The organism is Companilactobacillus paralimentarius (assembly GCF_963227125.1).
Taxonomy (GTDB): Bacteria; Bacillota; Bacilli; order Lactobacillales; family Lactobacillaceae; genus Companilactobacillus; species Companilactobacillus paralimentarius.
Map to the genome: position 1 here is coordinate 461374 of NZ_OY724131.1, position 115343 is coordinate 576716.

General features: G+C 35.5%; 99 protein-coding genes, 5 tRNA genes, 3 pseudogenes and 1 riboswitch (2 of these 108 only partly in view). Of the genes and pseudogenes, 72 read left to right on the forward strand and 35 right to left on the reverse strand.

The features are described 5' to 3' along the window. The 4 genes from ACI6PB_RS02175 to ACI6PB_RS02190 all read left to right on the forward strand — a co-directional run. A protein-coding gene (locus ACI6PB_RS02175; protein ID WP_404280917.1) for an MFS transporter crosses the window boundary here: on the forward strand, positions 1–845 show its 3' portion. It extends 628 nt beyond the left edge of the window; only the last 845 of its 1473 coding nucleotides appear in the window; the start codon falls outside the window, past its left edge; its stop codon occupies positions 843–845. A gap of 55 nt (positions 846–900) precedes the next feature. After that, positions 901–1512, forward strand: coding sequence for a sugar O-acetyltransferase (locus ACI6PB_RS02180; RefSeq protein ID WP_025085871.1), 612 nt, complete (start codon positions 901–903; stop codon positions 1510–1512). A gap of 164 nt (positions 1513–1676) precedes the next feature. Beyond that, complete coding sequence (locus ACI6PB_RS02185) at positions 1677–2231, forward strand: TetR/AcrR family transcriptional regulator (protein WP_025085870.1); 555 nt, start codon at positions 1677–1679, stop codon at positions 2229–2231. Positions 2232–2461: 230 nt separating this feature from the next. Further along, positions 2462–2614, forward strand: a complete 153-nt coding sequence (locus ACI6PB_RS02190) for a hypothetical protein (protein ID WP_156407835.1) — start codon at positions 2462–2464, stop codon at positions 2612–2614. Positions 2615–2652: 38 nt separating this feature from the next. On the opposite strand, the gene ACI6PB_RS02195 is transcribed toward ACI6PB_RS02190, so the two are convergent. The 4 genes and pseudogenes from ACI6PB_RS02195 to ACI6PB_RS02210 form a co-directional block, all read right to left on the reverse strand. Beyond that, positions 2653–3342 (reverse strand): M57 family metalloprotease, encoded by a 690-nt coding sequence (locus ACI6PB_RS02195; RefSeq protein WP_025085869.1) that lies wholly within the window; start codon positions 3340–3342, stop codon positions 2653–2655. Positions 3343–3582: 240 nt separating this feature from the next. Continuing rightward, positions 3583–4907 (reverse strand): annotated as a pseudogene (locus ACI6PB_RS02200) (glycosyltransferase family 2 protein). Positions 4908–4916: 9 nt separating this feature from the next. Next, positions 4917–5423: a hypothetical protein gene (locus tag ACI6PB_RS02205; protein WP_404280920.1), complete on the reverse strand. Its 507-nt coding sequence runs from the start codon at positions 5421–5423 to the stop codon at positions 4917–4919. Beyond that, positions 5401–6234, reverse strand: a pseudogene (locus tag ACI6PB_RS02210) (EAL domain-containing protein). The gene ACI6PB_RS02205 and the pseudogene ACI6PB_RS02210 overlap by 23 nt, the downstream one beginning before the upstream one ends. 409 nt (positions 6235–6643) lie before the next feature. Between ACI6PB_RS02210 and ACI6PB_RS02215 the strand changes: the two are divergent. The 5 genes from ACI6PB_RS02215 (at position 6644) to ACI6PB_RS02235 (ending at position 13831) form a co-directional block, all read left to right on the forward strand. Then, the gene (locus ACI6PB_RS02215; protein WP_404327695.1) at positions 6644–8608 is read left to right on the forward strand and encodes a glucose PTS transporter subunit IIA; all 1965 of its coding nucleotides are present in this window, start codon (positions 6644–6646) and stop codon (positions 8606–8608) included. Positions 8609–8632: 24 nt separating this feature from the next. Continuing rightward, positions 8633–9457, forward strand: a complete 825-nt coding sequence (locus ACI6PB_RS02220) for an alpha/beta hydrolase (RefSeq protein ID WP_404327696.1) — start codon at positions 8633–8635, stop codon at positions 9455–9457. 214 nt (positions 9458–9671) lie between these two features. Then, positions 9672–11525: a PTS beta-glucoside transporter subunit IIBCA gene (locus tag ACI6PB_RS02225; RefSeq protein ID WP_404327698.1), complete on the forward strand. Its 1854-nt coding sequence runs from the start codon at positions 9672–9674 to the stop codon at positions 11523–11525. 2 nt (positions 11526–11527) lie between these two features. Further along, complete coding sequence (locus ACI6PB_RS02230; protein WP_025085339.1) at positions 11528–12979, forward strand: glycoside hydrolase family 1 protein; 1452 nt, start codon at positions 11528–11530, stop codon at positions 12977–12979. 21 nt (positions 12980–13000) lie between these two features. Beyond that, the gene (locus ACI6PB_RS02235) at positions 13001–13831 is read left to right on the forward strand and encodes a PRD domain-containing protein (protein WP_404327699.1); all 831 of its coding nucleotides are present in this window, start codon (positions 13001–13003) and stop codon (positions 13829–13831) included. A 37-nt stretch (positions 13832–13868) separates the two neighbouring features. Here the strand turns inward: ACI6PB_RS02235 and ACI6PB_RS02240 are convergent, their stop codons facing one another. Both ACI6PB_RS02240 and ACI6PB_RS02245 read right to left on the reverse strand, forming a co-directional pair. Continuing rightward, entirely contained in the window at positions 13869–16136 is a 2268-nt protein-coding gene (locus tag ACI6PB_RS02240; RefSeq protein ID WP_404327700.1) for an ATP-binding cassette domain-containing protein, read from the reverse strand. A gap of 344 nt (positions 16137–16480) precedes the next feature. Further along, positions 16481–17437: a LacI family DNA-binding transcriptional regulator gene (locus tag ACI6PB_RS02245; protein ID WP_309510461.1), complete on the reverse strand. Its 957-nt coding sequence runs from the start codon at positions 17435–17437 to the stop codon at positions 16481–16483. Between the two features lie 250 nt (positions 17438–17687). Here ACI6PB_RS02245 and ACI6PB_RS02250 point away from each other — a divergent pair, with 250 nt between their 5' ends. The 3 genes from ACI6PB_RS02250 to ACI6PB_RS02260 all read left to right on the forward strand — a co-directional run bounded on the left by ACI6PB_RS02250 (position 17688) and on the right by ACI6PB_RS02260 (position 20694). Continuing rightward, a complete protein-coding gene (locus ACI6PB_RS02250; RefSeq protein ID WP_056955893.1) occupies positions 17688–18638 on the forward strand; it encodes a DMT family transporter in 951 nt (316 codons plus the stop codon). Positions 18639–18776: 138 nt separating this feature from the next. Beyond that, positions 18777–19655 carry a DMT family transporter gene (locus ACI6PB_RS02255; protein WP_404327701.1) on the forward strand — a complete coding sequence of 293 codons (879 nt, stop codon included), beginning with the start codon at positions 18777–18779 and terminating at the stop codon, positions 19653–19655. Between the two features lie 163 nt (positions 19656–19818). Further along, positions 19819–20694, forward strand: a complete 876-nt coding sequence (locus tag ACI6PB_RS02260; protein WP_309510459.1) for a DMT family transporter — start codon at positions 19819–19821, stop codon at positions 20692–20694. A gap of 46 nt (positions 20695–20740) precedes the next feature. Here ACI6PB_RS02260 and ACI6PB_RS02265 read toward each other — a convergent pair whose 3' ends face one another. The 4 genes from ACI6PB_RS02265 to alsS all read right to left on the reverse strand — a co-directional run bounded on the left by ACI6PB_RS02265 (position 20741) and on the right by alsS (position 24153). Continuing rightward, the gene (locus ACI6PB_RS02265; protein WP_025085344.1) at positions 20741–21133 is read right to left on the reverse strand and encodes a type II toxin-antitoxin system HicB family antitoxin; all 393 of its coding nucleotides are present in this window, start codon (positions 21131–21133) and stop codon (positions 20741–20743) included. A gap of 2 nt (positions 21134–21135) precedes the next feature. Continuing rightward, positions 21136–21321, reverse strand: a complete 186-nt coding sequence (locus tag ACI6PB_RS02270) for a type II toxin-antitoxin system HicA family toxin (RefSeq protein WP_025085345.1) — start codon at positions 21319–21321, stop codon at positions 21136–21138. A gap of 429 nt (positions 21322–21750) precedes the next feature. Next, positions 21751–22458, reverse strand: a complete 708-nt coding sequence (gene budA / locus ACI6PB_RS02275; RefSeq protein WP_404280946.1) for an acetolactate decarboxylase — start codon at positions 22456–22458, stop codon at positions 21751–21753. Between the two features lie 18 nt (positions 22459–22476). After that, a complete protein-coding gene (gene alsS, locus ACI6PB_RS02280; RefSeq protein WP_309510457.1) occupies positions 22477–24153 on the reverse strand; it encodes an acetolactate synthase AlsS in 1677 nt (558 codons plus the stop codon). 111 nt (positions 24154–24264) lie between these two features. On the opposite strand from alsS, the gene ACI6PB_RS02285 reads away from it, so the two are divergent. Continuing rightward, complete coding sequence (locus ACI6PB_RS02285) at positions 24265–24693, forward strand: MarR family winged helix-turn-helix transcriptional regulator (protein WP_025085347.1); 429 nt, start codon at positions 24265–24267, stop codon at positions 24691–24693. Positions 24694–24702: 9 nt separating this feature from the next. On the opposite strand, the gene ACI6PB_RS02290 is transcribed toward ACI6PB_RS02285, so the two are convergent. Next, complete coding sequence (locus tag ACI6PB_RS02290; RefSeq protein ID WP_404327703.1) at positions 24703–25695, reverse strand: helix-turn-helix transcriptional regulator; 993 nt, start codon at positions 25693–25695, stop codon at positions 24703–24705. A 103-nt stretch (positions 25696–25798) separates the two neighbouring features. Here ACI6PB_RS02290 and ACI6PB_RS02295 point away from each other — a divergent pair, with 103 nt between their 5' ends. Next, complete coding sequence (locus ACI6PB_RS02295) at positions 25799–26050, forward strand: Mor transcription activator family protein (RefSeq protein ID WP_404327704.1); 252 nt, start codon at positions 25799–25801, stop codon at positions 26048–26050. Positions 26051–26091: 41 nt separating this feature from the next. Here ACI6PB_RS02295 and ACI6PB_RS02300 read toward each other — a convergent pair whose 3' ends face one another. Together ACI6PB_RS02300 and ACI6PB_RS02305 are read right to left on the reverse strand one after the other, a co-directional pair. Beyond that, the gene (locus tag ACI6PB_RS02300; RefSeq protein WP_404351095.1) at positions 26092–26763 is read right to left on the reverse strand and encodes a metal-dependent transcriptional regulator; all 672 of its coding nucleotides are present in this window, start codon (positions 26761–26763) and stop codon (positions 26092–26094) included. A 38-nt stretch (positions 26764–26801) separates the two neighbouring features. Next, positions 26802–26963: a hypothetical protein gene (locus tag ACI6PB_RS02305; RefSeq protein WP_156314125.1), complete on the reverse strand. Its 162-nt coding sequence runs from the start codon at positions 26961–26963 to the stop codon at positions 26802–26804. Positions 26964–27369: 406 nt separating this feature from the next. Here ACI6PB_RS02305 and ACI6PB_RS02310 point away from each other — a divergent pair, with 406 nt between their 5' ends. From ACI6PB_RS02310 to ACI6PB_RS02320, 3 genes are read left to right on the forward strand one after another with little or no spacing between them, the layout of a single operon-like run. Continuing rightward, positions 27370–27810, forward strand: a complete 441-nt coding sequence (locus tag ACI6PB_RS02310) for a universal stress protein (RefSeq protein ID WP_025085351.1) — start codon at positions 27370–27372, stop codon at positions 27808–27810. A gap of 30 nt (positions 27811–27840) precedes the next feature. Further along, positions 27841–29481 (forward strand): Nramp family divalent metal transporter, encoded by a 1641-nt coding sequence (locus ACI6PB_RS02315; protein WP_025085352.1) that lies wholly within the window; start codon positions 27841–27843, stop codon positions 29479–29481. Between the two features lie 43 nt (positions 29482–29524). After that, positions 29525–29815 (forward strand): hypothetical protein, encoded by a 291-nt coding sequence (locus tag ACI6PB_RS02320; RefSeq protein ID WP_025085353.1) that lies wholly within the window; start codon positions 29525–29527, stop codon positions 29813–29815. A 110-nt stretch (positions 29816–29925) separates the two neighbouring features. Here ACI6PB_RS02320 and ACI6PB_RS02325 read toward each other — a convergent pair whose 3' ends face one another. Next, a complete protein-coding gene (locus tag ACI6PB_RS02325) occupies positions 29926–30336 on the reverse strand; it encodes a peptide deformylase (RefSeq protein WP_404327706.1) in 411 nt (136 codons plus the stop codon). A gap of 112 nt (positions 30337–30448) precedes the next feature. Here ACI6PB_RS02325 and ACI6PB_RS02330 point away from each other — a divergent pair, with 112 nt between their 5' ends. The 4 genes from ACI6PB_RS02330 (at position 30449) to ACI6PB_RS02345 (ending at position 33835) form a co-directional block, all read left to right on the forward strand. Then, positions 30449–31261, forward strand: coding sequence for a glycosyltransferase family 8 protein (locus tag ACI6PB_RS02330; RefSeq protein ID WP_404327708.1), 813 nt, complete (start codon positions 30449–30451; stop codon positions 31259–31261). 74 nt (positions 31262–31335) lie between these two features. Continuing rightward, complete coding sequence (locus tag ACI6PB_RS02335; RefSeq protein WP_054643824.1) at positions 31336–31659, forward strand: hypothetical protein; 324 nt, start codon at positions 31336–31338, stop codon at positions 31657–31659. A gap of 18 nt (positions 31660–31677) precedes the next feature. Next, positions 31678–32496, forward strand: a complete 819-nt coding sequence (locus ACI6PB_RS02340; protein WP_404280953.1) for an SPFH domain-containing protein — start codon at positions 31678–31680, stop codon at positions 32494–32496. An 802-nt stretch (positions 32497–33298) separates the two neighbouring features. Continuing rightward, positions 33299–33835, forward strand: a complete 537-nt coding sequence (locus tag ACI6PB_RS02345) for a phenolic acid decarboxylase (protein WP_404327709.1) — start codon at positions 33299–33301, stop codon at positions 33833–33835. Between the two features lie 70 nt (positions 33836–33905). Here the strand turns inward: ACI6PB_RS02345 and ACI6PB_RS02350 are convergent, their stop codons facing one another. Then, a complete protein-coding gene (locus ACI6PB_RS02350; RefSeq protein ID WP_059075255.1) occupies positions 33906–34940 on the reverse strand; it encodes an IS30 family transposase in 1035 nt (344 codons plus the stop codon). Positions 34941–35088: 148 nt separating this feature from the next. Between ACI6PB_RS02350 and ACI6PB_RS02355 the strand changes: the two genes are divergently transcribed. From ACI6PB_RS02355 to ACI6PB_RS02390, 8 genes are all read left to right on the forward strand, one after another. Next, the gene (locus ACI6PB_RS02355) at positions 35089–36597 is read left to right on the forward strand and encodes an SLAP domain-containing protein (protein WP_404327711.1); all 1509 of its coding nucleotides are present in this window, start codon (positions 35089–35091) and stop codon (positions 36595–36597) included. A gap of 178 nt (positions 36598–36775) precedes the next feature. Further along, positions 36776–37705 carry a LacI family DNA-binding transcriptional regulator gene (locus ACI6PB_RS02360; protein ID WP_404280959.1) on the forward strand — a complete coding sequence of 310 codons (930 nt, stop codon included), beginning with the start codon at positions 36776–36778 and terminating at the stop codon, positions 37703–37705. A gap of 138 nt (positions 37706–37843) precedes the next feature. Beyond that, positions 37844–39772, forward strand: a complete 1929-nt coding sequence (locus tag ACI6PB_RS02365) for a BglG family transcription antiterminator (protein ID WP_404327712.1) — start codon at positions 37844–37846, stop codon at positions 39770–39772. Further along, positions 39765–40220, forward strand: a complete 456-nt coding sequence (locus ACI6PB_RS02370) for a PTS sugar transporter subunit IIA (protein WP_404280965.1) — start codon at positions 39765–39767, stop codon at positions 40218–40220. Before ACI6PB_RS02365 ends, ACI6PB_RS02370 begins: the two co-directional genes overlap by 8 nt. A 15-nt stretch (positions 40221–40235) precedes the next feature. Beyond that, positions 40236–40550, forward strand: a complete 315-nt coding sequence (locus ACI6PB_RS02375; protein ID WP_404280967.1) for a PTS fructose transporter subunit IIB — start codon at positions 40236–40238, stop codon at positions 40548–40550. Between the two features lie 27 nt (positions 40551–40577). Next, entirely contained in the window at positions 40578–41615 is a 1038-nt protein-coding gene (locus ACI6PB_RS02380) for a PTS fructose transporter subunit IIC (RefSeq protein ID WP_404280970.1), read from the forward strand. Next, positions 41615–44230 (forward strand): alpha-mannosidase, encoded by a 2616-nt coding sequence (locus tag ACI6PB_RS02385; RefSeq protein ID WP_404327714.1) that lies wholly within the window; start codon positions 41615–41617, stop codon positions 44228–44230. The genes ACI6PB_RS02380 and ACI6PB_RS02385 overlap by 1 nt, the downstream gene beginning before the upstream one ends. Before the next feature lie 258 nt (positions 44231–44488). After that, the gene (locus ACI6PB_RS02390; RefSeq protein ID WP_404327715.1) at positions 44489–45907 is read left to right on the forward strand and encodes an LCP family protein; all 1419 of its coding nucleotides are present in this window, start codon (positions 44489–44491) and stop codon (positions 45905–45907) included. Positions 45908–45993: 86 nt separating this feature from the next. Here the strand turns inward: ACI6PB_RS02390 and ACI6PB_RS02395 are convergent, their stop codons facing one another. From ACI6PB_RS02395 to ACI6PB_RS02405, 3 genes are all read right to left on the reverse strand, one after another. After that, complete coding sequence (locus tag ACI6PB_RS02395; protein WP_404280986.1) at positions 45994–46530, reverse strand: N-6 DNA methylase; 537 nt, start codon at positions 46528–46530, stop codon at positions 45994–45996. A 4-nt stretch (positions 46531–46534) separates the two neighbouring features. Continuing rightward, positions 46535–47749, reverse strand: a complete 1215-nt coding sequence (locus ACI6PB_RS02400) for an ATP/GTP-binding protein (RefSeq protein WP_404280989.1) — start codon at positions 47747–47749, stop codon at positions 46535–46537. Between the two features lie 190 nt (positions 47750–47939). After that, positions 47940–48299, reverse strand: coding sequence for a metalloregulator ArsR/SmtB family transcription factor (locus tag ACI6PB_RS02405; RefSeq protein WP_070447875.1), 360 nt, complete (start codon positions 48297–48299; stop codon positions 47940–47942). A 121-nt stretch (positions 48300–48420) separates the two neighbouring features. Here ACI6PB_RS02405 and ACI6PB_RS02410 point away from each other — a divergent pair, with 121 nt between their 5' ends. After that, positions 48421–50334 carry a heavy metal translocating P-type ATPase gene (locus ACI6PB_RS02410; RefSeq protein ID WP_193322513.1) on the forward strand — a complete coding sequence of 638 codons (1914 nt, stop codon included), beginning with the start codon at positions 48421–48423 and terminating at the stop codon, positions 50332–50334. A 39-nt stretch (positions 50335–50373) separates the two neighbouring features. Here ACI6PB_RS02410 and ACI6PB_RS02415 read toward each other — a convergent pair whose 3' ends face one another. The 3 genes from ACI6PB_RS02415 to ACI6PB_RS02425 form a co-directional block, all read right to left on the reverse strand. Continuing rightward, positions 50374–53556 (reverse strand): lectin-like domain-containing protein, encoded by a 3183-nt coding sequence (locus ACI6PB_RS02415; RefSeq protein ID WP_404327716.1) that lies wholly within the window; start codon positions 53554–53556, stop codon positions 50374–50376. A gap of 271 nt (positions 53557–53827) precedes the next feature. Continuing rightward, positions 53828–55168, reverse strand: a complete 1341-nt coding sequence (locus tag ACI6PB_RS02420) for an NCS2 family permease (protein ID WP_309510444.1) — start codon at positions 55166–55168, stop codon at positions 53828–53830. Positions 55169–55399: 231 nt separating this feature from the next. Next, positions 55400–56041 carry an SDR family oxidoreductase gene (locus tag ACI6PB_RS02425; RefSeq protein ID WP_309510443.1) on the reverse strand — a complete coding sequence of 214 codons (642 nt, stop codon included), beginning with the start codon at positions 56039–56041 and terminating at the stop codon, positions 55400–55402. Between the two features lie 113 nt (positions 56042–56154). Here ACI6PB_RS02425 and ACI6PB_RS02430 point away from each other — a divergent pair, with 113 nt between their 5' ends. Next, on the forward strand, positions 56155–56916 hold the full coding sequence (locus ACI6PB_RS02430; RefSeq protein ID WP_025085617.1) for a flavodoxin family protein: 762 nt from the start codon (positions 56155–56157) through the stop codon (positions 56914–56916). 126 nt (positions 56917–57042) lie between these two features. On the opposite strand, the gene tpx is transcribed toward ACI6PB_RS02430, so the two are convergent. Then, positions 57043–57537 carry a thiol peroxidase gene (gene tpx / locus ACI6PB_RS02435; protein WP_025085618.1) on the reverse strand — a complete coding sequence of 165 codons (495 nt, stop codon included), beginning with the start codon at positions 57535–57537 and terminating at the stop codon, positions 57043–57045. A gap of 94 nt (positions 57538–57631) precedes the next feature. On the opposite strand from tpx, the gene ACI6PB_RS02440 reads away from it, so the two are divergent. The 3 genes from ACI6PB_RS02440 to ACI6PB_RS02450 all read left to right on the forward strand — a co-directional run bounded on the left by ACI6PB_RS02440 (position 57632) and on the right by ACI6PB_RS02450 (position 60480). Further along, the gene (locus tag ACI6PB_RS02440) at positions 57632–58144 is read left to right on the forward strand and encodes a GNAT family N-acetyltransferase (RefSeq protein WP_025085619.1); all 513 of its coding nucleotides are present in this window, start codon (positions 57632–57634) and stop codon (positions 58142–58144) included. Between the two features lie 112 nt (positions 58145–58256). Next, entirely contained in the window at positions 58257–59420 is a 1164-nt protein-coding gene (locus tag ACI6PB_RS02445) for an RNA-guided endonuclease TnpB family protein (protein ID WP_404327717.1), read from the forward strand. Positions 59421–59466: 46 nt separating this feature from the next. Then, positions 59467–60480 (forward strand): hypothetical protein, encoded by a 1014-nt coding sequence (locus ACI6PB_RS02450; protein WP_404327718.1) that lies wholly within the window; start codon positions 59467–59469, stop codon positions 60478–60480. Positions 60481–60517: 37 nt separating this feature from the next. Here the strand turns inward: ACI6PB_RS02450 and ACI6PB_RS02455 are convergent, their stop codons facing one another. Further along, on the reverse strand, positions 60518–62032 hold the full coding sequence (locus tag ACI6PB_RS02455; protein WP_404327719.1) for a helix-turn-helix domain-containing protein: 1515 nt from the start codon (positions 62030–62032) through the stop codon (positions 60518–60520). A 100-nt stretch (positions 62033–62132) separates the two neighbouring features. Then, positions 62133–62335, forward strand: a riboswitch (Lysine riboswitch). A gap of 86 nt (positions 62336–62421) precedes the next feature. Here ACI6PB_RS02455 and ACI6PB_RS02460 point away from each other — a divergent pair. From ACI6PB_RS02460 to ACI6PB_RS02475, 4 genes are all read left to right on the forward strand, one after another. Continuing rightward, complete coding sequence (locus ACI6PB_RS02460; protein ID WP_404279482.1) at positions 62422–63870, forward strand: amino acid permease; 1449 nt, start codon at positions 62422–62424, stop codon at positions 63868–63870. A 498-nt stretch (positions 63871–64368) separates the two neighbouring features. Further along, positions 64369–65658 (forward strand): serine--tRNA ligase, encoded by a 1290-nt coding sequence (gene serS, locus ACI6PB_RS02465; RefSeq protein ID WP_404279484.1) that lies wholly within the window; start codon positions 64369–64371, stop codon positions 65656–65658. Positions 65659–65722: 64 nt separating this feature from the next. Then, positions 65723–65795 (forward strand) — tRNA-Asn (locus ACI6PB_RS02470). A 92-nt stretch (positions 65796–65887) separates the two neighbouring features. Next, positions 65888–65960: transfer RNA gene (locus ACI6PB_RS02475), tRNA-Thr, on the forward strand. 243 nt (positions 65961–66203) lie between these two features. Here ACI6PB_RS02475 and ACI6PB_RS02480 read toward each other — a convergent pair. The 4 genes from ACI6PB_RS02480 to ACI6PB_RS02495 form a co-directional block, all read right to left on the reverse strand. After that, positions 66204–66704: a hypothetical protein gene (locus ACI6PB_RS02480; RefSeq protein ID WP_404327720.1), complete on the reverse strand. Its 501-nt coding sequence runs from the start codon at positions 66702–66704 to the stop codon at positions 66204–66206. Between the two features lie 63 nt (positions 66705–66767). After that, a complete protein-coding gene (locus ACI6PB_RS02485) occupies positions 66768–67070 on the reverse strand; it encodes a hypothetical protein (RefSeq protein WP_404327721.1) in 303 nt (100 codons plus the stop codon). 24 nt (positions 67071–67094) lie between these two features. Next, positions 67095–67358 (reverse strand): hypothetical protein, encoded by a 264-nt coding sequence (locus ACI6PB_RS02490; protein ID WP_404327722.1) that lies wholly within the window; start codon positions 67356–67358, stop codon positions 67095–67097. A gap of 483 nt (positions 67359–67841) precedes the next feature. After that, positions 67842–69662 carry an FAD-binding protein gene (locus ACI6PB_RS02495; RefSeq protein ID WP_404327724.1) on the reverse strand — a complete coding sequence of 607 codons (1821 nt, stop codon included), beginning with the start codon at positions 69660–69662 and terminating at the stop codon, positions 67842–67844. Between the two features lie 99 nt (positions 69663–69761). On the opposite strand from ACI6PB_RS02495, the gene ACI6PB_RS02500 reads away from it, so the two are divergent. The 3 genes from ACI6PB_RS02500 (at position 69762) to ACI6PB_RS02510 (ending at position 72664) form a co-directional block, all read left to right on the forward strand. Continuing rightward, positions 69762–70691, forward strand: a complete 930-nt coding sequence (locus ACI6PB_RS02500) for an FAD:protein FMN transferase (protein ID WP_025085821.1) — start codon at positions 69762–69764, stop codon at positions 70689–70691. A gap of 99 nt (positions 70692–70790) precedes the next feature. Further along, positions 70791–71399 carry an NADPH-dependent FMN reductase gene (locus tag ACI6PB_RS02505; protein WP_025085822.1) on the forward strand — a complete coding sequence of 203 codons (609 nt, stop codon included), beginning with the start codon at positions 70791–70793 and terminating at the stop codon, positions 71397–71399. An 11-nt stretch (positions 71400–71410) separates the two neighbouring features. Further along, positions 71411–72664, forward strand: a complete 1254-nt coding sequence (locus ACI6PB_RS02510) for an NAD(P)H-dependent oxidoreductase (protein ID WP_309510435.1) — start codon at positions 71411–71413, stop codon at positions 72662–72664. A 110-nt stretch (positions 72665–72774) separates the two neighbouring features. On the opposite strand, the gene ACI6PB_RS02515 is transcribed toward ACI6PB_RS02510, so the two are convergent. From ACI6PB_RS02515 to ACI6PB_RS02530, 4 genes are all read right to left on the reverse strand, one after another. Beyond that, complete coding sequence (locus tag ACI6PB_RS02515) at positions 72775–73542, reverse strand: ABC transporter permease (RefSeq protein WP_404327725.1); 768 nt, start codon at positions 73540–73542, stop codon at positions 72775–72777. A gap of 148 nt (positions 73543–73690) precedes the next feature. Then, positions 73691–74725: an IS30 family transposase gene (locus ACI6PB_RS02520; protein WP_404327727.1), complete on the reverse strand. Its 1035-nt coding sequence runs from the start codon at positions 74723–74725 to the stop codon at positions 73691–73693. 102 nt (positions 74726–74827) lie between these two features. Further along, a complete protein-coding gene (locus ACI6PB_RS02525; RefSeq protein WP_404327728.1) occupies positions 74828–75520 on the reverse strand; it encodes an ABC transporter permease in 693 nt (230 codons plus the stop codon). Continuing rightward, entirely contained in the window at positions 75513–76388 is an 876-nt protein-coding gene (locus ACI6PB_RS02530) for an ABC transporter ATP-binding protein (protein WP_025085824.1), read from the reverse strand. Before ACI6PB_RS02530 ends, ACI6PB_RS02525 begins: the two co-directional genes overlap by 8 nt. 668 nt (positions 76389–77056) lie before the next feature. Between ACI6PB_RS02530 and ACI6PB_RS02535 the strand changes: the two genes are divergently transcribed. From ACI6PB_RS02535 to ACI6PB_RS02580, 10 genes are all read left to right on the forward strand, one after another. Beyond that, positions 77057–77242, forward strand: coding sequence for a hypothetical protein (locus ACI6PB_RS02535; RefSeq protein ID WP_025085825.1), 186 nt, complete (start codon positions 77057–77059; stop codon positions 77240–77242). Between the two features lie 959 nt (positions 77243–78201). Continuing rightward, positions 78202–79554, forward strand: a complete 1353-nt coding sequence (locus ACI6PB_RS02540) for an FAD-dependent oxidoreductase (RefSeq protein WP_404281010.1) — start codon at positions 78202–78204, stop codon at positions 79552–79554. A gap of 519 nt (positions 79555–80073) precedes the next feature. Further along, the gene (locus ACI6PB_RS02545) at positions 80074–82620 is read left to right on the forward strand and encodes a YfhO family protein (RefSeq protein ID WP_404327729.1); all 2547 of its coding nucleotides are present in this window, start codon (positions 80074–80076) and stop codon (positions 82618–82620) included. A 100-nt stretch (positions 82621–82720) separates the two neighbouring features. Continuing rightward, complete coding sequence (glpK, locus tag ACI6PB_RS02550; protein WP_025086004.1) at positions 82721–84229, forward strand: glycerol kinase GlpK; 1509 nt, start codon at positions 82721–82723, stop codon at positions 84227–84229. 40 nt (positions 84230–84269) lie between these two features. Then, complete coding sequence (gene glpK / locus ACI6PB_RS02555) at positions 84270–85772, forward strand: glycerol kinase GlpK (protein WP_056955650.1); 1503 nt, start codon at positions 84270–84272, stop codon at positions 85770–85772. 147 nt (positions 85773–85919) lie between these two features. After that, positions 85920–87395 carry a peptide MFS transporter gene (locus tag ACI6PB_RS02560; protein ID WP_025086002.1) on the forward strand — a complete coding sequence of 492 codons (1476 nt, stop codon included), beginning with the start codon at positions 85920–85922 and terminating at the stop codon, positions 87393–87395. A gap of 263 nt (positions 87396–87658) precedes the next feature. After that, positions 87659–87741 (forward strand) — tRNA-Tyr (locus tag ACI6PB_RS02565). A 5-nt stretch (positions 87742–87746) separates the two neighbouring features. Continuing rightward, positions 87747–87818 (forward strand) — tRNA-Gln (locus tag ACI6PB_RS02570). A 130-nt stretch (positions 87819–87948) separates the two neighbouring features. Beyond that, positions 87949–88650: a GntR family transcriptional regulator gene (locus ACI6PB_RS02575; RefSeq protein ID WP_309510431.1), complete on the forward strand. Its 702-nt coding sequence runs from the start codon at positions 87949–87951 to the stop codon at positions 88648–88650. 77 nt (positions 88651–88727) lie between these two features. After that, the gene (locus tag ACI6PB_RS02580; protein ID WP_025086385.1) at positions 88728–90122 is read left to right on the forward strand and encodes an O-antigen ligase family protein; all 1395 of its coding nucleotides are present in this window, start codon (positions 88728–88730) and stop codon (positions 90120–90122) included. A 32-nt stretch (positions 90123–90154) separates the two neighbouring features. On the opposite strand, the gene ACI6PB_RS02585 is transcribed toward ACI6PB_RS02580, so the two are convergent. Continuing rightward, entirely contained in the window at positions 90155–90880 is a 726-nt protein-coding gene (locus ACI6PB_RS02585; protein ID WP_404327730.1) for a WecB/TagA/CpsF family glycosyltransferase, read from the reverse strand. A 58-nt stretch (positions 90881–90938) separates the two neighbouring features. Between ACI6PB_RS02585 and ACI6PB_RS02590 the strand changes: the two genes are divergently transcribed. The 9 genes from ACI6PB_RS02590 (at position 90939) to ACI6PB_RS02630 (ending at position 99126) form a co-directional block, all read left to right on the forward strand. Beyond that, a complete protein-coding gene (locus ACI6PB_RS02590) occupies positions 90939–92015 on the forward strand; it encodes a glycosyltransferase (protein WP_404327731.1) in 1077 nt (358 codons plus the stop codon). Positions 92016–92057: 42 nt separating this feature from the next. After that, positions 92058–93530, forward strand: coding sequence for a nicotinate phosphoribosyltransferase (locus tag ACI6PB_RS02595; protein ID WP_034544354.1), 1473 nt, complete (start codon positions 92058–92060; stop codon positions 93528–93530). Between the two features lie 3 nt (positions 93531–93533). Next, positions 93534–94349 carry an ammonia-dependent NAD(+) synthetase gene (nadE, locus tag ACI6PB_RS02600; RefSeq protein WP_025085923.1) on the forward strand — a complete coding sequence of 272 codons (816 nt, stop codon included), beginning with the start codon at positions 93534–93536 and terminating at the stop codon, positions 94347–94349. Between the two features lie 127 nt (positions 94350–94476). Beyond that, entirely contained in the window at positions 94477–95685 is a 1209-nt protein-coding gene (locus tag ACI6PB_RS02605; protein WP_309510429.1) for an aminotransferase class I/II-fold pyridoxal phosphate-dependent enzyme, read from the forward strand. Further along, positions 95669–97117, forward strand: coding sequence for a hypothetical protein (locus ACI6PB_RS02610; RefSeq protein ID WP_056955986.1), 1449 nt, complete (start codon positions 95669–95671; stop codon positions 97115–97117). The genes ACI6PB_RS02605 and ACI6PB_RS02610 overlap by 17 nt, the downstream gene beginning before the upstream one ends. Further along, a complete protein-coding gene (locus ACI6PB_RS02615; RefSeq protein WP_025085921.1) occupies positions 97118–98098 on the forward strand; it encodes a glycosyltransferase family 2 protein in 981 nt (326 codons plus the stop codon). A gap of 5 nt (positions 98099–98103) precedes the next feature. Further along, positions 98104–98538 (forward strand): hypothetical protein, encoded by a 435-nt coding sequence (locus ACI6PB_RS02620; RefSeq protein WP_309510426.1) that lies wholly within the window; start codon positions 98104–98106, stop codon positions 98536–98538. 1 nt (position 98539) lies between these two features. Next, the gene (locus tag ACI6PB_RS02625; RefSeq protein WP_025085919.1) at positions 98540–98992 is read left to right on the forward strand and encodes a SprT family protein; all 453 of its coding nucleotides are present in this window, start codon (positions 98540–98542) and stop codon (positions 98990–98992) included. A gap of 48 nt (positions 98993–99040) precedes the next feature. After that, positions 99041–99126: transfer RNA gene (locus ACI6PB_RS02630), tRNA-Leu, on the forward strand. A gap of 105 nt (positions 99127–99231) precedes the next feature. Here the strand turns inward: ACI6PB_RS02630 and ACI6PB_RS02635 are convergent. Next, positions 99232–100224 carry a tRNA-dihydrouridine synthase family protein gene (locus tag ACI6PB_RS02635; RefSeq protein WP_056955987.1) on the reverse strand — a complete coding sequence of 331 codons (993 nt, stop codon included), beginning with the start codon at positions 100222–100224 and terminating at the stop codon, positions 99232–99234. Between the two features lie 284 nt (positions 100225–100508). On the opposite strand from ACI6PB_RS02635, the gene ACI6PB_RS02640 reads away from it, so the two are divergent. The 3 genes and pseudogenes from ACI6PB_RS02640 to ACI6PB_RS02650 all read left to right on the forward strand — a co-directional run. After that, positions 100509–101360, forward strand: a complete 852-nt coding sequence (locus ACI6PB_RS02640) for a helix-turn-helix domain-containing protein (RefSeq protein WP_081784578.1) — start codon at positions 100509–100511, stop codon at positions 101358–101360. Positions 101361–101484: 124 nt separating this feature from the next. Beyond that, positions 101485–101988, forward strand: a complete 504-nt coding sequence (locus ACI6PB_RS02645; protein WP_056955988.1) for an SLAP domain-containing protein — start codon at positions 101485–101487, stop codon at positions 101986–101988. Positions 101989–102427: 439 nt separating this feature from the next. After that, positions 102428–102601, forward strand: a pseudogene (locus ACI6PB_RS02650) (SLAP domain-containing protein); the annotation flags it as partial. A 7-nt stretch (positions 102602–102608) separates the two neighbouring features. Here ACI6PB_RS02650 and ACI6PB_RS02655 read toward each other — a convergent pair. Further along, a complete protein-coding gene (locus ACI6PB_RS02655; protein WP_056955655.1) occupies positions 102609–103607 on the reverse strand; it encodes an IS30 family transposase in 999 nt (332 codons plus the stop codon). A gap of 128 nt (positions 103608–103735) precedes the next feature. Between ACI6PB_RS02655 and ACI6PB_RS02660 the strand changes: the two genes are divergently transcribed. Both ACI6PB_RS02660 and ACI6PB_RS02665 read left to right on the forward strand, forming a co-directional pair. Further along, positions 103736–103957, forward strand: coding sequence for a hypothetical protein (locus ACI6PB_RS02660; protein WP_056955868.1), 222 nt, complete (start codon positions 103736–103738; stop codon positions 103955–103957). A 634-nt stretch (positions 103958–104591) separates the two neighbouring features. Further along, positions 104592–107519, forward strand: a complete 2928-nt coding sequence (locus ACI6PB_RS02665; protein ID WP_404351099.1) for an SLAP domain-containing protein — start codon at positions 104592–104594, stop codon at positions 107517–107519. A gap of 118 nt (positions 107520–107637) precedes the next feature. Here the strand turns inward: ACI6PB_RS02665 and ACI6PB_RS02670 are convergent, their stop codons facing one another. Beyond that, positions 107638–109038: a hypothetical protein gene (locus ACI6PB_RS02670; protein WP_404281023.1), complete on the reverse strand. Its 1401-nt coding sequence runs from the start codon at positions 109036–109038 to the stop codon at positions 107638–107640. A 128-nt stretch (positions 109039–109166) separates the two neighbouring features. On the opposite strand from ACI6PB_RS02670, the gene rbsK reads away from it, so the two are divergent. The 7 genes from rbsK to purB all read left to right on the forward strand — a co-directional run. Further along, positions 109167–110075, forward strand: a complete 909-nt coding sequence (gene rbsK / locus ACI6PB_RS02675) for a ribokinase (RefSeq protein WP_404327734.1) — start codon at positions 109167–109169, stop codon at positions 110073–110075. A 189-nt stretch (positions 110076–110264) separates the two neighbouring features. Further along, entirely contained in the window at positions 110265–110465 is a 201-nt protein-coding gene (locus ACI6PB_RS02680) for a cold-shock protein (RefSeq protein ID WP_010020786.1), read from the forward strand. A 147-nt stretch (positions 110466–110612) separates the two neighbouring features. Beyond that, positions 110613–111812, forward strand: a complete 1200-nt coding sequence (locus ACI6PB_RS02685) for an MFS transporter (RefSeq protein ID WP_404327735.1) — start codon at positions 110613–110615, stop codon at positions 111810–111812. A gap of 96 nt (positions 111813–111908) precedes the next feature. Next, positions 111909–112556, forward strand: coding sequence for a glycoside hydrolase family 73 protein (locus ACI6PB_RS02690; RefSeq protein ID WP_025084875.1), 648 nt, complete (start codon positions 111909–111911; stop codon positions 112554–112556). 51 nt (positions 112557–112607) lie between these two features. After that, positions 112608–113189 (forward strand): xanthine phosphoribosyltransferase, encoded by a 582-nt coding sequence (locus ACI6PB_RS02695; protein WP_025084874.1) that lies wholly within the window; start codon positions 112608–112610, stop codon positions 113187–113189. A gap of 19 nt (positions 113190–113208) precedes the next feature. After that, a complete protein-coding gene (locus ACI6PB_RS02700) occupies positions 113209–114339 on the forward strand; it encodes an ATP-grasp domain-containing protein (RefSeq protein WP_025084873.1) in 1131 nt (376 codons plus the stop codon). 3 nt (positions 114340–114342) lie between these two features. Next, positions 114343–115343 carry the 5' portion of an adenylosuccinate lyase gene (purB, locus tag ACI6PB_RS02705; RefSeq protein WP_404327736.1) on the forward strand. 295 nt of this gene lie beyond the right edge of the window, so 1001 of the gene's 1296 nt are visible here — the first part of the coding sequence; its start codon is at positions 114343–114345; its stop codon lies off the right edge, out of view.

The following is a 115343-nucleotide window of genomic DNA, read 5'->3' on the forward strand; positions in this document are numbered from 1 at the left end:
TGGTAGGAATTCAATTGTTAGGTGTCTCCTCGATCTTTGTCACATTAGGATTTATCATTGTGGGGCTACTACTGATATTGTGGATGTCACGAGTTGAGAATCGGGTTGATGATCCAATTGTACCTAACCGTTTATTTAAAAATGAGAAATTAGTAATCGATTTGATTCTGTTTGCTTTATTGTGGGGCTCATTCGTAGCCTTCAATATCTATATTCCTATGTGGGCACAAGGAATCATGGGCTTGAGCGCTTTAATAGGAGGTATGACGCAGATTCCCGGAGCAATCGCTAACTTCATTGGTTCCGAGTTAGAACCTCTGATTCAGCGAAAAATTAGTCGTTACTCGATCATAGGTATCGGGACAATTGCTTTCTTGATCTCGTTTGCTGGATTGTATTTTGCAAAACAAACCGCTAGTTATACTTTTCTGTTAATCATGGGTGTTTTTGAAGGATTTGGTGTTGGTATTTGTTTCAATGCCTTATTGATTGCCGTTCAGTTTGACGTTGAAGCACGAGATGTGCCGATCTCAACTTCATTTGCCTATTTAGTTAGAATCTTGAGTCAAACTTTTATGTCCTCAATCTACGGAGTTATTTTGAACATTGCTTTGATGCGTGGGGTTAGAGAGAGTCATGGAAGTATTACAATGGCAATGATGAACAAGCTAAGTAATGCTGCTGATGCAAAATACTTACCACAACATTTGATTCCTGAAATGAGACAAATCTTTTTCCAAGGGATTCATAGTATTATGTTGACGGCCATGATTTTGATTATTTTGGTTATTATCATTCTGCTATATCTTTTCAGACGTGAATACTTAAATCGTAAGGCTTCATAGAATATGAAGCTTTTTTGTTATAATTGCAGTAATCGCTTACAAGTGGAGAGACTAAATGACAAATATAGAACGTATGCAGCAAGAAAAAGTTTATAATCCAGATGAACCCAAATTGATGCAACAGCAAATAGCTGCTCAAGAGAAAAATGATGCTTACAATGCTTTAAAGAGAAGTGATTTCAAAGGTCGTACGCATTTATTAGAGGAAATGTTTGCTGAAATGGGAACAGATTGTATGATTGAAATCCCATTTTACGCCAACTGGGGTGGGCAACATGTTCACTTTGGTAATGGTATTTACGCTAATTTCAATCTGACTTTAGTTGATGATGGAGATATTTTTGTAGAGGATAATACAATGTTTGGTCCTAATGTGACGATTGCGACTGCAGGGCACCCAATTTATCCACCGTTGCGAGCAAATAAGCATTATCAATTCAATAAGTCGGTTCATATTGGCAAAAATGTTTGGCTAGGTGCTAATGTAACTGTTCTACCCGGTGTAACTATTGGCGATAATACAGTTGTTGGTGCGGGCAGTGTAGTTACAAAAGATTTGCCAGCAAATGTTGTAGCAGTAGGGACACCATGTAAAGTATTAAGGTCGATTGGATCGCATGATCACGATTATTTTTACAAAAATGAAAAACTTGATATCTGGAGTTAGGGAATATTTTTTCAATCTATTTAAATTTGCCATTGAAAAAACAGTGGTTATTAATTGTAGAATTTGTCAGAGCTAACTAGAATTAAATTTGATTATTAGATATATTATATTTACACAGCGTAATTATAATTTATACTTTATAAATTATAAGCAGGAGGCAAGTTTTGACTTCACGTACTTTGTCGAAAGAAAAAATTGTTGCAGCAGCGGTTCAAATTATAAATAATCAAGAATCCCTGACTTTTACTAGATTAAGTAAGTTGTTAGGGACACGTTCGCAGGCTATCTATAATTATTTTCCAGATGTAATGGCGATTAAAGGTGCTGTAGCGGCTGATTTTTATAATCAATTGTCACAAAGATTGCGAGTGGATCTCTTAGGAATGTCTGGTAAGGACGCAATAAAGGCCTTTGCAAATGTCAGTGTTCAATTTTCTTTGAGTCATTTTTTAGTAGTTCAAAAAATTTTAAGTATTCCTGCGAATGATGTTGACGATAAAATTTCAGATGATGGTTTTCCGGTTATTCTCGAAATTTTAAATAAATTATTGAATTCTCTCATTGAGGACCAAAAAGTACAACTAATAATTTCTAGAATGTTGCGAGATTTGATTGTTGGAGAAATTATTCACATAGGAAATAGTCAATTTGACAATAAGCTTGTAGCGGCGCGTGATAGCTTTGATAAGATGTTGGACATAACGTTACTTTCACTTTAAAAGCACAGTATATTGTGCATGTAGTCTTACATGTATAATGTATTTTTAGTGCTGTGCATTTTTTTGATATTTTAATGATGTTAGAAAAAACATCGTTATGGAGGGAGTGCAAATGCGCAGCAAATTAAATTATGATATGTTACATCCGACGTATAAAGCCTTATATGACATAGTTGGAGAAGATAACTTATTGAAGATATATGAGCTATTTAGGGGGGACGCAGTTACAGTTGCCTATGAAAATGTATGATCGAGTTGCTTTGAAAGAGGCTATTGGTGAAGGCAAATTAGATAATATGACGAACCAGGAAATATCTTTAGAATTCGGTTATTCGCCACGTTGGATCAAGAGTATCAGAGAAAAAAAAAGTAAGAAAATGTAAAAAATTCCACTAATTCAAAATGAGTTAGTGGAATTTTTTTATTGATTATAAATATTTTCTAAACCTTCGATGTCTCCTTTAGATAAAGTTGTGACACCTTGATCAATAGGATACATGATTGAATTGGTATCTGAACTATGAGCTAAACCTAAAGCATGACCTAATTCATGAAGTGCGACTGATTCTTTAACAGATAAATTAGGATAATCCAGATTCAAGCCGGCTTGACCGCTATTGATAGCATAGTGATTGATCACTAATGCTGAAGGGCCACCGTTTCCTAATTCAACAGTGTTAGAAGCAATATTTTCTATTTTTTTGTGATAAATGAAAAAGGTAATACTATTTTTATTAGTTTCAGCACTTCCGGGGATTAAACGAACAATACCAGTATCGTTATAAGTATTAACAGCGGTAGTAAATACATCACGAACTGATTGAGGAACATTCTTTTTAAAGTGAAAGTAGTAAGTATCAGAAGTTGTCACATTTTTTAAAGGACTTTCGATAGGAGTGGTAGTTTTGCCGACTTGTTTATTATCGGTGGTTTTGGTCTTGCCACTTAATTTACGATCGACAGATGCCTGTAAGGAATAAAGATAAGGTTGAAGTTTAATATTAGTTTCATGAACTTGTTCCTTAACTTGTGAGATCAGTTTAGGATTCTTAGTGATTACTAATACGACTGAGGCTAAGATCAATAGCCATATCCATGATTTCCGTTTCATATAAGTAATACTCCTTTAGAATCATTGAAATTTCCTAGTTATGATAAATGTTTCGTGACTAAAAGTCCAATATTGGCCCTTTTTAGACTTGTATAACTTTTATTTCAGATTAGAAAAATATTCTATTTATTACCTTCTTCCTAAATTTATAAAAAAATAGCAGCATCTATTAAGTAATACTCAAGTACATGACATATGTCTCGAATACTTAATGGAAGCTGTTATTTTGGTGTTAAAAAGTTACTTATTTTGTAAACTTTTCCTTTTGGGACTGACCCAAGTTCCAGAACCAAAGCCTAAGATAGTTTTCATGGCCGGAATGAAAGTCATAACGACTGTAATCGGATTGACCATCCAATAGAAAAGAATATATAGCGGAGCAAATAAAACGTACTTTAATTTTGCTGCATGATGATCGAGCAATAATGCAGTAATAAGTTGCAGTAGACCAGCGATTATTTCAAAACTGACGAAGATAAAAGAAATTGAGAAAGCATGGTAGATCCGTTCATAATTTCCATGAACAGCAAACCAGATCATTAAGAAAATGAAGGCAAATGAGGTTATTACAAAGAAGAATGACCAAATGATCGACAGAGTTGAGTCCAGAAACATCGACATTTGATAGCGCCTTTTAATAGGATGAAGAATAAACTTTTTTAAATTAGTTAACCAAACTTCTGTGCCACCTTGGGCCCACCGTTTACGCTGTTTGTAGAGATCATGGATTGTTTCAGGAACGTTCATGTGAAAAACTATATTGGGGGCAAATCTCGGTACAGCACCGATAGTTTGATGATCCCAGGCAATGCTGATATCTTCAGTGGCACGGTTTTGGCGAAAACCACCAACATCAATGAGAAAGTCCTTTTTGTATAGAGTATTGGCTCCACTGTATGCGTACATTGAATCATTAATAGAACTTTGGCTTCGTTTGATGACACCAACGATACTGGAAAATTCAACCGTCTGTGATTTACCCAAAAGAGATGTCCGATTTTGAACGTCCATATTGGCAGTAACCGCGGAAGTGTTCATATCTTGTGCATGAATAAAAAAGTTCATATATTTCATTAAAGCATCTGGTTCAGGAATTGTATCGGCATCATTACTTAAAATATATTCACCCTTGGCAAAGTGCATTCCAATGTTGAAAGCATGTGCTTTACCTTTATTTTTGATGATATTGATTGTGCGTAAACGAGAGTATTTTTCCTGAAGACGCTGAATTATTTCTGTGGTCTTATCGGTAGAGCCATCGTTCATAACTAAAATTTCGTAATTAGTGTAATTTAAATTTTCAAAAAGATAAGTAATTGTTTCTTCAATCATGACTTCCTCATTGTGAGCAGGAATCATTATAGTTATCATTGGTTGTTTATTAGGAGGAATAATTGTCCAGGTATTGTCTTCCTTATCTGTTTTGATGAAACGGTAAGAATTGCCCCAAAGAACCACAAGAATGAGCCAGTAATAGGGTAGAGACAAAGGATTAGAAGACAGATATTTAGAATCGTTCCTAAAGTTGTGGATTCAAACAAATGATCAATAAATATGTTGTACATGCTGTTCTCCTAATCTAAATCGTTAATATGATGTTCATCATATAACTTATGTATTTCATCGGTATCGAGATTCTGTTCAGGTTGGACGTTATATGTTCGTACGTTTTCACGGAATTCTTTGTCGCCGAAACGCTTGTCAATAAATGTATCAATTGTGTTTTCACGCTTTTTTTGATTAATAGGATTAAAGGTAGGCCATTGTTGAACCAGCCTTTGACGTTTTCGATTCTGGATAATAGTCATGCTGATTGAAAAGATTCCTGACATGACAAAAGCGAAAAGTAAAATAACACCGATAAATTTTATTTCTAAGATTCCTTCTGGATAGGACCAAATGTGAGGGATTTTAGGATTTAAACTAGCCCAGAAAGAAGTAACCGTTATAACGATTGGAATAATGACTGCTAACCATCCAATTAGACTCATTAAAGTTTGGCGAATTTTTAATAACCAATGGCCCTTTTCAAAGTATTCATCAGTATATAATTGTTGTTTATTTTTTTGTTTTTTGGACATCATTTTTTACTCGTATTTTCTTGGGGGTTTCAGGATGACCAAAGAGGTATCCTTGTCGGGTCTTGATTTTTAAGAGTTTTGCCAAATCTTCATCATCCTTATTTTCAATTCCCATTAAAATTAATTCGATATTGTTTTCTTTAGAGATCTTATTCCATGATTGTAAATTCAAATCTAACCATGCATTTGGATCTTCCTTTCGAAAATTACGCATGGAACATTTGATTGAATCGACAAAAGGTAACATCCATTCAATTTGTTTAAGACTTTTCATTTCGGAACCAACGTTATCGATACTAAATTCCATACCGTACTTTTTGGCGTTTTTAATTCTGCTTTCAAATAAATAATGATTGACATGCTTAGGACCATAAGCGGAAGTGTACTCAATGGAAAGTTGCATAGGTTCGATTTTAGAGATAGCTCAGCGAACGAAATATTGAAAATCTGAACTAATGATTTGATTGTATTCAAGATTAATTGAAAGACGAATTTTTTCAGTAGGTAAGGATTTAAAAGTATCTTCTAAAAGAAAAACGACTCGTTGTAAAGGTAATGAGTCAAGTTGTTCAGGCAGAGACCATGATCCATCAGTATGTTGTTGGCGTAAAAGACATTCATAGCCGATAATCTTTCCGTTAAAATCAACTTGCTTTTGAATGAAATACTTTAAATTAAAATTTTTATTTTCTAAATAGTTATTGCTGGTCTTTCTAGATTTCCAATAATAAATAACAATAGTGATAATAAAAATAACTAGAGTTATTAATGTGAGGCGTAATAAAATCATTTCTAAAAAAGCTAAGTTCACCTTGGCGCCTCCTCTTCTGTATTAAAGACACAAACTATGTAATTATATCTCGTTATGTAGGAGTTTTATATTTAAAATGACAGTAAAAAATGATTTTGATATTCAAAATTAAATTCGAAAAGTATATTATTGTTAATATTTATAAAAATAAATTATGAATAATGATATAGATTATGACATATTTTATATTGGAATATCTATATAAGATAGGCATACCACTATAAAATTATTATCAATACGGCTTCTCATATTGGTAAAACAAGCAAATTAACCAATGTATAGTAGTTGAAATATAAGTTCGTCATTACTCTACAAATTTATTCGCATAAATATTGACTATAAGAAAAGTACTCTATATAATGAAAGCGTACTCAAATAATGGAATTATTTTTAAGAAGGACTGAACGTTATGAATAATCAAATATTGATTTCATTAGCGGATCCTGTTGACGGGAAACTTATACAGCTTTCTCAGGTTAAAGACCCTGTCTTTTCTCAAGGACTAATGGGACAAGGATTTGCTATTGAACCGACAAATGGTGACATCGTTTCACCAGTTACGGGGACGGTAACACTCGTTTCAGAAACTAAACATGCCTTTGGTATCAAAACTCAAGATGGTGCGGATGTCTTGGTCCACTTGGGTATTGATACTGTTGAATTGAAAGGGGAACCTTTCACAGTTTTAATAAATCAGGGTGATCAGATCGAGGCTGGTCAACCGGTTGTTAAAATGGATTTAAAAATGATTGCGGATGCTGGTAAACAGAATACAGTCATTCTAGCAATTACTAACAGTAATGATATTTTAAAGCAATTGTTGACTAGCAATTTTGACCAGAATGTCAAGGCTGGGGCAACCGTAGCTGTTGCTTCTATCGATGAAATTGTCAAAAAGAAGACTAAAATTGGTAGTGGCAAGTATGATCAATTAGCAGCTGATATTGTAGAGAATGTTGGTGGAACTGAAAACATTAATAGTTTGATCCACTGTATTACTAGATTACGTTTTTATTTGAAGGATGATGCTAAAGCTAACGATCAAAAAATAGAAAATATGGATGGCGTCATTAGTGTTGCCAAAGCTGGTGGTCAATATCAAGTTGTTATTGGACAGGCTGTTACTGACGTTTATGACGCCGTTATAGCACAGATTGGTTCAGAATATGCGAACAATTCTGCTACAGCTGAGGCAGTTGCCCAAACTACTAAGGAAGCCAATCACTCTCAGGATATTTGGTCAAAGGTTAAGAGTGGTATCAGTAACTTTATTGGTGTTTTGACAGCTTCAATGATTCCCATCATTGGAATTCTAGCTGGTGCTGGTATTTTAAAGGGAATCTTAGCAGCTTTGACAGGCTTTAGAGTATTATCTACAACTAGTGGTACGTATGTTATTTTAAATGCAGTTGGGGACGCAACTTTTTACTTTTTACCAGTTGTTTTAGGTTTTACTGCAGCCAAAAAGTTGGGTTCAGATCCGATTGTTCTAGCTATTGTTGGTGGAATTATAATTTATCCAAGTCTTGTAACTATGGCAAGTAAAGCTAGTACTGCCAGCACGACCTTCTTAGGTATTCCCACAACGTTGGTTTCGTACACTTCATCAGTTTTTCCAATTATTGTGGCAGCTTGGTTAGGTAAGTATGTGGAAAAATTCTTGAAGAAGATTATTCCACTTTATCTTAGAAGCGTCTTTGTTCCAATCATTGAAGCATTAATTTTAAGTTTAGTAATTATTATTGGTGTCGGACCAATCATTACCGCTTTAAGTAAAGGTCTTTCAAATGGTCTTGTAGCTATTTACAGTTTTAGCCCAACACTTTCGGGATTGGTACTTGGTGGTGTTTATCAAACAATGGTTATCTTTGGACTTCACTGGGGGCTTATTCCTATTATTATCAACGATATTGCTACAAATGGTCACAGTTACATCAATGCTATTGTTTCAATTACAATGGTTGCTCAAGGTGGGGCTGTTCTAGCAGTCTTCTTAAAGACTAAGGATAAGAAACTCAAGGAAGTGTCTTTAGCCGCTGCAATATCAGCATTTTGCGGTGTAACTGAACCAGCTCTATACGGTGTCAATTTGAAATATAAACGAATCTTTGTAGTCGCAAGTATTGCCAGTGCTCTAGGTGGTGCTTTGACCGGATTCTTGAAAGTTAATAATTATGCCTTATCAGGTTCTTTAATTGGATTCCCAGCCTTTATCACGCCAGGTGTTGGTATCGGTAGTAATTTCTATGGATATTTGATTTCACATTATGGTACGCTTGTAATCTCAGTCGCATTAGTTTATCTATTTGGTTTTACCGACAAAATGTTGGCAAAGAAAGCCGATCCGATGAATTTAAATGTAAAAATGGCTTAATAAGTTAAGGAAGAACGTGAAGATATGGAGACGAAACAATATAATCTCACTATCTCTGATCACGATTTTAAGGTTAAAGGATATTGGCTTGATCAAGTCGATGACTTTGGTCAAGACGTTGATTATCCGATAGTGATTATTTGCCCAGGTGGTGGTTTTACCTTCCATTCACAAAGGGAAGAAGAACCAATAGCTTTAAGATTTAATTCGTATGGCATGCATGCGGTAGTTTTGGAATATCAATTAATTGGTAATGAACCAGTTTATCCAAGAGCCTTAGAAGAAATGTCTAAGACCATTGACTGGATTACTGAGCAAGCAGAAGCACGTCACACCGATAAAGACAAAATAATTCTAGCTGGATTTTCAGCAGGAGGAAATGTTGTGGCAGCTTATAACGGCGTTGCAACAAATTTCAAATTGCGTCAAAAGTATCACTTGGATCAGTATCAAGGACAACATGCAGCCGTTATTTTAGGTTACCCAGTCATTGATATGACGGTAAAAGGTAGTTTTCCCAATGATGATAAGGTACTCAATCAAATCACAGCAGATAAAAGTTTGTGGAAAGCTCAGGAACTAGTGAATTCACAATCCAAGCCGGCGTTTGTTTGGCAGACGCAGACTGATGAATTGGTAAAAGTTGTCAATACAATCAAGTATGTCGATCGATTGAATGAATTGAATATTCCTGTTGAATATCATCTTTTTGGTTCCGGAATTCATGGGTTGGCCTTTGGGACGTACGTGACTCAAAAACCAGGTAAAAAGAAATACTTGAACTCTTGGACAGCTAAATGGATTGAATTAGCCTTTAACTGGCTCCAGATGATGAAATTCCTAGGTTAAATATAAGTTAATATCATAACTGATATCAAGTAGTGTCGGTTATGATATTTTTTTAAAGTTTTTTTGACAATTTTTAAGAAAGGGCTTACATTAATAACCGTTAAGAAAATAATTAGACATGTAACTGGTAAAGCAGGCAGGATCTAAAAGAATCAGAGTAAAATCTGAATTTTTTAGGTGCTGTCTTTTTTCGTGTCTGAGAGGAGTGAACGTAATGGCTATACAAGATAGTGCGAGTCAAATCGTTAAATATGTTGGTGGAAAAGATAATATCAATACTTTGATCCACTGTTCCACAAGATTGAGATTTACCTTGAACGATTTTGATAAGGCAGATTTAGATAAAATTAAAAGTGTCCAAGGCGTGTTGGGAGCGGTTATCGCTGGTGGTCAATGTCAGGTTATCATTGGTAACGATGTTGTAGAGATGTTTGATGCTGTTCAAGATGTATTGGGAAAAGGTTTTAAGGGTAATGCTTCAGCAAACAAACCTAAACAGTCAATTGGACATGTTGTATTAGATTTCATTATTGGTGTGTTTCAACCATTGGTTCCAGCAATTGCTGGTGGTGGTATTTTAAAATCCCTACTTATGTTGATTTCAATGTTCGGGTGGATTAGCGATAAAAGTCAAACTTACCAAATATTGAATTTAATAGGTGGAGCACCACTTTATTTGTTGCCATTGTTAGTTGCTGTTACAGCGGCTCAAAAATTAAATGTTAATCCCTTAGTTGCTTTATCCATTGTTGGAGTATTGATTTTACCAGATATTACAACGATGTTAACTAAAGGTACAGAGCTATTTGGAATGCACGTTTTGAATGTTACTTATAGTTCACAAGTATTTCCTGCAATTTTAAGTGTTCTTCTATACGCAATTATGGAGAAATTCTTTACTAAGTATTCTCCAAAACCAATTAGAATTTTCTTCGTACCAATGATGGCAATGTTGATTACTGCTCCGATTACACTGCTCTTCTTAGGACCTTTGGGCTATGTTGTTGGTCAATATTTTGTAAATATTATTTTGTTTATTAATACACATCTTGGGTGGGTTGCCACAGCTCTATTGGCAGGCGTTCTTCCATTCATGGTTGCTACAGGAATGCATAAGCCAATGATTCCATACGTTGTTACGACTTTTAGTTCAGTCGGTAAAGAAGCACTTTATCTACCAGCTTCATTAGCACATAATATTTCTGAGAGCGGTACATGTTTTGCCGTTGCCTTGAGAACAAAAGATTCAACACTTAGATCTACAGCTATTTCGGCTGGTATATCAGCATTATTTGGTATTACAGAACCTGCTTTATATGGTGTTACTCTCCAACACAAACGTGCTTTAACTAGTGTAATTATCGGTAGTGTCGTTGGTGGTGCTTATGTTGGTATTGTTGGCCTAGCTGGATTTACTATTGTTGGACCTGGTCTAGCCAGCTTGCCAATGTTTGTCGATAAAAGTAATCCAATGAATATTGTTAATGCAATTATTGGATTTGGAATTTCCTTTGCAGTTTCATTTGTTGCTGGCTTATTCTTATGGAGGAATGAAGTATCAACTGATGAAAGTAACGAAAACACTAAATCTAACGAAAATGTTTCAGAAGAATTAGATGCTCCGGTTACTGGTAAAGTAGTAGCTTTGTCAGAAGTTCCAGATGATGTATTTTCACAAGGTTTGTTAGGTAAGGGAATTGCTGTTGTGCCAAGTGAAGGTAAACTCTATGCTCCTGCAGATGGTACTGTAGAAATGATTTTTGATACTAAACACGCATTAGGCATGAAGACTAATTCGGGTGCTGAAGTATTATTCCATATTGGTTTGGATACAGTTCAATTAAATGGTAAGTACTTTGATGTTAAAGTGGAGAAAGATCAGGAGATTAAAAAAGGCGATTTGCTGGAAACTTTTGATTTGGAGGCTATCAAGAAAGCGGGATTCAACCCAATTACAATGATGATTGTTACTAATCAAAATGACTATTCAGTCAACGCTGAAATTAAAAATCAAACTGAAGATGAAGAGATTCAACCAGTTATGAATATTGCTAAGTTAGGAGTTTAATAATGGGATTACGAAAAGATTTTTTGTGGGGTGGCGCTATTGCCGCTAATCAAGTTGAAGGTGCTTGGAATGTTGATGGGAAAGGCTTATCAGTTGCTGATGTTGCAATGTACAAGCCTAAAGTAGATGTGAAAGATTACAGTAAGCAAGTTGGTGTCACTTCAGAAAGTATTCAAGAGGCTATAAAGACTGACGATACAACATATTATCCTAAACGTCGTGGAATCGATTTTTATCATCGTTATCCTGAGGACATGAAATTATTCGGAGAATTGGGCTTTAAGACATTGAGAATTTCAATTGCTTGGACAAGAATTTTTCCAACTGGTGAGGAAACTGAACCTAATCAAGAAGGTTTAGATTACTACAAAGATGTCTTCAAAGAGATGCATAAGAATAATATTGAACCTTTAGTAACGTTGTCCCACTATGAGATGCCTTTGAATTTGGCTGTTAAATACAATGGTTGGGTCGATCGGCATGTTATTGATATGTTTAGAAGATTTTGTGACGCCTGCTTTAAGGAGTTTAAAGACGATGTTAAATATTGGCTAACTTTTAATGAAATTGACAGTGTCACACGTCATCCATTCACTTCAGCCGGCATTATTCCTGATAAATCAAATAACTTGTTGCAAGATGAATATCAAGCTTTCCATAATCAATTTGTTGCTTCAGCTCTAGTTACTAAAGATTGTCACGAAATTATTTCTGGAAGCCAAGTAGGGTGCATGTTGACTAAATTGACTGATTATCCTAATTCTTCAGATCCACGTGATGTTTTAGCATCATTTAACAAGAATACGATGAATTATTTCCCTGGGGACGTGCAGGTTTTCGGTGAATATCCAGCCTTAGTTTTGAATTTTTTAAAGAAACATCACATTAAAATTGCAATGGAACCAAACGACTTAGAAATTTTGAAAAATAATACAGTTGATTTTGTATCTTTTAGTTATTATATGTCGATGGTTTCATCTTACGATGAGAATAACCTCGAATTAACCGCTGGCAATACAATTGTCGGTGGTAAGAACCCCCATTTGGAAACGACTGATTGGGGTTGGACCGTTGATCCAGTTGGCTTGAGAATTTCACTTCTACAATTGTATGATAGATATCACAAGCCTCTGTTTATTGTTGAGAATGGTATGGGTGCTAAGGATGTTTTAACGGTTGATAAGAAAGTTCATGATCAGTATCGAATTGACTATTTTAAAGCTCATTTCCGTGAGATGATTAAAGCAGTGGATTCTGGAGTTGATTTGATGGGTTACACCAGTTGGGCCCCAATCGATTTAGTCAGCGCCTCGACTTCACAAATGTCGAAACGTTATGGTTTCATTTACGTAGATGAGGATGACTTAGGTAAGGGAACCTTGAACCGTTACAAGAAAGATTCCTTTAGCTGGTATCAACACGTTATTGCTACAAATGGACAAGATTTAGGTTAAAAACAAGGAGGCGGGATATGGATGAAAATTAAGAAAGTTTTGAATTCAAGCGTTGTTTTAGCTGTAAACGATCAGAACCAGGAATTTATTCTCTTAGGCAAGGGCATAGGTTATGGTAAAAAAGCTGGAACAACTCTGGAAAGTAATTCTTACAATCAAGTTTTCGTACCAGTCAGCAATGGCAACGTCGAACAACTTTTGACATCAATTGCTCAATCGTCTCCGAAATTAATTGAGATTGCCCAAAAAATCATTAATTATGCTACTGACAGTTTGAATACAAAATTAAGCGACGCACTCTACGTTTCCTTGCTAGATCATCTAAAATTTGCTTTGGAACGTGAAGAATATGGAATCGTTATAACGAATAAAGTCTATTGGGAAATTAAGACTTATTATTCTAAAGAATTTTCCGTGGGAACATATGCTGTGAAACTGCTGAATCAAGAAATGGGAACTAAGTTCTCAGATCAAGAGGCATCTAATATTGCCGCTCATATCATTAATGCAGAGAATGGTAGTGATGATCGTCGGGATGCATTGAAAGCTAGTCAAATTATTGGGCGAATTATTAATATTATTAAATATCAATTTCAAGGTGGAATTAACGATTCGGCACCCAATTTTCAGCGTTGCGTCGTACATATTAAATTTTTGGTAGAACGAATAATAGCTGATAATATGTTTGAAAACGCTGATCCAGCGATATTTGCTATCGTTAAAAGTAAGGATGAACAGGCATTTCAAATAGCTCAAAAAGTTTCAGATTACATAAAAATCAAATTTGGTGAACCGTTAACAGATGAAGAATTAATGTTGATGACGATGCAGATTCAGAGAATAGACAAGTAAAAAAGACTACTTCAAATGAAGTAGTCTTTTTGAGCTTTTAAGAAATTGTAGCTGCCAATGCTGCACCAGTTCGAGAGTTTTTGTCGTTTAAGCTAGCTTTAGGATGGCCTTCAAAACAAATTTGACCGCCGAATTTACCAGCATCGGGACCCATGTCGACTAACCAGTCTGCTTGTGAGATTAGTTTTAAATTGTGCTCGATCAAAATTAAAGTATTACCCTTGTCAACTAATCCTTCGAACAAATCAATCAAACGTTGAGTATCTTGTAGATGTAGTCCCGTAGTTGGTTCATCTAAGAAATAGATTCGCCCAGTGTGGTTCAATTCCATCGCCAACTTAACCCGTTGTACTTCACCACCAGATAAAGTGGTCATTGATTGACTAAGGTTTAAATAGCCAAGCCCAACTTGGTGGAGTAGACTAACTTTCTTGTAGATATCTGGTACATCCTTGAAAAAGTTGAGTGTGTCGTTGATAGAAAGATTGAGAACTTCAGAAATATCTTTGCCATGATAAGTGTATTGCAGTGCCTCTTGGCTGTAGCGTTTACCGTGACACAACTCGCATTCCTGAACGATTGGATCCATGAATGCCATCTCGGTAATCATTACACCTTTACCTTTACAACGAGGACAGGCTCCCTTACCGTTATAACTAAATAATTGTGTTGAAACGCCGTTATTGGCTTTACTAAAAAGTTTTCGTAGAGGATTTAAAATATTCAAGTAAGTCGCGGGTGTTGAACGAATATTCAAACCTACGGAATCCTGACTCAAATCAATATAGTCTTGATCAGAAACTTGTTGTTTGAAGGCTTGGACTAAAGTACTTTTTCCAGAACCTGCTGGTCCAGATATCACTGTCATTACACCTTGAGGGATTCTGGCAGATACGTCTTTTAAATTATGAGAAGTTACATGATTAACATTTAGCCAAGATTGAGGTTCACGAGGTTTCGGAAAAGTGATTTTTTCTCGCAACATTTTGCCCGTAATCGTATCTGACTGTAATAGTTCGTCGTAGGTACCAGTAAAAGTCACTTGACCACCGTTTTTGCCAGCCTGTGGTCCCATTTCGACGACATAATCTGCCGTCGAAATAATGGCAGGGTTGTGATCAACTAGGATAATTGTATTGCCATGTTCCTTGAGCTTTTTTAAGGATTGGGTAATTAATTTAATATCGTGAGGATGGAGTCCTACACTTGGTTCATCGAGTACATAAACTAAATCAGACAGGGAACTCGTCAAATATTTGGCAATTTTAATTCGTTGAGCTTCTCCACCAGATAAAGTATCAGTTCCACGGCCAAGGGAAAGATAGCCTAAACCGATGTCGACTAAAGCTTGAATTTTACTACGCAGTTCACGTACCATTGTTTTAGCTTTGGAATCCGAGATATTATCCAAAAATTTTAGGACACTTACTAAATCCATATCGCTGACTTCTGCAATATTTTTGCCAGCAATTTTACTAGTTAGAGCCTTTTTGTTCAGACGGGTTCCATGACAGACTGGACAAGGTTTACGAGTAACAATCTTTGATAAAGCAGCTTCATGATGACGACCAGAAGCACTGTGAATAACGGAACGAAGCATACGTGGAACCAGTCCTTCATATAATGCCGTACGTCCCCATTCAGCTGGTGGATTTTTTAACTTTTGTTGCGGAGCGTGCATGAATAAGTCATATTCTTCATCAGTGTAGTCTTTAATTTTTTTATCTAAATCGAATAGGCCACTATTACCATATTCTTTCCAACGCCAAGTTCCAGGTTGAAAGCCGGCAAAAGTCATTGCACCTTCATTGAGTGATTTATTAGGATCAATTAATTGCTTTTCATCTACGTCGTCAACAAAACCTAAACCCTGGCATTTTGGACACATTCCTTGAGGTAAGTTAAAGGAAAACCATTCGGAATAACCAACCCAAGGTTGTCCAATTCGAGAAAACATCAAACGTAAGACAGAATAGATGCCGGTGTAGGTTGCCAAAGTAGATCGAGAATTACGACCAATAGGCTTTTGTTCAACTACGATTGCTACTGGTAAATTGTCGATACGACTGACTTCAGGTTGACCATATTTAGGCAAATATTGTTGAGTGAAGCTAGGAAAAGTTTCGTTCAATTCTCGTCGAGAAACAGCTGCTAGTGTATCAAAAACTAGAGAAGATTTACCAGACCCAGAAAGACCAGCAAAAACAGTCGTTCTATGCTTAGGAATATCCAAACTAACATTCTTTAAATTATTTTCTTGAGCTCCATGGATAGAGATAGTCCCATCTGCAAATAAATCAGTCATAAAAACCTCCAACAGTAAATTTAATAATTCTATTATATAAAAATAGTCCATAAAATATTCAATAGACGATTTTAACTAAGAAAACTTCAACAAAAAATAATCAGGCATCAATGTATTGGCTGTATACATTAATGCCTGATTGTTTTTTATATATTAATGGATTTGATAGTTGCAGCCGGTATTAATTTACTTAGTAACTTTTTGAATTTTTAGAATAAAGGGGTATTTATTCTTATGGTTGTCTGCAACTATCGGAAGTCATGTTACAACGATGACCTCTTCCTTAGTACATTTATATATTACGATGTGGGATTGGTCCCAGGTCAAGTGTAAATTTGGAAAAATTAATAAGCATCGACCCAATGTGGATTTTGATTTTCATAAGGTAAACGATCAGGATTCAATTCGTTATATAAGTAAATAAAAGCGTTATGCGCTTGGTTTCTAAAACAAAGATCAATAGTAGGCATGTTCATCATATGAGCAATTTCACTGTTGTCACTTCCGACTACGAGACAGTCATCAGGAACTTTTTTGCCATTTTTTCGCAAAGTGGAGATAAATTCCGCAGCTACAAAATCAGCGTAAAACATAACAGAAGAAGGCCGGTTTTTAGTAGCCAACCATTTTTTTGCAGCATCTTCACCAGTCCCAGTTTGAGTATGGTAGAACAGCCGAAAATCTTGATTGCTATCAGGATGAGAAGTATTGAAATCATCAATGGCTCTTATTCGGGCTCGTGTATTAGCATTTCTCAAACTAGATAAGACATGTCCAATATTCTTATGACCATTCTTATAAAGGTGATCGATCACATGATAATAGATAGGATAGTGATCGATAAAGTTAGAATAAATATTAGGACGATTGACTCGATGCCAAGTCGATATGGGACCAAATTTTGCATAGGAGCTAATAGTATCCCATGAATTGATTCTAGTGAGAATGAAAACAGCATCTAAAGCGTGAGTTGTCAGTAATCTAAGAGTTTTTAACTCCTTATCTGCGGTTTGGGTGAAATAAACGTTGACGCTGTAGCCATGTTTTGCAGCAATTTTGGTAAATGAATTAAGAAAGTCTCCCACTAAAGGAAAATATTCCTTAGTAAGAAATCCAATCGTATTTGTTCGTTTTTTGCGTAAATTCTTGGCAACTTGATTAGGGATGTAATTCATTTCATGCATTGCATCAAGAATGATTTTGCGTTTAGTTTCACTTACGTAACCGTTGCCACTCACGACTCGAGAGATGGTTGATTTTGATATTCCAGTCTTTTTTGCTAGGTCATAAATAGTAGTCATTAAGTGTCACCTTTCTGTATCTATAAAGATATACTAATCGTTTTCCAGACATTCTGAAGTTAATTTTACCCTGGAAACGTTTACTACGCTAGGTTGGTTGTTTTATTATTTAGCGTTGTTATACTGAATTGTGTTAACCATAAGGAAGGTGAGTATTTATCGTTAGTTGACAGCAGTAATATTTCGGCTATTCGCGAGGGTAGCGTAGCAATGAATTCATAGGAAATCAAAGCGAAGGGAAATATTACTAATGAAGTCTAAAAGGGTTCTCGGATCCATGTTTTTAACCATTGCTTCAATTATTTGGGGAGCAATGTTTGTAGTTGTAAAAATTATTGTGAATGAGGTACATCCAATTCAACTAGTTTGGTTGGAATATCTAATCGCATTAGTATTCTTAATTGGATTTTCAATAATGAAAAAAGAGAAATGGCACATCAATTGGTCAGATTTGAAATTAATTTTTTGGATCGGAATCATTGGAAATACCATTTCGTTAGTTGCTCAAGAAATGGGTACAGGTTTATCAAATGCCCAAACAGGTTCGGTTATCACCTCAACCATTCCGGCATTTATGATTATCTTTGGATGGTTGATTCTCAAAGAAAAATTGGATAAAGTTAAGGTTCTTTCTGTAGTGATTGCTATTCTTGGAGTAGTAATGATTGTCGGTTTGAAGATGTCAGGAACTAATGTTATTTTAGGAGTTTTGCTCCTAGTTCTTGATTCAATCGCTTGGGCCTTGATGTCAGTCTTAGTTAAAAAAGTTAAAACTTACAGTTCTTTACAAATTACTATTATGTCAACCGTAGTAGCAGTCGTTGCTCTGACACCATTTATTTTGAGTGATATGTCATCACTTACAAGTATTAACTTTGCTGACCCAACAATTATTCTTAGTTTACTTTACATCGGTGCGGTTTCAACAGCTGTAGCCTATGTAATGTGGAATCGTGGCCTCCAAATCGTCAGTGCCGGTTCATCTGGTTTGTTCTACTTGATTCAACCAATTGTGGGTTCATTTTTAGGTTGGTTGTTGCTCGGTGAACAGATTTCAGTTGGCTTTATCATTGGTTCAGCCATGATTTTAGCTAGTGTTTGGATCTCAGTTAAATTTGATGGATCGTCATCGAATGAGACTCGTTTAGAGAGAACACGACCCGCAAAAATGAACGCAAAATTAAAATTGAATAATAATTAATAAGGTAAATCCAGAATGGATTTGCCTTTTTTAGTGATATAATGTTTGAATTGCAAAAAAGAAGGTGTAAAAATGATTTATTCACCATTAAATGAATGTGATGTTCCAGCTATCCGTTAATCAACGGAAGGAAATATTATGAATTCAAAAAAGATTTTAGGATCAATTTTACTTAGTTTATCTGCCTGTATCTGGGGTGGAATGTTTGTTGTGGTAAAGGATGTAGTTAGTGTTGTTCATCCATTACAATTAGTTTGGTTGAGGTATTTAGTAGCAATAATATTTTTAATATTATTTTCTATTTTAAAAAGAGAAAAATGGAGCATTCATAAAAAAGACATAGGATTAATCATTGCAATAGGATTGATTGGAAATGCTATCTCAATAGTTTCCCAAGAAACTGGTACTTGGTTATCCAGTGCTCAAACCGGAGCAGTAATTACTTCAGCGACTCCATCGTTTATGGTGATTTTTGCTTGGCTGATTTTTAAGGAAAAAATAACTCGTGTTAAAGTTGTATCTTTAGTGATGGCGACAATCGGTGTAGTCATGATTGTTGGAATTCATTTGGAAGGTAATAATATTTTACTGGGAGTATTATCATTAATTATTGCAGCCTTAACATGGGCCTTAATGTCAGTCCTGATACAAAAAGTTAATCATTACAGCTCACTGCAGATTACAATCATGTCAACAGTTGTCGCAATTATTTGCCTGACACCAGTAATATTTACGAATACTGCAAGTTTAGTAAACATTGATTTCTTAGAACCTAAAATAATTCTCAGTTTGTTGTATTTAGGAGTTATTTCGACAGCATTGGCTTTTGTTATGTGGAATAGAGGATTAACTTTGGTTAATTCAAGTTCCTCGGGATTATTTTTCTTATTGCAACCAATTGTTGGAACTTTGCTAGGTTGGTTATTTTTGAAAGAATCAGTTTCATTTGGATTCTTTCTTGGAACAATACTGATTGTTGGTAGCGTCTGGATTTCAGTTAAATTTGAGAGTAATTAATAATTAGAAGGGTAAATCCAAAATGGATTTGCCTTTTTTTATATTTTCAGTTTCAACAGAGTCTGAAAATGCTATAATTTTTTACAAAAATAAGATTTCAAAAGAATTTATTTAATTATAAATTTCGTTCCGGAGAGACCAATAGCTAAAAGGACTAAGCATTATGAATTCTAACAAAGTATTAGGTTCTATTCTTTTAGGAGTCGCTGCCAGCATTTGGGGTGGGACTTTCGTTGCAGTGAAAATGGTAGTGGGACAGATTCATCCACTCCAATTGGTTTGGCTAAGATATTTAGTCGCATTAATCTTTTTAGTCGGTTTCTCATTGATTAAGCGAGAAAAGTGGCATTTGAAAAGGAAAGATTTGAAATGGTTCATCTTGTCAGGTTTGACAGGGTACGCTCTTTCATTAGTGGCCCAAGAAACCGGAACGTGGTTTTCCAGCGCTCAAACAGGAGCCGTGGTAACTTCCTCGACCCCAACCTTTATGGTGATTTTCGCTTGGTTAATTTTAAAGGAAAAATTAGATCGCGTTAAAGTCATTTCTTTGGTGATGGCAACACTTGGGGTAGTGATGATCGTCGGTATCCATTTGACCGGAAAACATATTTTAATTGGCGTTTTATTCTTGGTATTAGCTGCATTAAGTTGGTCATTCATGTCCGTCATGATTAAATTGTTGTCGGACTATTCAGCTTTACAGATAACGATTGTCTCAACCATCGTCGCTATGATTTGTTTAACACCATTTGTGATGGGAGATTTGGCATCATTATCAAACGTTAATTTCTTCAACCCTAAAATCATAGCCTGTTTATTCTATGTTGGAGCGTTATCCACAGCCATGGCTTTTGTCATGTGGAATAAAGGTTTAACAATGGTCAGTCCCAGTGTTTCAGGATTGATTTACTTGTTACAACCAATCGTTGGGACCTTGTTAGGTTGGCTGATTTTAGGAGAAGGTCTAACTTGGGGCTTTGCCGCAGGTACAGCTTTGATTTTGACTAGCGTTTGGGTTTCAATAAGATTTGCAAAATGAGTATTAAAAAATCCTATTCCGTGTGAAATAGGATTTTTTTGACCACTTAAACATGTAATTCCTTCTTTAAAGCAGTTGTTAGTAATTCCGAAAAGTTAATGTTGTTCTCTTTTCCCAACTTGTTGAGATAATTTGGAATGGTCAGAGTTTTTTTGATAGTCTTGAAGTCATTTTTACGACGATATTCATCAATATCGACATCAACTAAGGTAACAACGTCGCTATTTTCTGCACTAGGAAGTGTGTAATTTGAATTTGGCACGTCTAAATTGTTATCTTGTTTATCGATAATATTCAAACCGATGTAATCACGAGCCATTTGAATAGCATCATCAATATCTTTGCCTTGAGTCATGCCTTCAATATCAGGAATGCTGACAAAGTAGGGAACTGTTTGATCACTTGTTTTTGAAATTATAATTGGATATACGATTTTCATTTTTAGTCTCCCTCATCATCCAAATGATGTTTTTTTATTATACTTTTTGCTAATAATTCATTGATTTCTCTATGTCTAGGAATCTGTTCTTTTTCAATACCATTTGTCCAAATGTCATGATTATTACCATGACGATATAAGTACCAACCTTTTTTACTTAAAAGCTTGAGCAATCTTTTTTGATTCATTTCAAATTCCTTCGTCTTTTATAATATACGTATTTAACACGTGTGTAAAATGTTATGACTGTTATTACTATATAAATAAAATTACGTAGGATTTGAGATGGTATAACCAAATTAAACACCAAATAGGAAAAAAAGGACGAGTCCATCTGGATTCGTCCTTTTGCTTTTAAAATATTTGATAGTGTAAACGAGCTACGTAAGCCAGATTCCTGTGCTTTGCCTGACTTCACGAACTGTCTGTTACACAACCAATTCGCAAAGTCCTGCAAATGCTCAGAATCTAAGCAGGCTTACTCCGCTCTCTGATTTAAACGAGCTCCACAGGCCAATTTCTTCCGGTTTGCTACAGTATCAAAATCACACGCAAAATACGCATGTAATTCTAATACTTAGGCAAATCCTCGGAAATTCCCGGGCCTGTTCCGCTCTCTATTCTGATTTATGTATATCGCCTAGAATATCTTCACCGGAAAAATCAAAATCCATGTAAGATTGATTTTTGACGGGCAAATGTTGTTCCAAGGTATCAAATTGTTGGAGTTTTACATTTCCGTTCGCTGTACCAAATGATAATAAGTGGCCACCGAAGTCGTGTTCATCAGATAAGAAGTGATGGTGAAAGCCACCGACAGCCGCTCCATCAAAGATTTCAGGTGAGTAGTAACTCAACAAAGTTCCTGTAACGGTATCTCTGTCAAAAATACTTTGGCTTTCAGCTGTTTTAGCTAAAGTATCATAAGGTTTGTGTGATTTCTTCACGGCACGAGTCTTCACATTTGTAAACTGACCGTGTAACTCAATTGAGAAGAAAGTATTGGCACTTGTTAAGGATAGGATCTTCTCTTCAAGTTCTTTTTGGCTGATACTATCAACACTTGTTAATGGCTGATAACTGCCAAAATGAATGTTAGCAAAGGGCAGAGTGAAATCATCTTTTACGATATTAACACTGCCGTTGCTGTCGACTTGATAAGGTGTGCCATCTAAAATGACCAATTCACCGTCAAGACCTTCACCAGTACCGATTCCTGTATCACCATGACTTAACAATTCTTTCATAGTGATAGTTCCATCAAGTAGTCCGGGGACTAATAAAGCTAATGTTCCGTGTTGATAAAGAGTATTTGTATTTGACATGAAATCCTTCTTTCTATCTTAGTTCAAGACGTCATCAACCAACTTGGATGCTAATTGAATGTTGTCTGAATAGTCAACGGGGATGTGCAAGATAACTGGTCCCTTGGTATCAAAAGCTTTGGCTAGCATTGGTTCGAGATCTTCGGTTCTCTCAACACGCATACCAGTAGCACCAAAACTTTCAGCATATTTAACGAAGTCAACTGGTCCTAATTTAACTCCGGCATCATGACCGTATTTGGCGATTTCTTGGAAACGAACCATGTCATAGTAACCATCGTCCCAAATCAATTGTACGATATTAAGATGTAAGCGGACAGCTGTTTCTAGCTCTTGACCAGAGAAGAGGAAGCCACCATCACCAGCAACTGAAACAACTGGCTTTTCAGGACGTTCCAAAGCGGCAGCGATCGCCCAAGGAAGAGCTACACCAAGCGTTTGCATACCATTACTGAATAGTAAGTGACGTGGTTTGTAACTTCTAAAGTGACGAGCCATCCAGATATAGAGACTACCAACATCAACTGTAACAGTCGTATCATCGTCGACTTGGTTCTGTAAAGCATGGATAATAGCTAGGGGATGAATCCCGTTCTTATCCGAGTGATTAGTGGGAATAGCATCTTTCTTAGTAAATTTCTCTTGTTGGTCAGCCAGATGTTTGTGCATATCGGAGCCTAAGTCGATACCAGCCGGTAAGTTAGAGCTGATTTCGTTAAGAGTCTTAGCAATATCAGCGTTCACAATCAAGTCAGGTTGATAATCATTAGTGATTTCTGGCTTGATACTGTCGAGATTAATTATTTCCCCCGAACGACCAATATTCCAATTACGGGCTTCATATTCGATTGGATCGTAACCGACTGCGATGATCAAGTCACTTTCCTTGAGGATAGTGTCACCGATTTGGTTACGGAACAAGCCGACACGGCCGTAATAATTTTTTTCCAAATCACGCGATATGACACCAGCACCCTGGAAGGTTTCCACAACTGGAATCGAGAACTTGTGCAAGAATTTGTGGATAGCGTCAGTAACTTCGTTGGTAGAGGAACGCATACCTGCTAAAATTACAGGTAACTTGGCCTTTTCAATCTTTTCGATAATTTTGTTAAGTGTTTCTGAATCAACGCCACCTTGTTCAACTTTGTGTAATAGCTTGATAACAGGGCGAGTCACGTCGTCATTCAAGACATCTTGAGGAATGGACATAAAAGTTGCTCCAGCCTTGGGTGAAACGGCATTTTGGTAAGCGTTTGCAAATGATTCCGACAAATTGTTAGCATCCTGTACTTCGACACTATCCTTAGTAGCAGCGGATAGAAGTTCCTTACTAGAGATACTTTGGTGAGTTAAACGGGCAATATCGTTTCGAGGAACTTGACCACCTAAAGCAATTACAGGGTCACCTTCAGAAGTGGCGGTAATTAGACCAGTAGCTAAATTGGAGACACCAGGACCTGATGTAGTAGCCACAATACCAGGCTTACCAGTTAGACGACCAATACCTGCAGCAATGAAAGCCGCGTTCTGTTCGTGACGAGTAATAATTAGTTTAGGAGTTTTTGGATCATCATTATGTTCAAGTGATTCAAAGAGTCGATCAATCTTAGCACCAGGGAGTCCGAAGACGTAATGAACGCCTTGATTAATCATCGATTGGATCAAAGCTTGAGCACCATTAGTTTTTGTCATTGTATCTAACCTCTTTTTTGTGTAGATTTGTTCTATAATTATTTATAGGAAAAAAATAAAGCATTTGTGTTGATTTGTCAACACGTAAGTCTTTTCATGGAGTGAAAGTTAATGAAAAACATTGGATACTTAGCACAAGATATTTCTATCTTACACCGTCAATATTACAAGGATACGAGGGAGGAATTCAATCAAATCAACTTGAATCCGACTGCAGCTTGTATTTTGTTGGCTGTAAGTGATTATGAAAACATTAGTCAGAATCAAGTGGCCCGTTCTTTAGTAATTGACAAGGGTTTAGCAACTCGCGAGATCAATAAAATGAATCAATTGAATTACTTAACCAAATCAGATGGAGCTGGTAAAACTAAAGTTCTTAATTTGACTGAAGAGGGTAAGAAAGTTGTAACAAAAGTCCAAAAGATTCGTAGTCAATGGTGGGAAGATCGGTTTGTAAAAGCTGGTATTCAAAAAGATAGTCCGCTAGTTTCTTCCATTGAAGCAGTTGTTTCGACTATTGTTGATCCAATTGAAAGATAAAAAGGAAGCTCATTCATACCGTTGCAGTATGGATTGAGCTTCCTTTTTGATATTGGTGACTAAACTTTCTGGTGCCAGAACTTTTACATTTTGTCCCTGACTCAAAAGCCACATCATAACACCACGTTCGCCAAAAGTATCGGCTTCAATAATGACGCCACCACCATTTTGTGATTGTTTGGAACTATGATCTGAAAGTAAATTTCCATTGGCATCACAATGTGCCACAACTTTAGCAGTTGGAATGCGGTCGAGTGCAGCTTCAACGATACCCCAGAATTGAAACTTTAAATGAATCAATTTACCGGGATACATGAATTGAATTTTCTGACGAAATTTGCCTTCTTCGAAACGGTCCTTATAGGCTAAATCAATCTTGCCAGTTACGTGATAGTCTTCGATCCGGTCAATTCGATAAAGCAAATTATCCTTATAGTCTGGATTGTAGGAAACTAGATAGAAATAGTATTCTGAGAAAATCAGAGCTTGTGGTAAAACGTCACGAATGACCATTTCCGAATGTTGGCGATGATACTTGATTTCGATAGCCTTTTTCTGGGTAATGTATTTGCTCAAAGTCCAAATTTTATCTAGTAAGTCTTGTTGATGATGCAGAGGAGTGTAATTGAAAATCTCATTTTGGATCAAAGGACGAACTTCATCGCGAATTTGACTATTTGCCAAGTTTAGAAGTCCATCGACTGTATTAGTCAATTCAAGCCGGTTAAGCGCCCGACTAGCCAATAAAATTTTGATCAAAACGAGAATTTCTTGAGTATTAAGAATGTGTTGATCACTGTGCATACGATAACCGAAATTGTTTCTTTCGTACTCAATTCTGTAGGGTAGACAGATGTCTTCGAAAGTTAAATTAATCTGACTGATATCTCGTTGAATGGCACGAGGAGTTACATTATATTCATGAGCTAAATCGTTCTTATTCAAGATTTGATTGTCAAGTAGTTTTATGTAAATAGCGAAGCGACGCTCAGATGTGTTCAAAATATATCCTCTTTCTGTAAAGGTGGACAGAATTAGTCTACCTATTATTATAAAGTAATTTTGAAAATAAAATTATTGTGTTAAGGAAAAATAGGTGATAATTATGGCCGAAAAGGTGGACTATGATATTTTAAATGAATCATATAAGGAGATAGCTGAACTTATTGGAGTGGAGGCAATGTTAAAAATTCGTGATAACTATTGTGGGATGCAACTACAACTGCCAATGCGACTCTATGATGCTAATAAATTACGTAAAAAACTCCAAACAATGGACGTGCAATCGAATCAAATTATGATGTTATCACGAAAATATGGCTATTCACCACGTTGGATCAAGGAAGCTAGCAAATAAAAAGAGCGTTTGACAACGCGTGATTTTACAATCATGCCTACTCAAACGCTTTTTTGTGTTTCTTTAACTTTTTCAATGTGAATCATCTTAGTGATGTTCTTGGGGAGAATCTGCTTCAAATTGTTACGTAGGTTCAAGATGACCATTGAGTGATCGTAATCGTTGATATTGAGAATTTTGATGGAGTCGGAAAGTTTTATATCAATGTTACTTAAAATTTTGAACAAATAGGAGTCTTCCGTAAAGTTGACTATTTTGAAAGTCGTCTCGGAAATATTCTGACTAGCCAATAAAGAATCAGCGGAATAAATGGGAATTGCGGAATTAATTGGGATGATATTGCCATGTGGACAAGTCTGTGGATACTCCAAGTGAATATTCAGTCGGTCGATCAATAATAAATCGGGATGATCTGACAAGGCTGTAGCCTTATCGTAAATGTCGCTCAGCGGGATGTCTAGTTTCTCGTAGAGCCAAGTTTCGATTAAACGATGTTGTTGAATCAAAGGGATGACATCGTTTAAACCTTTCTTAGTTAACTTGCTACCGTAATACTTTGTATATTTAACCAGACCTAACTTTGAAAGATGTTGGGTGCGGTCGGAAATAGAAGCTTTACTGACATTAGCTTTGATGGCTAGATCGATATTGTTAACGTTTTGAAAACTGCCACCGAGTTCGAAAATGAGTCTCAAAAAATTTAGGTCGTTCAAAGTCGTTCACCACTTTTTCTTAATAAGGTTCTTTCAACCTATTTTCTGCGATTCTTAAAAATCATGTCATCTAATAGTAGAGAATTAGTAAAAATTCTTGAATACATACCAACTAAAACTTCGGAAGTTAACCAATTGTTGGTTAAAAACTCCTCGTCATTGACCTCGTTAATTACTTCTTGATGTGTTTCTTTACGCATGATATTCCTCCATTAATAAGAATAAGAGTAATTTATTAGTTTAGACTAATAAAAATAGTTAAACATAAATATAAAGGTTATTGTATGGACATATTGTCAAATAATTATATTCATGAATCACTATAGCTCCGTCGTTAACGCCTTTAATATAACATAATTATTTTATTTGAAATAGTTAAGCTATGTTTAAGAATAATCCTTTATATCACATTAGGTAGCTTCGAAAGCCTTTATAATGGTCAAGTAATCGTTTTCTGAAATTTTTGAAGAAAAATTACTGTTTGTACTTTTTTATTAGGTAGACTTAAAAAATAGTTTACATAGATTTAAAAAGCGGTAGAATGGTCTTTGGAAAGGCGAGCAAGACTTACTTGTCTGGTAAAAATTAATTGGAGGAAAGAAACCAATGTCAAAGCAGAACAACACATTTGAACGTGTCTTGGTTGGTGTTGATGATTCAGCTGATGCTCAATTAGCATTTAGATATGCCATGCATCGTTGTATCAAAGACAATTCAACTTTGATTATCACTTCCATATTGGAAAGCGGAGATATGAATGTATATCAAGCCTTAACTAGAGATTACGTTCATGGTGAACGTAAAGATTTAGAAGAGCATATGCAAGAGTATCGTAAAGTTGCCTTGGATGCTGGAGTCCAAAAGGTCGAACTTATGATTGGTGAAGGAGATCCTGGCGAGACAATCGTGAAAGATATCATTCCTGCTGCCAAAGCCGATCTATTAGTAATCGGTTCGCTATCTAAGAAGGGGATTAGAAAGTATTTCGGTTCTCAAGCCGCATATATGGCGAAATATTCACCTATTTCAATTATGATTATTCGCTAAAACCAAATTCAAATATAAGGGGAGATTAATATGGCTGAAAAGCGTAAATTAATCCAATATGCCAATGGTCCTTCGCTAGAAGAAATCAATGGTACAGTCGATGTTCCAAAGGACAAAGGCTTTTTCAAAACTCTACTTGCATACTCAGGTCCAGGGGCTTTAGTTGCCGTTGGTTACATGGATCCAGGTAACTGGTCAACATCAATCACCGGTGGTCAAAATTTCCAATACCTATTAATGTCAGTTATTCTCTTGTCTAGTTTAATTGCCATGTTGTTACAATATATGGCTGCTAAACTAGGCATCGTGAGTAAGATGGATCTGGCACAAGCAATTCGTGCTAGAACAAGTAGATCATTAGGAATTGTTTTATGGATTTTAACTGAGTTCGCTATTATGGCGACAGATATTGCCGAAGTTATCGGTGGTGCGATTGCGTTATACCTATTATTCAATATTCCATTAGTAATCGCCGTATTTATCACCGTTGGTGATGTTTTAGTATTGTTATTATTAACTAAGATTGGTTTCAGAAAAATTGAAGCTATCGTTGTATGTTTAATTCTTGTTATTTTATTCGTATTCGTATATCAAGTTGCACTATCAGATCCTAACTGGGGTGCTGCCTTTGCTGGATTAGTTCCAACAGGTAAGACTTTTGCTACACATCCAACAATTGGTGGGCAATCACCATTGCAAGGTGCTCTAGGTATCATTGGTGCTACAGTTATGCCTCATAACTTGTATCTACATTCAGCTATTTCTCAAACAAGAAAAGTTGATCACGCTGATGAAAAATCAGTTGCACAAAACGTACGTTTCTCAGCTTGGGATTCAAATATCCAATTGACAGCTGCATTCTTCGTTAATGCCTTGCTATTGATCATGGGTGTTGCCGTCTTCAAGAGTGGCGCCGTTAAAGATCCATCATTCTTTGGTTTGTACCAAGCTTTATCAGATACATCAACATTAAGTAATGGTGTTTTGATTGCTGTTGCTAAATCAGGTATTCTTTCAACATTATTTGCTGTAGCCTTATTAGCTTCAGGTCAAAATTCAACAATTACAGGTACACTTTCAGGACAAGTTATCATGGAAGGTTTCGTTCACATGAAGATGCCTCTATGGTTACGTCGTTTAGTAACACGTTTGCTATCAGTTATTCCAGTTCTAATCTGTGTTATGTTAACAAGCGGTAAGAGTTCAATTGATGAACACGTGGCTTTGAATGATTTAATGAACAACTCACAAGTCTTCTTAGCCTTCGCTTTACCATTCTCAATGTTGCCATTACTATTAATGACAGATAGTGCTACTGAGATGGGTAAGAAATTTAAGAATGCAATTTGGATCAAAGGATTCGGTTGGTTCTCAGTTCTAGCCCTAACAGGATTAAACCTTTATGGATTGCCAGATCAAATCAAGGCTTTCTATGGAGATGGAATCACAGCAGCACAATCAACACAGGCCGACATTATCGCCTGGGTATTGATCGTAGCCGTAGTAGCCTTACTAGTATGGACATTGGTTGATATGCACAAAGGTAATGAAAGATTGAAGACAGAATTAGCAAGTGAACACGTATCATCAACATACGAACACTTAGCTAAACTATCAAGAGAAGCCGGTTCAGAAGCTGAATTCGATAAAGAAGCAGTCGCAGAAAGATAGAGAGCGAAGCAGGCCTGGGAATTTCCGAGGATTTGCCTAAGAATTGAAATTAGCCGCTGTATTTGCGGATGATTTCAGTTCTGTAGCAAACCGGAAGAAATTGGCCTGCGTAGCTCGTTTCAGAATAGAGAGTGAAACAAGCCGTTTAGATTCTGAGCATTTGCAGGACTTTGCGAATTGGCTGCGTAGCAGACGGTTCGTGAAATCAGGCAAAGCACAGGAATCTGGCTTGTGTAACTCGTTTCCACTATATTGCCAAGAACCATGGTTATTAAAGAAAAAAATCAAAATTATTTCTAAAACAAAACCAAAAAAACTAGAAAAATTCCAATAAGGGAAATTTTCTAGTTTTTTGTTGTTCGAATTAGAAATCAAGTACGATTCAAAACGTACTTAATAATTTCAAATAATCAATGATGAAATAAATCATACTTGATTATGTCTTTAAATCAAAATACCATCACAATGATCAACTTCATGTTGAATAATTTGAGCAATGAAGTCGGAGAACTTTTGTGTATGTTCTTTGAAATTAACATCCAAATACTTAACTGTAATATTCTTAAAACGTTTAGTAGGACGTTCACCTTCAAGAGAAAGACAACCTTCAGAAGTGTGATAGGGATTTTGCATACTTATAATAGAAGGATTTATCATAGGAACGTTCATTATTCCCATAGAAAAAGCGATGATACGCTTGTTAACGCCAATCATGTTGGCTGCCATACCGACACAGTTTTCGGAATGAGATTGTAGAGTGTCGAGCAAATCTTGAACGACTTGAGAATCATTTTTAGTAGCTAATTCGGATTTTTGACTGAGAAGTGCTTGGTCGTGATTTATTGGTTTAATCATAATTAAACTCCTAGAATAGAATGTTCTCATTATAAGCGATGAAAGATAGTAGATTCAAGCAACAAACGGCTATAATGAGGGTAGTTAATCAATTCAGAGGAGCGTGGAACCAATGAATCTATTATTTGCGATTGATGATCGTGTCGTCGATCAACTACTAACAGTCTTATACTCAATCAAACGTAATACCTCCGCAACCAGTTTTTCCGTATACGTGATTCAAGATAAGAAATTAACTCATACCCAAAGGATTATCCAAGTCTGCAAGAGACTCAAGATGACCTATCATCCAATCATCGTTTCCAATACCCATTTCGACAAGGCACCAGTGACTGACCGCTACCCGAAGACAATTTATTATCGTTTGTTGGCCTACGAATATTTGCCCAAGAATCTAAAGCGAGTACTCTACCTCGATACCGACGTCTTAGTGATCAATGATTTGAAAAAGTTATATAACATGGACTTCGATGGCTACTGGTACGCAGCTGCTAGCCACATCGCACTGGATGTAACTGATTCATTAAATAAGATCCGTTTAGGTAACTTTGATACCGATGGCTACTACAATTCTGGAGTAATTTTGATGAACTTGCCTGAAGAACGAGAACACGTCAAAGCTGAGGATATTTATGGCTATATCAGAATTAAAAACTTGGCACTGTTCTTACCAGATCAAGATATCTTGAATGGCCTCTATGGACAACATATCAAGAAGATTCCTGATGAAATATACAATTATGATGCCCGAATGAATCCACTCTATTACACCAAGAGTAATGGCGTTTGGGATATCGATTGGGTAATTGAACATACTTCGATCCTACATTTTTGTGGTCGCGATAAACCTTGGAAACCAGACTACAAAGAACGTTTCTCCGGATTGTACAAGCATTATGCCCATGTTGCCAAAAGCTTACATTAGTAGGCTTTTTTTATTTTGCCTAAATTTTATATCAAAGTGATATCACTTTGATATAAAGGTGCTATAATACAGATATGGCAGATAAGATGATTGCATTAAGACTAGATAAAGATTTGTACGACCGGATAGCAGAAGATGCAGGTCGTGAGAATCGTAGTGTTAATAATTATATTGTCACCAAATTGAGTGAAGCTGTACCTACAAATAACCTCGAACAGCGCCAAATTGTAGGGTCTATCGTCAGAGGGGATAAGATCAACATGGCAAACGACTTGGTCGAGGTTAAAGGCATCTACTATCGCTATGATTTACTGGCAAACGATTCAGTTAACACCCAACGTAATTATCAGGTTATTAAAGCAAATGGTAATATCCTGACAATCCAGGAATTAAAATAGAAAAGTAGGCGGGGAATAATGTTTGGATTTAAGGTAGTGCGTCAAAATCATGTAGGATTGGTTGAAACTTTGGGAAGATACAAGCGTGAAGTTAACGCTGGTTTGAGTTTTTACATTCCCATTTTTCAAAAAGTTAGAATAGTGGACCTTGCAATGATACCGTTGTCCTTAAAGGGATATTCCGTTATTACCAAAGATAACGCTGAAGTACAGACAAACGTTACATTAAATTATCATGTTACCGATGCACGTAAATTTGAATATGAAAACAGCAATTCAGTTGAATCAATGGTGCAATTAGTCCGTGGACACTTACGTGATATTATCGGTAAGATTGACTTGAACGAAGCACTAGGGTCAACCTCAAAGATCAACGCAGATTTAGCCGCAGCAATCGGGGATTTGACTAATACCTACGGAATCAAAGTAGACCGTGTAAATATCGATGAATTGAAACCATCAGCTTCCATCACTGAATCAATGGAGAAACAAATCAGAGCTGATCGTGAGAAGACAGCCGCAATTGCCAAAGCAAATGGTGAAGCCAGAAGTATTGAAATTGAAACAAAAGCTAGAAACGATGCGACCGTCTCAACAGCCAAAGCCGAAGCAGCTGCAACCATAGCTAGAGCCGATGCCAAAGCATACGAAATCAAGAAGTTAAACGACATGTTAGCATCAGCCGACAATAAATACTTCATAGATCAACAAATCCAAGCCTTCGCAGCTTTGGCAGAATCTTCAAGCAATACCGTTGTGATGAGTAAAGAAGATATCGGAAAGTTCTCTGAAATCCCCGTTACCGCACAAGTTATGAATCAGATTAGTAAAAAATAGAGAGAGAGCGGAGTGAGGGTGATCAGCCTCCGAGGATTTGCCTAAGTACTGAAATCGCACGCGTATTTTGCGGGCAATTCCAGTACTGTAGCAAACCGGAAGAGGTTACCCTCATGAAGCTCATTTCAATAGAGAGTGGAGTAAGCCCGCTTAGATTCTGAGCATTTGCAGGACTTTGCGAATTGACTGAGGAGCAGGCAGTTCGTGAAGTCAGGCAAAGCACAGGAATCTGGCTTACGCAGCTCGTTTCCACTATATTGCCAAGAACATTGGTTATCTAAATAAAGAACCATTCAAGATTGCAAAAAGAATAATCATCATTTATAACATTTTTGTAATCGAAAAGAGACCACAGGAATATGGCTCCCGTGATCTCAATCATGACTCGAAAAGTTTCGTTGGTTGGCTAACCCTAGTGGTTAGCTTTTTTTATTATCCAATAGGCCACTGCAAAGAATATGCAAGCGATACCTAGTTGAACAACGGATTCTACGAAAGCAAACACAGCCCAACGCACCTTATCCTTTCACTCATAGTTAACCCTCCATTCTCCAGTAATCGAGAAGGAGTTGTACTACATGTTTTTAAAGCCACTAAAGTCAATAAAGATTACGACTCTAGTTTGAGTATAACTAAGCAAATCAAATTTTTAAATTTTATTTGTGATAATTTAATATAAATATTTTGATATCCCTCAGTATGAGGGCTATTTTTTTATCTCCAAAAAACAAAGTTCTTGACTATATGTTTATATCGACATATACTATTAATTTTCTATAACGACATAAGGAGACAAACAACTATGACAAAAACATTTAAAACTTTAGAAGATTTTTTAGGAACACATTTTATTTACACATACGATAACGGTTGGGAATATGAATGGTACGCAAAAAATGACCACACAGTTGACTACCGTATTCACGGTGGTATGGTTGGTGGCCGTTGGGTAACTGATCAAAAAGCTGACATCGTTATGTTAACAGAAGGTATCTATAAGATTTCTTGGACAGAACCAACAGGTACAGACGTAGCCTTGGACTTCATGCCTAATGAAAAGAAATTACATGGAACAATCTTTTTCCCTAAGTGGGTTGAAGAACATCCAGAAATTACTGTGACATATCAAAATGAACATATTGATTTAATGGAAGAATCACGTGAAAAGTACGAAACATATCCAAAATTAGTTGTGCCTGAATCCGCTAATATTACATACATGGGGGATGCTGGTCAAGATAACGAAGATGTTATCAGTGAAGCACCTTATAAAGGGATGCCTGATGATATTAGAAATGGTAAATATTTCGATAAGAATTATAACCGAAAATTTCAATAACAAGTTAGCCACTTGGACAAAATAAATTGAATCCAAGTGATATCAGTATTTGAAGTTTATAAATATGTCTTTAAGCGCCACAGGAACTAGCAAAGAGTTCTTGTGGCGTTTTATAGTTCAATAACTTTCTAGGCATATTGTTGAGCTTAAATTCTATGTCTCTTATTACTTTTGGGCTGACTGTATCCAGTGACAGCCCTTTGGGCAAGTCACGACGTATCATTCGATTATGTACTTCATTTGTTCCACGTTCACAAGATGTATATGGGTGTGTGAAGTAAACATCCGCAACGCCAGCCATATCAGATGATAGATTAGAGAACTCAGGGCCATTGTCTGCAGTGATTGAATTGATAAGATCACCATAGTTCTTTATGATCTCTTTCATAGCATAATCTACAGAGTCGGCATCTCTACCGTCAATAAGTCTCATTATTTCAAAGCGTGTCTTACGCTCTATGAGCGTTAAGACGACACTCTCATGGCCATTTCTTTTGCCCACAATCGTGTCTATCTCAAAGTCCCCAAAGGATTCTCTGCTATCAACACTTTTAGGGCGTTTCTCAATACTACGACCAAGTAGACGCTTATGCTTTTTTGAAGTATGTTGCTTAGTCGGTCTAGTTGACTTTTCTACCAGATCAATATTCCGGATTTCAAGTCGTTGTTCATCAATATATTTGTAAAGTGTAGTAGTACAAACCATTTCATCTACTAAGAATAATTCTTCGTTCTTAGCTCGTCCAACGGCCGTATCAGGTGACCATCCATTATCTATGAACTGGCTTACAAAGAAGCCTAAAAAGGCTGTGACTTGGTCGAATTTAGAAGGACGATGGCAAAGCTTACGGTTCTTTACATACTTTTGATGTGCAGTGTCAGGAAAGTAGCAATTCAAGTGTTGAACTTTACCATTAACTTTCTTGATCTGCTCAACAGTACCTCTGTTAATTTCATTATTAATAGTCTGAGGTGAAACGCCGATAGCTTTAGCTATCTGGCGATTCGAGTAGCCAATTGAATGAAAGGAAGCAATCTTTCCACGTTCAATTTCAGTTAAATGATGTCCTTTAGGACGATTTATGATATTCTGTTCTAGCACCAAGACGAAAAACCTCTTTCATTGTTTGTGTGAGAACTCCAATGATACCTGATTTTTACGTCTTGGTGTTTTTATTTTGTCATTTTTCTAAAGTGGCTAACTTGATTATAAAATTCGCCGTTCGGAATTTTTCTTAAACGAGACAGTTTATTTGGCTGGCAGTAATCCTAATGTGACAGATGAGACTGATACGCCAATTGAAAATCTCGATGGTTTGCAAGTTTTGAAGTATCTACCAAAGAATACCCAAGTATTTTTCCAAGTTAAATTAGCTTCGGATCCTAAGGCTAACCTCGATTTGTCACCATTATATGGTGTTCCAATTTACAATTTTACTTTGGATGGTAATTACAGTGATGCTAAAGCTAAGGAAATTGATTTGAATCAATTGGTTAAATTGGATATTTCTAAAGCCACAAATGTTGAATTAACTGGTGATACTGCCGTTTCAGCTAATTCAGGAATTACGCAAGCACAATTGGAGAAGATTGCGCCATGGCTAGTCAAATATGCCAATAATGGTAAAACATACAATGACATTGTTTTGAATAATGGTTCGATTTCTGACTTTTCAGTCTTGAAAGGTATCAACCGAACAAATTCGGTAACTGTCTTCGTTAATCACAATAATGTAGCCAGCACTACACCTGTCTACGCTACCGCAAGTAAGGCAGGCTTGACTTTTACTGCTTTACCATTTAAAGGAATTGATGGTGAAGATTTGGCATCGACTTATCACTACACGACGACAGTCAAGACACCGGCTGACGATAATTTGATTCATGTTAAAGGTGACGTTTATAAAATTACTGATCCTGATACTTCGGCTAAGAAATTGACTTACGGAATTATTGGCGACTACATCAGCAGTAATGACGATTCAATGTTGCAGAAGAGCTACGGCAACTCAACTTTGGAATACTTCGGGATGTACTCACAACCATTGATTTGGAAGACTTCAACTAAACCTGTAATTAAGCCAACAACACCTGCACAATCTACAGAGATTGGTGGCTCAACTGGATCAAGTAGTGTTCCTGATACAACTGGAACAACCACAACCCCAGTGACACCAACATATGTCAATAAGAGTGGTGTTGTCAGAACTTTCAATAGCTATACAAAATTGACTGATATTGAAGGTAACACACTTGCAGTTGAGTTAGGACCTAATACCGGATGGACTTATGACAGAGTAGTTGAGATCAATGGTCAACAATATTACGAAGTGGGAACTAATGAATACTTGTTAGCCGATAGTGGGATCACTTATACACCAATTCAAACCAGAACAGTTTTGGCAGCAAGTTCAGCTGTACCTTTGTTCAGTTCAAAAGGTGTTAAATTGAGTACAACTTTGCCCGCACGTTCCAATTGGCTAACTGATAGTAGTGCCACTATTAATGGAATCAAAATGTATCGTGTTGCCAGTGACGAGTGGGTAGCCGCCGATACAGTGAATGTTTCTGGTAATAAGGTAGTTTCAACCACATTCCCCGAAGTTTTCACTGCTAAAGTTAAAACACCAGTTTATTCAGCTACTGGTAAGTTATTAGATTATCAATTAGTAACTGGCACTTCTTGGAAGGTCGATCGTAAAGTTGTCATTAATGGAATTTCCTATTATCGTATTGCTACAGATGAATTTGTTCGTGCATGAAAAATGATATAGATTTCTAAAAGGGCGCTTACTAGAACTATTAAGTTCTGGCAAGTCGCCTTTTTTAACGCAATTTAATTCGGAGAAAGTAAGATATATCAATACAGTAGTTGAAAGGCTAGAATTGAGATAACATATTTAGAACCATTTAATCATTTCGATTGTAAGGAGGAAACTAATGACAAATATACGAGATATAGCTAAGGAAAGTGGTTATTCCGTTGCTACAGTGTCTAGAGTCGTGAATAACAGCGGATATGCTTCTAAAAAAGCAAGAAAGACTGTTAATTCGATAATTAAAAAGCGTAATTACAAACAAAACAGTATCGCTCGATCATTAAGCTTGGGAAAAACAAAAGTGATTGGATTAGTAATACAAGATACAGTTCAAGGGTATTATTTGAAATTAATGAAAGGCGCAGTAAAAGAAAGCTTTGAATTAGGTTATCAATTACTTATACTTCAAAGTGATTACCAGCAAGAAAAGGAGCTGTCCTTTTTAAAGATGTTACAGAAGAAGGCAATAGATGGATTGATATTTACTTCACACTCATTATCATTGAAAAAGATAATGGGTTATATGAAGTATGGAAGAATTGTTATTTGTCATGATCCTAAAGAATCAGCAATTGCTGCGGTATACACTAATCGGAAGAATACATATGTAAAAGCATTTAAATGGATGAGAGAAAGGAAAATTTCAAAAATTGGTTTAGCGTTGGGAAGATCAAGAGAAGAAAGTTATTCAACAAGAATGGCATTAGAAGCATTCAATTTTGTCTTTGGTGATTTGGGATGTGACGCATTAGTGAAGCTGAATGCAATAACTTATGAAGATGGTTATAAGTTTGGACGGGAGTTTCAAAATGTCGAAGGAATACTGACAAGTAGTGATGATGTAGCTGCTGGGATGTACCAGTATTTTGTTGATGAGAATATAAAAGTACCAGTATTGGTTGGACAGGATTGTCAAACATCTGGGAAAATACTAAAGCTACCATCCATTAACCATAATCTTGAGAAAGTCGGTGAAAATGCCGTTAAACTGTTGGTTTTAGATGAAAACAAAAGGGTATTGATTAAGTCCAGTTTTGAAGTTAATAATTAATCATAAAACAAGTGAAGTATAGCTAGAGATTCTTGTAATAGATTAGATAGAAGAAAGTACACTAATATAAGTGTACTTTCTTTTATATGCATGGAACCGGTTACATATTATTATTTAATTGTAGCAAGGAGGGAAACGATGGAAACACCATTAACAGAATTGAATTCAAAAGAGCTAAACATAATAGTAATGTTTTTGAACTCCAAGTTGGTTCATTATTCTGATATTGGAAAGCGCATTGGAAGGTCTAGAAAAACTATTACAAAATATCTGGACAACATTGAAATTGTATTAGCTAAATACAAAGTTAAATTAATTCGTAAAAGAAATGTTGGAATGTACTTAATCGGAGATACAACAAATTTAAGTAAAGATATACAGGTATTCGGACTGAACAACGTTCCTAGAACTAGATCAGAAAGGGTTACATTCATTCTATCGAGGTTACTATTATCCAATCATGATGAATCTATTCAAACTCTGGCAGATGCAACATTTGTTAGTCGAGTGACTTTGGAACATGACATTAAAGAAGTTAAGCGATTGTTGGCTGAGCACAATGCATTTATAGAAACAACTAGTAAAGGTGTTAGAGTCATTGCATCAGAATCAGCTAAAAGACAGTTAATTTCTGATCTATTAACAATGTATTGGGGTAACACATTGTACTCAAAAGACAAAGAAGGAGATGTGCGAGGTAAATTACAGCTTCCCAGAGATATAACGAAATTCTTTGATAAAGATATTTTTACAAAGGTAACAAATTCGTTAAGTGAATTTGAAGATCAGAGCCAATTGAAGTTTACGGATTATGAATACCAATCTTTGGCAATCCATTTAATAATCTCGTTAGAAAGGATTACTAATAATGAAGTTTTAACTGATGGAGATAATAAGCAAGCATTAGAGAAAAATACAATTATTTTAGTTAATATTTTAGAAAAAAACTTTTCAATCACTATTCCTAAGTATGAGCGGCAATATATCAACATACATATTCTTGCAGCTGAGGGACAGTCGTTAAGTGATAAAGATCTAAATGAAACCAGCAATAATTTTCAGCAAAATGCTATTTCTGATTTTTTAAAAGTGAATATTGTTGATTATGATTCCCAATTGATAAATGGTTTGATGATTCATTTAACGTCAGCGTTGAAACGATTATATCTGGGATTGAATTTACATAATCCTTATTCGAAAGAAATTAAGAGAAATTTTCCTCAAGCATTTAATGATGCAATTGATTTATGTACTAAATTAGAAAATAAATTCAATGTTTCTATGAATAAGGATGAAGTAGGATATGTAGCTTTACATTTTGAAGCGTTCCTTGAAAGACCAAAGAATATGATTTCCACAGTTATTGTTTGTAGCTCCGGATTAGGTACAGCTAGATTATTAAATCAGCGAGTTAAAAAATTTTTTAGAAATACTATACATGTATCGAGAGTAACTTCGATACAAGAATTAAAACATAATTCAATCAAAGAAGATTTAGTAATTAGCACTATTAATCTGGATATATCAGGAAAGCCGATTGTCATTGTTCCTCCTTTTTTAGACGATAATTCGATAAAAAGAATAAATGGTGCGGTTGATCAAATACTTGGAAGAACGAAAAAAACTAGTTCTTTCGATAAGCTTTTATATAAGGATTTAATTGTACTTGATCAAGGTAGAAAATATAGAGACGAAATCATAAATGATCTAGGTTCATTAATTGTCCATAACAATTATGGACGTGAAGGAATAGCAAAAGCTGCAATCCAACGTGAAGAAATGGCAAGTACAGCAATGGAAGATGTGGCGATGCCACATGCGACGGTAGATTTTGTTAATAAGCCATTTATAGCGGTATATGTTAATCCAGACGGTGTTGATTGGAAAGGTAAAACAGTTAATGTTGTATTCTTTCTAGCTATGAATAAAGATGTTCATGATCAAATTGATTCAATATATGAACGTTTCAACAATATTTTGGAAGACAAAAAACTGTTGAAAGGGATTGTGAACAGTAAAGATGAGAATCAAATTTTAAAATTATTGAGTGGTGAATCTAATGAGTAAGGAATTAAGCGATTTTATATCAAGTAAAAATATTGTGATGGATTTGAATGCTAAAACGAAAGATGAGGCCATTAAGCAACTATCGTTAATTTTAAAGAAAAATGGAAATGTGTCGGATTCGGATGCTTTTTATAAAGATGTCCTTAAAAGGGAATCGATGACAACGACTGGAATTGGAAACAACATTGCAATACCTCACGGGAAGAGTAGTTTCGTAACGGATACAACAATGTTGTTTGCAAAGAATAAGGTTCCATTGGAATGGAATTCACTAGATGGTAGCAAAGTAAATATTATTTTTCTGATGGCAGTTTCTCCTGATGCAATAGGTAATGCACATTTAAAGATGCTCGCTAAATTATCAGGTAAATTGATGGATGATGAGTTTGTTTCCGCTATTAAGGAAGCAAAAACAACAGATCGTATATTGGAAATTATAAAAGGATAAGGGAGATAAATTATTATGACAAAAATTGTTGCAGTAACAGCTTGTATCGCAGGAGTTGCACATACATACATGGCAGCTGAAAATTTGAAGAAGTATGCAAAAAAAGAAGGATATGACATTAAGGTTGAAACTCAAGGAGCAATGGGTGTTGAACATCGTTTATCTGAAGGAGATATTAAAGACGCAGACGTTGTAATATTTGCTGTTGATACGACCGTTAGTGAATCAGATAGATTTGAAGGTAAAAAGATTCTCAAAGTTGGAACTTCTGAAGTTGTTAAAGATGGTAAATCTACCATTGATCAAGCTATTGATTTAATTAGCAAATAGACCATTAAATAATGGAGGGGAACTATTATGAATATTAAAAAGTTTGGTAAAGATTTAGCTAATCATTTCCAAGCCGGTGTTTCTTACATGATTCCATTGGTTACTGCCGCAGGTTTGTTAACATCTATTGCCGTTATCTTCGGTGGTCAAAATGTTTGGAACCAAACAAGTAATATCTGGGGAAATTTAAGATTATTAGGACAAACTGGTTTAGGGTTTATTCCCACAATAATTGCAGCTTATATTTCTTTCTCTATCGCTGATAGACCGGGATTGGCACCTGCATTTATTGTTGGACTTGTTGCAACAAGTATGGGAACAGGATTCCTAGGTGGTATGTTAGTAGGTATTTTGACAGGTTATTTGGTTAAGTGGTTAAAGAAGATGCCTATTCCAGAAAAGTTAGTTGTTGTTAAATCTTTGATTATTATTCCATTTGTAGCAACAATCGTCGTCGGATTGATTTTGATATATGTCGTTGGTAGTCCTGTAAAGGCAATGACAGTTGGCTTAACCGCGTGGTTAAAAGGTATGAGCGGTGCAAACGCTGTTGTTATGGCTGCTTTGCTAGGTGGAATGATGGCCGTCGATATGGGTGGCCCAATTAACAAAATTGCTTACGCATTTGGTATGGCCGCATTTACATCAGGTGGTTATACAGCAAGTACTGCTATGTTAATGGCTATTGGTATTCCACCTCTAGGGATGTTTTTAGCAACACTCATCGGAGGGAAAAAATTATATTCAGATGCTGAAATTGAAAGTGGTCGTTCAGCCTTATTAATGGGTATTGTTGGTATTACTGAAGGAACTATTCCATTTGCTGTTGCTGATCCTGTAAGAGTTATTCCAAGTATCATTGTTGGTACCTCCGTCGGTTGTGCTGTGAATGCATTCTTTGGTACAATTCAAAAAACTGCATTGTCAACTGTAATGGCAATACCATTCTCGTCAAATTGGCTATTGTATACTCTTGCTATTCTAATTGGTGTTGTCGTTGAAGCATTGTTAGTGAACTTCTTGAAGAGATTTACTAGAAAAAGTATTAGTGAGGTAGAAGATTAATGATTAAAGCAAATTTTGTAAATCATACTCATTGGGATCGTGAATGGTATTTTACTACAATGGATGCTTTAGTATTAAGTGAACAGTTATTTACTGAAGTGTTGGATGAACTCGAAAAAAATAAGGATGCAAATTTCTGTCTTGATGGACAAATATCCATTGTTGATGAATACGTTGAAATACATCCTGAAGCTAAGAAACGAATTCAAAAATTAGTTGATGAAGGTCGACTATTTGTCGGACCTTGGTATACGCAGACTGATGCGTTAATTCCTGATGCTGAATCAATTATTAGAAACTTGGTAATTGGAATCAAAGATACAGAACGCAATTATGGTAAGCCAATGATGATAGGATATTTACCAGATACATTTGGATTCAATGCTCAAATGCCTACATTACTTCATCAGGTTGGGATTGATAACTTTGTCTTTTGGAGAGGAACAAACTTTAATCGACAAATGAGCTCTTTATACTTTAGATGGAAAGGTCTTTCTGAAAAAGAGGTTTTAGCTGCAAACTTCCCTTTCGGATATTTTACAGCTCAAATCGATCTTGAATCTAAGAGGAATCTAAAAGAATTTGTAGAAAAACGTTATGATACAAATGTTAAATTTGCAGTTGACCATGGTGATAATCAAGAAGTCTTAATGCCTTCAGGTATTGATCAAATGAATATCATTAAAAACATTCATGATACAATCAGAGAACTAAATAATGATAGTGAATATTCGACTGACATTAGTACATATCCTGAATTCATTGACAAATTAAGACTTCAAACGAACCTTCCAGAATATTCTGGTGAATTAAGATTGCCAACATATTCCAGAGTACATAGAACTATTGGGTCTGTTAGACATAGAATTAAAACAGAGAACTTTTATTTGGAACAGAAGATTTTACGTCGTATTGAACCGTTGGTTGTTATTGCAAGAAACAATGGGGTTAATATTGGTAATGGTCTTCTCTTGAAACTCTGGAAGAAGTTACTAGAGTGTCAACCACATGATACATTAGGTGGTAGTATTTCTGATAATGTTGCGGTTGATATCCTACATCGTTTTAAAGAGGCTAATGAAATTGCTGATGGCATCGAGAATACAATTGAAAAGAAGATTGCTGAATATTTAAATCTTGGTGATCACGATGTAATCTTATTTAATACTGATCCTTATAAATTTAAAGGGACTAAGGAAATCAGCGTTGTTGCAAGTACTAAGAACATTAAGTTCGATGGTATGGATAACGAAGTTTTGATTAAAAGTAAACAATATCCAGTAAGACACCACATTCTAATGATGACCCCAAGAGGACAAGAATATAAGGACGAGCCAGAGTATTACCAATTATCATTTAAAGGTGATGTTCAGCTTCCAGCAATGGGATATAAAGTAATTAAATTTCACGAAACAGAAAGTGTGTCAGAGTTATTGCCTGACAAGGTAAGCCGTGAACATGCTGAATTAATTAAAGGTTCTGTAACAGTGAAGTTTGAGAATGGTCATCTCAACATTCAAAACTCTAATGGTAAGATCAATGATTTTATTAAGATTATCGATTCGGGAAATGATGGAGATACATACGATTATTCTCCATTGAGAAATGACGAAGAAACGGCATTACCTTTTAATAGTGCATTTGTCGAATCTGTAAATAATCAGAGTAAAGCTCTCATAGTTAATGGCTCAGCAAGTCTTCCAGCCACGCTGAAAGATAGATTATCTAAAAAGCCGCAATATAGAACAGTGGAATATAGTCTTAAATTAAGTATTGATCAATTTGGATTGGTTGATGCTAAATTAAAGATTAACAATAGTGTTGAATCACATAGAATACGATTGGAATTTGATTCTGATATTAATTCTGATGAAGCTATTGCTCAAATTCAGAATGGATTTATAAAGACAACGAATAAACAAACTGATCAAGATTGGAATAAAGAATTTGTTGAAAAGCCTGTAAATATTTATAACTTTGATAAGACTGTTTCTGTAACTGACAATCATAAATCACTAACATTCCTAGGAAAAGGGATGAAGGAATATCAATATAACAATGGCAAATTGTTTATTACTTTAATGGCTACTACGGGTGAATTAGGAAAGCCTGATTTAGCATGGCGCCCAGGTAGAGCATCAGGAGATACAACAAATCAAGGACATATAATGATGCCTACGCCATTGGCAGAAGAACTTGGTGTAAATGAATTTGAATTTGCGCTAGATTATACTTCCGAAAGATTCTCTGAAGACAGAATTAGTAGATTAACATACAGATGGTTGGGACAATCAATTTCCTATCAAAAACAACAATTAAATTTATTTATCCATAGATTAGATAATAAAATATGGGATACAGATGATAATCCTACAATTCCGAATAATTATTCATTGATGGAACTAAGTGATAAATATCTTGTTTCAGCAATTTACCCATCTTATGATGATACCGATTCATTCATTGTTAGATTATCTAATCCAACAAATAAGAAAATTGATATTGACTTGAATGACTTTAAGCAAGGTAAAATTGTAAATGCACTTGAGAAGCCCATGAAAGGTCATGAGTTTATCGGTCCATATGATTTAACAAGTATTAAATGCAAATTCTAATATTGAGTGTAAATTCGAGCAAATTAGAAAAATAAAAGTAAAGGGTGATTTCACTCTGGCTTTTGTTTTTTTGATTATCGTATCGCTACAGATGAATTTGTTCGTGCATAATAAGAAAGCGCTAAAACCAAATAGGTTTTAGCGCTTTTTATTTCCTATATTGAAGATATTTCCATCTATACCTCTAATCACCTTGTTAAATATGATAAAATTCATATGAGTGTCTAATGGTAGTTAGAAAATGTGGGGGGAAACAACATGCACAAAAAACACAAAAGTCACACATTTCGTAATGTATTTTTGTCAATTTTAGCTTTGCTTATCTTCGGTACGGCGGCATTTGGAATGTCACACTATCGTAGTGTCAAAGCAGCAATTAACAGTTCTTTTGCACCGTCTGGTGTGGATAAATCACGTAATGTCAGTTCAATTTTGAAAAAGAAAACTCCGGTTTCAATCTTATTAATGGGGACAGATAATGGAGCTTCTGGTCGTAATTATACAGGTCGCACGGACTCAATGATGGTCGTTACAATCGATCCTAAGACTAGAAAAACTTCTATTACAAGTATTCCAAGGGATGTAGCAGTCGTAGTTCCAGGTTATAAAGGGAAGTCACCTGCTAAAATAGATGCGGCTTATTCTTATGGTCAGGCTAAAACAGTTGTGACGACTGTATCTAAGCTTTTGAACGTACCAATTGATTTTTATGCCTTGATTAATTTAGAGGGTATGGAAGATGTGATCGATCAAGTCGGTGGCGTTGATGTCTATGAACAAGGGGAAAAGACACATATGGATGGTGCTAAAGCCATTGATTATGTCAATAATGCCAATAACGATTATGGTCGTCAGTTACGTCAATTCGACGTCTTGAGTGCCATTTTGCATAAGAGTGACTCAATTTCAACCTTGTTAAATCAAAGTTTCTTCAACTCAATGGCTGAACAAACACAGACTGATTTAACTTTCGCTGATTTGAACGTTTTAGCTAAGAATTATTTTTATAATGGCGAAACGAATCAAACACATTTGAAAGGTACAGCGGCAAAAGTTGCTGGTCAAAGTATGCAGATCGTCAAGGATTCAGAGTTGCAACGAGTAACTAACTTTATTCGTGACAATTTGAATTTAGGACACGTCAAGACAGGTAAGATTTCTTATCAAAAGGGCGAAAAGATTACCGAACCAGCTAAAAAGAAAGCTAAGAAAAAGGTAACTAAGAAGAAGACCAAGAAAGACTCGACTAAGAAGGAAACAACCGACAGCGATACTTCTGATACCGATAATGGAACAGCCAATAGTGCTGCATCTGATACAACTGGTACCACGAGTTCAGCAACAGGTTCTTCCTCAACAGCCGGATCCGGTTCAACAGGTAATAGTGCTGGAAGTACTTCATCTTATGGTGGCAATTCTTCAAGTGGCACATCTTCTAATACTGGTTCTTCATACGGAAGTGGTTCATCAACTGGTAACAGTGGAAGTTCAGCAAATAGTGGTTATTATGGTGGCGGCTCGTCATCTAATACCGGAAGGTCCAGCTCAACAGCCGGTAGCGGCAGTTCTTCAAGTAATAGTGGTGAATCCTCATATGGAGGCGGTTCATCAGCATCTACTGACAGTTCTAGCAGTGATGTAAATAATGGTTATGCATCATCAGGTTATGGTGAATAGGTAGTGAATACAAAAAGGGCCTTAATTTTCTCAATCATTTTACGATTGTGGAAGTTAAGATCCTTTTTTTATATAGTTAAATTTTTCTACTTTAAAAGACTTGCTAATGTATGTTCGAATGGATCTTTGCTTAGTTTTGAATATTCACCAATAGCTTCTACCAATTCAGGTAATCTTGATTCCCAAAAATTTCGCACAAATTCTGGTGACTTCACATTTTTCATCTTATAGTTTTTTTTACACCAAGCATTTGGAGTTAATTTACGACCAGATTTTTGATTTTTAAACTTCTCATAATCACCCATATAGATTATGAAGAGTATTTCTATTTCCGGTGAAGTATAGATGTCCGTAGGGTCGCCGTCAACTTTCTTCCGATAAGGTTCGGATAATTTGAACTTTTCATTGTGTGAGTCAAGTACCCTGATGATAGAAACCATCTTATTTTCCAAATCCAAAGTTAGAAACTTTTTGGCAAATTTAGAACCATTTCGTTCAGAAATTGGTCGGCCATCTAATAAATCATCTGTCTGAAATTTCAACAAATTATTTTCCAATAATAAATTTATGATTGTCCTTTCGGATCCACCTTCTACAATTATTGCAACTAAACGTCTTTTCAAAATATTAAACCTCGTTACTATTAAATTTCTTAATACTTTTAATAGTTGCTTTTTTGAGTGCCATGTAGGCTTCATACTCAGGTGCAGTACCTGAAATTGCATTTGACATAAAGACATCGGCTCTTAAAATATCGCTCCTTATATTGGTACTTGAATAACGAGTTAGTGATATTTTATCAAGTCTTCTTGCAATATAGATTTGGTCATTTCTTTCGAGATCGTCTAAGAATTCCGAATAGTGCGTAGTAAATATTAATTTTGCATTATTTATATTAATAAATGGATCCTTAAAATAATTTAAAAAGGTTCTGGCTATAGCGTGATTAAAGTGATTTTCAATTTCGTCAACAAATATTATTCCTCCGTCTTTCAAGGTTGATAAAATCTGTGTATACAGTGAGATTCCTTTTGTCGTTCCGGATGACAGATAAGAATTAATTACTGAAAAATTTCCGTCGGCAATTTCCTTTCCATTTTTGAACTTTAATCTAAAAAGTACCTGACTATTACCGGAGCCCTCAATGGTTTCTTTTTTTAAATATTCAATCGAAGGGTCTAAATAGTTTAGAATTTCTGTTGGAACATTACCTAGGTTAGATACGAATCTATTAGAATTAGTAAAAATAGTGTTATCCATTATTCTTGGTGCTTTATATCCGTGACTATTAATCAATGATTTGAATAGGGAATCGTCGGGTGATAGAATCGATGAGACTTCAGGTCTTAAATGATTCCTATCAAGAATGAGTTTAGATTTTTCAAAATTTAATAAATCTTTTTTGCTCTCTGATAACAGTGCCTTTTTTATATAAATTTTTTCTTTGTTTATTACAAATTCCGATTGTTCATTATTAATGATCTGTGAGATACTCAGCTCATCTTTAATTAGTATGCCGTCAGTTCCGTATAGGAAAACATCAAAATCTACCGTGGAATTGTCGAATAATACCTCATTTAGACCTGTTTCGTTAATTGATTTGTTACCAAATAATAAATACAAAATTCCCATTTCTAATTTCATAATCGTTGTTTTACCTGTAGCATTTTTTCCGACAATTGTTGTTATATTATTCGTGTAGTTGTTGCCGTATAGATGATTAAGAGAATCAACTTTATCTTGGGCAACACGATTTGAAGTTAATAAGGAGAAATCAATTTCCTTTTCAAATAAAGGGTAATTTCTTATTCTAATGTCCAGCAATCTTAGTCTATTAATCATTTTGATACCTCTCTTTTAATTAAATAAAAGGATTATACTTCCGAATTTTAATACCATTTTATCAATTATTAGCTTCTTTATCCAGATAATGTGTTTGAAACAACTAAAATTAAACTGGCAATTGATTGATTGCTAATTAAAAAATTCCACCAAATAACTAATCAAGTTATTTCAGTGGAATTTTTTTGCGTTAAAAGTCATTGTCATCCTCAATAATATGTTCCTTAGTTTGATTGAAGATGGTAATAATATGTTGGTCGCTCAAACGGTAGTGAATATTTCTACCACGTCTGGCGTTGGAAACTAAGTTTAATTGTTTCAAAATGCTGAGTTGGTGGGAGATGGAGGATTGGCTCATGTCCAAGGTATCAGCGATTTCACCGACACTTAAAGGTGTTTCAGACAAAGCTAAGATGATTTTAACTCGGGTCATATCACCGAAAGCTTTGAAGATATTGACCATAGCTTCCAAATCGGTATCATCGGGTAAATCTTGCTTTAAATTATGGAGAGCTTGTTGGTGCTCCATCTCAAAATTTTGTTCTGACATTTTTTGTTCCTCTTATCAAAATTAAGTTGCAAACTGATACTTCATTATATTATAATTCATATATGAATGAATGCTCATATATTCAAATGAACATGTAAACTCTTTCAAGGAGGACAACGTTATGAAATTATATAATGTCCAAACTGATTACAAAGTTAAAAAGAAAGCTAAACAAATAAAAAGTGAAATGAGTTCGGAAACAAAATTAACAATCACACGACTATTTATTGCTTTCATTTTATTAATAGTTGGTTCCAGTTCTTTTGTTCCGGAACCCTTTAATATCGTCTTACTAGTCGGAGCCTATCTAGTTATTGGGGCACGGATCGTTTGGCAGGCTGTCAAAAATATTTTTCACGGAGAGATCTTCGATGAGAACTTCCTGATGAGTATTGCCACGATTGGAGCAATCATCCTCAAACAATATCCTGAAGCCATTGCGGTTATGCTTTTTTATGAGTTGGGTAATGTTTTTGAAGATATCGCCGTCAATAAATCGAAGCGTTCCATCTCGGCCCTACTAGAAGTGAAACCAGCTTACGCAACGCTGATTTCAGGACATCAGAATAAAGTGGTTGAACCTAGTCTAGTTAAGATTGGTGAAACAATTCTGGTTAAACCGGGAGAGAAAATTCCACTAGACGGAACTGTTGTTTTAGGTAGTTCAGCGGTTGATACATCGGCTCTAACTGGCGAATCAATGCCGCAGTCAATCAAAGTAGGCGATACAGCTTTGAGTGGTTCGATCAATCAGACTGGAACGTTGCAAATCAAAGTTACCAAGCTTTACAATGATTCGACCGTGGCTAAGATTTTGGATTTAGTTGAGAATGCCAGCAACAAGAAGGCCGATACAGAAAAATTTATCACCAAGTTTGCCAAAATTTATACACCAATCGTAGTCTTTCTAGCGGTAGCCTTGGCAATCGTACCATCACTTATGACGAGTGATTGGAATACTTGGATCTATCGAGCATTAATTTTTCTAGTAATTTCCTGTCCCTGTGCCTTAGTTATCTCAGTACCATTAAGTTTCTTCGGTGGTATCGGTGCAGCTTCTAAGCAAGGTATCCTTGTTAAAGGAAGTAACTACTTGGAAGCCTTGAATGACGTGGATACAGTGGCTTTCGACAAGACGGGGACTTTGACTAAAGGTCAATTCTCAGTTGTGCAAGTCAATCCGATAAATATTTCAAAACAAAAATTGTTGCAGATTGCAGCCAGTGTTGAGAAGAATTCAACTCACCCAATTGCTAAATCAATCCTGCAAGCTTACAAAGGTGAGTTATTAACTGTGACTAAAGCCGATGAAAAAGCCGGGCATGGTTTAATAGCTCAAGTAGATGGGCAAGTAGTTGTTGTTGGAAATGCCAAAGCTCTCAAACAGAACAAGATTGCTTTCACTGAAACAGATGCTGTGGGAACAGTCGTTTACGTGGCTGTCGACAACCAATTCTGGGGTGATATTGTGATTGCGGATGTGCCTAAGAATGATGCTCAAAAGGCAATTCAGTTGTTGAACAATCGAGGAATTCACAAGAATGTCATGTTAACCGGCGATAATCAAACTGTCGGTCAAGCAATGGCTCGAAAGTTAAAGATGAGTGCTGTTTATACGAATCTTTTGCCCGAAAATAAAGTTGAGATCATTAATGATTTATTGAAGGTATCACACCAAAACAATAAGAAAGTTGCCTTTGTTGGTGACGGAATCAACGATACTCCTGTTCTGGCAACCGCTGATATTGGTTTTGCAATGGGTGGTTTAGGTTCAGATGCGGCTGTTGAAGCTGCCGATATTGTCATTATGGGTGATGAACCATCAAAAGTTTCTGAAGCCATGAAGATAGCTAAAAAGACCCGTCGTATCGTGGTTGAAAATATCTCATTTGCTTTGATTATTAAAATTTTGTTCTTACTATTAGGAGCTTTAGGAATGGTCAACATGTGGCAAGCTGTTTTCGCTGATGTTGGAGTAACAATCATAGCTGTTTTAAACGCAATTCGATTGCAATTCATTAATTTCGACAACTAATGATGAGTACAAAAAAGAGACCCGCAAGGGTCTCTTTTTTTATAGACTTTCAGTCAAATTCCAATTAACTAGCCCTTTATAATCGCCAGCTCTTGGTACAGTGTTAGCTTTCAAAAGAATACCGTTGTCGGATTTCCATTGGTTACTAATATCGACTTTATGGGCTGCTAAATTGCTATCTTTAGCAATTACAGGATTCATACTCAAAGGAATAGCTAGATCATCTTTATTAACGAATGCCATCGAAAGGTCAGATTGTTCGTCGGTTGATGCGTAGTCCAAGTTGTCAGCTTTAGCGCTGAGGACCCAACCGGCTTTGTAACTTGTGACATTCAGATCCCAATTACCAGAACGACTGATATATCCCGGCTTGAATGACTTAGGATCAATTGTCTTGAAGCGATAATTGTTGAAGTCCAGTTCCAAAGCTTTGGCTAAAATCTTCAAGTTGAAGGTTTCCGTGTTAGTCTTTCGCCCATATGGATCAGTGAAGTAGACGGATACCACAGAAGTATTTTTGTCGGTAGGTAGTTTCAATTGATCACCGGATAAGTTGAAACTCATATCAAAGCTTGAAGTTTGAGCCTCAGTTGGAATAGGTAGCTTGAGATTAATTGGTGTTTGATCGTCAACCGTGAAGACACCAGTTAAATCATGATAATTGAGGGCGTAGTCGCTACCATAAGTGAAGTTTATTGGGAAGTAGACGTTACCGCTAGAACCTAAGACAATTAAATCATTAGATTCAGCAGTGATCTGTGGCGTTAGTTTAGGTACATTGACAGTGATTGTCGTACTTGCACTAGCGTATTTCCCATCTTGAACTGTGACCTTAACAGTATTTTTACCCTCAGTTAAGACGTTATCTTCAGCAGGGCTCTCTAGATAATCATCTAGAGTTTGAGTGACTGGTTTGTCATAGGCAATCGGCTTTAAAGTAATATCGATCTTCTTATCATGAGTCACAGTCTTGGTGATTTTATGAACGGTGCCATCAGGATTGGTAATTTCATAAGTCTTTGTAGCATCTTCATCTTTAAATTGAGAATCATCAGAATACTTGTAGCTTCCTGATAGTGTGACTGGTTTATTATCATTAACCGTAATATCAGTTTTGTCAGGAGTAATAACTAATTCGCTATCGGTTACGGTAATGTTATAGGTCACGGTATTAGAAACGAGACCTTGACTGTCGGTTAGGTAAACTTTAATTTTATAATCGCCTGGATCTAAGGTGCCTTGGGGGACATCTAGTGAATAGTCACCTGTCGAGGCATCTTTAGCAACCGGCACGGTCCAAGTACTCTTTATATTTGTAGTCTTGCCATTAGCGTCAAAGATTTCACCATAAGCTGAAAGGTCATCGCCACTGAATTTGGAACTAAATAGGTAACTAGCAGTTCCTTCTAGTTTGAAGCCATCAGAACTTTTGACTTTTTGTGTCTCGCTGTCTTTTGAAGCTGCAATTTGTAGTTTTTGATTAGTTATTTTGAAGCCATAACTCATAACATCAGCGTTATAGTAATCACTCTTATAGGAAGTATGTTCAGGATTAACGGTAGTTGAAGTAAGTGTATTACTGATAGGTGCGTTGGCAGTACCGTAAATTTTGATGTTAACTTCAGTACTCTTCTTGGAAAGAGCTCCAAGATCCAAATTGAGCGTTTGTACTTCGTCACCATCAGCATTCTTAGATGTGGTCAACTGTGAGGCACTGATGTAAGTAACGCTATTAGGGTCATCAGGATAGGTAATTTCACCGATCCGATTATTGCTGTCATTTTGATAAAGTACATGTTGTGGTAGTTGTAGTTCTGCAGTAATATCACCTGTACCAATAGCACCAGAGTTGTATTTCAAATTGTAGTTAAAAGCCAGTTTGTCGCCGTCATCAACTGTATAGTCTGAATCGCTGTCGGTTGGATTTGTATCACGACGATCAAGATCTTTGATTGCACGTTTTTGAGTGACATCATAAAGTCCAGACGTATCAGCAACATCAGCAATTGCCGGAATCTTTTCAAGGACAATGTCATTATAGCCAGGTAAGGAATTAGGGGAGCCAGTTGAACTGGTAAAGCCCCAACGAATCTTAGTTTGACCATCTTTTAAATTGAACTTTCTCAAATCAATTTTGATTGGATCATCAATATCACGAGGACGCTTGTCCCAAGTATGATAAGGCTTAACAGTTCCGTCGGTTTCACGATCATTGTAGACGTAATTGATGTAGCCATAGTTACTATCATCTTTATCAGGTTTGTAAGTGAAAGTAAAATGATGCCAAGCATCTTTACCGGTAGCACCAGTAAGAGAGTCATAACCACCAATAGTAGCATTGAATATAACATTGTTATGGTGCATACCGAAGAAGTAATAAGTTAGAGCCATCTTTCGTACGTATGTATCTGGATCACCTGGATAGGCCCAAGCAACATGTTGACCCTTGGTTTCCCGTGTTAGATGAGAATCGTATAAAGCATCAAATAGATCATCTGTTTTTTTGTCATTGAATTGTTCCACACCATCTTTAAGACCAGCACTTGAACTTGAATTATTAAAAGAATCAAATTCAAGGGCAAAACTGTTCTGAATAGAATTGCCAGCAAACTCGGTTGAATTAGAAACAGTAGCAGGTGAAGAAGTTCCCCCATAAACACCAAGAGATTCGCCTGAAGCCGCATAATTTTTTTCGGGATCAATAAACGAAAGTAATCCGGCTTTCTTATAATAACGTCCAATTGCGTTGATACCCCTATCATCGTTTTGTAAGACTAAAGCAATCCCGTCACCAGAAACATTGAACGTTGGTCCAACATAGATCCAACCAGTGATAGTTTGTTCCTTAGTTAAATCAAAGTAGTTGTATGATTCAGTGGAATCATCAGGATTGGTCATACGTCCCCAAATAGAACCTACTGCATTATCCTCGTTACCTGTCATTTGAATTACATCGACAGGATTAGGATTCGAGCCACCAGCCTTTAGAATTTGTACAGAGTTGTTGATATTTTTGGAACCTGAATAAACCGTAGGATATTCAAATAAATTACCAATCTTTATTCCATTTGGCGCAGCCTTCAAGACATTATCATTTGAAGGTGCGACATTTGAAAAGTCTACAACCGCCTGAACATTGGTCGTACACATAGAAAAAATTGTTAACGTCAAAAAGAACATAATCGTAGGTAACAAATTATGCCATAACTTGTGATAATTCATATTAATTTCCCCCTAGAAATACATTATCCGTAAGCTTTCACGATTATTATAATATCAAAATATAAAATGTGCTATATTTAAGATATAAATTATAATAATTTGAATTTTATTAAACTAATGATATGTTATGACATTGATTTAATAAAGACTGGTTGTTTCTGGTTAAAGATAATATCTAATAATTGAGGGAATAAATCATAGTAAAAATTCGAGACAAAAAAAGAGACTCTAATCGTAATTAGAGTCTCTTTTTCATATTAAGTTTTATTTTTTAACCCGGCAAAATATTAATAAAGTAAAGTAGAATTACGAAGACGAAGAAGAGGATGTACATAATAGGTGTAACTTCTTTACCTCGACCTGCAGCCCACATGGTTAATGGGTAGAAGAGGATTCCGAAAGCAAATCCATAAGAGATATTGTATGTCAAAGGCATTCCTACAATAGTAAGAAAGGCTGGCATAGCAATTTCAAATTTGTTCCAATTAATTTGTCTCATTGATTGAGCCATTAAAATACCAACAATGATCAACACTGGTGCGGTAACGTTTGAAGTTACAACGGTCAATAGTGGTGAGAAGAACATGGCAATGGCAAACATGATGCTGACAACGAGGGATGTTAATCCTGTACGACCACCGACAGCGATACCGGCAGAAGATTCAACGTAAGCGGCAGTTGGAGTAGTACCCATAACAGCACCACCTAACATTGAAATGGAATCAGCCATTAAAGCACGTCCAATTCTAGGCATCTTGTTGTTCTTCATGAAACCGGCCTGTTCGGCTAAACCAATCAAAGTACCAGCAGTATCAAAGAAGGCTACAAGTAGGAAGACTAGAACGACTGCCCAAAGTTTTGGATCAGAAAGATCAGGTAAGTGAGCAATGCTGACACCAAAAGTTGGTTTCATACTTGGAATAGTAGAGATAACTTGTTTTGGTAAAGGAATCAATTTAGTTACTAATCCTAAAATGGTAGTTAGTACCATACCGATGAAGATTGAACCAGGAACTTTTTTAGCCATTAGTAAACCAGTTACAACTAGTCCGAAGATAGTTAACCAAGTTGTAGGAACTGTTAGTGAACCCATAGCAACAAGGGTTGATTTACTACCAACAACCAAGCCACCACCTTGTAAACCTACGAAGGCGATGAAAAGTCCGATACCAGATGCCATAGCTAATTTCAAATCATGTGGAATTGAGTCGATAACCAGTTCACGTAATTTAAGTACGGAAATTAAGAGGAAGAGCACACTGGACATGAAGACTCCAGCCATTGCGGTTTGCCAAGGGATTCCCATGGCTAGTACAACTGAATAAGTGAAGAAGGCATTATCGCCTAAACCTGGAGCTATCGCAATTGGATAATTAGCTAATAATGCCATTAAAATAGAACCTAAGATTGCTGAAAGAGCAGTGGCTGTAAAGACAGCACCTTTGTTCATACCCGCGACCCCTAAAACTTGCGGATTGACAAAGAGGATGTAGGCCATTGATACAAAAGTCGTCAAACCAGCTAGAATTTCACGTCTAACAGTAGTCTGGGCTTCTTGGAGATGGAACAATTTTTCAATGAAGCTACGATTTGAATCTGTTGATGATTCCATGATATAACCCCCTAAGTTTTTTACTACTTAGAAAGTATTACAAAAATTATGGAAAATAGCAAGAAAAATACGATTAATTCAAGCTACGTTTTGGATAATTGTTCGCATTTATATCTATATAATTATAATTGTTATCTAAAAAGCACATGATAAATAATTGAATAACGAATTATATTTAGAAAACAAAATAGCCAGCAACTCAAATTGAGTCACTGACTATTATTTTCGATATTAACTAAATATATCTTCTTCTGGTTGATCACCACTAGCAAAGGTGTACTCTTTACCGATTGTTGATGAATTTTGAATAATCAATGCTAAAGCTTTAGCAACGTCAACTCGAGGAATTGTGTCATTTTCATTAGGTCCTAGTAATTTAATTTTACCAGTACCATCTTCATTAGTTAGTGTTCCGGGATGGATAATTGTGTAATCGAGACTAGTGCCACGCAGATGATCGTCAGCGTAATGTTTAGCGGTCATGTAAGGCCTGATACCACTTGCGTCCCACTTATTTCGATTGTCACTAAAGACAGAACTAACCATAATATAACGTTTGATTCCAATTGCTTCGGCAACCATCATTGTTTTGATAGCACCATCGAGATCAATTTCAATTGTCAGAGCATCACTAGCACCAACAGCACCGGCAGAGAAGACGATAACGTCAGCACCAGACTCTTCAATTGAATTCTTAATATCGTCTAGAGAAGCTGTTAGATCGATAAATTGAGTTTCGATATTATTTTCGTTGTAGGCCTTGATTTGTTCTTGACTACGCAATCCAGCAACAAATTCGATGTTTCTTGATTGTAATTCACCAATTAGTAGGTGTCCGATTTTACCATGGGCACCAATAATAAGAACTTTCATAAATTCAAAACCTCCTTAGTTAAACATACTGTAGCAACAATTTTTTAATAATGCTAGTGTTTTGAATCTTATATTTGAGTATATTAGACTTATATACAAAGGGGAAATAGCGTATGAAAATATTAGGAATTTTGGCCTCCCATCAAGAACATGGTCTCAATGCCCAAATGTTGGATGAAGTGTTGAAAAATGTTGATAGTGGAGTCAAAACAGAAACAATCTTTTTAGAGAATTATGATATTACGCCACACAAATATCATGAAGATAATCCTGTTTTGGACGAGTTAGCGCAAAAACTGATGGACAGTGATGTCTGGGTCTTCGCTGCACCAACTTATTGGCGAGAATTGTCAGGGGTTCTAAAGAATTTCTTTGATTGTATGCGACCTAAGTTTGTCTATTTCAAACAAAATGGTGATACGATACCCGGTCCATTCAAGAATAAACATTACTTGAGTATTTCATCTTGTTACGTTTCTACATTAGAAAACTTTGTTACTGGTGTGACCGACGATTCATTTAAGACGATTGATCGAGTAATGTCAGCTGCTGGAGTAATTAAAGTAGGGGAAATAGTTTTGCCTAATACATTTGGCATGAAAGCCATTCCATATAATAAGAAGAAACTGTGTCAAAAGTATGCTAAAAAAATTTCTGTCAGAAAGAGAAAGGATGATTCAACCGTGAAAAGATATATACAGCTATTCTTTATGATTGCCATAATGGCACTAATAACAATGGGGATTCAATTACCACTCTCGGGATGGATCGGTAACAATTTCTGGTTGAATTATGCTAGTTTTACTATTATTTTCTTTGTCTTACTGGCTTGTATCTTGCATTTCGTAACATTTGTCAAACATCGTCGTCGTTAAACTAAAAAAATCTCGGTCAATTTATTGTAAATTGGTCGAGATTTCTTATTAAAATGTATTATTATCAGGAATGGTTCTTCACATCTGTATAGGAATTTTTACAAATGTTAAAATGGTTCGTTGAATCTAATTCATTTGATCAATCTGATCCAGTACTTTATCATAACTTGGTTCGTCAGTTTGTACTGGAACCACTTCAGAATAAGTGATTTCGCCATTAGGGTCAACTACCCAGACTGAACGTGCCAAAATGTCCAAGTCTTTGATCCAAAGATTGGATTTCTTACCGAAGTCACGGTTGACATCAGCTAACATTTGCATGTTCTTAACATTTTCAGCCGCACACCAGTGAGTTTGTTCTTCAACAGTGTTAGTAGAAATGGTAACGAAGTTGATAGCTGAATGACCATCGACTTCTTCATTGAAATGTTTAGTTTGAATACTGCAGACACTAGTATTGATATTAGGAACGACACTGATCAATAATGGCTTGTCTAGTAGATCACTGAGCTTGATTTCTTGATTGTTCTTATTTAATACGGTAAAGTCAGGGAACTTATCTCCAACAGATAGTGGTTGACCAATTGTGGCAACAGTTTGTCCTTTAAATTCCAAATTCATATGAATATTCACCCTTTCTTTTTTGATGCTAGACTCATTATAAGTTAGGGCAAAATAAAAACCTAGAAATTAGATTGCAAATTGAGGTGGTGCCATGTTAATAGTAGGGAAAGATATTAAGATAAGAGATTTTACGGAAACTGATTTTCCTCAGTTTCAAGCATTAGTCGGTGATAAGAATAATCATGAATTGGCAGGATTGGAGTACAGCACTGATTCTGGCTATGTTCACCAATTATTTGAAATGTATCGCAAAAGAGATGATGCCAATGTCATTGCTGGAATAGAAAATAATACAATGGTAGGAATTATCGAGATCAATCATCGTGGAGAGTCCGCAGACCTTGTTTTGACACGAGAAATCGGTTTTGTCATCGATCAAAAGTATCGACAAAAAGGGTTTGCGACAGAGGCAATGCAATTAGTGATTGATTACGGATTCAACCAGTTGCATTTGAAAGAGATTTGGGCGTCCACTGAAGAGAAAAATCAAGTTCCCCAGAAGATTTTAGAAAAATTAGGGTTCAAATATATTTATAGTGCCGACCAAGCGCTTCCATTCGCAAACCAAAGCAATATAGTCAGATATTATCTTCTGAAGAAATAGTTCACTTTTTGTAAGAAATTCTTAATTATTTCGGAGCAAGTGAATGGTATACGGATGGTACTATACTACTTGTAAGGAGAAAATAGACTGACTTTTGATGAGAGGTTTTTATATGAAAAAAAGAACGAGAACTAGAAAAAGTCTCACAGTCAAAAAGCGAATAGTCGGTTTCTTCGCAATTGCCATTATATTGTTAGGTGTGGTTGGTGGATTCAGCATTAACAAAGTTATTGCTGAATCTAACAACACGGCAGGGAATGGCGCTGCAGCACCAGTTGCAGTACTCGCTAAGACGTCTGATAGTGATACTTCAGGCGCAGGCGGGGGAGCAACCAATGCTAACGTCTTAGTTAAAGACTTGTTTGAGGCATATGGGGGTTTCTTTAGTAAAAAGCGTAAGTTTCCTCGTTTCAAGAGCAAGAAGTTTCCCAAACAAAGTTATCAATCTAAGTTCGTAAATAACAACGTTGAGATCATTGATAACTCTTATATAAAACTTCCTAAACTTGGAGTAATGAAATATAAGAACAAGAAATCAATTCCTAGTATCATCAAGTACGTTACGATTCGTAAGTCATCTACTAGCAAGTATTATGCTGTTTTAACAGTTGATGAAGAACCAGAGCAATTACCTAAGACTAATAAATCAATTGGAATTGATATGGGTGTTTCTGATCTAGTCATTTGTTCAAACGGTAGGAAATATAAGACTATACGATTTGATAAAAAATTAGCTAAAAAGAAACACCATTGGGAAAAACGATTAGCTAGAAGACGTACTCAGGCTTTGAGGGACATTCAATACAAGAAAAAATTTGGATTGAGTGACCCAAAAACTTTAGAACAGTACAGTAATTATATAAAGGCTAAGCTCATGGTAGCTAAATACAGTGAAAAAATAGCTAATCAAAGGAAAGACTATCTTCATAAGATAACTCGTGAATTAGTTGAAAATGATGACATGATTGTAATTGAAGATTTGAAAACCAAAAATCTTCTTAAGAATCATAAATTATCACGTGTCATTGCCAATCAATCTTGGAGAGAATTAAGACTAATGCTTGAATACAAGTGTGAATGGTATGGTAAAAAGCTTTTGATAGTTAATCCATTCAAAACTAGTCAAATCTGTTCTAACTGTGGTTACGATGACGGTAAACACGGATTGGATATTCGAGAATGGGATTGTCCAAATTGTAGTATTCACCATGATCGTGATATCAACGCAAGTAAAAATATATTAAATATCGGCTTGGAACAAGCCTTAGTAAAATAGTTCTAGCCTCTACTGACTAGTTGAAATACTAGTTGGCAAGTATGGAATGTTCCTAGAAGCTCGGTACTTCAGTACCGACGTAGTTCACTGGGGGTTAACTGGAAGCAATAATACTGATAGTAATGTTTATAGTAAATTGGCTGTATTTGAATCTATTCCTGCCTTAGCCACAGGTACTGCTGAAACGACTATTTATGATGTATCTGATGATAATAAAGCTATTACAGATAGTTCTACAGATAATACAGTTTATAACGGAGACAGCTTGAATTTTGATTATAATTTAGCATGGGATGATACCTCACGGCAGAATTGGCAAAGTATTGCTGCTGATTTGAATTTACCAAGTGATGTTGATTACAAATCAGCGACGATTACTTATCATGGCACTAATGGTGATAGTACCGTTGAGACAATTGCTAAGAGTAGTGACCTGTCAAATAATGAATTCAAGTATAAATTGGCTCATGATTTGGGAACTAAAAATAGCAATAGTGACTATACTAGTGCTGATATTGTGGTTAACGGTACGGCTGATAATCAGACCAATTCAGCTATTACAGTTGATGCTGAGCCGGCAAGTTTTGATGGTTCTAACGCGATTGAAACTACAAGTACTCCTAAATTTGTTATTGATGGTCAAAACGTTGTGAACAAGATCTTGGATCTAGAGGTTTCGCCAAAATTAAATTTCCAAAGTATCAACTATGGTTCCACCAAAAAGATTTTGGGTCGAACGAATGATTTTGATGTATCGGTAACTAGCTTAAAAAATCCTTGGGTATTAAGAGCTTCCACGACTGGTTTGTACAATGGCAGTCAACCATTCTATGGTAATTCGATTTATAAGGATTCGGCAACAAGTGATCCGATTGTTCTTTCTAGTACACCACAGACGATTGATGAGGACTTAACTTCTCATACAACGAAGACAGTTGATGATATTTCTGATGATTGGACAAGTAATTCGGGTCTATTATTGGAGAATGATACTAGCAAGGAAAACAAGGCTGGCCAATATACTGGTACTTTAAATTGGACTGCAATTAATTCATTGTAAAAAAATAGACGGACTCGTTATGAGTTCGTCTATTTCTTTACAAAACTTTTTTCTTTTTGTTTGTAATAATTTTGTTTTTAAGTTTTTTGACGTAGATTTTATTCAATTGAATCAATAGCCAGATATAGTCTGGTCGTGTGGAGGAAATATCCCAAGAAATTACTTTTAGATTTTCAGGATACTTCTTTCTTTCGATATCTAGTGGTAAGACATCCAGGGAAGTGATCAGGACATCGACATCATCGTAAACGTTACTTGGAACTACTTCGACGAATTCGAGATTACGAACTGTTCTTAAAACGACTTCAGCGGCCTGGTTACCAGGATCAATTAGGACTTTAACTCGGATGAAATCTTCCTCACGAATAGTTGAAATATAACTTGGTAAGATCTGATACAAATCTTTTGAAATCAGCTCAGCTGCGTTATAAATGCCCGAAAATTCATTTTGATCAACATTTGAGAAGAAGGTATAGACGTCTTTGTATAAGTCCGTATATGACTGCTCATTGCCCTCAGCGTACATCGTATCGAGATGCATTAAAGAATATGGTGCCATGATGTAAGAAAAAACAATATCTCGGGTGACATAAGTCATAATATGTTTCAAAGTTTTTTGATTATGATAAACAGACATATCATCATGATAGTGCTCTTTAAGGAAATCTATAAAGTGATAAACGAGTGCATAGAATTTCGGATTGATACGAGCATTTGCATTGATTGGTTGTTCAAAGGCGGTGTCACTAGGTTGGAAGGCTGTCTTTCTAAAGAGATTGATCAGTTTGTTTTCATTATGTAAAGCATCTAATGGCACAATTGGATAGTCATCGTGAGTTAAAATTTCCTCACCTAGTTGTTGATTATCAAAGACAACGTTGTAATATGGCAAATCTTCAATATAATTTCGTTTGATTAAACGAATTCTAGAAATTGCCAAGAAATACTTCAGTTGAAAATGAACGATAGGATTGTCAAAAGTTATTCCTGCTTTAGAAATAATTTGGTCGATCGAGTTCTCTTGAATGAGGCTAAAAGGCCATTCTTGAGCATGATAAATGTACCAATAGACATAATAAGCCATCCATCGAATATTTTTTTCATTACCCTTAATTTCTAGGGTTGAATTGGAGATTTTAAGTCCAAAGTTCTTGAGGAAAGCTCTGAATTTGGACATTCGACGATTGAGGGTAGATTTACTAGTAAAGTGTTCATTACTGAAACTCTCAAAAGATGGATTTGCACTGGTCAGGCCATAATTAAAGGCTTGAAAAACTACCGAGTTCTTAACCAAGTATAGGCGGTAAGTATCAATGGAAATTTTACTAAAGTCGATTGACTCAATCTTAGTGTCACTAGGATCGATATCAGGGGCGACATCGGCAAAATCTTCTAGCAGTGCTTGGAAAATGTTATATGTTTTTTGGTACGTAAATTGCAATCTACTACTGATATTACTCAAGTTTACTTCACGAGGAGGTAGCGACTTAATAACAGTTAGCATTCGATATTTTTCTACGTCTTGCTTAACTAAGAAAATTTGCTCCAACATGTTTGTTTCCCCCGGCAATGTTAAATTGTTAATTTAAAAAGATTAATAAATATAAGAAACACTACTTGCTACTATCTTAACATTTATTTATAATATTTTGTAATCAGATAGAGGCGCAATTTTTATTAGTCGTGTTTTGGAGTACGATAGGGTACCTTGAAAAAACATTAAAGGAAAAGTTGCCGAAATCATTTTATCCCTACTTGATAAAGTTGATTGGGCTATTACTTAATAGGTGGTAGACTGTCGTACGTTCAGAAAATGATTTTTTTATTTTTTGAAAAACGTTGAGCTATTGATTATTGGGATAATTAATTATAATCCTTATTGTCAGTAGTTCCTCTGATAATAGGGACTTTTTTTATGTCCAGATAAAAGGGGAATGAAAGATGGAAAATAATGATGTGAGTCGTTCGTTAAAGACTCGTCATCTATCAATGATTGCGTTAGGAGGTTCGATTGGAACTGGTTTATTCGTTGCCAGTGGTTCTTCAATCTCAACCGCAGGACCTGGAGGAGCTCTGATAGCTTATGTGGCTATCGGTATTATGGTCTACTTTTTGATGACAAGTTTAGGAGAAATGGCTACTTATATGCCGGTCTCTGGTTCCTTTGCAACTTACGCAACTAAATTTATCGATCCGGCCTTTGGCTTTGCTTTGGGTTGGAATTATTGGTTTAACTGGGCTATTACCTTAGCGGTAGACTTATCAACTATTTCTTTGGTTGTTAAGTATTGGTTCCCAAGTTGGACATCATGGAAAATAAGTTTAACGTTTATGATCGTTTTACTAGTGATTAACTTCATTTCAGTTGGTTCATTTGGTGAAACTGAATATTGGCTCTCGTCAATTAAAGTTACTGCCGTAATTATCTTTTTGATTGTCGGTATCTTGAGTATTTTAGGTATTCTAGGCAATCAACATTTTGTTGGTTTAACTAATTATACTTACAAGAAAGCACCATTTGTTGGTGGAATACCGGCAATTCTAAGCGTATTCGTCGTAGCTGGATTCTCGTTTCAGGGTACCGAGTTGATCGGAATTACTGCAGGAGAATCTGCTACACCCGAGAAGAGTATACCCAAAGCTATCAAACAAGTCTTCTGGAGAATCTTGTTATTCTACATATTGTCAATCGCTGTTATTGGCGCTTTGATTCCTTATACAAGTCCTAATTTGTTAGGTTCAGGAGCTGGCGATATTGCTATTAGTCCGTTTACTATTGTTTTCAAAAAAGTTGGTATTCCACTAGCTGCTGGGGTAATGAATGCCGTTATTTTGACATCAGTTATTTCTGCTGCTAACTCAGGATTATACGCTGCTAGTCGTATGCTTTGGTCCATGAGTAAGCAAGGTATGGCGCCAAAGGCTTTCCAAAGAACTAATGGTCGAGGCGTACCCGTCTTTTCACTATTATTAACAGCTTTAGTTGGGGCCATCGCTCTATTTACAAGTTTGTATGGTGATTCATTCTATGAATTGTTAGTTGCAGCGTCAGGATTGACAGGGTTCATTGCATGGTTAGGAATTGCCTTTTCACATTACCGATTTAGAAAAGCTTACTTGTATAAAGGATATGATTTAGATGATCTCCGCTACAAAGCAAAGTGGTTCCCATTTGGACCAATTTTAGCCATTGTCTTAGGAATTATTATTATCTTAGGACAGGATGTAAGATCAATGGTAGATTTCAATATCGGAAGATTATTGATCAGTTACAGTGGATTGATTATTCTGTTCGTATGTTGGCTTTACTACAAACTCAGATACAAGACTAAGTTCTTGAAATTAGAGGATATTGATGTAAAACATGAACAAAAACACAACCACTATTGATATTTAAGTTAGTTTAAATTATTATAAGAAATGAATATAACGCTAAGAGAGTGCCTACTCATAAACCTTTCAGAGAAGCGATGGTTGGTGAAAATCGCAAAGGCTTTTATTCCAGCATTCTGGCAACGGGTAATGCCGTTCGGGTTGATCCGATAAAGTCTGAAAGTGCAGTGTATTTGCGTACACTGAAACTGGGTGGTACCGCGAATGGTCGATTCGTCCCTTTATTGGGATGAATCGGCCTTTTTTTGTAGAGAGCGGAGCAGGCCCGGGAATTTCCGAGGATTTGCTTAGGTACTGGAATCGCACGCGCACCATGCGTGCAATTCCAGTACTGTAGCAAACCGGAAGAAATTGGCCTGCAAAACTCGTTTCCACTATAAAAAATAGAACAATGGTTATTAATAAAAGAACCGGTTATTTAACCTCAAACCCAAATCATCCCAAACCAAAAGAGTACAAACTCTCTCAAGCCAAAAATCAAAAAGGAGAATCTCAATGTTAGATATCAAATTGATTAGAAAAGATCCAGAATGGATCAAGAACAAGTTAGCATCACGTGGAGTAACTAGTGATGAAATCGATGAATTGCTTGGCTATGACAGCAAGCGTCGTGAATTATTAGTTAAGAGTGAAACCCTTAAAGAAAAAAGAAACACAGTTTCTCAAGGTATCGCTACTAAAAAACGTAATAAAGAAGATGCCAGTGACGAAATTGCTGCTATGAAGCAAGTTGGTTCAGACATTAAGAATTTGGATGCTGAGCTTGAAGAAACAGAAGGAAAGATGAACTACATCTTAGTTCGTCTACCTAACATTCCTGACGATTCAGTTCCTGTTGGACCTGATGAAAGTACTAACGTTGAAATTCGTAAAGTCGGTGCCATTCCTAAGGAAGGTTTCAAACCTCGTCATCACTGGGATATCGGTGAAGAATTAGGAATTCTAGACTTTGAACAAGCTACTAAAGTTGCCGGTTCACGTTTTGTTTACTACATCGGTATGGGTGCTAGACTTGAACGTGCCGTTTACAACTTTATGTTGGATCAACACCAAAAGGAAGGTTACACAGAAGTTATCCCTCCATACTTGGTAAATAACGACGCCATGTTTGGTACAAGTCAATTCCCTAAGTTTACTGAAGACGTTTATACAGTTATGGTTGATGAAAATCCACTAACTTTGATCCCTACAGCTGAAGTACCATTGACAAACTATTTTGCTGGTAAGATTTTAAATGAAAAAGACTTACCTAAATACGTTACAGCATTAACACCTTGTTTCCGTTCAGAAGCAGGTAGTGCTGGTCGTGATACTCGTGGTTTGATCCGTATGCACCAATTCAATAAGGTTGAAATGGTTAAGGTTACAAAACCAGAAGAATCATACAATGAACTAGAAAAATTGACAGCCAACGCTGAAAACATTTTGAAACAATTAGGACTTCCATATCACGTTATTGTACTTTCAAGTGGGGATGCTAGTTTCAGTTCAGCTAAGACATACGATCTTGAAGTTTGGATGCCTGCTCAAGACAAGTATCGTGAAGTCTCAAGTTGTTCAAACTGTCTTGACTTCCAAGCTCGTCGTGCTCATATTCGTTATCGTGACGAAAATGGTAAGACCAAGTTGGCACATACTTTGAATGGTTCAGGACTTGCTGCAGGTCGTACCGTAGCCGCTATCCTTGAAAACTACCAAAATGAAGATGGATCAGTTACAATTCCTGACGTATTGGTACCATACATGGGTGGAGTTACAAAAATTACTAAAGAAAATGCTAAATAAGTATTGACTCAATCCCAATAGATTGATAAGATTTAATAGTTCTGTTAAAGAGCTATTGAATTATTCCGGATTAGCTCAGTTGGTAGAGCATCTGACTGTTAATCAGGGTGTCGTCAGTTCGAGTCTGACATCCGGAGTTATAAATACTTAGGAAATCCTAGGTGTCTTCAATAGAAATACATCTAGTTCATTTGAATTAGATGTATTTTTTTATAGGATTTCTTTTTTTGCCGTGTTAGCTCAGTTGGTAGAGCATCGGTATCGTAAACCGGCGGTCACAGGTTCGACTCCTGCACACGGCATAATAAGAATGTCAGTTAAAAACAGAAGAGCCTTTGAATACTGTTAAATCAGCATTCAAAGCTCTTTTTTATTCCGCGTTTTTTAATGTGTTTTTGAGCATTTTATTGCAAGCGGTATTTAACGGTAGTTTTCGGTGAAGATTTCCAAAAACAAAATTGTAAATTTTAACTGTCAATTCCATTAAAAACATAAGTTTTAGGGGGGTACACATGGTCTTTTGACACTAAAAAAAGCCGTTAGGCTTAGTCAGAATTTGAAGTAAATTCAGTTAAATCAGATTTATAATCATAGAATTTAAATCGGTTATCATTTTTGAGAGAATTGTTTTTTAGAACAACATTCATACTAGTTCTAAAATTAAATTTTACAAGTACATCGCTTTGGCAAACATATTCAATGTGATACGTTCTTTTTTTATTTGTCTTTTCAACATAGAGAGATTTATCCTTCAAATTGTCAAAACCAATATTTGATTCTTTGGACTTTATCGCATTTCTTGCAATATCGTAAAAGGCTTCTTCTTGATCGTCATTAAGTTTATCTACTTTATCGGAAAGCAATACGTGGTTCTCTGTTTTATTGAAATAAGGTGCAGACCAATGTCGATAGTTAACGTATGATTTAATCCCAAAGCCACCAGCTAACAAAAAAATGGCTACTATTAACCAAAGCCACCATTTCCTATAGAAGAGTGGCTTATGTTTCCTTCTTGAAACTCTACTTCGTGAATTTGCTTCTCTCATTGTAGAGACCCCCTATAATTTAATTCCCCCTGAAGCATACTTTTAAACTATTAAGTGAAAAAATTAATTATTCATATATTGATAACTTATGAGAGTGGTAAATTCAATTGTTGCACTTACTTTGTTTCCAGTAACACTGGAATTCTGAATATTTAGTATTTGATAGCCCTTTTTCTGTATCCCCGTGAGAATGGCATTTATTTGGTTTGTATATTTTCCGTCAACAGTAAAGTGAGTGCTATCAAATTTTGCAATACTTTCTATCATAATGACATGAACAAGTCCATCTGAAATCAGTCTAGAATTGACTTCATCACTAAATACATGTTTTCCGCTAGCTTTTTGAGAAACGTTAAATAATCCCATATATAGAACCCTCCGTATTGAATCTTACTTTTTATGATCCCGACGGTATTGTGCTCGCATAGAAGTATTATTACTGTCGTTCTTTGAGTCCATAAATTCTTTAGTTTTGTCAAATGTTTCGTTAAATAGTTTTCCAGAGAATTTATAAATTCCAAATATAATCAAGACGATAATTATCAAAAGAATAATAGTATATGGAAGTATTTTTGGATTAAATAAAATTCCGCCTATTATAAAAAGACTGATGATAAAACCGAATGCACTCCAAAGCTTTTTTGTAGCTTTCATAATAAATTTATCCCCTTTATACAACCTTAATCCTCTAAGTAGGGTACTCCGCAGCAATATCTTAACTATTTATAAGTTTTTGGTAGGTGATTTTTTCTTCTATATATAGATTGGTTACTACGGTCATAGCAAAGTTTCTAACCAAACATATTGCTATCCTTTTTATTAATAATACTACAATACGTAGGTAGAAAGTGATTCAAGAGCAATTTAGAAATATTTATATGTATGCCTTTTCAAAGAAGATTATTTTACAAATCAAAGAATATCAAAAAAATGTTATAAATTTCCATAAGCTATATAAATTTGCCCACATTAATTATATAATGACTGTATTAGATAATGAATTGAGAAATACCTCCTAGGGGAAACACAGACGTGTTTCTCCATTTTTTTGATAAAAAATAAACAAAAAAGCTAACCTGTAAAAGGGTTAGCTCATAAGATTAAAGTCGACAATTAAATCTGTATTGTTGGCTTTTTTTATTTAACTTGATTTAATGCGTTTTGAACGGCTTCTTTAATAGCTTTACTTGAGGCAGAGGCACCGGAAACAGTATCAACGTTGACAGAGTTTTTAGCGACAATTTCCTTAGGTAATTCTTTAACAGCCTTCAAACCATAATCGTCGGATTCACTTTGCTTCAAAACTTCAATATCTTGGATATTTTTGTCATCATCAACTGTAACCCGTACAACAATTTCGTTACCCATGCCGGCGGTTGATTTACCGATATATTGGTTATCTTTCGTTTCGAAATGTTCTTCGGCAATATCGGAACCAAGTCCTTCTTCATGAATGATGGCTGAAGTTTGAGCATCAACATTTGTAGCGGTAATTTCTGGTTTAACACTAGCAGCATTTTCACCGGCAATCTTACCAAAGATTAAATTTTCAGCTAAATTGCTACCACCATTGTATTGACGTCCCATTAAACTGCCTAATTCACCAGCAGCATAAAGATGAGGGATTACTTGATCATCATTGTCGACCACTTCAGCGTGAGAGTTATGAACCGGACCGCCTTGAGTATTTAATAGACCCTGGACCATTGCTAAAGCATAATAGGGACCATCGTCAAAGACAGTCAAAGTTTCAGGATCACGATTGAAGGCATAATCACGTTTTTGTTCAGCAAAATAATTGAAGTCTGTAATAGTCTTTTGCAACTTATCAACGTCAACATTCAAAACTTTTGCTAAGCTTTCAAGATTGTCGGCCTTAACAACTGCTTTCAAGAATTCTGGGTAAGGAGCATTTTTATCGTTAGATAATTCATCGTACTTCTTTTGATCAAAGACAACATAGGGATGACGTTGAGCTAGTGGAATTCTCCAGTTGCCGTGATCTTGAATGTGACCATGTCTGTGGATCTCATTTTCGTCGAAGTAACGAGTTCCATCGTCACCAACAACGATCAAGCTGCCTTGGTGGAAAGCAGGCCAGTCAAATGGTAAAAATTGTGAACGTTGACCCTTAGCAGGTTTAGGTGTCAACCCATGGAAGATACCGTATGATTCATAATTGTTCATATTGTAAAGTTGGGCGCCAACCTCGCTAGCCATTTTGACTCCGATACCCTTATTGTAGAGAGAACCGATTGGATTCAAGCTAGTTTCACCTAAATAGTTTTCAATCATCTTAGGATTGTTTTCAAAACCACCAGTTGCCATTATGACACCATTGTTAGCTCTAACATTTAACAATTTACCGTCACGTTCAATTTGAACCCCAACGATTGCTTTAGTTTCTGGGTTTTGAATTAAATGTTTTGCAGGCGTTTGGTAAAGAACATCGATCTTATCAGCACGATCGAGAACTTGTTGGCGTAAGTTTTTCCACAAAGCTGAATCAGCCACGCCTTCATGAACAGCGACTAATTCGTGTGTAGCTTGACCTCTGAATTCAGGATATTCGTGAGCCATAAAGTATAAGGCTTTGGAAACAGGTGATTCAGGATGTTGGCCCATAACAAAAGGCTTTACACCTAGATATTTCTCCAAATAATCAGGGATCTTATACAATCCTTGAATGAAGGTTTCCATCAAGTCTTGATCATAGGCTAATGGGTAGGCCAAATCTTGATAATATTTTCTCAAGTCATCGAGATCGTCACCTGAAGAAATAACTTGTCCAGCGTAGCGAGTATTGCCACCCTCATGACCCTCGGGAGCTGAATCAGTAATTAAGACTTTGGCACCATTATCGGCCGCAAATCTAGCAGCAGTAGCACCGGCACCACCGAAGCCCAAGACGATTACATCATAAGTAGCGTTCCAATTTAGTTTTGAATCCTCAAACATATCATTCACTCCATTTCCGTAAGGTGTTAAGGTTAATATAACTCTAAATTGTGACATTGTGAACGTTTTATAAATCTGGAATTGAAATCGAGGATGAAAATGAGTTTAGTTAATAAGAAGTATTATGCCTTAGGAACCTTGATCAATCTGACCGTTGCGACTCCAGCTGGAGAGAAAGAGTTGGACGCAGCTTATGACTTGATCAAAAATTATGAAGATAAATTGACTGTTAACCGCGATCAGTCCGAGGTTATGTCAATCAATCATTTGGCCGGAATCAAACCAGTGGCTGTACCAACTGATACTTATGAACTAATTAAGCGAGCCGTATTAGTTAGTCGCCAACATTTAGGTTTTAACGTTGCGATTGGACCTTTAGTTAAACTGTGGAAAATCGGTTTCAAGGGCGCTAACAAACCAAGTGATGCCGATATTAAAGAACGTTTACGTATTATTGATCCTGAAAGAATTAAATTAGATGATAAAAAACAAACGGTTTTCTTGGAAGAAAAGGGTATGGAAATTGACCTAGGTGGAATTGCTAAAGGTTATATCGCTGATAAAATCAAAACCTTGTGGTTAAGCATGAATGTTGAAACAGGCATTATTGATTTGGGTGGCAATGTTCTTTTACTTGGTCCCAGTGTTCATGAAGACAAAATGTGGAATATCGGTGTTCAGAATCCAGTGGAAAAACGAGATGTGTCATTAGGCGTTTTGCATACGACCGCTAAGTCAATTGGAACTTCTGGTATTTATGAACGTAAACTGGTTATCGATGGTCATGAATACCATCATATGTTTGATTCCAAGACGGGTTATCCCATCAAAAACAATCTTGCCAGTGTGACGATTGTCAGTGATAAGTCGATTGATGGTGAGATTTGGTCAACTGTTGGATTCTATCAAGGTATCGAAAAAGGATTGGCTTTGATTGAAAGTCAACCTGGTGTCGAGGCCATTTTTATCACGAAAAATTTGGAATATCAAACTACTAGTGGATTACGTGACAAGTTTTTTAAAATATAACAATTATATATCATAACAATTCCAAAATTGTGTTGATTTATATTGTGAACGAATTTACAATGAACATGTAAGATAATTATAAATAAGGTGATTGCTAATATGAATAAATTTATTGCAATAGTGGGATCTAATTCCAATAAGTCGACTAATCGTGAATTATTGAAGTACATGAAGAAACGTTTCCAATCAGCCGCTGAAATTGAGTTGGTTGAAATCAAGAATCTTCCAATTTATAAGAAGAGTGCTGATAAGTATGTTCCTCAAGAGGCATTAGATATTGCTAATAAAATCGAAGCCGCCGATGGTGTGATTATTGCGACACCTGAATACGATCACTCCATTCCAGCTGTTTTATCGAGTGCTTTAGCCTGGTTATCATATGGAATCCATCCATTTGTGGATAAACCAGTTATGATTACAGGAGCTTCTTATGGTTCATTAGGCTCATCACGGGCACAAGCGCAATTACGCCAGATTTTGGATTCACCAGAATTGAAGGCTAGAATTATGCCTAGTTCAGAATTTTTATTGGGTCACTCATTACAAGCCTTTGATGAGAATGGTGATTTGAAGGATGAAAAGATTATTAAACAACTAGACGGATTATTCCAAGATTTCTTGGATTTCGTAAATATATCTAAACAATTAAATAATGCCAATGAAATTAACAAACAAAAAGCCAAAGAATTTTCTTGGGATAAGGACTAGGGGAGATAAATATGAAATTAGTAGGTATTGCAGGTTCAATTGCTGACCAATCATACAATCGTACATTGTTGAATTTCATGTCTAAGCACTGTGAGGGTGTTGCTGATATTGAAGTTTTGGATATCAATCAAGTCCCAATGTTTAGTCAAGATGATGATCAAACAAATAGTTCCGTTATTCAAAAGCTAAGCAATAAAATCAAATCGGCTGATGGTGTTATCATTGCTACTCCTGAGCATAACCACACAGTTCCAGCTGCTTTGAAGAATGTTATCGAATGGTTATCATATGAGATCCATCCGCTTGATGGTAAACCGGTTATGATTGTGGGAGCCTCATATCATACTCAAGGTTCATCACGTGCTCAATTGCATTTGAGACAAATTTTAGAGGCACCAGGAGTTAATGCTGTTGTTTTACCTGGTAATGAATTCTTATTAGGTAATGTTAAAACAGCTTTTGATGATAATGGTGATTTGAAAGATCAACGTACTATTGATTTTCTTGATACAACTTTACAGAAATTTATTAAGTTTGCGAAGGTGATTAATATGATCGATGCTGACGACTATGAAAAGGAAGATTTATCGGCCACTGGTAAGACAGATACAACTGTAGAAGGTGTAGACATGGATGATCCTGATTGGTTAAATAAGGCTGCAAAGAAAGTTAACGCTGTGGAAGGCAATACATATGTTAAATTGGATAGCGGTCTTTTGACTGTTAACCAGTTGAATTACATGTTGAAGACTACTCCAATTGAATTGACTTATGTTGATGAAAATAATCAATTTATCTATTACAATCGTTTCTTGCCAACTGAAAAGATGTTAGCTAAGAGAACTCCTGAACAAGTTGGAGATTCATTAACCACAGTCCATCCAGGTAAAGAACGTGTTATTAAGCATGTTAAGCAAGTTATCCACATGTTGAGAAGCGGTAAGACGGATCTAGTTTCAATGCCAGTACCCGGAGGCGATAGTGACCATCATGTTATGCATTACTACAAAGCTATGCATGATGAAGAGGGTAACTATAAAGGTGTTAATGAATGGGCTGTTGATTTGAAACCTATCGTTAATGAATACTTAAAACAAACTGGTCAAATGTTAGTTCCAGATCCAAATGCTAAGGTTGATGCCACTTCAGGCGCTTCAAAGAAACCAGATGCACCTGTAGATGCAACAGCTAGTGCTTCTAAAGAAGAAACAGAAAAAGAAGTTAAACCGGAAGTTGATGCTACAAGTAGTGCATCGAAACACTAAATAAAAGAGCAAGATGTTAATAAGTTTAATTGGATAATAAGAACAGCTTCTATTAAGAGATTCAAGTACGTGATTTATAACTTGAATGCTTAATGGAGGCTGTTTTTTTATTAAAATTTCTTTTTTCTAAAAAGATAATATCCCAGAATTAAAAATATTGCAGTATATATTAATGTCCCTAAAAGTAGTTCTATGTTGGTTAAATGACTAGTGTCATGGTAAACGGCATAGTTATAGTACTGAGCGGTCAAATTGTACATATTTAGTGGATTCCATTTAACCAAATTTAGTAAGTGAGCATTAGTATTCAAAAGTTGTGATGAAGCTGTTTGACCCATGAAAACGATGGCTAAATTAATAGTGATGACGATTGAATTGGATTTAATTAGACTAGAACTTAAAAAAATCAAACTGACGATTAAAGTTGAAGCCACAAGATCTATTAAGGTTGTGTTTAACATGTTGATAACTAAACTTTGAGAATACTTATTGATAATCAACCAAGAAACATGGGCTTTTAGTGGTGTCAGTTGAAGTAATAAAGTAAAAATAATAGCCAAAAAGTGGAGAAATAGGTTATAGATTGAAATGACTAATAATTTTGATGCAAAAACTTGGAATCTGTTAGGAGCTTTATAGATTGTTAATAGAATAGTGTGATATTGATATTCCATGGAAAGGACAGTTGAGCAGACGATGATTAGAGCTAATAAGATCCATTCCCCTGAATTGTAAGTTGCCATAATCAAGAGTCTTTGCTCAGAATTGCCAATGAAAGCTCTTGACAGCATCATTAAACACAAAATTAATATGGGCGCAATCCACGTAATCTTTTGATGGGTAATTTTGAAGAATTCATTCTTTATACTTTGTTTCATTTTATTCACCTAGACTGACCTTTTCTTAAAAATTTGGTATCCGATAATTAAAAATAAAATGGTCGAAAATTTCAATAACAAGTTAGCCACTTGGACAAAATAAATTGAATCCAAGTGATATCAGTATTTGAAGTTTATAAATATGTCTTTAAGCGCCACAGGAACTAGCAAAGAGTTCTTGTGGCGTTTTATAGTTCAATAACTTTCTAGGCATATTGTTGAGCTTAAATTCTATGTCTCTTATTACTTTTGGGCTGACTGTATCCAGTGACAGCCCTTTGGGCAAGTCACGACGTATCATTCGATTATGTACTTCATTTGTTCCACGTTCACAAGATGTATATGGGTGTGTGAAGTAAACATCCGCAACGCCAGCCATATCAGATGATAGATTAGAGAACTCAGGGCCATTGTCTGCAGTGATTGAATTGATAAGATCACCATAGTTCTTTATGATCTCTTTCATAGCATAATCTACAGAGTCGGCATCTCTACCGTCAATAAGTCTCATTATTTCAAAGCGTGTCTTACGCTCTATGAGCGTTAAGACGACACTCTCATGGCCATTTCTTTTGCCCACAATCGTGTCTATCTCAAAGTCCCCAAAGGATTCTCTGCTATCAACACTTTTAGGGCGTTTCTCAATACTACGACCAAGTAGACGCTTATGCTTTTTTGAAGTATGTTGCTTAGTCGGTCTAGTTGACTTTTCTACCAGATCAATATTCCGGATTTCAAGTCGTTGTTCATCAATATATTTGTAAAGTGTAGTAGTACAAACCATTTCATCTACTAAGAATAATTCTTCGTTCTTAGCTCGTCCAACGGCCGTATCAGGTGACCATCCATTATCTATGAACTGGCTTACAAAGAAGCCTAAAAAGGCTGTGACTTGGTCGAATTTAGAAGGACGATGGCAAAGCTTACGGTTCTTTACATACTTTTGATGTGCAGTGTCAGGAAAGTAGCAATTCAAGTGTTGAACTTTACCATTAACTTTCTTGATCTGCTCAACAGTACCTCTGTTAATTTCATTATTAATAGTCTGAGGTGAAACGCCGATAGCTTTAGCTATCTGGCGATTCGAGTAGCCAATTGAATGAAAGGAAGCAATCTTTCCACATTCAATTTCAGTTAAATGATGTCCTTTAGGACGATTTATGATATTCTGTTCTAGCACCAAGACGAAAAACCTCTTTCATTGTTTGTGTGAGAACTCCAATGATACCTGATTTTTACGTCTTGGTGTTTTTATTTTGTCATTTTTCTAAAGTGGCTAACTTGATTATAAAATTCGCCAAAATAAAATGGTGTAAAGAAGAGTACAGATAATCAGTTCCGAACTATTCAGATGCGAGCTGTTCATAAGTTGTGGATTAGCCAATTGATTGGATACATAAATCATATTGAGAGGATTCCATTTGATGAAATTAAATAGTGGATATAAGGCCGTTGAAATGACGGCTCCTAAGAAACCAATGATTAGACCAATGCCAATAACAAGGGGATTGATTTTTAACCAAGAAATTAGTAAGAGGGCTAATGCAATGATGAAGATTGAATAAATGAATCCACCGCTGAGATTAAGTAGTAAAGTTCCTAAAAATTTGGCGTGATAGCCATTAAATAGTATAAATTTCAAAATCATTGTAAAAATGAGGTTCATTATTAATAGAAAAAAACTATATAGTAACATTACTAAAAATTTAGCTAGATAGATCTGCCACTTGTGTGAAGTCTTGTAGAGCAAATTGATAATGGTATTGTTCTGATATTCCATGGATAGGATTGAAGAGGAGATAGTTACCAGAATGATAATGATCCACTGGCTAGATCCAAAACCGTTGTTCAGGAGGAAATTGGCATTGTGATTAGTGAGATAGGTATAAATCATTAATAATAATAAGGTGATTACGCCATATAGTGGCATTTTTTGACAACGAAATTTAAAAAGTTCTTGTTTCAAGTTGTTAAGCATGATTTTTTACCTCCTGATTTTTAAGTAAGTTGACAATGGTTCTTTCTAAAGTAGGGCGTTGAGGGACCAATTCTAGTAGGTTAATTCCATTGTTAAAAAGTATTTTTTGAACATTTTTGATATCTTGACGTTTAACAATTAATCTATCGTTTGAAGTTATCTGATAATTGGTTAATAAAATTTTAGTTTTGTCGGGTTGATCAGTTAAAATTACGTAATAGTCATAATTAGTTTTTAAAAAAGCCGACATTGGTTTGGTCAAAATGATTTTACCGTTGTTGATCAGAATCATTTCAGTCATAACTTTTTGTAGTTCGCTCAAAATATGACTAGAGATCAAAAAGGAACAACCGTTTTGAGCGTATTCTTTGATAATTTTCCGAATTAAAATGGTTGCTTCGATGTCTAAGCCATTCATTGGTTCATCGAGAATAACTAGTTGGGGATGATTCAATAGAGCAATACCGATACCTAATTTTTGTTTCATACCTAAGGAATACTCTTTGGCCTTTTGATCGATATATTTATTCATTCCTAATAAAGTGATGATATGTTGCATATCGATTGGATCCGTCGAGTAAAGACTGAGATTCTGTGTACCAGTCAAAAAGGGATAGATAGCGGGATGTTCAATTAAGGCGCCAACTTTTTCTAAGGCGTGATGATCATTTTCCGTAATCTTCTGATTGTTTAAATTGATTTCACCGTTGAATTTAGTTAGTCCGAGAATCGACTTCATGATTGTTGTTTTCCCAGCCCCATTGGGTCCAATTAAGCCAACAATACTGCCGGAAGTGATGGAGAAAGTTGCATTATTAATGATTTTTTTCTTGCCTATGATTGTACTGACCTGCTTGATTTCTAACATTTGTAACACCCTCTGATATTTATTTGCTACCTCTAATTTCGATTAAACTTTCTCTGTGTACAAGCAAGTAATTCTCAACTTAGGTACAAAAGAAACTAACAAGCGCGCAAATATAAGTTACCTTTGATGTATAAAAGTTTGATATATCAGGGACTAGTGGGTTGCTTAAAAATTTTGGACATAAAAAAAGCTCATCTGAGGGGGGATGAGCTCGTTTTTTTGTTGTACAAATGCACAACGACATTACCAGTAGTGTCGGGGGAAAGATATGAATGCTTTATGAGGGTTTCCAATTTCTTTTAAATATTAAATAGAGAGGGATTTGTTAATTAATTAATGAAAGCATTCAAAGTAAATTATTGTAATGGGATTTTTCTTAATTGATTGAGGGGGTCAATTAAGAATTTAAATTTGTGAGTTAACGATATGAGGATGTATCGTAACTTTTTTTAAGAGTTAAAGGAAGGAATCGCATCTCATATCTTTTCCCTTTCACAGTTATAAATATAGCATATATGTTTAAACATGTCGGTTCAAAATAGAACAAAATATTTTTTTGTTTTTAGGATAAAATAATGAATTGATTGAGTAATAATAATTCGATATTGTGTTTTAAAACGAGTGAATAAATTTTAAACAACAAAAAAGCTCATCTGAGGGGGATGAGCTTGTCTTTTCGTTACGATTATGTAACGACATTACCAGTAGTGTCAGGGGAAGATATGAATGATTCTGATAAAATTTCCAAATTGAGGGATTTGGTATTAATAATGGAAAGCATTCAAATTGAATTTATAATTGGGATAACTCGCAATAAGTACGAATTGATTGAGGGAACAATTCATATTTATTAGTTCGCTTAGATTTCGGTATGAGGATGTATACCGTGATCCGTGTATCAAAATTAATAAAGGAGGAATCATAAATGATTCATACCTTATCCCCTTTCACAGTTATAAATATAGCACATATGTTTAAACATAATTTTTCAATTATTGTAAATTTATTTGTTTGTTTTTAATATCACAATATTTGTTTCTTGATAACTAGAAGATATTAATAAAATAGGGTTCTATGAGATATAATGATTGATTAATTTTGATAATTAAGCTCATTTAAAATTAATTATCAAAATTTATTGAAAAAGATAATCTATTTGTATTCGAATTAATCAAAATAAGTCAAAAAAAAACAGCTCATCTGGGGGGACGGGCTTGTTTTTTGTTACACGTTTGGTGTAACGGCATTACCAGTAGTGTCAGGGGAAGATATGAATGCTTGTGAGGTTTCCATATTTGTCAAATAGAGAGGGATTTATTAATTAATTAATGAAAGCATTCAAAGTAAATTATTGTAATGGGATATTACAAACGTATCGTTTAAGTAAAAATTGATTGAGGGGGGCAATTTTTATTGTTGATACGAATGAACTTTATAGGTTAACGATATGAGGATGTGTATCGCAACCTTCATTAAGAGTTAAAAAAGGAAGGAATTGCATTTTCATATCTAAACCCCTTGCACACTTATAATATACCACATGTTTTTAAACAGTTAAATTCATTTTCGAAAAAAATATTTATTTGTTTTTAATATCACAAAATCAATAAATAGTTAGATAATAGCGGTATCATAAAATTTTTGTTAATAAAGGATAATCAACACATATGGAGGAAGTGAGGATTAAAAATAATTTAATTGGTTAATATCAAGATATTATATAAACAAAATATATTTTTTTAAATATCTTGTAAACGTTTTTAATGTATTAGTGAATAAATTATAATGATAAGAAAAAAGGACGGTGTCTATTATGAAAGTAAGTATTGTAGGTTGTACACACGCAGGAACTTTTTCAGCGATGAACATTTTGAAGGAACATCCAGATTGGGAAGTCTCTGTTTTTGAAAGAAATGATAATTTATCTTTTCTATCCTGTGGGATTGCACTTTGGGTAAGTGATCGTGTTTCAGATCCTAATAAGATGTTTTATGCTAGCCCAGAAGCATTGACTGATATGAGTGCACATATGTACATGCAACATGATGTGACTGATATTGACTTTGATAACAAGAAATTGTCAGTGAAAAACTTAGCAAATGGTGATACTTTTAGCCAAACATACGATAAGTTAGTAATTACAACTGGCTCAGCCCCAATTATTCCTCCAATTCCTGGAATTGATTCAGATCGTGTTATGTTGTGTAAGAACTGGACTAATGCTAATGAATTGAAAGAAAATGCTAAAGACATCAAGAGTGCCATTGTTATTGGTGCTGGTTATATTGGTGCAGAATTGGCTGAAGGTTATGCTACTTTAGGCAAGGAAACAACATTGATCGATGCTTTACCAGATGTTTTGGCTAAGAATCTTGATCCGAATATGTCAGCTGTTGCCGAAAAAGATTACGTTGATAATGGTGTAACTTTAGGCTTGAGTGAAAAAGTAGAGTCATTTGAAGAAACAGATCATAGTGTAATTGTTAAAACTGATAAGAATACTTATGAAGCAGACATCGCCGTTATGTGTGTTGGCTTCCGTCCTAATACAAAGATGTTTGCTGATAAATTTGAAACTTTACCAAACGGTGCATTAGTTGTAGATAAATATATGCATACAAGTATTCCAGATGTTTACTCAGCAGGTGATGCAGCGTCTGTACATTATAATCCAACCGGTGACAATCAATATATTCCTTTAGCAACTAACTCAGTTCGTCAGGGTATTTTAGTTGGTAAAAATATTGAGAAAGATACCGCCGAATATATGGGTACACAAGCTAGTTCAGCTGTTGAATTATTCGGCAGAACTTATGCAGCTAGTGGATTGACTAAAGTTCATGCGGATGCATTGGGCAAGAACGTTGCTGAAGTTTCACTTGAAGACAATTATCGTCCTGAATTTATGTTGTCAACAACTCCTGTATTGATGAATTTAGTTTGGGATCCAGAAACAAGAGTAGTGCTTGGTGGTGCTTTGACAAGTAAGTATGATGTATCACAATCAGCTAACTTGTTATCACTTGCTATTCAAAAGAAAGTTACGATTGATGAATTATCAATGGTTGATTTCTTGTTCCAACCAAACTTTGATAAACCAGTTAATTATGTTAGTGCCTTAGCAGGTGCTGCTGTTGAAAAAGCTGATTCAGCTATTAACGAATAATTGAAGATTATGAAGGTAGCTTTCGGGCTGCCTTTTTTTGTATGTTTTTTTGGAATAACCGTTGTTCTATGCGATATTGTGGAAACAAGCTACGCAGGCCTGCTTCGCTCTCTAAAATTCATAAATTATTCTTATTTTGTTAAAACTCCTTTCATAAAATCACGGTACTATGTATACATAGTCAAATATGGCTATTCAAAAAACGAGGTGAATGCTTATGAAAAAACATCCGATTCTTGTTCTCACGGGTGTATCTGTCTTAGCTACTGTTTGTACTAAGATGATCAGAAGTCACAATGAAAAGAAATTTTTAAACTAATTAAAAAGTACTAACATTCAAATTAAAAATACAACCATTCAAAACAAATAACTATTTAACTAACCTGAGGTAAATAATATGAAAAACGATAATAATATAGGCTTGCGTAAGCAAGCCCTTTTTGTGTTTTCGACGTTAATAATTTTACTTATTGCCTAATATCTCATATTATTTTGATAGTTAGTAAGGAGAGTTTTGATATGGCAAAACGTTATGTGCGTTATTATTCTGGAACTTTTATCATTAATTTGATTATTATTTCGATTATCTTTGCTTGCACTGGTTTGGTTCCTTTTGGTAGTAATAACTTTTTGAGTAGCGACTTGGGTACTCAATATTTAACATTCTTAACGGAGCTTAGAAGACAAATTGTGTCAGGAAATTTGCATTTATATCTGTTTAGTCAATCTTTAGGTGATAATTTTTTTCCCGTTATGAGCTACTATCTTTTATCGCCCTTTAATCTATTATTAGTTTTCTTTAGTGCTCGGAATATTCCGATTGCAGCTGATATTTTGATTATGATCAAGATATCCACAATGGGTGTAACGATGGCATTCTTTTTAAAAGAGTACTTTCAAGAGCGTAGTGCCGCTAATTGGATATTTACGATTGCTTATAGTTTTTGTGGCTTTGTAGCGTCGTACTTTTATGATCTAATGTGGTTAGATGCCTTAATTATGCTACCTTTGGTAGCTGTTGGTGTGATGCGTGTGATCAAGCACCATCAATATGTGCTGTATTATTTTTCTATTTTATTTTCAATCATCTTTAATTATTACTTGGGTTACATGCTCTGTATTTTTTCCGTTTGTTTCTTCATCTATATTGGATTAGAAGATAATCTATTTCATCAACAAGATAAATGGTTAGTTATCAGACGTTACTTGATCTCTTCTGTTTTAGCAGGGCTAAGTTCAGCAGTAGTTTTATTGCCAACTTTAATAGGAATGTTAAAAACAGCCAAGACTTCATTTAATATTCTCAATTATTTACCATCGGCACGTTTTGGTTTAGAGGCTTTAACTCAGTTAGGAATTGGAGGAAACAGCTTTGATCAACGTTTGGAACACGGTCCGTCTGTTTTCATGACATCAACGATTTTGATTTTATTATTAAGCTATTATCTTAGTTCACGTGTTAGTAATCGTGATAAACAGAATTCGGTTTTTTTATTAGGAATTTTGCTGATCAGTATGTTTGTGACAACTTTTAATACGATGTGGCATATGTTTCAAAATCCAGCTGGTTTTCCATTTCGAAATAGTTTTATCTTTTCTTTTGCATGCATCTTTATTGCTCGAAAGGCCTGGCAAAGTGGGGTAGTTAATGAATTAGACGTTATAACGAAGGCAACATGTATTGCTGGTATCTTAATTTGTTTAGGTTATTTAACTGAATGGCTCTTGCCTAAGATTATTGAAAAATTAGGCTTTGATAGTATCAGTTTGAATTACAGTATTGATTACTTCTGGTTGAGCTTGGTTTGCATTATTCTTTCAGGACTAACGCTTTTATTGCTGAATCGTAATAAGAATTTCTTGTTGATTTTATTTTTAATGGTTGGGTTTGAAGTGATCGCCAATTTTAATTCAGTAATGGCAACAGCTGACTTTGGGAACCAGGCTATTTATCAGAATGAATTTGATCGAGAGAACACAATTTTAAAAGAAGTGAAAGATCGAAGTAACTTGGGACATCGAATAATCGTTTCTAAGTCGGGATTGAATAAAGCCTTCCCTGAAAAATATAATAATTATAACGATCCTATTCTCTTCAATATTAATGGTTTGAGTTTGTACAGTTCTACGTTAAATCAAAATACTTTAGAGATGATGAAGAATTTAGGGTATTTTAGTCTCAATGTCAGAAGAATTAGTTATTATGGCGGTACTAAGTTAACTAATGCCTTGCTGGGTGTTTATTATCGAGTTCGTCAGTGGGGAAGTCACTATCATGTAGAGGAAAATTATAAAGCTCCGACTTTAGGCTTTCTAGCTGATAATAATATCTATGACTTTAAAATGAGATCAGGTCAAGCTTTGTCTAATCAAGAAAGATTATGGCAGGCCCTGAATGGCAATAGTACAGAATATTTTAAAAATTCACTCTTAACCAGCATGCAACAGAGTGTTATTGGTAATCAAAAGCTATATACTTATCAGTTAACTACGAGAACAACAGGACCGTTATACTTTTATGTAACGCCTTTTAATTACGACAAGTCTAAAATTTATGTTAATGGTAAGAGAACCAAGACTTCATCGATTAATGTCTATAAAGCAGCAACGTTATATTTGGGTAACTTTAAACGAAATAAACAAGTGGAGATAAGGATTCTAACGAATAAAACTTTGGGATTAAATCCACGCTATTTTCAATCTTTAGATCAGTCTAAATTTGATTTATCAGTAGATAATTTTAAAAGGCGGTCATTAAATGTTAAATCGGATTTGAATCATGATACGGTTCGAGGCTCAATTAATGTAGATCAGGATGCACCATTATTATTGAGTATTCCTTATGATGATGGCTGGAGTGCGTACGTTGATGGTAAAAAAGTTAAAATTAATAAAGTAGTTTCAAATTTGATGGCGATTGATCTCAAAAAGGGTCAGCATAATGTAGTTCTAAATTATCAAGTTCCTGGTTTAAAGCTGGGCTGGCTTGTTTCTGCCGTTGCCGTTATACTGTTCATAAGTTTTATTTTGATAGTTAGATCAAAGGATAAATTACGAGATATATAATAGCTAATTTTTGTAAATATTATCGAAATATTTGCAAAATTCTGTAGATGTTATAAGATTCTGATATGAAGCGTTTACATTAAAAACGGGGTGAAATTTGATGTCCAATGAATATATTATGGCGATAGATGAAGGTACAACTAGTACTCGTGCTATCATTTTTGACCAAAAGGGGAATAAGATAGCTGATGCTCAACGTGAGTTCACACAGTATTTTCCTGAACCTGGCTGGGTTGAACACGATGCTAATGAGATTTGGAACGCTGTGCAGTCAACAATAGCTAATGTTTTTATTGAATCAGGAATTAAACCAGATCAAATTAAGGGTATTGGTATTACAAATCAACGTGAAACGACAGTGGTTTGGGATAAGACGACAGGTCTTCCTATCTATAATGCAATTGTTTGGCAAAGTCGTCAGACAACCGATATTGCCGAAAAATTGGCTGGTCGTGGTTATGGTGAGATGATTCATGAAAAGACAGGCTTATTGATTGATCCATACTTTTCCGCTACAAAGATTCGTTGGATTTTGGATCATGTTAAAGGAGCTCAAAAACGTGCTGAAGATGGAGAACTCCTTTTTGGAACAATTGACAGTTGGTTACTTTGGAAGCTGTCTGGTGGTGCAGCTCACATAACCGATTATTCTAATGCTAGTCGTACAATGCTTTTCAATATTCATAGTTTGGAATGGGATAAAGATATTTTAAGAATCTTAAATATTCCACAAGCAATGTTGCCAGAGGTTCGTCCTAATTCTGAAGTCTATGCTAAGACAAAAGACTATCATTTTTATGGATCAGAAGTTCCTATTGCTGGAATGATCGGTGACCAACAGGCTGCTTTATTTGGTCAAATGGCTTTTGAACCAGGAATGGTAAAGAATACTTACGGAACTGGTGCTTTTATTGTTATGAATACTGGTGAGAAACCACAGTTGTCTGATAATAATTTATTAACTACTATTGGATATGGTATTAATAATAAAATTTATTACGCACTTGAAGGTAGTATTTTTGTGGCTGGATCAGCCATTCAATGGTTAAGAGATGCAATGAATTTGGTCGATTCTGCTCCTCAATCTGAAGAGGCTGCTTTAGCTTCAACAGATCAAGATGAGGTCTATGTTGTACCAGCTTTCACGGGATTAGGTGCTCCATATTGGGACGCTGATGCTCGTGGTGCAGTCTTTGGTTTAACTCGAGGAACAACTAAGAATGATTTCATTAAGGCTACTTTGCAATCATTAGCCTATCAATCACGTGATGTTCTAGATACAATGAAGAAAGATACTGGCATCGATATACCAACCTTAAAAGTTGATGGTGGTGCTGCCAATAATCGTTATCTAATGCAATTTCAAGCTGATATTTTACAGACTCCAGTTCAAAGGGCCAAAGACTTGGAGACTACTGCTTTGGGAGCTGCCTTTTTAGCTGGATTAGCAGTGGGTTATTGGGATAATTTATATGATATTAAGAAACAATATGCTACTGGTGCTACATTTGAACCAGAGATGGATCAAGAACACGCAGATTACTTATATGAAGGTTGGCGTGAAGCAGTTAGTGCAACTAGAAAATTTAAGCATAAGACAACTAAATAAAAGGCGAAGCATCGCCTTTTTTGCTGTTTAGGAGTTAGAGATGGATAAAGATTACATTTTAGCAATTGATGAGGGAACAACAACAGCTCGGGCAATTATTTTTGATCACAGTGGTCAACGGGTTGCGATGGCAAGACATCCAATCAGACAAATTTTGCCTAATCCAGGGTGGGTTGAACATGAACCAAATGAAATTTGGAATGCTGTACAAACAACTATTGCGACGGCGTTGATTGACTCTGGGATTAAACCAAAACAAATTAAAGCAATCGGAATTGCTAGTCAAAGAGAAACCACGGTTGTTTGGGACAAAAAGACTGGACTTCCTATATATAATGCAATTGTTTGGCAGAGTCGTCAGACTTCTAAGCTAGCCAACGATTTTATTAAAGCTGGTTATAAAGATGAAATTCATCAAAAGACTGGATTAATTATCAGTCCTTACTTTTCAGCAACAAAGATTCGTTGGATCTTGGATCATGTTGATGGTTCTCAAGAACGGGCTGAAAAAGGTGAACTTTTATTTGGAACTATTAATACTTGGCTGTTGTGGAAATTGACTGACGGTGAAAGCTTTATGACTGATTGTGCCAATGCTAGTCGAACAATGCTTTATAACATCAATACCCTTGAATGGGATGATGATTTATTAAAACTATTTAATATTCCTCGAGTAATGTTGCCAGAAGTTAAATCCAATTCAGAAGTTTTCGGTATAACGAAGAATTATCAATTCTATGGTTCAGAGATTCCGATTTCTGGAATGACTGGTTCACAACAAGCCTCATTATTTGGCCAAATGGCTTTCGAACCAGGGATGGTAAAGAATACTTATGGAACTGGTGCGTTTGCAGTTATGAATACTGGTAACAAACCTGCAATGTCAGATAATAATTTATTGACGACAATTGCTTATGGTATAAATGGCGAAATCAAGTATGCCTTGGAAGGTAGTGTGTTTGTTGCCGGAGCAGCTTTGCAGTGGTTACGGGATGATATGAAATTGATTAGTTCCACACCTGCAACTTCTGATGCAGCGAAGAATTCGATTGATGATAATGAGGTTTATGTAGTACCAGCTTTTGCCGGCTTAGGTGCACCATACTGGGATAACGAGGCTCATGGAACTATTTTTGGTTTGACTAGAGGAACGACAGACAAAGATGTAATTAAGGCTACTTTACAGGCCATTGCTTATCAAACGAAAGACATTATTGGAACAATGAGTTCTGACTCAAAGATTCCAATTGAAGTTTTAAAGGTTGATGGAGCAGCTTCTGCCAATGACTATCTCATGCAATTTCAAGCCGATATTCTGGGAATATCTCTTCAAAGATCATCTGAATTGGAAACAACTTCTTTAGGTGTGGCATTCATGGCAGGACTAGGAGTGGGCTATTGGAAAGATTTGGATGATATTAAGCAAAATTATCAGGCAGGTAAAATTTACCAGCCAAAAATGTCAGAAACTGTACGTACAAATTTATATGATGGATGGAAAGATGCTGTTGAAGCAACGATGGCATTTAAACATAATATCTAATTTAAATAAGAGTCTATCTTAAAAGACTCTTATTTTTTATTGTTGATATAAAAGGATTCTTATGAATTTTATTAAAAAAACTTTGACATGAAGTTTTTGAAAGTTTAATATTAATACATCATTGTGTAATGTGAGGAGAATTTTTTAATGGATGAGAAGAAGGACCGAGGATTTTTCGGTCAACCGACAGGTTTACGCACCTTGTTCTTAACTGAATTTTGGGAGAGATTCAGTTATTACGGTATGCGTGCCATTTTACTTTTCTATATGTACTATGCTGTAACTAAAGGCGGTCTAGGAATGGACCGTACTACTGCTGCTTCTGTTATGTCTATCTATGGTTCATTAGTTTATATGTCTAGTGTTCTGGGTGGATTTATCAGTGACAGACTATTAGGGGCCAGAAGAACTGTCTTCTGGGGTGGTGTTGCCATTATGCTTGGTCATATTGTGCTATCACTTCCTATTGGTGAGACAGGACTGTTTTCATCAATCGCTCTTATCGTTATTGGTACCGGACTATTGAAGCCAAACGTATCCGAAATGGTTGGTGGACTATATAGTGAAGGGGATCCAAGACGTGACTCAGGATTTAGTATTTATGTCATGGGTATTAACTTAGGTTCATTGTTTGCTCCACCAGCAGTAAATGCTATGAGTAATCACTTTAACTTCCATGCTGGTTTTTCACTAGCTGCTATCGGTATGTTTATTGGCTTAATTGTTTACTGGTGGGATGGTCGTAAATATCTTCCTGAAGAAAGTTTACATGCTCCAGATCCAATCACGGATAAAGAACGTACTAAGTTCTTCCAACGTGTTGCTCTTGTAGTCTTAGTATTGGCTATTATTGTAATTGTAATGATCTTTGCTCATGCCTTTACAATTGATAATATCATCACAATTATTAGTATTCTTGGTATTGCTTTACCAATTGGTTACTTTATTATGATGATTTCAAGTAAGAAAGTTACTAAGATTGAAAGATCACGTGTACTTGCTTATATTCCTTTGTTCTTGGCTGCCGTTATTTTCTGGGCAATTGAAGAACAAGGTTCAGTTGTTCTAGCCTTATTTGCTGCTGAACAAACAAGACTCAGTTTTGCAGGATTTAAATTATCAGCTCCATTGTTCCAGATGCTTAACCCATTCTTTATCATTATCTATACACCATTCTTTGCTTGGTTATGGATTAAGTTGGGCAACCGTCAACCATCATCTCCATCTAAATTCTGGATGGGATTAGTTGCAACGGCCATTTCATACTTTGTTTTGATTATTCCTTTGATGGGAATTGCGCCAGGAGCAAAAGTTAGCCCACTTTGGTTAGTATTGAGTTGGGGTATTATTGAAATTGGTGAAATGCTAATTTCTCCAGTTGGTTTGTCAGCTACAACAAAACTTGCTCCTAAGGCTTTTAAGGGTCAAATGATGAGTATGTGGTTCTTAGCTGATTCTGCTGGACAAGCTGCTAATGCGCAAATTGTTAAGTTATACAACCCAGGGGATCCACATAATGAAATGATGTTCTTTGGTGTGACTGGAATTGTAACACTTGTAGTAGCAGTTATTTTGGTATTGTTTGTACCAAAGATCAAGAAACTTATGCAAGGTGTTAACTAAATTAAAATTAATATAAAGTCTTAGCTGATTTTAAATCAGTTGAGGCTTTTTTGTATGGTTTAGTTGTTTGCAAAATCTCTGTAGATTGTTAGAAGTCAAGCATTGTGTTCCAGTCAGATTCTTCTTATTGTGGCGATGACATATTATTTCGTATTAAAAAATTCCATTTTTTAGATTAAATAACAATTATTTTAAAAAATCCCTTGAAATGAAGTTGGTTTTTCGTTAATATTATTAAGTCGAATGAAGACAGAGCAACTCATGGAGGGGTAGCGAAGTCTGGCTAAACGCGGCGGACTGTAAATCCGCTCCTTCGGGTTCGGTGGTTCGAATCCACTCCCCTCCATTCATTGGGTTATAGCCAAGCGGTAAGGCAATGGACTTTGACTCCATCATGCGCTGGTTCGAATCCAGCTAACCCAATTAATGAAAAAAGGCAAAATTCTGAATATGAATTTTGCCTTTTTATTTTTCTAATTTTCCAGCATTGATTAATTTTTTACTGAAATATTGTATAATTGATGGAAGTAATGCGCATAAAGGAGTGCCAAAAATGAAGGTACCAGTATATATACAAATTCACAATCAGATAAGAAAAGAAATTGAATCTGGCAAATGGAGCGTTGGAGAACGCATTCCATCTGAAAGACAGCTTTCACAAGATTTTGACGTTAGTAGAATGACATTACGGCAAGCTATCCAAACGCTTGTAGATGAGGGAATCTTACAAAGACAAGTGGGTTCTGGAACCTATGTTGCTAGTAGTAAAGTTCAAGAGAAAATGTCTGGAACAACTAGTTTTACTGAGATAACTGAGAGTCAGGGTAAGAAACCTTCAAGTAAGACTGTTTCTTACCATGTTGCTGATCCCTCAATCAGTGAAATGGAGAAATTGAAATTAAAAGATGGTAATCAAGTTTTACGAATGGAAAGAATTCGTTATGCTGATAATCAACCAATTTGCTTTGAAGTTGCTACAATTCCGGTTGATATTGTAAAATCACTTGATAAGGAAGACATTACGTCTTCTCTTTACAAGGCCTTGGAAACTAAAGCAGATCTTAAATTAGGTAATGCTACGCAAACTGTATCGGCAATTCTTGCATCTGAGAAGATAGCTAACTTTTTGAATGTTAAGCGTGGTTCTGCTATCTTACGATTAAGACAAGTTACCACTCTGGATGATGAGCGTCCATTTGAATATGTTCGTTCACAATATGCTGGGGATCGTTTTGAATTTTATTTAGAGCGATAATCATTTTCTTTCGCAAAAAGTTTAGGGTAATATATTGTTTGATATGTTTTTAAATCTTTAACTGGGAGTCACCACATATGCAAAGTTTTATTAAAAAGTACAGTATCTTCTTGATGCTATACATTGTTTTTCAACCAGTACTAGATGCTGTTACTGGATTGATGACTCAAGCACATATGAACGTTTCGTTTGGGGTATTGATTCGTATGGCCGTTATGGCTGTTACGGTTTTCTATTTGCTGATATTTCTGATTTTAAATCGGGACAATAAGCATGGGTTCATGATGATCGGTTATTTTGTCCTGTTAGCAATTGTTTCAGCTATCAGTTTGTTTATAAATTACAAAACTAAAGTATTGTTTATTACAAGCTTGGAAGTCACAACTTTAGCAAAGAGTTTATACTATCCGGTCATGTTGTTAGCTTACTTGTATGCTTTTGAAGAGTTAGCAGAGGATCGAATCATCAATCGTTTCTTTCCTAAGGTCATTTTCTTTGCTGTAAATATTATCAGTATTATTATGATCGTCGCTCACTTTACTAATTCAAGTTTCAGTTCTTACTCATACTATAAGCTGGGCGAGAGTGGCTGGTTCTTTGCTGCCAATGAATTGAGTGCAATTGTTTCAATTACATTCCCAATTATGATTTGGTATGCTTTGAAAAAAATCAATACTTGGTCACGTATTTATTATTGGATAACGATTATAGTTGCCATCTACGCAGATCTATTGATTGGAACGAAGGGCTCACTCTTAGCGCTCTTGTTCAGTATCTGCATGGGAATCTTAGCAACAATCGTGCAATTCTTTATGTATAAAGATGGTCGCAAGTATTTCGTTGGGATTTTTGCAATGTTAGCTATCACTTTAGGTGGAATAGTTGTTGCATATCCTGCTATGGCGGTCTCTAAGACATCTGAATTACATACTGAGATGATCAAAGATAAAAAACAAAAGGCTAAAACTAAGAAGGGTATCACTAAAGATCAAAAGAAATATGTTCAAACTAATAAGACTGTTTCTTATCTTTTCAGTGGTCGTACCGTTTATTTCGAAAATGCGGCACATAACTTTAGTAAAGCAACGCCAGCACAAAAGATTTTTGGAATGGGTTATGCAACTAGTTTCAAACATGAAAGAGATGCCAAGTTGGTGGAGATGGACTATGTTGATATCTTCTTCCAATTTGGATTAATTGGTACAATTGTTTATATGGTGCCACTACTATATTGTTTGATTTATCTAATAGGAGCATTCCTCAGAAAATTCAAATACATGTGGTCTTATAAATGGGCCATGTTGGTAGCATCTGTAGCGCTGGGATTCGGAATGGCCTTGATGACAGGACATGTTATTGAAGCACCATCAGTAAGTATCTATTTTGTTTCCGTTCTAGCTTATGCAATGCTTAATGCTAAAATTTTCTTGAGAACTAATGAAGATCCATATACAATCGATGTTGAATCGTAAATAAAAACAGGTTGTCAATTGACAACCTGTTTTTATTTACGATTTTTTTCTTGTTTGATTAATTTCATATATTTAGGAATGGCCAACATTCTTCCAAATCTTGTTGGTTCAGTGATTAGACGGTAGAACCATTCTAGACTGAGTTTTTGGAATACTTTAGGGGCACGCTTCTTAGTACCAGAGAAAACATCAAAACTGCCACCGACACCAATCCAAATAGCATCTGCCTTTTGACGATACTTTTCGATGAAGTATTCTTGCTTAGAGTATCCCAACGCTACCAAAATAATATTAGGCTTCTTTTCTGCAATTTCGTCAACAATTGGGGCATCATCTTTAAAATAGCCGTCATGATAGCCAACTAGATCAACTTGAGGATAATCTTTTTCAATTTTGTCAGCAGTAGCTTTGATTACTTCTGGTTTAGCACCTAACAAGTAAACTTTTAATTGTTTGCGGTCTGCTGCTTCAATTAAATATTTTAATGTATCAAAACCGGTAATTCGTTCATGTAGAGGAGTGCCTAGGCTTTTAGCTCCCTTGATAATACCGATTCCATCAGGAATTACATAGTCAGCGTTATTAATGATTTTTAAAAATTTGCTGTCTTTTCTAGCTGAAAGGACAATTTCAGGATTAGCTGTTACGATAAACTTGTTTGCTTTAGTATCTAAATCGTAGTCTAAATATTTGTGAAATTGTTTTTCGGTAAAATTATCAAATTCTGTACCTAAAATATCTACTCTATTTTTGTGCATAGCATTCTCCTTTAATGTATTATTATACACGAGAAAGATTAATTTGAGAGGTGTCAAAATGCGTGTTTTACATATCAATGCCGGTAATGAGGACGGCGGAGCTCGTACATATATAGTTAGTTTAATGAAAGGTCAAAAAATAATAGGTGAAGAAAGTGCTTTATTGACTTTCCAAGAAGGTCCTGTTTCTAAAATGGCACGTGAAAATGGTTTGAATGTTGCGGTCATGCCACAGAAACAACGTTTTGACCTTTCTATTTTGAAACCACTAGCAAAATATATCAATAATAATGATTTTGATATTGTGCATACGCATGGACCACGCGCCAATTACATTTTTTCTTTAATTCGTAATAAGGTTCATGCTAAATGGGTAATTACAGTCCATTCTGACCCTCGTATTGACTTTTCTGGTGTAAGAGGTCAAGTTATGCTCAGATTAAATCTGCGTGCCTTAAAACGTGCTGATTTGTTATTTTACGTAAATCCTGATTTGGAAGAATACTTTGAATCTTTGAAAATAGATTCTAAAAAAACTTTTGAAGTGTTCAACGCTGTTGATTTTTCTAACGCTAATCCTAAATTTAATCGTCATTCAACATTCAATATTTTGGAAGTTGCACGATTGGTTGAAGTTAAAAACCATCGACTTTTGTTGAATGCCTTAAGTAAGGTTAAATTTAATTACCGTTTGACTTTAGTGGGTGATGGACCATTAATGGAAGAACTTCGAAAGTTAACTGTTGATTTGGGAATCGCTGAAAAAGTTGACTTTGTTGGGTTCAAAGAAAATACTGGTGATTTCTATCAGGATTGCGATGTATCAATTTTGACATCTAAATCAGAAAGTATGCCAGCTGTTTACCTGGAATCGGCTGCTAATGGAAAACCAGTTATTGCAACAAATGTTGGTGCTACGGATAAAGTTATTAATAATGAAAATGGCTGGTTAGTGGAATCAGATAATGAACAACAATTGATCGAAGCACTTAACGATGCTCATTCTTATTGGAAAGATGGCAATTTAAGTCAAAAAGGGATGGCATTGTATCAAGAAGTAAGAGATAACTACTCGATTGAGAAATTAGCTGAGAAAGTAAATGATGGGTATGAAGCGACTTTGAAGGCTAATTAGAGTAAAATAAGACCGTGATATCAAATAAATAAGGGAGTAATCATGACTCAATTTCAAGATGAAGATTTAACATTGCATACTGATTATTATGAATTAAATATGATGTATACATACTGGAAGAAAGGTTTGCACAATCGTCGTGCGGTTTTTGAAGTTTACTTCAGAAGTTTACCCTTCGACAATGGCTTTGCAGTATTTGCAGGTCTGGAACATGTTGTAGATTACTTGAAGAATCTCAACTTTTCTGATTCAGATATTGAATACTTACGTGAATATGGGGAATATGACGAAGAATTTTTACGCTGGTTGAAGGACATGCAATTCAGTTGTACAGTTCGCTCAGCTCTAGAAGGAGACCTGGTTTTCAATGAGGAACCAATTCTTCAAGTGGAAGGTCCATTGGCTCAATGTCAGTTGATTGAAACAGCTATTTTAAATATGGTTAATTTTCAGACATTGATTGCTACTAAAGCAGCTCGTATCAAGACTGTCTGTGGTGATGATCCAGTTATGGAATTTGGTTCGCGTCGTGCTCAAGAAGTTGACGCAGCTATTTGGGGAACACGTGCAGCTTATATTGCTGGCTTTGATGCTACAAGTAATGTTCTAGCTGGTAAGTTGTTTGGTATTCCTATTTCAGGAACTCATGCTCATGCCTTGGTTCAAACATATCGTAATGAATATGATGCTTTTAAAGCTTATGCCACAACTCATAAGGATTGTGTTTTCTTAGTTGATACTTATGATACTTTGAAGAGTGGAGTACCAAGTGCTATCAAGGTAGCTAAGGAAATGGGTGACAAGATCAACTTTTTAGGTGTCAGAATCGATTCTGGTGATATGGCTTACATCTCTAAGCGTGTTAGAAAGCAACTTGATGAAGCTGGGTTCCCCAATGCTAAGATCTATGCATCAAATGATTTGGATGAAAAGACTGTACTTAATTTGAAGATGCAAGATGCTAAGATCGATGTTTGGGGTATTGGTACAAAAGTTATTACAGCTTTTGATCAACCAGCTTTGGGTGCTGTTTATAAGCTAGTAAGCATTGAGGATAATCGTGGTAACATGATGGATACCTTGAAACTATCAAGTAATGCAGCTAAGATTTCAACTCCTGGTAAGAAACAAGTTTGGCGTATTACTAACAATCGTAAGAACGATAAATCCGAAGGTGACTATGTAACATTCTGGAATGAAGATCCTAGAGAACATAGTTCACTTTATATGTTCCATCCACAATACACTTATATCAATAAGACTGTTGAGGACTTCCAAGCTAAGCCATTGTTACATGATATTTTTGTTGATGGTAAATTAGTTTATGATCTACCAAATGTCAAAGATATTAAGAAGTATTGCATGTCCAACTTGGATTCACTTTGGGATGAGTATAAACGTATCTTGAATCCACAAGTTTATCCAGTTGATTTATCTTCAAAGTTATACAGTCATAAGATGAAATATATCGAAAAGATTCGTAATGACGTAAACAATATTAGATTAGGTGACTAAAAAATGAGACCATTGCAAAAAGAAATTATTGAATTTGAACATACAAAACCTGAAATTGATCCTGAAACAGAAATAAGACGTTCGGTTGATTTCTTGAAGAATTATGTAAAAGAACGTAGTTTTTTGAAGACGTTAGTTCTTGGTATTTCTGGAGGGCAAGATTCAACTCTAGCTGGTAAATTATCAGAAATAGCTATGACTGAACTTCGTAAGGAAACAGGCGATAACAGTTATCAATTTATTGCTGTACGCCTACCTTATGGAGAACAAGCCGATGAATCGGATGCCATGCAAGCAATTGAATGGATGAAAGCCGACAAAGTCGTGCGAGTTAATATTAAGGATAGCGTTGACGCAATGGTCAAGGCGGTTGAAGCCAATGATTTAAATGTTTCGGACTTTAATAAGGGTAATATCAAAGCCAGAACTAGAATGATTGCTCAGTATGCGATTGCCGGTGATAATAAGGGAGTTGTTGTTGGAACAGATCATGCTGCCGAGAATATTACTGGATTTTATACTAAGTATGGTGATGGAGCTGCTGATGTCACACCATTGTTCCGTTTGGACAAACGTCAAGGTAAGTCTTTACTAGAGAAACTTGATGCACCAAAGAATCTTTATGAAAAGGTACCAACGGCTGATCTTGAGGAAGATCGTCCTAGTTTACCAGATGAGAAGGCTTTAGGAGTATCTTATAAAGATATTGACGATTATCTTGAGGGTAAGGAAATTGATCCTAAGAGCGCTGAAATTATTGAGAATTGGTACAAGAAGACGGCCCATAAGCGCCGTTTACCATATACAGTTTTTGATTAATTATAGTAATAATAAGACGAATTAAATTTGAGGGCATTCAATTCTTTGAATGCCTTTTCTTGTAAGCAATTCTATGTGTTAGAATTAAGATGTATTATATGTATATTTTACGAAGAGGTGTTTAACAGTGAACAATAATTTAGTTTCCCTTATGAAACCATCTGTTGTTGCAATTAAGCAACAGGAGATTTTTAAATTCAATGCGCGCGCCAAAAGTATTCCGGGTGCGGTTAATATGACTGTTGGAGAACCTAATTTTCATACCCCAGAGCATATTAAGCAAGCTGCCATCAAGGCTATTAATGATAATGAAACTCATTACACAGTCCCTGAAGGTAATCATGAACTTTTGAACGCTGTTTCTAAGTATTTGCATGATAAATATGGTTTAAATTATGATCCTAAAACCCAAATCGTGGCTACAACAGGTGTAACTGAAGGTGTCTTTTCGGCCTTCAATGCAATTTTGCAACCAGGTGATGAAGTTTTGATACCATCGCCAGCCTTCACTATTTATGGACCTGACGCTAATTTTAATGGTGCTTCACCAGTTTATATCGATACATCAGAGACTGATTTTAAGGTAACGCCTGAGGTATTGAGTGAAGTTCTGAGAACTAATCCACGTATTAAAATTTTTCTATTCAACTATCCAAGTAATCCTACAGGTGTTAGTTATACTGAGGATGAATTGGTTGCTTTGGCTGAAGTTATTAAAAAACATAATATTTTTGTAATAAGTGACGAAATTTATAGTGAATTGACTTATAATTTTAAACATATTTCATTTGGAAATATTCTTCCTGAACAAACAATTTTATTGAATGGTTTATCTAAATCTCATGCCATGACTGGTTGGCGTTTTGGTGTTGTTTGTGGTCCGGCTGAAGTTGTTTCTCAAATTAACAAGATTCATGAGTTAGCAACAACTTCAATCACCTCAATTACTCAATTTGCAGCCTTAGAGGCTTATAAGAATGGTTATGAAGATCCATTCCCAATGCGTGAAGAGTATCAAGCAAGACGTGATAGACTATTAGCTGGCTTGAATAAGCTTGGCTTTGAATGTCCTACACCAGATGGTGCCTTTTATCTATTTGCCAAGATACCTGAACAATATGTTCAAGATGATGTGAAGTTTGCAAATGACTTACTTGATAAAGAACATTTGGCTATTTTACCAGGTAGTTTCTTTGGAATTGGTGGGGAGAATCATTTGAGATTTAGCTATGCTGCAAGCATGGAGGATATTGACCAGTGTTTATCCAAGTTAGAAGATTTTTTAACTTGGGAAAAAAACGATAGTTTAGAGGAAAAGTATGTTAAGCAAGTTTAAAAGTATTATTAGCAAATTAGTGCTTATTTGCGTGGGGATCTTTACTACTGTAGTTTTTGTACAGATGGGTGGATTTTTTACACTAAATTATTTAAAACCAGAACCAGTACTAGCAATACTGGTTTTTCTTTGTGCAATTATTTTCGTTGCTGGAGTAGGTTATCTGCTGTATCGAATTCGTGATGACGATAAGAATTTAAACAGATTGGTTTTACTTAGCATGTTAGCTATTTTCTTTGTGGTAGCGATAATTTGGTTAAAAGTAGTTCCCAAGACGCAGATCAGCGATTTCGGAGAGTTTTGGAATACGGCTCCTAGAGCTTTAGCCGGAGGTAAAATTTTTAGTTATGATAACGATTATTTTGCCAAGTGGGCTTATCAAACAGGCTTCTTAGTCTACGTTATGACGGTTGTTAAAATTTTTGGTCAGCATGTTATTGCTATCCAATTGTTGAATGTGATTTACCAAGTATTAATTTTGTATCTTGCCTATTTAATTTCAATGCAGATTTTTAATAAAGTTAAGATGGCACGTTTAACGGTCTTTCTACTGATGATTGATCTAGACTGGTTTGCCTTAAATAGTCAATCTGATAATCAATATATCGGAATGCTTTTGTTCATGTTGACATTTTACTTGATTATGCAAAACAAATATTGGACTTATGCTTTAGCGGGAGTAACTTTAGCTATTGGTAGTATTGTTCGTCCAATTGGACCAGTAATTATTGCGGGTATCTTGGTTTATGGTTTGCTATATATGTTTATTGCTAACGATAAGTTCTCTTGGATAGGACTTGGAAAAATAGTAATGACATTGCTTATTTATCAAGTTATATTTTCTGGAGCTAGCTTGGCAATTAAGAGCTCTGGTTTGAATTCTTACGGATTAACTAATCGTGATTCAGAGTGGAAGTTTGTAGTTGGATTAGACGCCTATTCAGGTGGATCATATGATCAAAAAATGGTAGATCGTTTTGACTTACAAGAGAGTCGGGCCAAAATGAGTGCTAAAGAGCATAAAATCATTCATGAGAATATTAGTAATCTTAATGCTTCCCACGGTTGGTTACGCTTGTTTTGGGCCAAGAATCGTACACTTTGGGCAGGACGCTCTATGGCAATTGATTTCACAGAATTTGGCAAAATCCATTCGTTAAAGATGGATAATTTAGTGAAGCTACTAGGATATATGGGAAGTATCATGCTGATTATCTTTTCTTGGATCGGCTCGCTGAGTCTGTTTAAGCAAAAGATTGATAATAAAGTTTTTTTGATTTTATTACCATTGATGGCCTACGCCGTTGTACAATTATTAATTGAAGTTCAGGGTAGATATCGACTTGAATTCTTGCCAGTGATTGCTATCTTGGCTGGAGTTGGTTTGTATAACTGCTTTGATTGGATCAAATCGAGACAGGAGAAGAATTAGATGTCTGATGTATTTAAATTGAGTATCGTTGTCCCATGTTATAACGAAGAAGAAGTTTTGCATGAGACCACTAAGGAATTGACTGCTATTCTTCAAGGCTTAGTGACTGGCGATAAAATTTCTAAAGATAGTAAAATTGTTTTCGTTGATGATGGTAGTAAAGATAAAACTTGGTCGTTGATTTCTGAATTTTCTAAGGAGTATCCATCTGTCTCAGGCGTTAAGTTGAGTCGTAATTTTGGACATCAGGGTGCGTTATTAGCAGGCGTAACGACTGCTTCAAAGGATTCTGATGCCGTTATAACGATCGATGCTGATTTACAAGATGATGTTAATGCTATTCCTAAGATGGTTGATGAGTATTTGAATGGTGCTGAAGTCGTCTATGGGGTAAGAAATAATCGTGATACAGATACGGCCTTTAAGAGAAGTACAGCTGAAATGTTTTATCGCTTCATGGGCTTCTTAGGTGTCAATTTGGTTCCAGATTCTGCTGATTATCGTTTGATGAGTCAACGTGCCTGTCAGGTTCTGTTAAGTTATCGAGAACGAAATTTGTTTTTACGTGGAATAGTTCCACTAGTTGGATTCAAATCGGCTAAAGTTTATTATGCTCGTAAAGAACGATTTGCTGGTGAGTCTAAGTATCCGTTAAAGAAAATGATTAAGTTTGCTATGGATGGAATTACTTCATTTTCAATTGTTCCTATTAAGATGATTATGGGATTAGGATTCTTCATTGTTTTGATCAGTATTGTACTGTTGATTTACAGTTTAATTCAAAAAATCAACGGTAATGTGGTCAATGGTTGGTCATCGCTAATGATATCTATTTGGGCACTTGGTGGTGTACAATTAATTAGTATTAGTGTGATCGGTGAATATGTTGGTAAAATCTTTAGTGAAGTTAAGCAAAGACCAAGATTTACCATTGAAAGAGATATTTATACTGAAAAAACACAAGAAGAAAATAAGAGGTAACGCTTATGAATGCTGCACAAAAAAGAGCCATGCAATATGGTAATTTGATTAACAATACTGTTAATACGATTCAAGAAGAACAAGATAAGTTGAATCCAGAGTTTGAAAAAATTCGTGGGGCATTGGATCGTAGTAAAGTTGATCAATTAGATAGTGTTGAATACACTAGAATTCAAAAGAATTTTGCTGATGGTACAAAGAAATATCAAGAAACTTTAGCCAAATTGGAAAAAGGTAAAGCTCCTGCAAGATTAATGGGAACACATATTACCTTGGTTTCAGCTTTTAGAAAGTATGTTGAAGCTTGTGCTGAGATGACTGAAAGTATCGGTGATGATAAGAACATTGATCGTCATAAGTTTGATGAATCAGAAAAAGGTCAAGATGAAGCTATGGATAAATTCTCAAAACTAATTCAAAAGTTAACTAACTTGGCTTAACATGAATAATTCAGATTTAAATGAGTTAGTAAAAAAGGTTTCCCAGGAATATTTTGGGAAACCTTTTATTCATCAAGCATATTTTAACGTCCGTCTCAAAACAACGGGTGGACGTTTTCACCTGAAAGATCGAAACATCGATATTAATCCTAAGATCTATCAGCAATTTGGTTACGACACTTTGGTTGGTGTTATTAAGCATGAGCTGTGTCACTATCATCTTTATAATGATGGATTGCCAGCCCAGCATCGTGATCATAGTTTCAAAATTCTTTTAAAACAAGTCGGTGGCTTGAGATATTCACCTATTCAAAGCCAAACAAAGAAGACTTATCATCTTTATCAGTGCGTTAAATGTCAGACACAATACGTCCGTGTTAGAAGAATCGATACTAAGAGGTTTGTTTGTGGTAAATGCCATGGGAGACTTGAGTATTTAAGAGATATTAAATAATAATCTTGATAATTTTTTTGATTATATGTATAATATTCTCTGTTGCATGCGGGTATGGCGGAATTGGCAGACGCGCAAGACTAAGGATCTTGTGGAGAATTATCTCCGTGGAAGTTCGAATCTTCTTACCCGCACTACTAAAGTAGTTGGACGATTGTCTGGCTGCTTTTTTTGTTTCTTCGGTGCAAAAAGTGTGCAAAAAAATATCTGACCAGATAATTAAAATGGTCAGATATTTTTTATTTGGTTTGAAAATTGTCTAAAATTTGACGAACTTCATCAGTTGATTTGGCGTTCATCATTTTATTGCGTAAATCAGTAGCTCCTAATTCTGGACGAGCATAAATCTTAAAGAAACGTTTCAATGATGGAAAACGTGGTACATCGTAATGTTGAGAAAAATCATCAAAAAGATTTAACTGTAAACGAAGAAGATCTAGTAATTCGTCTAAAGAATGATCTTGTGGTTCTTTTTCAAAGGCAAACGGATTAGCAAAAACTCCACGACCAATCATAATACCATCGAGGCCAGGATGTTTTTTGGCCAAATCGACACCCGCTTGAAAATCAGGAATATCACCATTGATTTGCAGTAACGTGTTAGGGGAAATTTCATCACGCATTTTTATCAAATCGTCAATAACTTCAAAATGAGCGGGAACCTTGCTCATTTCCATTTTCGTTCTTAAATGAACGGTTAGAAGTTCAACATGTTGCTCAAGTAGGTGGGGAATCCATTCCTTGTATTCTGCTAATTTACTGTAACCCAAACGAGTTTTGATACTAACAGCTAAATCGGAATTTTTGGCTGCAGCGACGATACCATCGATTTTTTCGGGATTACGAATTAAGAAGGTGCCACCATGATTCTTGATGACAGTTTTATCTGGACAGCCGGTATTAATGTCAATTGCTTTGAACCCTTTATCTCTTAGAGCCAGAGCACCACTTTCAAAATCTTCAGGAATATCGCCCCAAAGTTGGACTACGGGATAATTTTTTTCACGAGGATCGATATACAAACGACCATCAACTGGAAATTTAGTGGTAGGATCAGTAATTCCTTTGGCATAAATAAATTCACTAAAAAAGACATCTGGAGCGTAGGCATGGGCAATTACTTGTCTGAAGACAGTATTACTAACTGCTTCCATCGGTGCCATTGAGAAGAAAGGACGTTTTTCTTCTTTGGCTCGATTAGCTATTTGTGACCAAAATGTTTTCGTCACGATTGGTTCCTCCTTATTAAAATCACAATATACTTATGATACTAGTTTCTAATTTGAGACGCTAATATCTCAACTTGGATAATCTTAGCCTGTAGGCCAATTATTGTAAATAAAAAATTAATTCGACAAAATTTTACAAAATGAACATTGGAAAGCTTGTATTTTATGAGTTTTAATCGAAATTTATAATAAAAATTATTTAGAACTTAATATATTTATTTTTAACAAATGAATATATTTATCGATGAGGTGTTATAGTAATATTGATAAATATCAATATTAGATAGATGGGAGTGTTGTTCTTGTTTCTTGGATCTATTATTTATAATAAAAGACGAGAAATGAATTTGACGCAAATTGAGCTTGCCAACGATATTTGCACTCAAAACACTATTAGTAAAATTGAGAAACACAATATAGCACCAACAGTGAATATTTTAATTAAGATATGTCTCAAGTTAAATTTGTCATTGAATGATGTGTTCAGTGATTTTGCTGATAAGAACTCGGATAAAGGTGAGAGCATTTTAGATAAAATTGAAAAAGATGCTTTGATGGGTGAGTTAACAGATATCGATAACAAGTTGTCGGCTTTGCAAGGAAAGTTGAATAATAATGATATGAAACAATACGAGTTAATTACGGGTGTTGTTGATTATCAAAAGAATAATATCGACAATTCACTTTTCACTTTGGACAAAGTTTTACAATTGACTAAGTCAGCGGATAATGATGTTTATACATTGTTAGCATACTTGTTTAAAGGCCTGGGTTATTTGAGTCAAAATCATGTTGATCGAGCACAATATTATTTTCAAATGATCAGTGATGCATTGAATGAAAGTACCGATATTCAAAATGCCAATGAACTAGAAGTACTTTTTGTTTGCAAGACGCTTGCCAACTCTTATAATGCCATGAAACTTTATGAGAAAGCATATCAATTCAGCCGATGTGGATTGAATTATGCCCAGGAAAAACATATTTCTTATTTCCTTGATGAATTGAATTATGATGCAGCTACAGCTGTTAAAAATAGTGACAACAGTTCAGAAGAGTATGAAGATTATCTCAATCTTGCTTACTATTTGGCAAAGGCTAATCATAATGAGAGCTTATTAGCTACTATAAACCGTTAGAAATATTTTAACGGCTTATTTTTTTTGCAAATATTTTTTAGCAGAAATTGTACATATTTTTTGTGAAATATGTTTAAACATATTATAATAAGCTTGGTCTAAGGAGACTAAGGAAGTATAAATTATGAGAAGAAAGTTGTTAGTGAGTGTTGTAGTTGCACTAATGAGCTTTGTTTTTTCAATTTTATCTGTCCAAAGTGTCAAGGCTGAATCTGTAACTAGTGGTAGTTATGTCGAAGTAGATACAAGTAAAGCCGAGCTTTACAATTCATTAGGCCGAAGACTTGATATTTATGAGCCAAAAAATAGCGATTGGTACCTTGGTAAAATAATTGAAATTTCTGGGAAGGATTTTTATCAAGTAGCTACAGATGAGTATTTAAGTGAAGAAGATAGCTATGTCTACCACAATAGACCGGAAATCGTTACTGTAACAGATGATTCTGATGTACCGGTTTATAATAGCAAATTAGTTGAGAGTACTAGCGTTGCATTAGCACCTGGAACATCTTGGTATTCTGACCGTGTTATTTACGCAGCTGGTGGAATGCCATTTGTTCGGGTGGCTACGGATGAATACATAGGAATGTGGTATGTTGTTCAACAAAAGTTTGTACAAAGAATTTAGTTTTTGAGAAAAAGGATGCCCATTTTTATTAATGGAACATCCTTTTTTTTATAAAAAAATCTTATATTTTAATAATGCCTTTAGACCAGTCTGGAATATCGCTTATATAAAAAAATTCATAAAGCTATATGTCATTAGAGGTAAATATTTGTTGAAAATTTTGCCGAATCCTTGTACTATTAAGTTGCCTATAAAATGCCGATAATAGATATAGGCAAATGTGTGAATTTAATATAGATTTATTTTATATACAAGAATCAATCTTATGTATGCTATTTTTATGCCAAAAAATAGCGGGGAAAATATTTTATTAGATATAGTGAGGAAAATATCATGAAGAAAACAATCGCCTTTTTTAGTATGTGCATTATTAGGAAGTAGTTTTGCTGCAGCAACTGCAACGACAGATGTTAACGCTGAATCTGTAACTAAGGGGAACTATGCTGAAGTTACACAAACTACTAATATGTATGATCAAAATGGTAATAAGACCGATACTTCCGTTCAAAAGAACAGTACATGGAAGGTAAATAAATTACAAAAGATCAATGGAAATGATTATTTCCAAGTTGCACCTAATCAATTTTTAAGCACTAACGATAGTTTTGCATGACGAATTGTCAAATCAAGCGCAACTTTGTCCCGAAGAAAACTTCAAATGGACTCTTCCAGCCTAAGACCTTACGTGGTCGGTGATTTAAATCCCTGACAAACTTGTCGATATCTTGGTCAGTCAGTTGGTCTAGGTCGGTTCCTTTGGGGAAATACTCACGGATAAGTCCGTTGGTATTCTCATTGGTTCCCCGCTGCTGAGGCGCATGAGGATCTGGGAAATAGACTGGGATACTTAGCTCTTGACTAACTTCGCGGTATCCTGCGAATTCAGTTCCACGATCCGGCGTAAGCGTCCGAACTTGTTTGGGCGTCACAGTATGCAAGAGGTCAATCATCGCTTGTGTGACGTTCTTCGCGTTTACTTTGGGAACCCGCTGGGATAATAAATACCGAGATTTGCGGTCCACCAAGGTTACCAGGGCCGAACGCCCGGTTTTACCGCGAACGGTATCACCTTCCCAATGACCAAACCGGCTTCGATTCTCACATGAAACAGGTCGTTCATGAACGGAAGGGACGTCGTTAAATCGTCCTCGACGTTCCTTAATGGTTCCCTTGACCTTTCGGGTTTTACCACGGTGACGGAGCTTACGGGCAAAGCCACGAGCCCCGTGATTCTTACATTTGATGCCTAAATTATCGCGTTCAATCCCACGATAAATGGTGTTATAACTGACATGCCATTCACTGTTTTCGTGGACTAAACGACCGGAAATTTGTTCTGGGGACCACTGACGTTTAACAATACAGTGAAGGACAAAATCCCGTAACTTCAAATCAGTTAGAAGCTTAGGACGGCGGCTTTTTAGCCGCCGTCCCTGATAGTTCTCTTGGGCTTTGACGGCCGAGTATACCTTACGACCACCATTGCGCTTGATTTCGCGCGATACGGTGGTTTTAGAACACCCAATTTTCTCCGCAATAACTTGATAGGTATCGTTTAAAGTGATGCCCAACAGTATGCATTCTCGGTCTTTTAAGGTAAGATGGTTGTACGGATTCATAGCCTAGGATCTCCTTTAGATGATTGTTGTGGTGACTTCATTTTACAGGACTCAGGCTATGAGTTCTTTTTTATTTTCTTCTTACTCGTTGCACTTCAATTGTAAATTCGTCATACAAAAAACGCCAGATGACTATTAAAGTTCAATCATCTGACGATAAGGATACAGTACGTGTTTATGATCATAATTTGAAACAAAGAACAGACGTATCACTTGCTTCCGGAACTAAATGGTACTCCGACTCTGCAATTTATACGTCTCAAGGAATGCCTTTTTTAAGAGTTGCTACAGATCAATACGTTGCCATGTTTGATGTTACTGAACAACAATATAAAGCTTCCATTAATTAATTTAATATTCTGTGTGTGAATTTATTAATTCAAGATGTTTGTGGTATGCCGACCACTTACATCTTTTTTATTTTATATATCAATCTCATGTACACTGCCATATGTACGTTTAACTTTTATTAGATATATGAGGTGTTTCCTTATTACAAGAGATAGTGTACTATCGATTTGCTTCAGTTTGGATTCACTTTTTGTAAAAAGCTTTTTCCTGAAGTGGAATAAAATTATGAAAGATAAGTAAAACGTCATAATTTTGATTAAATAAATTATAAATAGACAAATCGGTATAGTCCTTACTGCAATAATACCCTTAACGATGGTTAATTGGTATATTCCAGTAAGGACTTTTTCTTTTTTTGAGTACTGTGAGAGATTTTTGAAAACATTGGTAGAAATTAATTAATAATGCAAATTATTATGTAGTTCCTATTGTTAAAAACTTTCTTGATATAAAAATAGTTATGATGTTTTGAACTTAGACGAATGGTCTATTTAATGAGAAAGTTTCAGTAGGTCTTGATGCCGTTGGTATATAAGCACTTTTTTTCTGAATATGTATCAATTCATATCTTTGGTATATAGACAGATTATGACTTAATATCTGTCGTGAAATATGGAAAAGAGTGATGAAGATATGTTATTAAATAAAAAGTATGTCTATTTAGGAGCTTCATTATTTTCGGCAGTGATTTTAACATCGCTGTCCAACCAAACAGTAAAAGCTGATACAACGGGAAATGTTACTTCAACAAATGGTTCTGTTAGCACTACGACTGATAAAATTACACCGGCTACGACTAAAACAGTTAGTGCCACGACATCGGATTCAACTCATATTACTGTAGCTACTCCTACAACTTCCGGAGTAAAACCTGTTGATGTGGCTATGATTAAACCGAAAGCTACAACGATTTCGACGGCATCGTCTAATACTACCGTGAACAGGCCATCTACTTCGACACCAGCGACGAATGCCCCTATGTCAGGACCGACTTCGACAAGTAAGATTGCTGAACCGGCAACTGTTCCCACAGCAAACAAGACAGTTACTTCAACTTCTACAATTAATTTGAATACTGGAACTACGACAGCAACATCGAGTTCACCAACGGCTCTATCTAAATCAACGACTAGTCCTAATATTACAGATATAAAAAAGTCCTACACTTTACCAAGCAATGCATCTGATAGCACAGTGGTTAATTTCACTGATCCATTTTTGAATTATATGGTTAAAAGTGAGTTTGGCCTGAAATCAACTGATTCGTTGACAATAGGTGATGTTAAAAACTTTGACGGCAGTATATTAAATTTAGTAGGTGATTTCTATTATGGTGATATGCCAAGTACTGTTACAAGTACCTATGTAACGAATTTTGATGGAATGCAATATTTAAATTATTTGCCAACGGGAACTGAGATTGCTTTATCAGTCAATGTTTCTTCAGCACAAAACTCTAATGCTGATTTGACTCCGATGAATGGTTTGAATTTTGAATCACTTGATTTATTCGGTAACTATAGTGATCCGGATTATAAGGAAATTTCACTAAGTCAATTATCGAAATTAAATATCAGTGATGTAAGGGAATTAGGACTTCATGGTACGGGAAGTATTGCCATCAATGATGGAATTAATAATCAGGAATTGAAAATGATAGCGCCAATTCTTGTAGAAATTGCTAATAAGGGTGGAGCTGTTTATTTGGGTAATTCTTCAATTACTGATTTTTCACCATTGGATGGAATTGATAAAACAAAACCAGCTTATTTGAATATAATCAATAATGTTTATGATCCAAGTCCTGTTTATGCAGTGGATAAGCAACCAATTAGTTTCACGGCTGAACATATTACTGGTCTCTATGGTACGGATTTGTCATCAGGATACAATTACTCAAGTTCAGTGTCAGCAGGGAATTTGACTGATGATGATTTGGAACATGTCAGTGGGGATGAATATAAGTTATTTAATGCTGATACTTCTGAAAAGAATTTGGTCTACGGTTATTTAAATGACTATTCGAAATCGGATTCTTACATTCATACGACTTATGGTAATGTTAGTTTCATTTACGCCGGTACGATGGCTCGTCCAATCATTTGGGAAGAACATCCTAATGTGACACTCAACTATGAAAATGAGGATGGTTCACCAATAATGGTTAACGGATCTGATTTAGTTAAAGTGGTCAATGGAGCGACAATTGGTGATTCTTATGATCTTACTGCAGATGCAAAGCTAGCAGGTTATATTTTTATGAGTGACCCTTATATTTTGAAGGGGACTTATTCACAAGATCCACAAATCATTGATCTAAAGTTTAAGGCCAATCCAGTAGTTGCATCCCCAACAAGTGAGCCTACAATTGCAACAGCTGTTGCCACAAATTCTGTTCCCATTACTAGAAGCAATATTAACTTGAAAGTTTTGGCTGTCTCAGATAAACCAGTCTATACGTATGATTTAACTGGCAAGCCAACTGGGAAAAAAGTTATTTTGACGGATACTACTATAAAAGAGTCAGCTGAGATAAATGGTACTTTGTATTATAAAATTGAATCAGGTAAATGGGTTTTGGCCGATGGTTTCAATACTTATACGACCGATAACGGCATAGCTAAGACGTTTGACGGATCCTACACTCCATTAGTCGATTCTGCGGGTGAGACAAGCGATTTGACGTTAGGACCTAATACTTCTTGGAAGTACGATAAAGTCGTTGAAATTAAAGGTAGCAAGTATTATGAGATTGGAACTAATAATTTCTTGGCGGTTGATAAGAGTTTATCTTTTATACCAGTTAGTGGAATGAGTTTAACAGTTAGAGATGCTGCGGTAATTTACGACTCTAAAGGTGAAAAAATTGGTAAGATTTTACCAAGTGGCAGTGATTGGAAAACAGATGGCATAACCGTTATTGAAGGGATACCAATGTATCATGTTGGTACTAATGAATGGGTTGATGTTCAATCTGTAAATACCTATCAACCAACTAGTTTTACCTACCATAATATTTACTCAACTTACATTTACAATAGCAACGGTCAAATGACTATGGAAATGCTCGATGCCAAATCATCTTGGAAAGTAGATAGGATTGTTTATATTAATGGTTCTAGATTCTATCGTGTCGGTGTTAATGAATATGTTATGGATTATGCAAATGATACATCTAGTAGCATGGGTGTATTTATCTCTATAGCTAAAGCAACGGTTCATATAGCTAATGAAACACATCTTTATGATGAGAGAGGTGCAGAGCTAGCTAAGACTGTATCTGCTGGTGGAATTTTATCAACAGATGGCTATGAGAACATCGGTGGCAAAATGATGTATCGTGTTGGAAACAACGAATTTGTTAGTTTCAAAGATTTACAACTATATACTGTAGAAAAAGATGTGGTTTCTGTAGCAGTTAATACACAACTATATGATAGTAAAGGTCAACTTTTAGATGTATTCCTTCCAATGAATAGCTCATGGAGATGCGATAAGATTGTGACAATTGGTGGTCACAAGTATATCCGCGTTGCAACAGATGAGTTTGTTAAAGAATAATAAATATAATTGTCTACTAAATTTAAAATAAAAAGCCGATTAGACTCAGTGGTGAGCCCAATCGACTTTTTTGACGACATTATATTTAAGAAAAATTTTTAACTGTATGAATTGTTTTTTACTTGTTATCTTTTGCTTGAATCAATTTAACTTTTTTTAGAATTTGTTTATCGAAAGCACGCATATAATCGTCGTGAGTCTTAAATTTCTTACTCTTTAGTTTGTGCATGGCGTCAGTCCAATCGTAATAATTGATAGGAATCATATTACGATCCTTGTTCTTAACGTATAATTCAGAAAAGTTATTGTCATTTTGAATTGGAGCCGTTAACCAAATATACTTATCGTTTCGATATTGTAGGAAGTATTGATTATCACGGGTAATTGTATTTTGATATTGTGAATATTGAATCTGCATATCAAAAGTTTTGCCATAATCGTGTGATAGGTAATCCATGCGGACACCTAGACAAAGTGTCAATAAAGCGAAGATTGGTAGAAGAATTTTTTCGTAATTGTTAAAGAAAATATCTAAGTTGACAGTAAAAATTGTAACTAAGAAGACGTAACTAGCAAACATACATCTAGAACCAAATGGAGATACGATAATGAATGGAGCAATTGCTACGTAAGTTGATAGTAGTAAAGCAAAGTTAGCAATTTTTTGTTTAGTGTTGTTAATCTTAAGACTGTAAAAAATCATAAAGATTGTAAATATCAATACTAACGTACCAACGACAATTAAATGTTTTGGTGTATAAGTAATCTTCAAGTAATTGAAGAGGGTATCTTTAGAACCATTGCTTACAGAACGATAAGCATCTGAACCTAAAAGAATTTTGATATAAGCTCCATTGATGAACATTAAGATAGCACCAAGAATATTACCGGCTAAGATAAGGTTCAACACTTTCTTGAAATGTTCACCAAAATGTTTTCTAAAGAAAATCCACACTAAAATAACGTTGAAACAATTTAATAAGGTAATATGTTCAGCAAAAAATTGAGTAGCTACTGAAGCTAGGAAAATAAGAATCATGCTTGTTCGATAGTAGTGAACATTTTTGTTGTCATAGTTTTTAAGAACTAAATAAAGTAAAAATAATGGAAAGATTGCTGAGGGTAAATAATTGGCAAATCCAGCATGCCAACCCAAAATTTGTTTGAAAATCATAACTGGACTTAAAAGAATAAGTGCGGCTGCCAAAGCTGATGAAACCAAGCCAATATTCTTTTCTGCCATGATTTGTTCACGAATTTTTTGAATCAAGTAAACGATGGTTGTAGGGAAGATACCGTAAGCCATAAAAGCAACAGGCTTGATTTTAGTCATACTGATAACTAAAAGATCTCCTAGATAACGACCATCATAGTAAGTAAAGATTCCATGTGGGAAGTAGTTGCTTCCAAAATAGGTTCCCCAGTGTAAATCGTCACCAAGGAGCGGCATCCAGAGCCCAATTAGACCGAAGATGATAAATAATATGAAGTAAAAACTAAGTTTAGCTGTTCTTGTCATAATACATCCTTTAAAGTTTCTTTTACTAAAGATATATTCTATCATGGTTCGCGAAGATATGAATCACTACTTGCGGTAAATAACTTTATATTGATAAAATTATTAAAAATAAAAAGGTAGATGGAATTATGAAAAAGATTGTTGTATTAGGTTCTATTAATGTGGATACTATTTTAAATATTCCACGATTGCCTTTACCGGGTGAGACTATGGCAATGGGTGATCAATTCACAGCTGGCGGTGGAAAAGGTGCCAACCAAGCAATTGCTGCAGTGCGTGCTGGTGCAGAAACCACCTTTATAGCTAAAGTGGGACAAGATCACTCAGCTGATTTCATGCTGGATACTTTTAAAAAAGATGGTCTAAAAATGAAATATATTACAGTTGATTCAGAGGCTGGTACGGGTAAAGCATATATTTTATTAGATGAAGATGGACAGAATAGTATTTTAATTTATGGTGGTGCCAATCAGACCATTACAGTAGATGATGTAGAAAATGCTCGGGATGCAATTGAAAATACTGACTGTTTGATTGCACAATTTGAAACACCATTGAATGCAACGTTAGCTGCCTTCCAAATTGCGAAGCAAAATGACGTTGTAACTATACTAAATCCAGCACCAGCAAAAACCGATATTCCTCAAAAATTGTTATCGCTTACCAATATTATTGTTCCAAATGAAACCGAAGCAGAGGCTATAACAGGCGTAAAGGCAGTTGATAAAAAATCAATTATAAATTCTGCAGTAAAATTGAATAAATTAGGCGTAAAGCGTGTTATAATAACTGTTGGTAGCAGGGGATCGCTTTATTACACTGATGGTAAAGAATCTTTTGTGGACGCTTACAAAGTTTCTACGGTTGACACAACCGCAGCTGGCGATACATTCATTGGTTATTTGGCCGCTAAGTTGGATTCCAATTTGGCTAATATGGTTGAAGCAATGAAGTTTGCTAGTAAGGCTTCGTCAATGGCAGTTCAAGTAAAGGGTGCGCAGAATTCAATTCCTTACGTTGATGATGTAAAAATTTAAACGTTTATAGGGGAAACTTTATATATACTTGATTGTAATAAGTTGTTAATCATGTTACTATAGTAGTTGTATTTTTGAATGGTGAATGGTTCGGATGGTTTGAATGTTTCGTACTTTAGACTTTCTTCCATAATGTACCACGATATAATGCACAACTAATATATTATTTATTTTCAGGAGGATTCTCTTATGGAACACGGAACAGTTAAATGGTTTAACGCAGAAAAAGGCTATGGTTTTATTACTCGCGAAGACGGTAGTGACGTATTTGTTCACTTCTCAGCTATTCAAGGCGACGGTTACAAGACCCTTGAAGAAGGCCAAGCAGTTACTTTCGATATCGAAGATAGCGATCGCGGACCACAAGCTTCAAACGTTGTTAAGGACTAATTATATAAAACTTTAATAAACTTTGAACTTTTAAGCTAACCCAACGGGTTAGCTTTTTTTTTGCAATTTTAAAATCTTTACTTATTATTTACAGTATTTATACATTGCTAGTCTATCATTAATATTTAAAAATTAAGGATGATGACAATGCAGGAGACTTGGAAGAAAAACTTTAGAATACTCTGGTTTGGCAGTTTGATAACGGGGTTGGGAAATGCAATGACTCTACCGTTTATTGTTCTATTCATAGAAACACTGGGCAATTTTAATAAAACCGAATTAAATCTTTTAGGAGCTGCAGCTTTTTCTTTGACTTATCTGAGTAAGGCTCTAGTTTCACCACTTTGGGGTAAATTGGCTGATCTTAAAGGTAGAAAATTAATGTGTTTACGGGCATCAGGTGTTATGACCTTTACGATTCTGATGGTCGGACTATCTCCAAATGTTTGGTTTTTATTGTTTTTTCGAGCAATGCAAGGGGCCTTTTCTGGATATATTAATAATGCTAACGCGTTAATGTCCGTTTCAGCTCCGGTAAAGATTCGCGGTCGAGTAATGAGTAAATTGATTACTGGTGATATAACCGGATTATTGATTGGACCTTTGATAGGTAGTTTTTTAGCTACAAGTGTTGGCTATCGTGGATCTTTCTTTATCACTAGTTTTTTGATGGCAGTAGTTTTTTTAACTACACTGTTTGGAGTAAAAGAAGACTTTGTACCTATTACAAAAAAAGAATTACAACCAGTTTTACCTATTATGAAAAAAATTGGTTGGCAATTCTTTCTTGCCCTTTTTGGATCTCTCTTAGCAGTGCAAGCAACGACTAATGCAATTACACCAATGATTAGTCTTTTAGTCAGGGAGATCGATCCTGGCAGTAATAACTTGGTAATTATTACGGGGGTAGTTTCGGCAGCACCAGGGTTGGCAACAATCGTTATGGCTGGCTTGGTGGGGCGACTGATCGACAAATTAGGGGCTTTAAAGAGTATGCTGATATTTTTAACGTCAGCAATTGTTTGCTTAATTTTGACAAGCATGGTTCAAAATATTTGGGAATTAGTAGTTTTACGGTTTATTTTGGGAGTTTCTGATGCAGCTCTGATTCCTTCAATTCAAGTTCTAACAATACAAAATGTCCCTAATTCTATTTTTGGACGAATTTTCAGTTATAATCAATCAGCGCAGGCAATGGGAAACGTTCTAGGTCCGATGTTGGCAGCTGTGATAGCGACTGGCTTTGGATATAAGAGCATTTTCCTATTTTCTGCGGTTATTGAGATTTTGGCTTTAATGGCTTGGTTGATTTATTCAAAACAGCATCGAGTTGAGTTAAAAAGTTGATAACTTAAACGATTTTTAAAATTATTTTTCAAATCACAAAAATTTCAAAGTTATCGGCTATAATTAGAGTTAATAAACTTAAAAGGGATAGATCAATTGCCACAAAAGAGAAGATACTCAGCACACCGAAATTATCGGCGCAAACGTAGTAGAAAAAATAATAATACGACCTTAATTTTATTATCAATTGTTGCTGTATTTGTTATCAGCTTCTTTGGATACAGTCGATATGTCCAGTACAAGAGAGAAACTCAAGTTGAGATGGTTCAGCAAAGTCACGCAGCTTTCATAAAAAAGATTTCGCCATATGCGGTTGAATTAGGCCAAACTTACGGGGTTTTACCAAGTATTACGATTGCTCAAGCTATTTTAGAAAGTAACTGGGGTTCCAGTACTCTAGCTAGTCAGTATAATAATTACTTTGGTATTAAAGGTGATGATCCTTCAAATACAAAAGTTTTACAGACAAAGGAATATACTGACGGTCAGTGGGTAACAATCAATGGACGTTTCCGAGTTTATTCGGATTTTCGTGAGTCAATGAAGGATCATACAAAACTTTTGGTAAATGGTACGTCTTGGAACTCGCAACAATACAAGCAAGTTCTACAATCAAAGGATTATATTGATGCAGCGGTGGCATTACAAGCAGATGGATATGCGACCGATCCGGGCTATACAAGTAAAATTATTCGGATTATACAAAAATATAATCTTAAAAAGTACGATGAAGGTATCAAGTGAAAAACAAAGTATGATAGACTCTAATTATTCTATTAAATAAGGGAGAACGTAATGAAGGAATTAGAGGAAAGAATCAAAAAAGATGGTCGCGTTATTGGTAAAGACGTGCTTAAAGTTGATAGTTTTTTAAACCATCAAATTGACCCAATGTTAATGGAAAAAATGGGCGAAGAATTTTACGAACATTTTAAGAATGAGGGCATCAACAAGATTTTGACGGTTGAATCTTCAGGTATTGCTCCAGCTGTTATGACTGGCTTGAAGTTCCAAGTACCAGTTGTTTTTGCTAGAAAACACAAATCCGTAACATTGAGCGACGATCTTTATTCATCAGAGGTTTATTCATTTACAAAGAAGACTTCTAACCACATTAGTATCGCTAAGAAGTATCTTTCAAGCAGTGATAAAGTTTTGATTATTGATGATTTCTTGGCTAATGGTCAGGCTGTAAATGGTTTAAATACAATCATCGATGCGGCTGGTGCACATTTGGCAGGTATCGGTATTGTGATTGAAAAATCTTTCCAAAAGGGAAGACAAATGATCGACAAATCAGGTACACCAATTTATTCATTAGCTAGAATTACAGCTTTTGAGAATGGACAAGTGGTCTTCGGTGAGGAAGACGATTAGAAATTAAGAAGGTGGAATTATGACTTTTATTGCGCCCGGTAAAACATTAGGAATAATTGGTGGCGGCAGTGAAACGTATCTTTTTGAATTAGAAGCTAAAAGAATGGGCTTTAGGACCATGCTTTTGACATCCGAAGAAAAGGATATTGCTACACAAGCGGCTGACAGCTATTTAGTCGGTACATTAGAAGACAGTAAGAATCTAAGTGAATTGGGCCATAGAAGTGACATTCTTTTGTATATGGATGAGAACTTTGATAGTAGTGTCCTAAAGGAACTTTCAAAAAACTTTAATGTTGCACAGGGTTCGGATCTACTAGAAATTGTTCAAGATCGTTATATCGAAAGAACCTTTTTAAATGATTTAAATATAAACGTTCCACCATTTTTCTCAATTGTGACGGTTGATGATATTAAACATGCAATTGATGAGATTGGGTTCCCTTGTATTCTAAAGCCAATTCAAAAGAATCAAAAAGTGTTGAAACGTCATATTATTTATAATTATGAAGATGTTGAACGTGTACAAAAATTGTTGAAAGATGGAACTTATATTTTGGAAGCTTGGATTGAAACAAAGACTGAGTATTCCATTATGGTAAGCAAGAGTAAAGATCAAAAAATCCATACTTTTCCAATGATTCAAGAGATTTATGATGGTGAACATCTGATGAGTTCTTTCATATATAAGAAGAACGATCCGGAAATTGAAGCGGAAATGCAACGAGTAGCTTTATTGATAGCACAGAATATTAATTATGTCGGAATCTTTGGAATTGGCTTTATCTTGTCTGATTCAGGCGTTTTGTACGTTAAACGAATATTTCCTGGCATTAATTATTCTGCAAATGTTTATCAAGAAGCGACAGGCATTTCTCAATTCGAATTACATATCAGAGCTATTTGTGATTGGCCAATTCCTGAAATCTTTCCAATGGTCAATGCGGCAACCTTGAAGATTATTGAAGGAATCTTGCCGCAGAGTTTGGATTTACTTCAGGAAAAGGCACAATGGAAATTTAACTATTACACAGGTTTTAAAGCTAAGAATCAAGCTGACAGGGATGTCGGTTATATTTCAATTTTTTCCGATGATATAGAAGAATTAAAAAATGATATCTTAACAACTAATATTTGGAGAGTAGAATAATTCATGATTGATAGATATGTAACTGAACAAATGAAACCAATTTGGACTGACCAAAACAGATTTCAAGCTTGGCTTGAAGTAGAAATCGCTGCTGTCGAAGGATGGAGTAAAGAAGGCGAAATTCCTGCTGAAGATGCTAAGTTAATTGCTCAAAATGCTAAGTTTGATGTAGCTGAAATTGCTGAGATCGAAAAACAAACAAAGCATGACGTAGTTGCTTTTACCAGAGATGTTTCACGTTATTTAGGACCCGAAAGAAAATGGGTTCATTTCGGACTTACTTCCACAGACGTTGTGGATACAGCTTATGGATATTTGATGAAGCAAGCCAACGATATTATTCGTGAAGATCTAAATGAATTTCTCGAAGTAGTTAAACAAAAAGCTCTTGAATATAAAGATACAGTTATGATTGGTAGAACTCATGGTGTGCACGCTGAACCAACTACTTTTGGGTTAGTTTTGGCAAACTGGTATTCTGAAGTCAAACGTGATATTGAACGTTTCGATCATGCCGCTAAGGGTGTTGAAGCAGGTAAGATCAGTGGCGCTGTCGGTAGCTATGCCAATGTACCTACTAGTGTTGAAAAATTTGTTTGTGATAAATTGGGAATTCGTGCTCAAGAAATCTCAACACAAGTATTGCCACGTGATCTTCATGCAGAATACATTCAGACAATGGCTTTGATTGCTACATCAATTGAAAGATTTGCCCTTGAAGTACGTCATCTTCAAAGAACTGAAGTTAGAGAAGCTGAAGAATACTTTGCTGCTGGACAGAAGGGTTCTAGTGCTATGCCTCATAAACGTAATCCAATCGGTTCAGAAAATGTAACTGGTTTGGCACGTGTTATCAGAGGTCATGCATTCACAGCCTTGGAAGATGTTCCATTGTGGCATGAACGTGATATTTCACATTCTTCTGCTGAACGTGTCATTATTCCTGATACAACTGAATTGTTAGATTACATTTTGAGAAGATTTACTAAGATCACTAAGGATCT

Excerpts from the sequence above, each read along its gene's own strand:
- ACI6PB_RS02500 (WP_025085821.1), top strand. The coding sequence starts at position 69,762 with ATGAGTTTAGTTAATAAGAAGTATTATGCCTTAGGAACCTTGATCAAT.
- ACI6PB_RS02180 (WP_025085871.1), top strand. The coding sequence starts at position 901 with ATGACAAATATAGAACGTATGCAGCAAGAAAAAGTTTATAATCCAGAT.
- ACI6PB_RS02515 (WP_404327725.1), bottom strand. The coding sequence starts at position 73,542 with ATGAAACAAAGTATAAAGAATGAATTCTTCAAAATTACCCATCAAAAG.
- ACI6PB_RS02505 (WP_025085822.1), top strand. The coding sequence starts at position 70,791 with ATGAATAAATTTATTGCAATAGTGGGATCTAATTCCAATAAGTCGACT.
- ACI6PB_RS02685 (WP_404327735.1), top strand. The coding sequence starts at position 110,613 with ATGCAGGAGACTTGGAAGAAAAACTTTAGAATACTCTGGTTTGGCAGT.
- ACI6PB_RS02700 (WP_025084873.1), top strand. The coding sequence starts at position 113,209 with ATGACTTTTATTGCGCCCGGTAAAACATTAGGAATAATTGGTGGCGGC.
- ACI6PB_RS02340 (WP_404280953.1), top strand. The coding sequence starts at position 31,678 with ATGTTTGGATTTAAGGTAGTGCGTCAAAATCATGTAGGATTGGTTGAA.
- ACI6PB_RS02580 (WP_025086385.1), top strand. The coding sequence starts at position 88,728 with ATGCAAAGTTTTATTAAAAAGTACAGTATCTTCTTGATGCTATACATT.
- ACI6PB_RS02220 (WP_404327696.1), top strand. The coding sequence starts at position 8,633 with ATGGAGACGAAACAATATAATCTCACTATCTCTGATCACGATTTTAAG.
- ACI6PB_RS02640 (WP_081784578.1), top strand. The coding sequence starts at position 100,509 with ATGGGAGTGTTGTTCTTGTTTCTTGGATCTATTATTTATAATAAAAGA.
- ACI6PB_RS02575 (WP_309510431.1), top strand. The coding sequence starts at position 87,949 with ATGAAGGTACCAGTATATATACAAATTCACAATCAGATAAGAAAAGAA.
- ACI6PB_RS02595 (WP_034544354.1), top strand. The coding sequence starts at position 92,058 with ATGACTCAATTTCAAGATGAAGATTTAACATTGCATACTGATTATTAT.
- ACI6PB_RS02660 (WP_056955868.1), top strand. The coding sequence starts at position 103,736 with ATGACTATTAAAGTTCAATCATCTGACGATAAGGATACAGTACGTGTT.
- ACI6PB_RS02235 (WP_404327699.1), top strand. The coding sequence starts at position 13,001 with ATGAAAATTAAGAAAGTTTTGAATTCAAGCGTTGTTTTAGCTGTAAAC.
- ACI6PB_RS02545 (WP_404327729.1), top strand. The coding sequence starts at position 80,074 with ATGGCAAAACGTTATGTGCGTTATTATTCTGGAACTTTTATCATTAAT.
- ACI6PB_RS02695 (WP_025084874.1), top strand. The coding sequence starts at position 112,608 with ATGAAGGAATTAGAGGAAAGAATCAAAAAAGATGGTCGCGTTATTGGT.
- ACI6PB_RS02195 (WP_025085869.1), bottom strand. The coding sequence starts at position 3,342 with ATGAAACGGAAATCATGGATATGGCTATTGATCTTAGCCTCAGTCGTA.
- ACI6PB_RS02560 (WP_025086002.1), top strand. The coding sequence starts at position 85,920 with ATGGATGAGAAGAAGGACCGAGGATTTTTCGGTCAACCGACAGGTTTA.
- ACI6PB_RS02205 (WP_404280920.1), bottom strand. The coding sequence starts at position 5,423 with ATGTCCAAAAAACAAAAAAATAAACAACAATTATATACTGATGAATAC.
- ACI6PB_RS02480 (WP_404327720.1), bottom strand. The coding sequence starts at position 66,704 with ATGAGAGAAGCAAATTCACGAAGTAGAGTTTCAAGAAGGAAACATAAG.
- ACI6PB_RS02325 (WP_404327706.1), bottom strand. The coding sequence starts at position 30,336 with ATGATTAAACCAATAAATCACGACCAAGCACTTCTCAGTCAAAAATCC.
- alsS (WP_309510457.1), bottom strand. The coding sequence starts at position 24,153 with ATGACAAAAACTAATGGTGCTCAAGCTTTGATCCAATCGATGATTAAT.
- ACI6PB_RS02485 (WP_404327721.1), bottom strand. The coding sequence starts at position 67,070 with ATGGGATTATTTAACGTTTCTCAAAAAGCTAGCGGAAAACATGTATTT.
- ACI6PB_RS02405 (WP_070447875.1), bottom strand. The coding sequence starts at position 48,299 with ATGTCAGAACAAAATTTTGAGATGGAGCACCAACAAGCTCTCCATAAT.
- serS (WP_404279484.1), top strand. The coding sequence starts at position 64,369 with ATGTTAGATATCAAATTGATTAGAAAAGATCCAGAATGGATCAAGAAC.
- nadE (WP_025085923.1), top strand. The coding sequence starts at position 93,534 with ATGAGACCATTGCAAAAAGAAATTATTGAATTTGAACATACAAAACCT.
- ACI6PB_RS02245 (WP_309510461.1), bottom strand. The coding sequence starts at position 17,437 with ATGACTACTATTTATGACCTAGCAAAAAAGACTGGAATATCAAAATCA.
- ACI6PB_RS02365 (WP_404327712.1), top strand. The coding sequence starts at position 37,844 with ATGGAAACACCATTAACAGAATTGAATTCAAAAGAGCTAAACATAATA.
- ACI6PB_RS02335 (WP_054643824.1), top strand. The coding sequence starts at position 31,336 with ATGGCAGATAAGATGATTGCATTAAGACTAGATAAAGATTTGTACGAC.
- ACI6PB_RS02400 (WP_404280989.1), bottom strand. The coding sequence starts at position 47,749 with ATGATTAATAGACTAAGATTGCTGGACATTAGAATAAGAAATTACCCT.
- ACI6PB_RS02445 (WP_404327717.1), top strand. The coding sequence starts at position 58,257 with ATGAAAAAAAGAACGAGAACTAGAAAAAGTCTCACAGTCAAAAAGCGA.
- ACI6PB_RS02645 (WP_056955988.1), top strand. The coding sequence starts at position 101,485 with ATGAGAAGAAAGTTGTTAGTGAGTGTTGTAGTTGCACTAATGAGCTTT.
- ACI6PB_RS02625 (WP_025085919.1), top strand. The coding sequence starts at position 98,540 with ATGAATAATTCAGATTTAAATGAGTTAGTAAAAAAGGTTTCCCAGGAA.
- ACI6PB_RS02345 (WP_404327709.1), top strand. The coding sequence starts at position 33,299 with ATGACAAAAACATTTAAAACTTTAGAAGATTTTTTAGGAACACATTTT.
- ACI6PB_RS02370 (WP_404280965.1), top strand. The coding sequence starts at position 39,765 with ATGAGTAAGGAATTAAGCGATTTTATATCAAGTAAAAATATTGTGATG.
- ACI6PB_RS02610 (WP_056955986.1), top strand. The coding sequence starts at position 95,669 with ATGTTAAGCAAGTTTAAAAGTATTATTAGCAAATTAGTGCTTATTTGC.
- ACI6PB_RS02590 (WP_404327731.1), top strand. The coding sequence starts at position 90,939 with ATGCGTGTTTTACATATCAATGCCGGTAATGAGGACGGCGGAGCTCGT.
- ACI6PB_RS02460 (WP_404279482.1), top strand. The coding sequence starts at position 62,422 with ATGGAAAATAATGATGTGAGTCGTTCGTTAAAGACTCGTCATCTATCA.
- ACI6PB_RS02530 (WP_025085824.1), bottom strand. The coding sequence starts at position 76,388 with ATGTTAGAAATCAAGCAGGTCAGTACAATCATAGGCAAGAAAAAAATC.
- ACI6PB_RS02420 (WP_309510444.1), bottom strand. The coding sequence starts at position 55,168 with ATGGAATCATCAACAGATTCAAATCGTAGCTTCATTGAAAAATTGTTC.
- ACI6PB_RS02450 (WP_404327718.1), top strand. The coding sequence starts at position 59,467 with ATGTTCCTAGAAGCTCGGTACTTCAGTACCGACGTAGTTCACTGGGGG.
- ACI6PB_RS02270 (WP_025085345.1), bottom strand. The coding sequence starts at position 21,321 with ATGAATCAAAAAAGATTGCTCAAGCTTTTAAGTAAAAAAGGTTGGTAC.
- glpK (WP_056955650.1), top strand. The coding sequence starts at position 84,270 with ATGGATAAAGATTACATTTTAGCAATTGATGAGGGAACAACAACAGCT.
- ACI6PB_RS02495 (WP_404327724.1), bottom strand. The coding sequence starts at position 69,662 with ATGTTTGAGGATTCAAAACTAAATTGGAACGCTACTTATGATGTAATC.
- ACI6PB_RS02230 (WP_025085339.1), top strand. The coding sequence starts at position 11,528 with ATGGGATTACGAAAAGATTTTTTGTGGGGTGGCGCTATTGCCGCTAAT.
- ACI6PB_RS02225 (WP_404327698.1), top strand. The coding sequence starts at position 9,672 with ATGGCTATACAAGATAGTGCGAGTCAAATCGTTAAATATGTTGGTGGA.
- ACI6PB_RS02540 (WP_404281010.1), top strand. The coding sequence starts at position 78,202 with ATGAAAGTAAGTATTGTAGGTTGTACACACGCAGGAACTTTTTCAGCG.
- ACI6PB_RS02615 (WP_025085921.1), top strand. The coding sequence starts at position 97,118 with ATGTCTGATGTATTTAAATTGAGTATCGTTGTCCCATGTTATAACGAA.
- ACI6PB_RS02620 (WP_309510426.1), top strand. The coding sequence starts at position 98,104 with ATGAATGCTGCACAAAAAAGAGCCATGCAATATGGTAATTTGATTAAC.
- ACI6PB_RS02385 (WP_404327714.1), top strand. The coding sequence starts at position 41,615 with ATGATTAAAGCAAATTTTGTAAATCATACTCATTGGGATCGTGAATGG.
- ACI6PB_RS02665 (WP_404351099.1), top strand. The coding sequence starts at position 104,592 with ATGTTATTAAATAAAAAGTATGTCTATTTAGGAGCTTCATTATTTTCG.
- ACI6PB_RS02260 (WP_309510459.1), top strand. The coding sequence starts at position 19,819 with ATGAATTCTAACAAAGTATTAGGTTCTATTCTTTTAGGAGTCGCTGCC.
- ACI6PB_RS02525 (WP_404327728.1), bottom strand. The coding sequence starts at position 75,520 with ATGCTTAACAACTTGAAACAAGAACTTTTTAAATTTCGTTGTCAAAAA.
- ACI6PB_RS02360 (WP_404280959.1), top strand. The coding sequence starts at position 36,776 with ATGACAAATATACGAGATATAGCTAAGGAAAGTGGTTATTCCGTTGCT.
- ACI6PB_RS02310 (WP_025085351.1), top strand. The coding sequence starts at position 27,370 with ATGTCAAAGCAGAACAACACATTTGAACGTGTCTTGGTTGGTGTTGAT.
- ACI6PB_RS02670 (WP_404281023.1), bottom strand. The coding sequence starts at position 109,038 with ATGACAAGAACAGCTAAACTTAGTTTTTACTTCATATTATTTATCATC.
- ACI6PB_RS02315 (WP_025085352.1), top strand. The coding sequence starts at position 27,841 with ATGGCTGAAAAGCGTAAATTAATCCAATATGCCAATGGTCCTTCGCTA.
- ACI6PB_RS02440 (WP_025085619.1), top strand. The coding sequence starts at position 57,632 with ATGTTAATAGTAGGGAAAGATATTAAGATAAGAGATTTTACGGAAACT.
- ACI6PB_RS02240 (WP_404327700.1), bottom strand. The coding sequence starts at position 16,136 with ATGACTGATTTATTTGCAGATGGGACTATCTCTATCCATGGAGCTCAA.
- ACI6PB_RS02490 (WP_404327722.1), bottom strand. The coding sequence starts at position 67,358 with ATGAAAGCTACAAAAAAGCTTTGGAGTGCATTCGGTTTTATCATCAGT.
- glpK (WP_025086004.1), top strand. The coding sequence starts at position 82,721 with ATGTCCAATGAATATATTATGGCGATAGATGAAGGTACAACTAGTACT.
- ACI6PB_RS02455 (WP_404327719.1), bottom strand. The coding sequence starts at position 62,032 with ATGTTGGAGCAAATTTTCTTAGTTAAGCAAGACGTAGAAAAATATCGA.
- ACI6PB_RS02680 (WP_010020786.1), top strand. The coding sequence starts at position 110,265 with ATGGAACACGGAACAGTTAAATGGTTTAACGCAGAAAAAGGCTATGGT.
- ACI6PB_RS02330 (WP_404327708.1), top strand. The coding sequence starts at position 30,449 with ATGAATCTATTATTTGCGATTGATGATCGTGTCGTCGATCAACTACTA.
- ACI6PB_RS02510 (WP_309510435.1), top strand. The coding sequence starts at position 71,411 with ATGAAATTAGTAGGTATTGCAGGTTCAATTGCTGACCAATCATACAAT.
- ACI6PB_RS02655 (WP_056955655.1), bottom strand. The coding sequence starts at position 103,607 with ATGAATCCGTACAACCATCTTACCTTAAAAGACCGAGAATGCATACTG.
- ACI6PB_RS02295 (WP_404327704.1), top strand. The coding sequence starts at position 25,799 with ATGGCCGAAAAGGTGGACTATGATATTTTAAATGAATCATATAAGGAG.
- budA (WP_404280946.1), bottom strand. The coding sequence starts at position 22,458 with ATGTCAAATACAAATACTCTTTATCAACACGGAACATTAGCTTTATTA.
- rbsK (WP_404327734.1), top strand. The coding sequence starts at position 109,167 with ATGAAAAAGATTGTTGTATTAGGTTCTATTAATGTGGATACTATTTTA.
- ACI6PB_RS02390 (WP_404327715.1), top strand. The coding sequence starts at position 44,489 with ATGCACAAAAAACACAAAAGTCACACATTTCGTAATGTATTTTTGTCA.
- ACI6PB_RS02430 (WP_025085617.1), top strand. The coding sequence starts at position 56,155 with ATGAAAATATTAGGAATTTTGGCCTCCCATCAAGAACATGGTCTCAAT.
- ACI6PB_RS02425 (WP_309510443.1), bottom strand. The coding sequence starts at position 56,041 with ATGAAAGTTCTTATTATTGGTGCCCATGGTAAAATCGGACACCTACTA.
- ACI6PB_RS02250 (WP_056955893.1), top strand. The coding sequence starts at position 17,688 with ATGAAGTCTAAAAGGGTTCTCGGATCCATGTTTTTAACCATTGCTTCA.
- tpx (WP_025085618.1), bottom strand. The coding sequence starts at position 57,537 with ATGAATTTGGAATTTAAAGGACAAACTGTTGCCACAATTGGTCAACCA.
- ACI6PB_RS02305 (WP_156314125.1), bottom strand. The coding sequence starts at position 26,963 with ATGCGTAAAGAAACACATCAAGAAGTAATTAACGAGGTCAATGACGAG.
- ACI6PB_RS02215 (WP_404327695.1), top strand. The coding sequence starts at position 6,644 with ATGAATAATCAAATATTGATTTCATTAGCGGATCCTGTTGACGGGAAA.
- ACI6PB_RS02585 (WP_404327730.1), bottom strand. The coding sequence starts at position 90,880 with ATGCACAAAAATAGAGTAGATATTTTAGGTACAGAATTTGATAATTTT.
- ACI6PB_RS02265 (WP_025085344.1), bottom strand. The coding sequence starts at position 21,133 with ATGAAAATCGTATATCCAATTATAATTTCAAAAACAAGTGATCAAACA.
- ACI6PB_RS02255 (WP_404327701.1), top strand. The coding sequence starts at position 18,777 with ATGAATTCAAAAAAGATTTTAGGATCAATTTTACTTAGTTTATCTGCC.
- ACI6PB_RS02415 (WP_404327716.1), bottom strand. The coding sequence starts at position 53,556 with ATGAATTATCACAAGTTATGGCATAATTTGTTACCTACGATTATGTTC.
- ACI6PB_RS02285 (WP_025085347.1), top strand. The coding sequence starts at position 24,265 with ATGAAAAACATTGGATACTTAGCACAAGATATTTCTATCTTACACCGT.
- ACI6PB_RS02380 (WP_404280970.1), top strand. The coding sequence starts at position 40,578 with ATGAATATTAAAAAGTTTGGTAAAGATTTAGCTAATCATTTCCAAGCC.
- ACI6PB_RS02375 (WP_404280967.1), top strand. The coding sequence starts at position 40,236 with ATGACAAAAATTGTTGCAGTAACAGCTTGTATCGCAGGAGTTGCACAT.
- ACI6PB_RS02410 (WP_193322513.1), top strand. The coding sequence starts at position 48,421 with ATGAAATTATATAATGTCCAAACTGATTACAAAGTTAAAAAGAAAGCT.